103 protein-coding genes and 1 tRNA gene (2 of these 104 running past the window's edge) are annotated in these 111651 nt (G+C 70.1%); 50 read left to right on the top strand and 54 right to left on the bottom strand.

All coding sequences use genetic code 11. The features are described 5' to 3' along the window. Window positions 1-643, top strand: partial view of a hypothetical protein gene (locus U742_RS0107720; protein WP_029351702.1) — the 3' portion only. 299 nt of this gene lie to the left of the window's left edge; the window shows 643 of its 942 coding nt (coding positions 300-942); its start codon lies off the left edge, out of view; its stop codon occupies window positions 641-643. A gap of 70 nt (window positions 644-713) precedes the next feature. Here the strand turns inward: U742_RS0107720 and grpE are convergent, their stop codons facing one another. Beyond that, window positions 714-1349, bottom strand: coding sequence for a nucleotide exchange factor GrpE (grpE, locus tag U742_RS0107715; protein WP_029351700.1), 636 nt, complete (start codon window positions 1347-1349; stop codon window positions 714-716). An 87-nt stretch (window positions 1350-1436) separates the two neighbouring features. Beyond that, window positions 1437-2537, bottom strand: coding sequence for a heat-inducible transcriptional repressor HrcA (gene hrcA / locus U742_RS0107710; RefSeq protein ID WP_029351698.1), 1101 nt, complete (start codon window positions 2535-2537; stop codon window positions 1437-1439). A gap of 179 nt (window positions 2538-2716) precedes the next feature. Here hrcA and rph point away from each other — a divergent pair, with 179 nt between their 5' ends. From rph to hemW, 3 genes are read left to right on the top strand one after another with little or no spacing between them, the layout of a single operon-like run. After that, a complete protein-coding gene (gene rph / locus U742_RS0107705) occupies window positions 2717-3430 on the top strand; it encodes a ribonuclease PH (protein WP_029351695.1) in 714 nt (237 codons plus the stop codon). Between the two features lies 1 nt (window position 3431). Continuing rightward, window positions 3432-4133 (top strand): RdgB/HAM1 family non-canonical purine NTP pyrophosphatase, encoded by a 702-nt coding sequence (rdgB, locus tag U742_RS0107700; RefSeq protein WP_081852885.1) that lies wholly within the window; start codon window positions 3432-3434, stop codon window positions 4131-4133. Next, window positions 4117-5322 carry a radical SAM family heme chaperone HemW gene (gene hemW, locus U742_RS0107695; RefSeq protein ID WP_029351691.1) on the top strand — a complete coding sequence of 402 codons (1206 nt, stop codon included), beginning with the start codon at window positions 4117-4119 and terminating at the stop codon, window positions 5320-5322. Before rdgB ends, hemW begins: the two co-directional genes overlap by 17 nt. A gap of 29 nt (window positions 5323-5351) precedes the next feature. On the opposite strand, the gene U742_RS0107690 is transcribed toward hemW, so the two are convergent. Then, on the bottom strand, window positions 5352-6611 hold the full coding sequence (locus U742_RS0107690) for a penicillin-binding protein activator (protein ID WP_081852884.1): 1260 nt from the start codon (window positions 6609-6611) through the stop codon (window positions 5352-5354). A 164-nt stretch (window positions 6612-6775) separates the two neighbouring features. Between U742_RS0107690 and rsmI the strand changes: the two genes are divergently transcribed. The 3 genes from rsmI (at window position 6776) to gshB (ending at window position 9098) form a co-directional block, all read left to right on the top strand. Beyond that, complete coding sequence (gene rsmI / locus U742_RS0107685; protein WP_029351686.1) at window positions 6776-7693, top strand: 16S rRNA (cytidine(1402)-2'-O)-methyltransferase; 918 nt, start codon at window positions 6776-6778, stop codon at window positions 7691-7693. After that, complete coding sequence (locus U742_RS0107680; RefSeq protein ID WP_248310302.1) at window positions 7683-8048, top strand: YraN family protein; 366 nt, start codon at window positions 7683-7685, stop codon at window positions 8046-8048. Before rsmI ends, U742_RS0107680 begins: the two co-directional genes overlap by 11 nt. A gap of 108 nt (window positions 8049-8156) precedes the next feature. After that, complete coding sequence (gshB, locus tag U742_RS0107675) at window positions 8157-9098, top strand: glutathione synthase (protein WP_029351682.1); 942 nt, start codon at window positions 8157-8159, stop codon at window positions 9096-9098. A 172-nt stretch (window positions 9099-9270) separates the two neighbouring features. Here the strand turns inward: gshB and U742_RS0107670 are convergent, their stop codons facing one another. The 5 genes from U742_RS0107670 to U742_RS0107650 form a co-directional block, all read right to left on the bottom strand. Further along, window positions 9271-9558 carry a BQ00720 family protein gene (locus tag U742_RS0107670; RefSeq protein WP_029351680.1) on the bottom strand — a complete coding sequence of 96 codons (288 nt, stop codon included), beginning with the start codon at window positions 9556-9558 and terminating at the stop codon, window positions 9271-9273. 46 nt (window positions 9559-9604) lie between these two features. Next, window positions 9605-10027, bottom strand: coding sequence for an Hsp20 family protein (locus U742_RS0107665; protein WP_029351678.1), 423 nt, complete (start codon window positions 10025-10027; stop codon window positions 9605-9607). A gap of 188 nt (window positions 10028-10215) precedes the next feature. Then, complete coding sequence (locus U742_RS0107660; protein WP_081852883.1) at window positions 10216-11235, bottom strand: l-ornithine N(alpha)-acyltransferase; 1020 nt, start codon at window positions 11233-11235, stop codon at window positions 10216-10218. Window positions 11236-11364: 129 nt separating this feature from the next. After that, window positions 11365-13032, bottom strand: coding sequence for a hybrid sensor histidine kinase/response regulator (locus U742_RS0107655; RefSeq protein WP_197028210.1), 1668 nt, complete (start codon window positions 13030-13032; stop codon window positions 11365-11367). A gap of 461 nt (window positions 13033-13493) precedes the next feature. Further along, window positions 13494-15026 carry a YifB family Mg chelatase-like AAA ATPase gene (locus U742_RS0107650; RefSeq protein WP_029351671.1) on the bottom strand — a complete coding sequence of 511 codons (1533 nt, stop codon included), beginning with the start codon at window positions 15024-15026 and terminating at the stop codon, window positions 13494-13496. A 254-nt stretch (window positions 15027-15280) separates the two neighbouring features. Here U742_RS0107650 and U742_RS0107645 point away from each other — a divergent pair, with 254 nt between their 5' ends. The 6 genes from U742_RS0107645 to U742_RS0107620 all read left to right on the top strand — a co-directional run bounded on the left by U742_RS0107645 (window position 15281) and on the right by U742_RS0107620 (window position 23610). After that, entirely contained in the window at window positions 15281-15754 is a 474-nt protein-coding gene (locus U742_RS0107645; RefSeq protein WP_029351669.1) for a formate dehydrogenase subunit gamma, read from the top strand. Beyond that, a complete protein-coding gene (locus tag U742_RS0107640) occupies window positions 15751-17310 on the top strand; it encodes a formate dehydrogenase beta subunit (protein ID WP_029351666.1) in 1560 nt (519 codons plus the stop codon). Before U742_RS0107645 ends, U742_RS0107640 begins: the two co-directional genes overlap by 4 nt. Window positions 17311-17324: 14 nt before the next feature. Further along, the gene (gene fdhF / locus U742_RS0107635) at window positions 17325-20180 is read left to right on the top strand and encodes a formate dehydrogenase subunit alpha (RefSeq protein WP_029351665.1); all 2856 of its coding nucleotides are present in this window, start codon (window positions 17325-17327) and stop codon (window positions 20178-20180) included. A 19-nt stretch (window positions 20181-20199) separates the two neighbouring features. Further along, on the top strand, window positions 20200-21033 hold the full coding sequence (fdhD, locus tag U742_RS0107630; protein WP_029351663.1) for a formate dehydrogenase accessory sulfurtransferase FdhD: 834 nt from the start codon (window positions 20200-20202) through the stop codon (window positions 21031-21033). Beyond that, window positions 21023-21295 carry a formate dehydrogenase subunit delta gene (locus tag U742_RS0107625; protein ID WP_248310301.1) on the top strand — a complete coding sequence of 91 codons (273 nt, stop codon included), beginning with the start codon at window positions 21023-21025 and terminating at the stop codon, window positions 21293-21295. The genes fdhD and U742_RS0107625 overlap by 11 nt, the downstream gene beginning before the upstream one ends. 482 nt (window positions 21296-21777) lie before the next feature. Beyond that, window positions 21778-23610, top strand: a complete 1833-nt coding sequence (locus U742_RS0107620; RefSeq protein WP_029351659.1) for a monovalent cation:proton antiporter-2 (CPA2) family protein — start codon at window positions 21778-21780, stop codon at window positions 23608-23610. Window positions 23611-23663: 53 nt separating this feature from the next. Here the strand turns inward: U742_RS0107620 and U742_RS22475 are convergent, their stop codons facing one another. The 3 genes from U742_RS22475 to U742_RS0107605 all read right to left on the bottom strand — a co-directional run bounded on the left by U742_RS22475 (window position 23664) and on the right by U742_RS0107605 (window position 26062). Then, window positions 23664-25133: a DUF3300 domain-containing protein gene (locus U742_RS22475; RefSeq protein WP_081852881.1), complete on the bottom strand. Its 1470-nt coding sequence runs from the start codon at window positions 25131-25133 to the stop codon at window positions 23664-23666. A 239-nt stretch (window positions 25134-25372) separates the two neighbouring features. Next, window positions 25373-25448, bottom strand: a tRNA-Ala gene (locus tag U742_RS0107610). A 206-nt stretch (window positions 25449-25654) separates the two neighbouring features. Beyond that, window positions 25655-26062: a TIGR02300 family protein gene (locus U742_RS0107605; RefSeq protein WP_029351655.1), complete on the bottom strand. Its 408-nt coding sequence runs from the start codon at window positions 26060-26062 to the stop codon at window positions 25655-25657. A 171-nt stretch (window positions 26063-26233) separates the two neighbouring features. Here U742_RS0107605 and aroA point away from each other — a divergent pair, with 171 nt between their 5' ends. The 5 genes from aroA to rpsA all read left to right on the top strand — a co-directional run bounded on the left by aroA (window position 26234) and on the right by rpsA (window position 31220). After that, entirely contained in the window at window positions 26234-27628 is a 1395-nt protein-coding gene (gene aroA, locus U742_RS0107600; protein WP_038360867.1) for a 3-phosphoshikimate 1-carboxyvinyltransferase, read from the top strand. Then, window positions 27625-28290, top strand: coding sequence for a (d)CMP kinase (gene cmk / locus U742_RS0107595; RefSeq protein WP_029351650.1), 666 nt, complete (start codon window positions 27625-27627; stop codon window positions 28288-28290). The genes aroA and cmk overlap by 4 nt, the downstream gene beginning before the upstream one ends. A 47-nt stretch (window positions 28291-28337) precedes the next feature. Then, window positions 28338-28799 (top strand): carboxymuconolactone decarboxylase family protein, encoded by a 462-nt coding sequence (locus U742_RS0107590; RefSeq protein WP_081852880.1) that lies wholly within the window; start codon window positions 28338-28340, stop codon window positions 28797-28799. A 126-nt stretch (window positions 28800-28925) separates the two neighbouring features. Then, window positions 28926-29144: a hypothetical protein gene (locus U742_RS23160; protein ID WP_156034164.1), complete on the top strand. Its 219-nt coding sequence runs from the start codon at window positions 28926-28928 to the stop codon at window positions 29142-29144. 366 nt (window positions 29145-29510) lie between these two features. Then, window positions 29511-31220: a 30S ribosomal protein S1 gene (gene rpsA / locus U742_RS0107580; protein WP_029351647.1), complete on the top strand. Its 1710-nt coding sequence runs from the start codon at window positions 29511-29513 to the stop codon at window positions 31218-31220. Between the two features lie 87 nt (window positions 31221-31307). On the opposite strand, the gene U742_RS23155 is transcribed toward rpsA, so the two are convergent. Then, window positions 31308-31454, bottom strand: a complete 147-nt coding sequence (locus U742_RS23155) for a hypothetical protein (protein WP_156034163.1) — start codon at window positions 31452-31454, stop codon at window positions 31308-31310. 242 nt (window positions 31455-31696) lie between these two features. Here U742_RS23155 and U742_RS22470 point away from each other — a divergent pair, with 242 nt between their 5' ends. Then, window positions 31697-32605 (top strand): nucleoside deaminase, encoded by a 909-nt coding sequence (locus U742_RS22470; protein ID WP_051660939.1) that lies wholly within the window; start codon window positions 31697-31699, stop codon window positions 32603-32605. 42 nt (window positions 32606-32647) lie between these two features. Here the strand turns inward: U742_RS22470 and hemH are convergent, their stop codons facing one another. Next, entirely contained in the window at window positions 32648-33727 is a 1080-nt protein-coding gene (gene hemH / locus U742_RS0107565; RefSeq protein ID WP_029351642.1) for a ferrochelatase, read from the bottom strand. 206 nt (window positions 33728-33933) lie between these two features. After that, a complete protein-coding gene (locus U742_RS0107560) occupies window positions 33934-34824 on the bottom strand; it encodes a LytTR family DNA-binding domain-containing protein (RefSeq protein WP_051660938.1) in 891 nt (296 codons plus the stop codon). A 145-nt stretch (window positions 34825-34969) separates the two neighbouring features. Between U742_RS0107560 and U742_RS0107555 the strand changes: the two genes are divergently transcribed. Both U742_RS0107555 and U742_RS0107550 read left to right on the top strand, forming a co-directional pair. Next, window positions 34970-35806, top strand: coding sequence for a MipA/OmpV family protein (locus tag U742_RS0107555; protein ID WP_029351639.1), 837 nt, complete (start codon window positions 34970-34972; stop codon window positions 35804-35806). An 8-nt stretch (window positions 35807-35814) separates the two neighbouring features. Further along, complete coding sequence (locus tag U742_RS0107550; protein ID WP_029351637.1) at window positions 35815-36444, top strand: methyltransferase family protein; 630 nt, start codon at window positions 35815-35817, stop codon at window positions 36442-36444. 35 nt (window positions 36445-36479) lie between these two features. Here U742_RS0107550 and U742_RS0107545 read toward each other — a convergent pair whose 3' ends face one another. The 4 genes from U742_RS0107545 to U742_RS23525 all read right to left on the bottom strand — a co-directional run bounded on the left by U742_RS0107545 (window position 36480) and on the right by U742_RS23525 (window position 40766). After that, entirely contained in the window at window positions 36480-37184 is a 705-nt protein-coding gene (locus tag U742_RS0107545; protein WP_029351635.1) for a glutathione S-transferase N-terminal domain-containing protein, read from the bottom strand. Window positions 37185-37374: 190 nt separating this feature from the next. Next, window positions 37375-38802 carry a homospermidine synthase gene (locus U742_RS0107540; protein WP_029351634.1) on the bottom strand — a complete coding sequence of 476 codons (1428 nt, stop codon included), beginning with the start codon at window positions 38800-38802 and terminating at the stop codon, window positions 37375-37377. Window positions 38803-39029: 227 nt separating this feature from the next. Then, window positions 39030-40250, bottom strand: a complete 1221-nt coding sequence (gene phaZ / locus U742_RS0107535; RefSeq protein WP_029351632.1) for a polyhydroxyalkanoate depolymerase — start codon at window positions 40248-40250, stop codon at window positions 39030-39032. A 183-nt stretch (window positions 40251-40433) separates the two neighbouring features. Continuing rightward, window positions 40434-40766 carry a hypothetical protein gene (locus U742_RS23525; RefSeq protein ID WP_248310300.1) on the bottom strand — a complete coding sequence of 111 codons (333 nt, stop codon included), beginning with the start codon at window positions 40764-40766 and terminating at the stop codon, window positions 40434-40436. Here U742_RS23525 and U742_RS21950 point away from each other — a divergent pair. Then, complete coding sequence (locus tag U742_RS21950) at window positions 40750-41388, top strand: glutathione S-transferase C-terminal domain-containing protein (RefSeq protein ID WP_029351631.1); 639 nt, start codon at window positions 40750-40752, stop codon at window positions 41386-41388. The genes U742_RS23525 and U742_RS21950 overlap by 17 nt on opposite strands. A gap of 97 nt (window positions 41389-41485) precedes the next feature. Here the strand turns inward: U742_RS21950 and U742_RS0107520 are convergent, their stop codons facing one another. From U742_RS0107520 to U742_RS0107510, 3 genes are all read right to left on the bottom strand, one after another. Further along, window positions 41486-42073 (bottom strand): GNAT family N-acetyltransferase, encoded by a 588-nt coding sequence (locus U742_RS0107520; protein WP_051660937.1) that lies wholly within the window; start codon window positions 42071-42073, stop codon window positions 41486-41488. A gap of 161 nt (window positions 42074-42234) precedes the next feature. Continuing rightward, on the bottom strand, window positions 42235-43365 hold the full coding sequence (locus U742_RS0107515; protein ID WP_029351628.1) for a type III PLP-dependent enzyme: 1131 nt from the start codon (window positions 43363-43365) through the stop codon (window positions 42235-42237). A 597-nt stretch (window positions 43366-43962) separates the two neighbouring features. Then, window positions 43963-44202 carry a hypothetical protein gene (locus U742_RS0107510; RefSeq protein WP_029351625.1) on the bottom strand — a complete coding sequence of 80 codons (240 nt, stop codon included), beginning with the start codon at window positions 44200-44202 and terminating at the stop codon, window positions 43963-43965. Between the two features lie 117 nt (window positions 44203-44319). Between U742_RS0107510 and U742_RS0107505 the strand changes: the two genes are divergently transcribed. The 8 genes from U742_RS0107505 (at window position 44320) to U742_RS0107470 (ending at window position 51311) form a co-directional block, all read left to right on the top strand. Next, window positions 44320-45927: a gamma-glutamyltransferase family protein gene (locus U742_RS0107505; RefSeq protein ID WP_029351623.1), complete on the top strand. Its 1608-nt coding sequence runs from the start codon at window positions 44320-44322 to the stop codon at window positions 45925-45927. A gap of 24 nt (window positions 45928-45951) precedes the next feature. Beyond that, window positions 45952-47130: an alpha-D-ribose 1-methylphosphonate 5-triphosphate diphosphatase gene (locus U742_RS0107500; protein ID WP_248310298.1), complete on the top strand. Its 1179-nt coding sequence runs from the start codon at window positions 45952-45954 to the stop codon at window positions 47128-47130. 4 nt (window positions 47131-47134) lie between these two features. Beyond that, window positions 47135-47833 (top strand): DUF1045 domain-containing protein, encoded by a 699-nt coding sequence (locus tag U742_RS0107495; protein WP_029351619.1) that lies wholly within the window; start codon window positions 47135-47137, stop codon window positions 47831-47833. Beyond that, window positions 47830-48444 carry a DapH/DapD/GlmU-related protein gene (locus tag U742_RS0107490; protein WP_029351617.1) on the top strand — a complete coding sequence of 205 codons (615 nt, stop codon included), beginning with the start codon at window positions 47830-47832 and terminating at the stop codon, window positions 48442-48444. Before U742_RS0107495 ends, U742_RS0107490 begins: the two co-directional genes overlap by 4 nt. 99 nt (window positions 48445-48543) lie before the next feature. Then, window positions 48544-49527, top strand: coding sequence for a signal peptide peptidase SppA (sppA, locus tag U742_RS0107485; RefSeq protein ID WP_029351615.1), 984 nt, complete (start codon window positions 48544-48546; stop codon window positions 49525-49527). A gap of 74 nt (window positions 49528-49601) precedes the next feature. Next, window positions 49602-49895, top strand: coding sequence for an integration host factor subunit beta (gene ihfB / locus U742_RS0107480; RefSeq protein WP_029351613.1), 294 nt, complete (start codon window positions 49602-49604; stop codon window positions 49893-49895). Between the two features lie 77 nt (window positions 49896-49972). Further along, on the top strand, window positions 49973-50344 hold the full coding sequence (locus tag U742_RS0107475) for a lipopolysaccharide assembly protein LapA domain-containing protein (RefSeq protein WP_029351611.1): 372 nt from the start codon (window positions 49973-49975) through the stop codon (window positions 50342-50344). A gap of 7 nt (window positions 50345-50351) precedes the next feature. Beyond that, window positions 50352-51311 carry a bifunctional Delta(1)-pyrroline-2-carboxylate/Delta(1)-piperideine-2-carboxylate reductase gene (locus U742_RS0107470; protein ID WP_029351609.1) on the top strand — a complete coding sequence of 320 codons (960 nt, stop codon included), beginning with the start codon at window positions 50352-50354 and terminating at the stop codon, window positions 51309-51311. A 9-nt stretch (window positions 51312-51320) separates the two neighbouring features. On the opposite strand, the gene cysW is transcribed toward U742_RS0107470, so the two are convergent. From cysW to cysP, 3 genes are all read right to left on the bottom strand, one after another. Further along, a complete protein-coding gene (gene cysW, locus U742_RS0107465; RefSeq protein ID WP_029351607.1) occupies window positions 51321-52199 on the bottom strand; it encodes a sulfate ABC transporter permease subunit CysW in 879 nt (292 codons plus the stop codon). Between the two features lie 9 nt (window positions 52200-52208). After that, window positions 52209-53030 (bottom strand): sulfate ABC transporter permease subunit CysT, encoded by an 822-nt coding sequence (gene cysT / locus U742_RS0107460; protein WP_029351605.1) that lies wholly within the window; start codon window positions 53028-53030, stop codon window positions 52209-52211. A 222-nt stretch (window positions 53031-53252) separates the two neighbouring features. Beyond that, window positions 53253-54287, bottom strand: a complete 1035-nt coding sequence (gene cysP / locus U742_RS0107455) for a thiosulfate ABC transporter substrate-binding protein CysP (RefSeq protein ID WP_038360860.1) — start codon at window positions 54285-54287, stop codon at window positions 53253-53255. Window positions 54288-54536: 249 nt separating this feature from the next. On the opposite strand from cysP, the gene U742_RS0107450 reads away from it, so the two are divergent. From U742_RS0107450 to U742_RS0107430, 5 genes are all read left to right on the top strand, one after another. After that, on the top strand, window positions 54537-55274 hold the full coding sequence (locus U742_RS0107450; protein ID WP_029351601.1) for a phosphoribosylanthranilate isomerase: 738 nt from the start codon (window positions 54537-54539) through the stop codon (window positions 55272-55274). Then, window positions 55271-56491 (top strand): tryptophan synthase subunit beta, encoded by a 1221-nt coding sequence (gene trpB, locus U742_RS0107445; protein ID WP_029351599.1) that lies wholly within the window; start codon window positions 55271-55273, stop codon window positions 56489-56491. The genes U742_RS0107450 and trpB overlap by 4 nt, the downstream gene beginning before the upstream one ends. Continuing rightward, a complete protein-coding gene (gene trpA / locus U742_RS0107440) occupies window positions 56488-57339 on the top strand; it encodes a tryptophan synthase subunit alpha (RefSeq protein WP_029351597.1) in 852 nt (283 codons plus the stop codon). Before trpB ends, trpA begins: the two co-directional genes overlap by 4 nt. A gap of 106 nt (window positions 57340-57445) precedes the next feature. Beyond that, entirely contained in the window at window positions 57446-58378 is a 933-nt protein-coding gene (gene accD, locus U742_RS0107435) for an acetyl-CoA carboxylase, carboxyltransferase subunit beta (RefSeq protein WP_029351595.1), read from the top strand. A 19-nt stretch (window positions 58379-58397) separates the two neighbouring features. Then, a complete protein-coding gene (locus U742_RS0107430; protein ID WP_029351593.1) occupies window positions 58398-59768 on the top strand; it encodes a bifunctional folylpolyglutamate synthase/dihydrofolate synthase in 1371 nt (456 codons plus the stop codon). A gap of 11 nt (window positions 59769-59779) precedes the next feature. Here U742_RS0107430 and U742_RS0107425 read toward each other — a convergent pair whose 3' ends face one another. Together U742_RS0107425 and infC are read right to left on the bottom strand one after the other, a co-directional pair. Beyond that, window positions 59780-60190, bottom strand: coding sequence for a VOC family protein (locus tag U742_RS0107425; protein ID WP_029351591.1), 411 nt, complete (start codon window positions 60188-60190; stop codon window positions 59780-59782). Between the two features lie 137 nt (window positions 60191-60327). Beyond that, entirely contained in the window at window positions 60328-60852 is a 525-nt protein-coding gene (gene infC, locus U742_RS0107420; RefSeq protein WP_029351589.1) for a translation initiation factor IF-3, read from the bottom strand. Window positions 60853-61136: 284 nt separating this feature from the next. Here infC and U742_RS0107415 point away from each other — a divergent pair, with 284 nt between their 5' ends. Next, on the top strand, window positions 61137-61925 hold the full coding sequence (locus U742_RS0107415) for an alpha/beta hydrolase (protein WP_029351587.1): 789 nt from the start codon (window positions 61137-61139) through the stop codon (window positions 61923-61925). Between the two features lie 3 nt (window positions 61926-61928). On the opposite strand, the gene rsmD is transcribed toward U742_RS0107415, so the two are convergent. Beyond that, window positions 61929-62483, bottom strand: a complete 555-nt coding sequence (gene rsmD / locus U742_RS0107410; protein WP_029351585.1) for a 16S rRNA (guanine(966)-N(2))-methyltransferase RsmD — start codon at window positions 62481-62483, stop codon at window positions 61929-61931. 17 nt (window positions 62484-62500) lie between these two features. Then, window positions 62501-64927, bottom strand: a complete 2427-nt coding sequence (locus U742_RS23700) for a pseudouridine synthase (RefSeq protein WP_029351583.1) — start codon at window positions 64925-64927, stop codon at window positions 62501-62503. Between the two features lie 89 nt (window positions 64928-65016). On the opposite strand from U742_RS23700, the gene U742_RS0107400 reads away from it, so the two are divergent. Then, complete coding sequence (locus U742_RS0107400; RefSeq protein WP_029351581.1) at window positions 65017-65445, top strand: nucleoside deaminase; 429 nt, start codon at window positions 65017-65019, stop codon at window positions 65443-65445. 5 nt (window positions 65446-65450) lie between these two features. Here the strand turns inward: U742_RS0107400 and U742_RS0107395 are convergent, their stop codons facing one another. Continuing rightward, window positions 65451-66353 (bottom strand): patatin-like phospholipase family protein, encoded by a 903-nt coding sequence (locus tag U742_RS0107395; RefSeq protein ID WP_081852879.1) that lies wholly within the window; start codon window positions 66351-66353, stop codon window positions 65451-65453. Window positions 66354-66472: 119 nt separating this feature from the next. On the opposite strand from U742_RS0107395, the gene U742_RS0107390 reads away from it, so the two are divergent. Then, the gene (locus tag U742_RS0107390) at window positions 66473-66958 is read left to right on the top strand and encodes a cupin domain-containing protein (protein WP_029351577.1); all 486 of its coding nucleotides are present in this window, start codon (window positions 66473-66475) and stop codon (window positions 66956-66958) included. Window positions 66959-66964: 6 nt separating this feature from the next. Here U742_RS0107390 and purD read toward each other — a convergent pair whose 3' ends face one another. The 7 genes from purD to U742_RS0107355 form a co-directional block, all read right to left on the bottom strand. Continuing rightward, entirely contained in the window at window positions 66965-68230 is a 1266-nt protein-coding gene (gene purD, locus U742_RS0107385; protein WP_029351575.1) for a phosphoribosylamine--glycine ligase, read from the bottom strand. Between the two features lie 66 nt (window positions 68231-68296). After that, the gene (locus U742_RS0107380) at window positions 68297-70297 is read right to left on the bottom strand and encodes a MacB family efflux pump subunit (RefSeq protein WP_029351573.1); all 2001 of its coding nucleotides are present in this window, start codon (window positions 70295-70297) and stop codon (window positions 68297-68299) included. An 8-nt stretch (window positions 70298-70305) separates the two neighbouring features. After that, a complete protein-coding gene (locus U742_RS0107375) occupies window positions 70306-71514 on the bottom strand; it encodes an efflux RND transporter periplasmic adaptor subunit (RefSeq protein WP_029351570.1) in 1209 nt (402 codons plus the stop codon). 232 nt (window positions 71515-71746) lie between these two features. Further along, window positions 71747-71938, bottom strand: a complete 192-nt coding sequence (locus U742_RS0107370; protein WP_029351568.1) for a hypothetical protein — start codon at window positions 71936-71938, stop codon at window positions 71747-71749. 26 nt (window positions 71939-71964) lie between these two features. Beyond that, window positions 71965-72873 carry a S49 family peptidase gene (locus U742_RS0107365; RefSeq protein WP_029351566.1) on the bottom strand — a complete coding sequence of 303 codons (909 nt, stop codon included), beginning with the start codon at window positions 72871-72873 and terminating at the stop codon, window positions 71965-71967. Window positions 72874-72939: 66 nt separating this feature from the next. Continuing rightward, on the bottom strand, window positions 72940-73722 hold the full coding sequence (locus U742_RS0107360) for a tRNA1(Val) (adenine(37)-N6)-methyltransferase (RefSeq protein WP_038360854.1): 783 nt from the start codon (window positions 73720-73722) through the stop codon (window positions 72940-72942). Continuing rightward, window positions 73706-73927: a putative signal transducing protein gene (locus U742_RS0107355; protein WP_029351562.1), complete on the bottom strand. Its 222-nt coding sequence runs from the start codon at window positions 73925-73927 to the stop codon at window positions 73706-73708. The genes U742_RS0107360 and U742_RS0107355 overlap by 17 nt, the downstream gene beginning before the upstream one ends. 163 nt (window positions 73928-74090) lie before the next feature. Here U742_RS0107355 and U742_RS0107350 point away from each other — a divergent pair, with 163 nt between their 5' ends. Then, window positions 74091-75101, top strand: coding sequence for a polyprenyl synthetase family protein (locus U742_RS0107350; RefSeq protein ID WP_029351560.1), 1011 nt, complete (start codon window positions 74091-74093; stop codon window positions 75099-75101). A gap of 4 nt (window positions 75102-75105) precedes the next feature. Here U742_RS0107350 and U742_RS0107345 read toward each other — a convergent pair whose 3' ends face one another. Both U742_RS0107345 and U742_RS0107340 read right to left on the bottom strand, forming a co-directional pair. Next, window positions 75106-75429: a YnfA family protein gene (locus U742_RS0107345; RefSeq protein WP_029351557.1), complete on the bottom strand. Its 324-nt coding sequence runs from the start codon at window positions 75427-75429 to the stop codon at window positions 75106-75108. A 25-nt stretch (window positions 75430-75454) separates the two neighbouring features. Further along, entirely contained in the window at window positions 75455-76363 is a 909-nt protein-coding gene (locus tag U742_RS0107340; protein WP_197028209.1) for a 4-(cytidine 5'-diphospho)-2-C-methyl-D-erythritol kinase, read from the bottom strand. Window positions 76364-76688: 325 nt separating this feature from the next. Between U742_RS0107340 and rimP the strand changes: the two genes are divergently transcribed. The 8 genes from rimP (at window position 76689) to pnp (ending at window position 87281) form a co-directional block, all read left to right on the top strand. Next, a complete protein-coding gene (gene rimP, locus U742_RS0107335; protein ID WP_029351554.1) occupies window positions 76689-77486 on the top strand; it encodes a ribosome maturation factor RimP in 798 nt (265 codons plus the stop codon). Between the two features lie 2 nt (window positions 77487-77488). Continuing rightward, window positions 77489-79111, top strand: a complete 1623-nt coding sequence (gene nusA / locus U742_RS0107330; protein WP_029351552.1) for a transcription termination factor NusA — start codon at window positions 77489-77491, stop codon at window positions 79109-79111. Between the two features lie 79 nt (window positions 79112-79190). Next, on the top strand, window positions 79191-79871 hold the full coding sequence (locus U742_RS0107325) for an RNA-binding protein (protein WP_051660936.1): 681 nt from the start codon (window positions 79191-79193) through the stop codon (window positions 79869-79871). A 64-nt stretch (window positions 79872-79935) separates the two neighbouring features. Continuing rightward, window positions 79936-82701 (top strand): translation initiation factor IF-2, encoded by a 2766-nt coding sequence (infB, locus tag U742_RS0107320; RefSeq protein WP_029351548.1) that lies wholly within the window; start codon window positions 79936-79938, stop codon window positions 82699-82701. 143 nt (window positions 82702-82844) lie between these two features. Continuing rightward, on the top strand, window positions 82845-83258 hold the full coding sequence (gene rbfA / locus U742_RS0107315; protein ID WP_029351547.1) for a 30S ribosome-binding factor RbfA: 414 nt from the start codon (window positions 82845-82847) through the stop codon (window positions 83256-83258). Next, window positions 83255-84280 (top strand): tRNA pseudouridine(55) synthase TruB, encoded by a 1026-nt coding sequence (truB, locus tag U742_RS0107310; protein WP_029351544.1) that lies wholly within the window; start codon window positions 83255-83257, stop codon window positions 84278-84280. Before rbfA ends, truB begins: the two co-directional genes overlap by 4 nt. Before the next feature lie 209 nt (window positions 84281-84489). After that, window positions 84490-84759, top strand: a complete 270-nt coding sequence (gene rpsO, locus U742_RS0107305; protein WP_029351542.1) for a 30S ribosomal protein S15 — start codon at window positions 84490-84492, stop codon at window positions 84757-84759. Between the two features lie 362 nt (window positions 84760-85121). Further along, entirely contained in the window at window positions 85122-87281 is a 2160-nt protein-coding gene (pnp, locus tag U742_RS0107300) for a polyribonucleotide nucleotidyltransferase (protein WP_029351540.1), read from the top strand. 220 nt (window positions 87282-87501) lie between these two features. Here the strand turns inward: pnp and U742_RS0107295 are convergent, their stop codons facing one another. Genes U742_RS0107295 through U742_RS0107275 form a run of 5 tightly spaced genes read right to left on the bottom strand, consistent with a single transcriptional unit; the run spans window position 87502 to window position 93972 of the window. Beyond that, window positions 87502-88488 (bottom strand): asparaginase, encoded by a 987-nt coding sequence (locus U742_RS0107295; RefSeq protein ID WP_029351538.1) that lies wholly within the window; start codon window positions 88486-88488, stop codon window positions 87502-87504. A 21-nt stretch (window positions 88489-88509) separates the two neighbouring features. Then, on the bottom strand, window positions 88510-89829 hold the full coding sequence (glcF, locus tag U742_RS0107290; protein WP_029351536.1) for a glycolate oxidase subunit GlcF: 1320 nt from the start codon (window positions 89827-89829) through the stop codon (window positions 88510-88512). 5 nt (window positions 89830-89834) lie between these two features. After that, entirely contained in the window at window positions 89835-91046 is a 1212-nt protein-coding gene (locus tag U742_RS0107285) for an FAD-binding protein (protein WP_029351534.1), read from the bottom strand. Between the two features lie 3 nt (window positions 91047-91049). Continuing rightward, entirely contained in the window at window positions 91050-92465 is a 1416-nt protein-coding gene (locus tag U742_RS0107280; protein ID WP_029351532.1) for an 8-oxoguanine deaminase, read from the bottom strand. Window positions 92466-92475: 10 nt separating this feature from the next. Then, entirely contained in the window at window positions 92476-93972 is a 1497-nt protein-coding gene (locus U742_RS0107275; RefSeq protein ID WP_029351530.1) for an FAD-linked oxidase C-terminal domain-containing protein, read from the bottom strand. A gap of 222 nt (window positions 93973-94194) precedes the next feature. Between U742_RS0107275 and U742_RS0107270 the strand changes: the two genes are divergently transcribed. Continuing rightward, complete coding sequence (locus tag U742_RS0107270) at window positions 94195-94620, top strand: hypothetical protein (protein WP_038360977.1); 426 nt, start codon at window positions 94195-94197, stop codon at window positions 94618-94620. Window positions 94621-94677: 57 nt separating this feature from the next. Here U742_RS0107270 and U742_RS23360 read toward each other — a convergent pair whose 3' ends face one another. Then, the gene (locus tag U742_RS23360; protein WP_197028208.1) at window positions 94678-95433 is read right to left on the bottom strand and encodes a lipase family protein; all 756 of its coding nucleotides are present in this window, start codon (window positions 95431-95433) and stop codon (window positions 94678-94680) included. A gap of 315 nt (window positions 95434-95748) precedes the next feature. On the opposite strand from U742_RS23360, the gene U742_RS0107260 reads away from it, so the two are divergent. Further along, window positions 95749-97143 (top strand): DUF3422 family protein, encoded by a 1395-nt coding sequence (locus U742_RS0107260; protein WP_081852876.1) that lies wholly within the window; start codon window positions 95749-95751, stop codon window positions 97141-97143. A gap of 57 nt (window positions 97144-97200) precedes the next feature. Here U742_RS0107260 and U742_RS23145 read toward each other — a convergent pair whose 3' ends face one another. From U742_RS23145 to U742_RS0107215, 9 genes are all read right to left on the bottom strand, one after another. Further along, the gene (locus U742_RS23145; protein WP_156034161.1) at window positions 97201-98121 is read right to left on the bottom strand and encodes a hypothetical protein; all 921 of its coding nucleotides are present in this window, start codon (window positions 98119-98121) and stop codon (window positions 97201-97203) included. A 163-nt stretch (window positions 98122-98284) separates the two neighbouring features. Beyond that, entirely contained in the window at window positions 98285-99715 is a 1431-nt protein-coding gene (locus U742_RS0107250) for a M16 family metallopeptidase (RefSeq protein ID WP_248310297.1), read from the bottom strand. After that, window positions 99712-101076, bottom strand: a complete 1365-nt coding sequence (locus U742_RS0107245; protein WP_029351516.1) for a M16 family metallopeptidase — start codon at window positions 101074-101076, stop codon at window positions 99712-99714. Before U742_RS0107245 ends, U742_RS0107250 begins: the two co-directional genes overlap by 4 nt. Window positions 101077-101293: 217 nt before the next feature. Beyond that, window positions 101294-101995 carry a hypothetical protein gene (locus tag U742_RS0107240; protein WP_156034160.1) on the bottom strand — a complete coding sequence of 234 codons (702 nt, stop codon included), beginning with the start codon at window positions 101993-101995 and terminating at the stop codon, window positions 101294-101296. An 85-nt stretch (window positions 101996-102080) separates the two neighbouring features. Further along, window positions 102081-102590, bottom strand: a complete 510-nt coding sequence (lspA, locus tag U742_RS0107235) for a signal peptidase II (RefSeq protein WP_029351512.1) — start codon at window positions 102588-102590, stop codon at window positions 102081-102083. Between the two features lie 34 nt (window positions 102591-102624). Beyond that, window positions 102625-105705 carry an isoleucine--tRNA ligase gene (gene ileS, locus U742_RS0107230; RefSeq protein WP_029351509.1) on the bottom strand — a complete coding sequence of 1027 codons (3081 nt, stop codon included), beginning with the start codon at window positions 105703-105705 and terminating at the stop codon, window positions 102625-102627. Window positions 105706-105800: 95 nt separating this feature from the next. After that, window positions 105801-106763, bottom strand: a complete 963-nt coding sequence (locus U742_RS0107225; protein ID WP_029351507.1) for a bifunctional riboflavin kinase/FAD synthetase — start codon at window positions 106761-106763, stop codon at window positions 105801-105803. Between the two features lie 75 nt (window positions 106764-106838). Then, on the bottom strand, window positions 106839-107303 hold the full coding sequence (locus tag U742_RS0107220; RefSeq protein ID WP_248310296.1) for a MaoC family dehydratase: 465 nt from the start codon (window positions 107301-107303) through the stop codon (window positions 106839-106841). Between the two features lie 114 nt (window positions 107304-107417). Beyond that, window positions 107418-108299 carry a TIGR01459 family HAD-type hydrolase gene (locus tag U742_RS0107215; RefSeq protein WP_029351503.1) on the bottom strand — a complete coding sequence of 294 codons (882 nt, stop codon included), beginning with the start codon at window positions 108297-108299 and terminating at the stop codon, window positions 107418-107420. 220 nt (window positions 108300-108519) lie between these two features. Here U742_RS0107215 and U742_RS0107210 point away from each other — a divergent pair, with 220 nt between their 5' ends. Then, a complete protein-coding gene (locus tag U742_RS0107210; RefSeq protein ID WP_029351501.1) occupies window positions 108520-108936 on the top strand; it encodes an Ohr family peroxiredoxin in 417 nt (138 codons plus the stop codon). Window positions 108937-108970: 34 nt separating this feature from the next. Here the strand turns inward: U742_RS0107210 and polA are convergent, their stop codons facing one another. Then, on the bottom strand, window positions 108971-111651 hold the 3' portion of the coding sequence (gene polA / locus U742_RS0107205) for a DNA polymerase I (RefSeq protein ID WP_029351500.1). The gene runs 298 nt beyond the window's last position; only the last 2681 of its 2979 coding nucleotides appear in the window; its start codon lies off the right edge, out of view; its stop codon occupies window positions 108971-108973.

Here is a 111651-nt window from a genome sequence, read left to right as displayed (position 1 = left end):
GGGCCTCCTCCTCGCCGGGTTCCAGACCGTCGGCGCGGGTGCGATCAAGAAGTGGATCTTCGTCGCCGGCGGCAAGCAGTCGACCGGGCTCGTCACCGCCCAGATGCCGGAGGAGGCGTCCGCCCGCTATTCCGACGCCGCGATCGAGAAATCGCTGGAAAGCGTGGTGTTCCGCGCGCCGCCCTCGAATGAGGAGCTGCTCGCCAAGCTGCCCTTCCGCGTCACCGAGGCGGAAGGCTACCGCGTGCTGAAGGTGCTCGGCTCCACGGCATTGATGATGACCAAGGGTCCGTCCGACGTGATCGAGGGCACCGACCAGCCCTATTTCATCGTCATCCTCGCGCCGGGCGAGGTGCGCGACGACGAGCGCGAGAGCATCGCCAAGCGCGCCATCTCCTCGGTGCCGGGCGTGCGCGAGATGAAGATCGAGCGCGGCGGCCCGCTGCGCGTCGGCGGCCAGCCCGGCTTCGAGCTGATCGCCAACGGCACCGACCTCAAGACCGGCAAGCCGATGAAGGTGGCGCAATGGCTGCGCTTCGGGCGGACCAGCTTCGTGCGCATCGTCGGCGTGGTCCCGGCCGACGCGTTCGATTCGCATTTCGCCGAGCTCAGGGCGATGCGCGACGGCGTGGAGATGCGCTGACCTCCGGAGCCGGAAACGAAAACGGCCGGGACATGCCCGGCCGTATCCTTCCGGCGGTTGTTTCCGGCGCTCAGTTCGGATTGGCGGCTGCCTCGGTCGGCGCCACCTTCGGGCCGCCCTTGGAGATGCCGACGAGGGCCGGGCGCAGCACCCGCCCGCCGATCGTGTAGCCGGGCTGCACCACCTGCACCACCGTGCCGGCCGGCACCTTGGCGTCCGGCACCTCGAACATCGCCTGATGCAGGTTCGGATCGAACTTGGCGCCTTCCGCCTCGATGCGCGCGACGCCGTGCTTGCCCAGCGTCTGGGTCAGCGCGCGGGCGGTGAGGTCGATGCCCTCCAGCAGCGTCTTGAGCGTGCCCTCGGCTTTGGCGCGGGCCTCGGCGTCGATGGTGCCGAGCGCGCGCTCGAAATCGTCGGCGACGTTCAGCACGTCGCGGGCGAAATTGGTGATGCCGTACACCTTGGCATCGGCCACTTCGCGCTCGGCGCGGCGCCGCACATTGTCGGCCTCGGCGAAGGCGCGCAGGAACTTGTCCTTCAGGCTCGCCACCTCGGCTTCGAGCCGCTCCTTCTCGGCGGCGAGCTGGACGGCGATGGTGTCCTCGGCATCGACGGCGCCGGCCTGCGCAGCCGGCTCGCTCGCCTGCGGCGCATGAGCGGCAGCGTCGTTTTCGTCCGCCCGCTTGCGGTTGTCTTCGCTCATCACGTCCTCATTCAGGGATCACACTGTGACCGGCGCCATGGGGCACCCGTCCTTTGCCCCGGCATATCGGTCCGTAAGGTCGAAAAATCAAGCCGCATCGGCGCCCGGCCCACCCAGCACGCGGCTGACAACGCGGGCGGTGAAGTCGACCATCGGCACGATGCGCGCATAGTTCAGCCGCGTCGGGCCGATGACGCCGAGCACGCCGACCACCCGTCCCTGGCCGTCGCGATAGGGCGCGACGATGGTCGAGGAGCCCGACATGGAGAACAGGTTGTTCTCCGAGCCGATGAAGATGCGCAGCGCCTGCGCCTCCTCGGCCCGGCCCAGCAAATCGACCACTTCCTGTTTGGATTCAAGGTCGTCGAACAGGCGCCGGATGCGATCGAGATCCTCGATCGCGCGCAGATCGTGCAAGAGCTTGGCCTGCCCGCGCACGATCAGCCGCCGCTCCGCCATGTCGCCGCCGGACCAGCTTACCAGCCCCGTCTCGACCACGCGCGCGGTGATCTCGTCGAGCTCGGCGCGCCGCGCCGCCAGCGTCTTCTCCACCTCGCCGCGCAGCTCCGCCAGCGAACGCCCGACCACGCGCGCATTGAGGAAATTCGTCGCCTCGACCAGCGCCGAGGAGGGCAATCCGGGCGGCAGCGGCACCAGCCGGTTCTCAACCTCGCCGTCATCGGCCACCAGGATGAGCAGCGCCCGGCTCGGGTCGAGCGGCACGAACTCTATGTGCTTCAGGCGCTTGTCGGTCTTGGTGGTGGTCACGACGCCGGCGCCGCGCGACAGGCCGGAGAGCAGCGCCGAGGCCTCCGCCAGCACGCCGTCCACGGTCTTTCCGCGGGCTGCGGCGCGCACCTGCGCCTCGATGGCGTTGCGCTCGTCCTCGGCGATGTCGCCGATCTCCAGGAGCGCGTCGACGAAGAAGCGCAAGCCCCGCTCGGTCGGCAGCCGTCCGGCGCTGGTATGGGGCGCGAAGATCAGCCCCGCAGCCTCCAGGTCGGCCATCACGTTGCGCACCGAGGCCGGCGACAGGGTCATGGGAATCAGGCGCGAAATATTGCGCGAGCCGGCAGGCTCGCCGGTCGCCAGATAAGTCTCGACGATCTGCCGGAAGATTTCGCGCGAGCGCTCGTCGAGGCGGGCGAGTTCCGGGGCGCGGGCGGCGAGCAGGGGGTCGAGGGCCATGGACGGTCGGTATCCGGTCAGTCGGTCGGATTGATGGTCGGTACGATCGGTCTCGTCACACTATATTCGGACATCGCGCGGCGGGTTCAAGCGTGCCGCGCGTTTCGCCCGCGACCCGGCCCTTGCGGCATCCCTCATCACGCTCGTACAAGGACGCCCCGATCAACGGAGTGCCAGCCATGCGTCCTTCCCGCCGCGCCGCCGACGAGATGCGCGCCGTCAGCTTCGAGCGCGGCGTGCTGCGCCACGCGGAAGGCTCCTGCCTCGTGAAGTTCGGCGAGACCCACGTGCTCGTCGCCGCGACGCTGGAGGAGCGCCTGCCGCCTTGGCTGAAGGGGCAGGGCCGCGGTTGGGTCACCGCCGAATACGGCATGCTGCCGCGCGCCACCCATGAGCGCACCCGCCGCGAGGTCACCGCCGGCAAGCCCTCCGGCCGCACCCAGGAGATCCAGCGCCTGATCGGGCGTTCGCTGCGCACCATCGTCGATCTGGAAAAGCTCGGCGAACGCCAGATCACCATCGACTGCGACGTCATCCAGGCCGATGGCGGCACCCGCACCGCCTCGGTCACCGGCGCCTGGGTGGCGCTGCACGACTGCCTCGCCTGGATGAAGGCGCGCGGCATGATCCCGACCATTCCGCTGCGTGACAACGTCGCCGCCGTCTCCTGCGGCATCGTCGAGGGCGAGCCGCGCCTCGATCTCGACTATGCCGAGGATTCGCAGGCGGAGACCGACATCAATTTCGTGATGACCGGCGCCGGCGGCTTCGTCGAGCTGCAGGGCACCGCCGAGAAGAACCCGTTCAGTGAGGAGGAGTTCGGCGCCATGCTCGGGCTCGCCCGCAAGGGCATCTCCCGCCTCGTCGACCTGCAGAAGATGGCGGTGGCCTGAGATGGAGAGCCATCGCCGCCTCACCGGCAAGGTGGTCATCGCCACCCACAATCCCGGCAAGCTGGAGGAGATGGCCTGGCTGCTCTCGCCCTATGGCGTCGAGGCGGTCTCGGCCGGCGATCTCGGCCTTTCCGAGCCGGAGGAGACCGGGCTGACCTTCGCCGAGAACGCCCGCATCAAGGCCTCCGCCGCCGCCAAGGCGAGCGCCCTGCCGGCCTTCGCCGATGATTCCGGCCTCTGCGTCGAGGCGTTGGGCGGCGAGCCGGGGTTGCTCACCGCCCGCTGGGCGGGACCGGAGAAGGATTTCGGCGCCGCCATGGCCAAGGTCGAGGAGAAGCTGCGCGAGGCGGGCGCGACCGACCCCGACCAGCGCCGCGCCTATTTCATCTCCGCGCTCTGCCTCGCCTGGCCGGACGGCCATGTCGAGGATTTCGAGGGCGTGGTCGAGGGCACGCTGGTATGGCCGCCGCGCGGGCCGGACGGCTTCGGCTACGACCCGATGTTCCAGCCCGACGGCTATGACCGCACCTTCGGCGAGATGAGCGCGGCCGAGAAGCACGGCCTGCCGCCCGAGGGCACCGGCCTCTCGCACCGGGCGCGCGCCTTCATGGAGCTGGCGGAAGCCTGCCTTGACGGCGTGCCCGAAGGCGGATTCCCTCGCGCCGTGGACTATGTGCCGGGCGGCGATGATTCGGATAGCTGACAGCCTCACCCTCGAGCGCCCGCCGCGCGCCGCACCGCCGCCGGTCGATCCGGGCTTCGGCGTCTATGTGCATTGGCCGTTCTGCCTCGCCAAATGCCCTTATTGCGACTTCAACTCGCATGTCCGCCATTCGCCGCCGGACCAGGACCGGTTCCTGAGGGCGTTCCGCGCCGAGATCGCCGACGCCCGCGCCCGCACCGGCCAGCGGCGCACGGCGAGCGTGTTCTTCGGCGGCGGCACCCCCTCGCTGATGGACCCGGCCACCGTCGGCGGCATCCTCGCGGCGATCGACGAGGCCTGGCCGCTCGACGCCACCGCCGAGGTGACGCTGGAGGCCAACCCGACCAGCGTTGAGGCCGGCCGCTTCCGCGGCTATCGCGCCGCCGGGGTCAACCGCGTCTCGCTCGGCGTGCAGGCGCTGGACGACGCCTCGCTTAAGGCGCTCGGGCGCATGCACACGGCGGACGAGGCGCTGGCCGCGGTGGCGGTGGCCCGCGCCGCCTTCGAGCGGGTGTCCTTCGACCTCATCTATGCCCGCCCGGCGCAGACGCCGGAGGCCTGGCGCGCCGAGCTTCTGCGCGCCATCTCCGAGGGCTGCGAGCATCTCTCGCTCTACCAGCTCACCATCGAGGACGGCACGCCCTTCGCCGCGCTGCACCGCGCCGGCAAGCTGGTGGTGCCCGAGGAGGAAGTCGCCCGCGCGCTCTGGGACGTCACCCAGGAGATGACGCGCGAGGCGGGTCTGCCGGCCTACGAGATCTCCAACCATGCCCGCCCGGGCGCCGAGAGCCGCCACAATCTGCTCTATTGGCGCTATGGCGAATATGCCGGCATCGGCCCCGGCGCCCATGGACGGCTCGACACGCCGGAGGGGCGCCGCGCGACCTCCACCGAGCGCCGCCCGGAGGCGTGGCTGAACCTCGTCGAGGAACACGGCCACGGCCTCGTCGAGGACGAGTCGCTGACCCGCATGGAGCAGTCCGACGAGTTCCTGCTGATGGGGCTGCGGCTCGCCGAGGGCATTGACGGCCAGCGCTTCAAGCGCCTGTCGGGCCGCGATTTCGAGTCGATGCGCGTGCATGCGCTGCTCGCCGAAGGGATGATCGAGCAGCTACCCGACGGCCGCCTGCGCGTCACCCCGCAGGGCTTTCCGGTGCTCGACGCCATCGTCGCCGACCTGGCGGCGTGAGGACGGCGATCTAGGCTAATGCCGCCGGCCTAAAGCCCCGTCCCCCCAAAACTGCGCGGGGCGGGATCGACGATGCGGGCGCTGCCGTTCCCGATCTCCATCACCGCGAGGCCGCGCTGGTTGGTGCCGTCGCTGCGGAAGCGGAACACGCCGTCGACGCCGGAGAAGCCCGAGGGCGTCTCGATCGCCTCGTCGGTGATGCCCATCGCCCCGCGCGTCTTGACGATCGCCGCCATCAGCGAGACGCCGTCATGGGCAAGCGTCGCCGTGCGCACCGGGTCGCGTCCGTAGCGCGCGCGGTAGCGCTCGGAGAAGGCGCGGTAGCCGGCGGGGTCGGGCGCCGCGAAGATGCCGCCCGCCATGCTCGGCAGGGCGAACATGCGCGGATCGTCCCACAGCCCGGTGCCGATGAGCTGCTTGCCGGCGACCGGGGCGCCCGCCGCGGCCAGCGCCTGCACGAGCTGCGGCACTACCTCGGCCGAATCCGGCAGGAACACCGCGTCCGCCTGCTGGGCGGAGGCGGCGATGCGCTTGGCCGCGTCTGCATAGCCGCTGCCGTTGGTCGGGTAGCGCTCGATGCCGACGACGCGCCCGCCGGCGGCCGGCACCGCCTCGCGGAACGCGCCTTCCACCACCGAGCCATAGGCATTGTCCGGCAGCAGCGCGACGAAGGCGCGCCGGCCCTTGGCGGCGGCGTAGCGCACCGCGCGCTCGACGTCGGTCTGCGGCAGGAAGCTCAGGAGATAGACGCCGCGCGCCGCGACATTGGTGTCGGTCGAGAAGCCGACGAGCGGCACGTTGCGCGAGCGCGCCACCTGCCCGGCGGCGGCGACCGTGTGCGAGAACAGCGGGCCGATGATCGCCTTGGCGCCCTCGTCGATGGCCTGGGTGGCGGCGGCCTGCGCGCCCTGGCTGGTGCCGGCGTCGTCCTTGACGAGGATCTGCACGTCGCCGCCGGGAAACTCGTTCACCGCCATCTCGGCGGCGTTGCGCAGCGCCTGCGCGGCCAGCGCCGCATTGCCGCTCGCCCCGAGCGGCAGGATCAGCCCGATGCGCACGCTGCCGGTGCCGATGGCGTTGGCCGGCTGGGGGTTCTCGACCGTGGCGGGCGTGTTCGGGATGGCGGCGGTGGGTGGCGCCTCGGAGACCCCGCCGCAGGCGGCGAGGAGGCCCGATGCCGCGGCGAGCACCAAGGCGCGCATCGCCCGACCGACGCGGCGGGAGGCTGCGGCTGGCAGGGTAGCAGGCAAGCCGGCCGGCGGACGGGCCAGCATGTCGTCGTCGCTCATCACCAATCGCATGTCCCGTGTCGGCGTCGCATCCCGTTTTAGGCCGGCTCGCCGCGCCCTGTCACGCGCGGCCGGGATTCGCCGGGCCAAATCGGGGCGTTTTCCACCCGTTCCGGGCCCCCGGGCCGCATGACGTGGGCTCCCGTACCTTCTAGGATCGCGCCATGAAGCCCGCTCCCAGCCCCATGTCCGATTCCGCGCCCGCCACCTTCCGCATCGGTGCCGTCAGCCTTCCCGCCGCGCGCCTCGAAGGCGGCCTCTATGTGGTGGCGACGCCGATCGGCAATCTCGGCGACGTCACCTTGCGCGCGCTGGAGACGCTCGCCGGCGCCGCGCTGGTCGCCTGCGAGGACACCCGGGTGACGCGCCGCCTGCTGGAGCGCTACGGCATCCGCACGCCGCTCGTCGCCTATCACGATCACAATGCCGAGACGATGCGCCCGCGCCTTGTGGAAAAGCTCGGGCAGGGCGCGGCGGTGGCGCTGGTGTCGGACGCCGGCACGCCGCTGGTCTCCGACCCCGGCTACAAGCTGGTCGAGGCGGCGATCGCGGCCGGCCACCGCGTGGTGCCGTTGCCGGGCGCCTCGGCGAGCCTCGCCGCGCTGGTGGCCGCCGGGCTGCCGACCGACCGCTTCTTCTTCGAGGGCTTCCTGCCGCCGAAGCCGGGCGCGCGGCGCAACCGCATCGCCGAACTGAAGGCGATGCCGGCGACACTCGTTCTCTACGAGACCGGCCCGCGCCTGCCGGAAAGCCTCGCCGATCTCGCCGATGGCCTCGGCCCGCGCCCGGCGGCGGTGTGCCGCGAGCTGACCAAGACCTTCGAGGAGGTGCGCCGCGCCCCGCTCGACGCCCTCGCCGCGCATTATGCCGCGGCCGGCGCGCCGAAGGGCGAGATCGTGCTGATCGTCGGCCCGCCGGACGAGGAGGTGGCGAGCGACGCCGATGTCGACGGCGCGCTGCGCCGGGCGCTGGCGACGCTTTCGGTGAAGGACGCGGCGGCGGCGGTGGCGACGGCCACCGGCCGGCCCAAGCGCGAGGTCTATGCCCGCGCGCTGGCGCTGGAGCGGGCGGATGGCGACTGAGCGTCGCCGGGCCGCCTTCGCGCGCGGCATCGACGCCGAGGCGGCCGCCTCGGCGCTGCTCGCGGCGCAGGGCTTTTCCATCCTCGCCACGCGGATACGTACGCCGCGCGGCGAGATCGACCTCGTCGCCCGCAACGAAACACTTCTGCTGTTCGTCGAGGTGAAGGCGCGGGCCAATATCGACGCCGCCGCCCTCTCCATCCTGCCGCGCCAGCGCCGACGCATCGCGCAGGCCGCTGAGATCTTCCTCGCTGGGCGCCCGGAGCTCGCCGCCCTCGACATGCGCTTCGACGCCGTGCTCATCGCCCCGCGCAGCGCGCCCGTGCACCTGCCCGGCGCCTTCGAGGCGGAATAGGTCGCGGGCGGCCGTCACCGTGGCAAAGCGGCGGCCGAGCGACTAAACAGAAGGGGACACGCCGGCGCGCCGGTACCCCTCGCGAACCCTTCCCCCCGAGTTCCCACCATGAGCCTCAACGTCGCCATCCAGACGGACCCGATCGATCGCATCAACATCGCCGGGGATTCTGGCTTCGCCCTGATGCTGGAAGCGCAGGCGCGCGGCCATAGGCTGGCCTATTACACGCCCGACCGGCTCGCCATGCGCGATGGGCAGGTGTTCGTCACCGTCGAGCCGGTGGAGGTGCGCGACGTCAAGGGCGACCATTTCACGCTCGGTGCCCGCGAGCGGGTGCGGCTCGACAGTTTCGACGTGATCCTGATGCGGCAGGACCCGCCCTTCGACCTCAACTACATCACCGCCACCCACATGCTCGAGCGGGTGCATCCGAAGACGCTGGTGGTGAACGACCCGGCGCAGGTCCGCAACGCGCCGGAGAAGATCTTCGTCACCGAATTTCCCGAGCTGATGCCGCCGACGCTGGTCACGCGCGACCTCGACGAGATCAAGGCGTTCCGCGCCGAGCATGGCGACATCGTCTTCAAGCCGCTCTACGGGCATGGCGGCTCCTCGGTGTTCCGCCTCACCCGCGACGACCTGAATTTCGGCTCGCTCTATGATTTCTTCGCGACCGCCTTCCGCGAGCCGTGGGTGGTGCAGCGTTTCCTTCCCGCCGTGAGCGCCGGCGACAAGCGCATCATCCTCGTCGACGGGGAGTTCGCGGGGGCGGTGAACCGCGTGCCGAGCGAGGGCGATCTGCGCTCCAACATGGTGCGCGGCGGCGCGGCGAAGGAAACCGACCTCACGCCCCGCGAGCGGGAAATCTGCGAGAGGCTGGGGCCTTCCCTGCGCGAGAAGGGGCTGCTGCTGACCGGCATCGACGTGATCGGCGGCAACCTCACCGAGATCAACGTCACCGCGCCGACCGGCATCCGCGCCATTCGCCGCCTCGGCGGCCCGGACATCGCCGCGCTGGTCTGGGACGCCATCGAGGCGAAGCGCCGCTAGAGCATTTCATCGTTTCACGGAAACGCCGAAATGCTCTAATTCTTTGGTTTGGCGCGTTTTCTTCACGCGAACCGGAATCCACTTCGCGCGAAAACGCTTTAGATCTCCCGACGAAAAAAGGCGCCGGGAGGCGAGGCCTCGGGCGCCCTGTTCCGTTTCATCTGGTCCGCGCTCAGTGCACGCTGAGCGTCACCAGCTCGTGCTCGCTGGCATTGGCGATCGCCGCCTCGCGGCTATCGGTCAGCATGAGCGGCGTGCCGTCCGCGGCGTGCAGCGTGAAGAGCTCGATGCCCGGCGCGATGTGCGGCGCCTGCGGGAACATCTCCGCCACTTCCTCCGAACGGATGGAGCGCACATAGGCGATCCTACCGTCGCCGAGGCTGGCGAAGGCCTCCGGCGTCAGCGCCTCGGGCACCGGGGTGTCGGCTGTGACGCCGTGATGGTCGAAATCCTGTGTCATGGTCCGCGACTCCTTTACGCTGCGGTCGAGACCGGCTCGAGTTCCCTCATTCATCGGTCGCTATGTCGATACGCCTGATCACCCGTTCCGGTTCCGGCCGGGCGAGATCGACCGACAGAAGACCGTTGCGGAGCTCCGCTCCCAGCACCTGCATGCCGTCGGCCAGCACGAAGGTGCGCTGGAACTGGCGTGCGGCGATGCCGCGGTGGAGGAAGATGCGGCCCGGCTCCTCGGCCTGCCGGCCGCGGATAACGAGCTCCTTCTCCTCCAGCGTCACATCGAGCTGTTCGCGCTGGAAGCCGGCTACCGCCAGGATGATCCTCAGCCGCTCGGGCTGACCCGGCGTGGCGACCCGCTCGACATTGTAGGGCGGATAGCCGTCCGAGCCCTTCACGACCCGGTCGAGCGCCCGCTCGACCTCGTCGAAGCCGAGCAGGAAGGGGCTCGACAGCGAGGGAATACGCGACATGGTCTCAAAGTCCTCGCATTGAAGCGACTTTGGTATGTGGGACCCCGATCGGGCATCCCGTTCGCATGGGATATGGGAGAGGTGCCGCGCGGGCGCAAGGCGCGCCTAAACCGGCGTTCCGCCGCCATGACGGCTCGTCACAAGGCGCGGATGCCCTCGCCGGCCCGAGGCTGGACCCTGCCGGCCGTTCAGGCCGCGTGGCGCTCGGCGTTGGCGCCGAAATGCTCGCGATAGCGCGGATTGATCCGCTCGACCGGCAGCACGATGAAGACGTCGGTGGTGCCGAACTGGCGGTCGACCACGGCGTGCTCGCCGATCTGCGCGCCGAGCCGCAGATAGCCCTTGATCAGCGGCGGCAGCTCGCCGAGTGCCGCCTTGGCGTCGATCGCCTCCTTCGGCAGCGTGTCCATCGCCGTCGCCCGATGCGGCAGGGCGGCGACGCGCCATTCCTGATCGCCGGGCGCGAAATGGTGCAGGAAGGCGAGCGGGCGGGCCAGTGCCGCCGGATCGGTGCCTTCGAGGCTGGCGCAGCCGAACAGCACGTCGACGCCGTGGTGCAGCACATAGGCCCAGATGCCGTGCCACAGCAGCTCGACCGTGCGCTTGTTGCGGTAGGGCCGGAGCACGCAGGAGCGGCCGAGCTCCAGGAAGTGCCGGCCGGAGTGGCGGGCGAGCAACGGCGCGATGTCGAACTCGCCGGCGGTGTAGAAGCCGCCATGGCGCTTGGCGATCTCCTGCCGCAGCAGCCGATAGGTGCCGACCACCTTCGGCTCGTGCCGGCCGAGCACGAGCCGCCCGGCGTCGTGGTCGAGCACCAGGAGATGGTCGCAGAAGGCGTCGAAGGCGTCGAAGTCGCGGCGGGCGAGGCGCGCGGCGGCGGCCGGCAGCGCCGACATCTCCTCGTAGAACACCTCGTAGCGCAGCCGCTGCGCGCGCCGCACGTCAGCGGCGGTGCGGGCGAGCCGCACCTCCAGCGCGCCGATGCGCCCGAGCGTCACCGGCCCGGAGGGACGGCGGCTCTCGCGATGGCGCACGCCGGAATAGGAGCGCAGCGCCGGGATCAGCCGCCCGGGCTGCCATTTGTCAGCGAGCCGGCCGTCGAACAGCGGCCGGAACGCCGCCGGTGTCAGCAACTGCCGCAGCGGCGAGGCGGCTGGCAGGCCCGGCCCTGCGGCTTCGAGCGTATCGCCGGTAAACGGATGCGTCATGGCCCCGATGACCCCAGCCTCGACCTCATGCCCCGATCGGCGGGTCGATCTTACATCGATCTGCAACGAATCACATTTCTCGGACGCACATGTGACAATCGGTCAACCGCCGCCTCCCGCCTGTCAAGCTCAAGCGGCGCCGCGCTTTTTCGCCGCCGCCGCGAGCAGCTCGGCGAGCCTGGCGCGGTCGACCGGCTTGTCCAGCATGACGGAGAGGCCGGCTGATTCGGCGCGCGACCGGCTCGCGGCGTCGAGCCCGGCGGTCATGCCGACCAGCAATGCACCCGTGCGGAGCGCGCGCATCATCGATGCCGCGCTGATGCCGTCGCGCACCGGCAGCCCGATGTCGACCAGCGCCATGTCGAAGGGACGGCCGGCCTTCGCCGCCTCGCGGAAGGCGACGAGGGCTGCCTCGCCGTCCACCGCCCGTACCGGCATATGGCCGAGCCGGCCGATGAGCGCGGCGAGCAGCAGCGCATTCACGTCGTCGTCCTCGCCGATCAGCACCCGCAGCCGGCGGCGCGCCGACGTGGCGATGCCCGATTCGGCCTCCACTGCCATCTCCGCGCTCGCGAGGTCGGCGGCCGGCGCATCGCCGGCAATGCGGCTCGCCAGCGAGGCGGGGCGCACCGGCTTGACCAGATAGGTGTCGCAGCCGAGCGCCATCAGGCGCGGCAGCAGCGCCCGCTGGCCGGGGGTGATCAGTGCGATGCGCCGCGCCGCCGGCTGGCCGCTTCTCAGCGCGGCGGCGAGCGTGTCCGCCGGGAAGGCGGCGTCGATCAGCATCGCCATGCGGCCCGACGGGGCCGACCGTGTATCCAGCCTGGCGTCGAGCCCGGCCGGCGAGCAGGCGGTCTCGACCCGCGCGCCCCACAGGACGAGCTGGCGGCCGAGCGCCTCGCGCAGCACCGGCGAGGGCGAGGCGATCAGCACCGAGGCCTCCGCCAGCGCTGGTGCCGCGCTGCGTGTCGGCGAGGCCGCCGGCAGCTTCATGTCGAACCAGAAGCGCGAGCCGGCCGGGCTGCCGGCAAGCTCGATCGCGATGCCGAGCCGTGCCGCCAGCCTGGCGACGATGGCGAGGCCGAGGCCGCTGCCCGGCTCGGCGCTGCCGTCGGCCGCCGCGCCGCGCACGCTCTCGCGGAAGATCGCCGCCCGCTCGCGCGGGGCGATGCCCGGCCCGGTGTCGCGCACCTCGAAGCGGATCACACCGTCGCCGGCGGGAGCCAGCTCGAGCGTGGCGCCGCCGGCGCGGGTGAATTTGATGGCGTTGGCCAGCAGGTTGGTGAGGATCTGCCGCAGCGCCGCCGCCTCGCCGACCACCTGCGCCGGCAGGCCGGGCGCCACGACGCTGGCGAGCTCAAGCCCGCGCGCCTGTGCGCGCAGGCCAAGCAGCTCGACCGTCTCGACCGCCAGTGCCGCGGGATCGAACACGGTGGCCTCGGGGGCAGGGCCGTGCGGCGCCAGCAGGCCGTCGACGATGTCGAGCAGCGTCTCGCCGGAGCTCTTGAGCAGATGCGCGTAGTTGCGCTGCTCGGCGGTGAGGTTGGTGTCGAGCAGCAGCTCGGCGAGGCCGATCATGCCGGCGAGCGGCGTCTTCAACTCGTGACCGGCATGGGCGAGCGCCCGGGACAGCGCGCGGCCGGGCGCCTGCGCCGCGGTGCCTTCCGCAGCGGCGTCGCCTTCCAACAACGCCGCGGCTGGGCCCTTCGCCGCCGAAGCCTTTGCCGCCGAACGCTTCGCCCCCGCACCTTCCGCCGGTGCCCCGGCCTTGTCCGCGGGCTTTCCCTCGCGCGCCATCGCCGCCTCTGTCCCGTGCGCGGCCGGTTGCCCGATGCGGGTCGGGCTGCCCGCATGCCGCGTCGGCAACCAGAAATAGCCCATCCACGCCCGTCCGGCGGCGGGAAGTGCGGGCGCGGTTAAGGAAGCTTTTCGCCGATCCGGGAAAGCGCCCCACCCGCCGCGACTGCCGCCGCGCATGGGCGCGCTTCGGCCCCGGCCCGAAGGGGTTGGCGGTCATGGCCGGACGTTTCGTCCGCCCGCCCCTTCCCGCCTCGACGATGCCTGAGGCGGGGCCGGCGCCTCTCCAGCGGATGGGCAAACCGGCATCAGGTCTCCCGCGAACCCCTGCCTCCTCGCCGCGATCCCGCATTCGAGAAGCATGTTCCGGCCGCAGGATCGAAGGACATTTGCACGTGGAACATGACTTGATCCGTTGAGCCGGAACGCTTTCCCGTCAGCGCGAGCTGACCGGAAAAGGCTCACGCGGCGCTGGCGAGGCGGTCCTCGCTCGAACGATAGGCCAGGGCCTCGGCGAGATGGGCGCGCCCGACGCTCTCGGCGCCGGCGAGGTCGGCGAGCGTGCGCGCCACCCGCAGCACGCGGTGGAAACCGCGCGCCGAGAGCCGCATCACCCGCGCCGCGTCGGCCAGCAGGGCGGCGCCGGCTTCGTCCGGCGTGGCGATGTCCTCAAGCAGCGGGCCGCCCGCCTGCGCGTTGATCGAGAGGTCCGGGCGGCCGAACGCCGCGAAGCGCTCGCGCTGGATTTCGCGCGCCTGCGCGACGCGGGCGGCGACCTCGCGGCTGCTCTCGGCCGGCGCCGGGCGGACGAGGTCGGCGGCCGACACCGCCGGCACCTCGAGATGCAGGTCGATGCGGTCGAGGAACGGGCCGGAGAGCCGCGCCTGATAGTCTGCCGCGCAACGCGGCCCGCGCCGGCAGCTATGGCCGGGCTGGCCGGCCTGTCCGCAGCGGCAGGGGTTCATCGCCGCCACCAACTGGAAGCGGGCGGGATAGGTGATGCGGTGGTTGGCCCGCGCGATCACCGCCTCGCCGGTCTCCAGCGGCTGGCGCAGCGAATCGAGCACCGCCGGCTGGAATTCCGGCAGCTCGTCGAGGAACAGCACGCCGTTATGGGCGAGCGAGACCTCGCCGGGGCGCGCCCGCATGCCGCCGCCGACCATCGCCGCCATGCTGGCGGAATGGTGCGGGGCGCGGAACGGGCGCCGGCTCGTCAGCGCCCCGCCCTGCAGCGCGCCGGCCACCGAGGCGACCATCGACACCTCGAGCAGCTCGGCCGGGGAGAGCGGCGGCAGGATCGAGGGCAGGCGCTGCGCCAGCATCGACTTGCCGGCGCCGGGCGGACCGACGAACAACAGATTGTGACCGCCGGCCGCGGCGATCTCCAGCGCCCGCCGCGCGCTCTCCTGCCCCTTCACATCGGCGAGGTCCGGCAGCGCGGCGCCGTCCGGCGCGAGGCGCGGATCGGGACGGGCGAGTGCCTGCCTGCCGGCGAAGTGGTTGGCGAGCTGCATCAGCGAGGAGGGCGCCAGCACCGGCATGTCCGGGCTCGCCCAGGCCGCCTCCGCGCCGCAGGCGGCGGGACAGATGAGGCCGTGGCCGCGGGCATTGGCGCCGATCGCCGCCGGCAGCACCCCGGCCACCGCGGCGATGCGCCCGTCCAGCGCCAGCTCGCCGATCACCGTGAAGCCGTCCAGCGCGTCGGCGGGCAGGGCGCCGATCGCCGCCATCAGGCCGAGCGCGATCGGCAGATCGTAATGGCTGCCTTCCTTCGGCAGGTCGGCCGGCGCGAGATTGACGGTGATGCGCTTGGCCGGCAGCGCGAGGCCGGAGGCGATCAGTGCCGCGCGCACCCGCTCCTTCGCCTCGGTCACCGCCTTGTCGGCGAGGCCGACCAGGTTGAAGGCCGGAAGCCCCGGCGCCACCTGCACCTGCACGTCGACGGGGCGTGCCTCCACGCCCTCGAACGCCACCGTCGCCACGCGCTGGACCATGCCGCGCCCCCGCTTCCCGGAATACCGCCGACTTTAGGGAAGGCGCGCGGTGCGTCAAGAACATTATGAGAACATCGATTGGCACGAAGGGGCGGCACTCACGTCCGTCCGGCGGCCGGCGGGCGCGTGACCTGCGGCATTTCGCCGGAGGCTCGATAGAAATCCTCTATCGGCGAACGAAACACCTGAATTGATTCCGCTTTTTCGAACACGCATTGTTCCATTGGAAAACTTTAAAAGAAGGTCGGGAGAAAATGCCGCATTACGAGCCCTGGAGCGAGGGGCGTGCCCGCGAGGTGATCGGCGAGTTCGCCCACCTTGAAGGCCCGCTAATGCCGATGCTCCACGCGGTACAGGAAACCTTCGGCTATGTGCCGGAGGCGATCGTGCCGATGCTGGCGGAGACGCTGAACATCTCGCGCGCCGAGGTGCATGGCGTCGTGACCTTCTACCACGACTTCCGCCACGAGCCCGCCGGCAACCACGTGCTGAAGCTGTGCCGCGCCGAGGCCTGCCAGGCCGCCGGCGGCGACGCGCTCGCGGCCCATGCCGAGCGCCGGCTCGGATGCCGGCTCGGCGAGACCACCGCCGACGGCCGGGTGACGGTCGAGCCGATCTACTGCCTCGGCCTGTGCGCCACCGCGCCTTCCGCCATGCTGGACGGGCGCATCGTCGCCCGGCTCAACGAGCGCCGTCTCGACGCGCTGATCGCGGAGGCGCAATCGTGAGCATTCGCATCTACGTTCCCAAGGACGCCTGCGCCATCGCCTGCGGCGCCGACGAGGTCGCCGCCGCCATCGAGGCCGCCGCGCGGAGCCGCCGCGTGCCGGTCGAGATCGTACGCACCGGCTCGCGCGGCATGCTGTGGCTGGAGCCCCTCGTCGAGGTGGCGACCCCGGAAGGGCGCATTGGCTACGGTCCGGTGAGCGAGGACGACGTCGAGGGCCTGATCGAGGCCGGCCTGTTCGAGGGCGGCGCCCACGCGCTGCGCATCGGCAAGCCGGAGGAGCATCCCTTCCTCGCGAAACAGACGCGCCTCACCTTCGCCCGCTGCGGCGTCATCGATCCTGCCTCCTACAATGATTACCGCGCCCATGGCGGTTACAAGGGCCTGGAGCGCGCGCTCGCCCTCGGCCCGGTGGCGATCATCGAGGAAGTGAAGAAGTCGGGCCTGCGCGGTCGCGGCGGCGCCGGCTTCCCGACCGCGATCAAGTGGAAGACCGTCGCCGACGCGCAGGCGGACCGCAAATACATCGTCTGCAACGCCGATGAGGGCGACAGCGGCACCTTTGCCGACCGCATGATCATGGAAGGCGATCCCTTCCAGCTCATCGAGGGCATGACCATCGCCGGCATCGCGGTGGGCGCCACCAAGGGCTTCGTCTACACCCGCTCGGAATATCCGCACGCGATTCTGGCGATGCAGAAGGCGATCGACGTGGCGCGGGCGCATGGCATGCTTGGCGTCAACATCGCCGGCACGCAGCACAGCTTCGACATGGAAGTGCGCATGGGCGCCGGCGCCTATGTGTGCGGCGAGGAGACGGCGCTGCTCGACAGCCTGGAAGGCAAGCGCGGCGTGGTGCGGGCCAAGCCCCCGCTGCCGGCGCACAAGGGCCTGTTCCAGAAGCCGACCGTCATCAACAATGTGCTGTCGCTGGTGGCGATCCCGCATATCCTCGCCGACGGCGGCGAGTTCTACGCCAATTTCGGCATGGGCCGCTCGCGCGGCACCATGCCGGTGCAGATCGCCGGCAATGTGCGTTATGGCGGGCTGTTCGAGACCGCCTTCGGCATCTCGCTCGGCGAGCTCGTCAACGATATCGGCGGCGGCACCGCTTCCGGCCGCCCGGTGAAGGCGGCGCAGGTGGGCGGCCCGCTCGGCGCCTATGTGCCGACCTGGCAGTTTGACCTGCCCTTCGATTACGAGGCCTTCGCGGCGAAGGACGCGCTGATCGGCCATGGCGGCATCGTGGTGTTCGACGACACCGCCGACATGGCCAGGATGGCGCGCTTCGCCATGGAGTTCTGCTCGGTCGAGAGCTGCGGCAAGTGCACGCCCTGCCGCATCGGCTCCACCCGCGGCGTCGAGCTGATGGACCGCATTATGAAGGGCGAGAAGCGCGAGGCGAACCTCGCGGTGCTCACCGACCTCTGCCACACCATGAAGCTGGGATCCCTGTGCGCTCTCGGGGGTTTCACCCCATATCCGGTGATGAGCGCGCTGAACCACTTCCCCGAAGATTTCGGCGCCCCGCCGCGCCACCTCGAAGCCGCCGAGTGAGGAAGGACGAAACCATGTCTCTCGTTCATGAGATCGACTACGGCACGCCCGCTCCCAAGACCGACAAGATGGTGACCCTCACCATCGACGGCGTGGAAATTTCGGTGGCCGAGGGCACCTCGATCATGCGCGCGGCGATGGAGATGGGGACGCAGATCCCCAAGCTCTGCGCCACCGACATGCTGGACGCCTTCGGCTCCTGCCGCCTCTGTCTCGTCGAGATCGAGGGTCGCGCCGGCACGCCGGCCTCCTGCACCACGCCGGTCGGCCCGGGCATGAAGGTCCACACCCAGACCGAGCGCCTGAAGCAGCTCCGCAAGGGGGTGATGGAGCTCTACATCTCCGACCACCCGCTGGACTGCCTCACCTGCGCGGCGAACGGCGACTGCGAGCTGCAGGACATGGCCGGCGCGGTCGGCCTGCGCGAGGTGCGCTACGGCATGGAGGGCGCCAACCATTTCGCCCCGACCTCCGAGCTCGTGCTGCCGAAGGACGAATCGAACCCCTATTTCACCTATGATCCGGCCAAGTGCATCGTCTGCAATCGCTGCGTGCGCGCCTGCGAGGAAGTGCAGGGCACCTTCGCGCTGACGATCTCCGGCCGCGGCTTCGACAGCCGCGTCTCGCCGGGCCAGTCGGAAGCCTTCCTCACCTCGGAATGCGTGTCCTGCGGCGCCTGCGTGCAGGCCTGCCCGACTGCCACCCTTTCCGAGAAGAAGCTGATCGAGATCGGCCAGCCGGAGCACTCGGTGGTCACCACCTGCGCCTATTGCGGCGTCGGCTGCACCTTCAAGGCGGAGATGCGCGGCCAGGAAGTGGTGCGCATGGTGCCGTGGAAGGACGGCAAGGCCAATCGCGGCCATAGCTGCGTGAAGGGCCGCTTCGCCTGGGGCTACGCCACCCATCAGGACCGCATCCTGAAGCCGATGATCCGCGAGAAGATCAGCGATCCGTGGCGCGAGGTCTCCTGGGACGAGGCGATCGCCTACACCGCCGACGGGCTGAAGCGCATCCAGGACACCTATGGCCGCCGCGCCATCGGCGGCATCACCTCCTCGCGCTGCACCAATGAGGAGGCCTATCTCGTCCAGAAGATCATCCGCGCCGGCTTCGGCACCAACAATGTCGACACCTGCGCCCGCGTCTGCCACTCGCCGACCGGCTACGGCCTGAACCAGGCCTTCGGCACCTCGGCGGGCACGCAGGACTTCGATTCGGTCGAGGACAGCGACGTCATCCTCGTCATCGGCGCCAACCCGACCGACGGCCATCCGGTGTTCGGCTCGCGCATGAAGAAGCGCCTGCGCCAGGGCGCCAAGCTGATCGTCGTCGATCCGCGCCGCATCGATCTCGTGCGCTCGCCGCACATCCATGCCGACTACCATCTGCCGCTGCAGCCGGGCACCAACGTCGCCATCGTCACCGCTCTCGCCCATGTCGTGGTGACCGAGGGGCTGGTGAACGAGGAATTCGTGCGCGCCCGCTGCGACTGGGAGGAGTTCCAGGACTGGGCGGAGTTCGTCGCCGACGAGCGCCACTCGCCGGAAGCGGTCGCCAAGTTCACCGGCGTCGCGCCGGAGCTGATCCGCGGCGCCGCCCGGCTCTATGCCACCGGCGGCAATGCGGCGATCTATTACGGCCTCGGCGTCACCGAGCACTCGCAGGGCTCGACCACGGTGATGGCGATCGCCAACCTCGCCATGGCGACCGGCAATATCGGCCGCCGCGGCGTCGGCGTGAACCCGCTGCGCGGCCAGAACAACGTGCAGGGCTCCTGCGACATGGGCTCGTTCCCGCACGAGCTGCCGGGCTACCGCCACATCTCCGACGACGCCACCCGCGCCACCTTCGAGGCGATGTGGGGCCGGCCGATCGATCCCGAGCCGGGCCTGCGCATCCCGAACATGCTGGACGCGGCGGTCGACGGCACCTTCAAGGCGATCTACATCCAGGGCGAGGACATCCTCCAGTCCGACCCGGACACCAAGCACGTCTCCGCCGGCCTCGCCGCGATGGACCTCGTCATCGTGCAGGACCTGTTCCTGAACGAGACCGCCAACTACGCCCACGTCTTCCTGCCGGGCTGCACCTTCCTTGAGAAGGACGGCACCTTCACCAATGCCGAGCGCCGCATCCAGCTCGTGCGCAAGGTGATGGCGCCGAAGAACGGCTATGGCGACTGGGAGGTGACGCAGCTCCTCGCCAACGCGCTGGGCCTCGGCTGGAGCTACACCCATCCCTCGCAGATCATGGACGAGATCGCCGCGCTCACCCCGAGCTTCGCCGGCGTGTCGTTCAAGCGGCTCGACGAGCTCGGCTCGGTGCAGTGGCCCTGCAACGAGGCGAATCCCGAGGGCGTGCCGATCATGCACATCAACGGCTTCGCGCGCGGCAAGGGCAAGTTCGTCATCACCGAATACGTGCCCACCGACGAGCGCACCGGCGCCCGCTTCCCGCTGCTGCTCACCACCGGCCGCATCCTGTCGCACTACAATGTCGGCGCGCAGACCCGCCGCACGGCGAATGTCGCCTGGCATCCGGAGGACCTCCTCGAGATCCATCCGCACGATGCCGAGCAGCGCGGCGTGCGCGACGGCGACTGGGTCCGGATCGACAGCCGCGCCGGCTCGACCACCCTGCGCGCGGAGATCACCGACCGCGTGGCGCCGGGCGTCGTCTACACTACCTTCCATCACCCGACGACGCAGGCGAACGTCGTGACCACGGACTTCTCGGACTGGGCGACCAACTGCCCCGAGTTCAAGGTCACCGCCGTGCAGATCTCGCGCTCCAACGGGCCGAGCGAATGGCAGGAAGAGTACGACGCCTTCACCCGCCGCAGCCGCCGCATCGTGGAAGCGGCGGAGTGAGAGCGGGAGCCGTCGCGCCATGATCCCGCCGGTCGTCCGCGTCTCGCGTCTCGCCTGCACCGAGGGTTCGGTGCAGCGGGGCGAGCGGGCGATCCCGGAGGAGACGCCCGTCGCGCTGGTGCATAACGGCTCGACCTATGCGGTGATGATGGCGACGCCGGCCGACCTCGCCGATTTCGGCGTCGGCTTCAGCCTCACCGAGGGGGTGATCGGCGATCCGTCCGAGATCGAGAGCCTCGAGCTCGTCGAGCATGCGGACGGCGTCGAGATCCGCATGTGGCTGAGCGGCGAGCGCGCCAGCGCGGCGAGCGACCGCCGCCGCCGCCTCGCCGGGCCGACCGGCTGCGGCCTCTGCGGCGTCGAGAGCCTGGAGGTGGCGGTGCGTCCGGCGCGCACCGTGCCGGCCGGCCGGACCTTCACCAGCGCCGAGATTTCCCGCGCCGTCGCGGCGCTGCGCCCGGCGCAACTGCTGAATCACGAGACGCGGGCGGTGCACGGCGCCGCCTTCTGGGAGCCGCAGGCGGGGCTGGTGGCGGTGCGCGAGGATGTCGGCCGGCACAATGCGCTCGACAAGCTGGTCGGTCATCTCGCCGGCCACGCCGCCGGCACCCGGCACGATCCGGCCGGCGGCCTCGTGCTGCTGACCAGCCGCGTCTCCATCGAGATGGTGCAGAAGACTGCGATCCTCGGCGCGCCGGTCCTCGTCGCCGTCTCCGCCCCGACCGCGCTCGCCGTGCGCACGGCCGAGGCGGCCGGCATCACCCTGATCGCCGTCGCGCGTGACGACGGCTTCGAGATCTTCACCCACCCCCATCGGGTGGCCAATGCAGGCTCAGTGACCAATGTCGCATGAAAACCAGACCATGGACCGCCTCGTCTACATGGCGAACCAGATCGGCGCCTTCTTCACCTCGCAGAAGCATGGCAAGGCGGTGCCCGGCATTGCCAAGCACATCAAGGATTTCTGGGATCCGCGCATGCGCTCGCGCATGGAGGACTACATCGCCGCCAATGGCGGCGAGGGTCTCCAGCCGTTGGTGCTCGACGCGCTGAAGTCGCTGCCGCCGGTCGACCGCGCCAACATCCCGGCCGCCCGGCCGAGCGCGCATCACTGACCGCCGGCGCGTCTTTCCCAAGATCGAATACCGAGCCCCGGCCTCCGCGCCGGGGTTCGGCATTTTCGGCGAGGCAGATATTTCGTTCCGTTACCGGAACAATATAGATTCGTGCAGGCGTCGCAGGTGGATGAAATGCGACGTTATCCTGAGGCGCCCCGCACGGCGGGGCCTCGAAGGATGGTCGTCTTCGCTTTAATCCAACGCTCGACCACTGCTGCGTCTACGGCCGCAGCATTCCCGTTTGAACCGGCATTATCTGCCGGTTTCTCGGAAACCGGCTGGCGTCGCACCGGCGAATCGCTATCTATCGTCCATCGACCGGCGCCATCTGGCGCGGGCGACCTCCCTTACCATCGTTCCGCCATCACCGCGCGGAATGTGTCGTCTGCCGGGACCAGGCATGGTCACGCCGGTTCCGGCTCCTATAGTTCTCGTCGTCGATGCGCGGCCCCGCGCTTCGCAAGCGGAGCGGCTGCCGGATGCATGGTGAAGCACAGGACCTGCTGGTCGGCGCGCTGATCTTCCTGGTGACGGCGGTGATCGCCGTGCCGATGGCCAAGCGCCTCGGCCTCTCGCCCATCGTCGGCTATCTCATCGCCGGCGTTGCCATCGGTCCTTCGGGCTTCGGCGCCTTCAACAATCCCGAGCGCATCCTCACCGTCGCCGAAATCGGCGTCGTCCTGCTGCTCTTCGTCATCGGCCTCGAATTGCGGTTGAGCCGCCTGCTGGCCCTGCGCCGCACGATCTTCGGCCTCGGCACCGCCCAGCTCCTCGCCTCCGGCCTCGCGATTGCCGCCCTCACCCATTATCTCGGCGCCGGCTTCGGCTGGCGGGCCGCCCTCGTCGCCGGCCTCGCCTTGGCGCTGTCCGCGACCTCCATCGCCCTGCAACTGCTGGAGGACCGCAACGGCCTCTCGCAGCCTTACGGCCAGCGCGCCTTCGCGGTGCTGCTCTATCAGGACATGGCGGTGGTGCCGCTGATCGCGCTGATGCCGCTGCTGGCGCCCGGCACCCATGAGGAGCAGACGCTCGCCAACGCCATCGGCCATGTCGCGCTGGTGCTGCTGGCCGTCGCCATCGTGGTGGCGGCCGGGCGCTATCTGCTGAACCCCATTTTCGGGGTGCTGGCGCGCAGCGGCGCGCGCGAGGTGATGACCGCGGCGGCGCTCCTCGTGGTGCTCGGCGCCGGCGCGTTGATGGCCTCGGTCGGCATGTCGATGGCGCTCGGCGCCTTCCTCGCCGGCGTGGTGATGTCGGAATCGACCTTCCGCCACGAGCTGGAGGCCAATGTCGACGCCTTCCGCGGTCTGCTTCTGGCCCTGTTCTTCATGGGCGTCGGCATGTCCATGAATCTGGAGGTGGTGATCGCCAACGCGCCGTTCCTGGTGGTCGGCACCGTGCTGGTCACCGCGGTGAAGGCGGTGTCGGTCTGGGCGGTGTTCCGCCTGTCCGATGGCACGCGCGCGGATGCGGTGCGCTCCGCCTCGGTGCTCACCTCGGCCGGCGAGTTCTCCTTCGTGCTGTTCCCGATCGCGGCGGGGCTCGGCCTGCTCTCGACCCGCCAGACCGACATGCTGGCGGCCTGCGCGGCGCTCACCATGCTGCTCGGCCCGCCGGTGGCGTTGCTCGGCGAGCGCCTCGCCCGGCGGCTGGAGGCCAAGCCCAAGCTCAAGGCCTTCGACGATTTCTCGGACGCGCGCGGCTCGGTGCTGCTGGTCGGCTTCGGCCGCTTCGGCCAGATCGTCTCGCAATGCCTGCTGGCGCAGGGGTTGGAGGTGACCATCATCGACAACGACGTCGAGATGATCCAGAGCGCCGGGCGCTTCGGCTTCCGCATCTATTACGGCGACGGCACCCGCCCCGAGGTGCTGCGCGCCGCCGGCGTCGAGCGGGTGCGGGTGGTGGCGGTCTGTGTCGACCGGCGCGAGACCACCGACCGCATCGTCGAGCTCATCCGCAGCAACTGGCCGGATGTGCGCCTGCATGTGCGCTCCTACGATCGCACCCACACGCTCTCCCTGCGCGCCAAGGGCGTCGACTATGAGATCCGCGAGACGCTGGAATCGGCCCTCTCCTTTGGCGGCGGGGCGCTGGAGGCGACCGGCGTCGATGTCGAGCGGGCCAAGGCGGTGGTCGACGAGGTGCGCGTGCGCGACCGCGAGCGGCTGCTGCGCCAGGAGGCGACGGGCACCGATTACGGCCCCGCCCGCCGCGCCGAACCCGAACCCCTGGTCCAGCCCGGCCGCAGCGCCGAGGCGCTCAACCCGGAAGCCGAAGACGTGCTCAAGGACGAGACGCGCTTCTCGTCCTGACCGCGAGCTGCCACACCGATCCGGTGTGGCAGGCTGTCATGGCTGCTCGCGTCTCAGCGTTCCGGCTGCCATTTGGGCTGCGGACGACCCTTCTGCTGCTGGGGCGCGCTGGGACGCGGCTTCGCCTGCGGCGGCGGCCGTCCGGAACCCTGCCGCATCTGCGGCTGCGGGCGCTGGGGTCGCGGCTGGCGGAATTCCCGCGGCGGCCCACTCGGGCTTGGGCGCGCCTGCATCTGCCTTGGCGGCCGCGCTTCGCGCTGCGGCGGCCGGTAGCTCGGGGCCGGGCGTCCGGAAGCGGCGGGACGCGACGAGGGCGCCGGACGGTCCGGGCGCATCGCCGGGCCACGGTCGCGCGCCGGCTGGCGGGCGGAAGGCGGAGATCCGGCCGGACCTGACGGCCGTTCGACCGCGCGGCTCGGGGGCGGCACTCGGCTTGGCACCGCGCCGGGCGCCGGCGGCATGCCGGGGCGCGGGCGCATTCCCGCACCCGAGGGCCCCCCGCCCGACGGGCCTGCCGGCGCCCACCCCGGCGGACGGGCCGCCGGCCCGGGCCGGCGATTGTCGTAGATGCCGGCATTGGGACGCGGGCCCCATTCGGAAGGCGGCACGCCGGGGCGGCTGCGATAGGGGTTCCATTGCGGCGGTGGCCGCCAGCCGGGCCGCGGCACCGCGACGGAGCGCCAGCGCCGGTCGTCCCAGCCCCAGCGGTCGTTCCAGTACGAGCCCACCGCGATGCCGGCCGCGAAGGCGACGGCGCCGACCGCGGCGGTCGTGAACACCGTCGAGGAATCGTAGACCGGCACGTAGATGAGCTCGGGGTTGGCCGGCAGGATGGTGATGATCGGCGTGCTGCCTTCCTGCCGCACATTCACCACCTGCTGGGGCGTGGAGCTGAGATTGCCGCGGCTGTGCGCCTGCGCGCGCAGGATCTGCACCGCGGCGGTGACGTCGTCGGGCTGCATCGCGAAGGCCATGCCGAGCGATTCGGTCCATTCGAGATTGTCGGCCAGCATGCGGACGATGTCGGGAAAGCGCGCCAGCGCCTGCACCGACATCTCCCAGTTCGAGGCGTCGACGCCGCTGAAGTCGCCGCGCTTCACCGCCTCCTCATTGGCGTCGAGCCAGCGGTCGGCATGGACGATGTCGAGCGGCACCGTGCTGGCCGGCAGGATGAGCGCCAGCAGCGTGTCGGGATAGAGCGCGATCGGCGCCAGAAGATGTGTGAGGTCGGAGAGCGTGTAGGGCTTTTCCTGCGCGTCCGGCTGCGCCTGTGCCTGACCCTGGGGCTGCGGTTGGCCCTGGGGCTGGCCTTGCGCCTGCGGCGGGGCCGGCGGCTGTCCGCCTTCGGGCGGCGGCGGTGTTGTCGAGGTGCCCGCACCGATCCCCGGTGCTGCGGCCGGGGGCGCCGGCTGCGCCATGGCGGGGGCAATGGTGGCGTTCCAGCCGATCGCAAGCGCCATGGCGATCCGCGACCATGCAGCAGGCCCGAAGGCCGCCCGGTCGCCGCGTCCGTAACTCATCATGCACACACCTCGCGCCGCCCGCGACAGGGCGGCCTGCTTGCCGGCGGGCGCCGGGCTGGCATCAACGCGGCACCTTCCGTTTGGTTCGATCCGCGCAGGCTGCGCAGCCCATTGAGGCGGGATGATGATGCAGCGCTGCCGCTGTCATTGAAGGCTGAGGCGGCGAGGAGGAGCTGCTGCCGGCAGCAGCCGTGTCGCCGTCAGCCGGACGCTCGCGTCGATCTGTCGATTGGAAGAACTGGTGGAGCCAGGCGGAATCGAACCGCCGACCTCTTGAATGCCATTCAAGCGCTCTCCCAACTGAGCTATGGCCCCACCGGGGGTTGCCGGACGCGCGAGGCAGCGTGTGCCATCGCATATGGGACGTCTCGTCCGGCGGATCGCCGAGGGCTCTGCCCACGGCGGAACGGTCGTAAAGCACATGGTGCGGCGGACTGCAAGCCTCGCCGTGCGAGGCGCGATGTCTTTTTCGCACGCCGCGCCCGCGCCCGCCATTCGCGGGCGCGTTCAGGGCCGGAAGATCACGGCTCCTCGTCGTCCTCGAGCCCGTCGCCGATCAGGTCGGTGACGTCGTCGTCGCCGTCCTCGTCCTCCTCGAGGAAGGTATCGTCGTCGTCCGTCTCGACGTCGTCCTCGATCTCGATGTCGTCGTCGGTCGCGGCGGCGGTCTTCGAGCTGCCGGCGGCTTCCTCGTCGGCATCCTCCAGCGAGACCAGCTCGACGTCGCCGGCTTCCTCCAGCTCGGTGTCCGGGGCGGCTTCCGGCACCACGCGGGCGGCTTCGGCGCGGCTGCCGCCGCGGGTGACGGGAGCGGTGATCGGGACGATCTGGCCGGTATAGGGCGAGATCACCGGGTCCTTGTTCAGGTCGTAGAACTTCCGCCCGGTGACGGGACAGATGCGCTTGGTGCCGAGTTCGGGCTTCGCCACGTGTGAGGCCTCGGAAATACGGTGGTGAATGAAGGGTGCTCCCATTGAACCGAGCATGTGGCGGAGTCAAGACCGGATTCAAGACCCGCCGCGCCATCGGCCGCCCGGCGGTGACGCCCGCGACGCCGTCATGATAGGACAGCGCCGACGCTGCTTCGAAAGGCCCCGCCGATGACGACCACCGCATCCGCCCCGACGAACCCTTCCGCCGCGCACGGCCATGGCGGCACGCCGCGGCCCGCCCGCGCCCGCGCCGGCAAGGCTCTGAAGGGCTTCGTGCGCGTGCCGGGCGACAAGTCGGTGTCGCACCGCGCGCTCATCTTCGGCGCGCTGGCGATCGGCGAGACCCGCATCTCCGGCCTGCTCGAAGGCGAGGACGTGCTGAACACCGCCAAGGCCTGCGCCGCGCTGGGCGCGCAGGTGGAACGGCTCGGCGAGGGCGAATGGCGCGTCGAGGGCGTCGGCGTCGGCGGGCTCGCGACGCCGGCCGAGCCGCTCGACTTCGGCAATTCCGGCACCGGCGCCCGCCTGATGATGGGCATGGTCGCCGGCAATCCGATAATTGCGACCTTCGACGGCGACGCCAGCCTGCGCCGCCGCCCGATGCGGCGCATCCTCGATCCGCTGGAGCGCATGGGTGTGCAGGTCGTCGAGTCCGCCGAGGGCGGGCGGCTGCCGGTCACGCTCAAAGGCCCGCGCGACCTTGTGCCGATCACCTACGAGACGCCCGTCGCCTCGGCGCAGATCAAGTCCGCCGTGCTGCTCGCCGGGCTCGGCGCGCCGGGCGAGACCACGGTGATCGAGAAGGAGGCGAGCCGCGACCACACCGAGCGCATGCTCGCCCATTTCGGCGCCGAGGTGACGGTGGAACCCTATGGCAGCCACGGCCGACGGGTCACGCTGCGCGGCCGGCCGGAGCTGAAGCCGGCGCCGATCCGCGTGCCGGCCGACCCCTCCTCCGCCGCCTTCCCGCTGGTGGCGGCGCTGATCGTGCCGGGCTCCGACGTCGTCGTCGAAGGCATGATGATGAACCCGCTGCGCGTCGGCCTGCTCACCACGCTGCGCGAGATGGGCGCCGAGATCGACGTGCTGGAGGAGCGCATCGAGGGCGGCGAGACGGTGGCCGACCTGCGCGTGCGCCACTCGGCGCTGCGCGGCGTCGACGTGCCGGCGGAGCGCGCGCCCTCGATGATCGACGAATATCCGGTGCTTGCGGTCGCCGCCGGCTTCGCGCGCGGCACCACCCGGATGCGCGGCCTCTCCGAGCTGCGGGTGAAGGAATCCGACCGCCTCGCGGCGGTGGCGGACGGGCTCGGCGCCAATGGCGTCGCCTATGCGATCGAGGGCGACGACCTCGTCGTCGAGGGACGCGGGGAGGTCACCGGCGGCGGCATCGTCGCCACCCATATGGACCACCGCATCGCCATGAGCTTCCTGGTGATGGGCCTCGCCTCCGCCAGCCCGGTGACGATCGACGACATCAGCTTCGTCGCCACCAGCTTCCCGGCCTTCGTGCCGCTGATGCGCGGCCTCGGCGCCGAGATCGAGGAAAGCCCCGCCGCATGATCATCGCCATCGACGGGCCGGCGGCGTCGGGCAAGGGCACGGTGGCGAGGCGCCTCGCCGCGCATTACCGCCTGCCGCACCTCGATACCGGTCTGCTCTACCGGGCGGTCGGCGCGGCGCGGCTGGCGTCCGGCGGCGCCTTGGACGACGTCGCGGCGGCGGCGCGGGCGGCGCGCGCGCTCGATCTCGAAAGCCTCGACGAGGAGGCGCTGAAAGCCGGTCCGGTCGGCGAGGCGGCCTCGCGTGTGGCGGCGATTCCGCAAGTGCGCCGGGCGCTTCTGGAGCTTCAGCACGGCTTCGCCCGCCAGCCGGGCGGCGCGGTGCTGGACGGGCGCGACATCGGCACCGTCATCGCCCCCGAGGCGGAGGTGAAGATCTTCGTCACCGCCAGCCCGGAGGCGCGGGCCGAGCGGCGCCACCGCGAGCTCATCGGGCGCGGCGAGGCGATCGGCTACGAGACGGTGCTGGAGGACATACGCCGCCGCGACGCGCGCGATGCCGGCCGCAGTATCGCGCCTCTCGTCCGCGCGGCGGACGCTCTCGTCATCGACAACACCGAGCTCGACAAGGAGGCGACCTTCGCGGCCGCGCTCGCCTTCGTCGAGGCCCGCCGGCGCGAATTGGGGATCGTCGCCGCCGCCGCGCCGGACGGTGGCGCCTGACCGCGGCACGACAGGCGCCCGGCGGCGCGGAAAGCGAGGGCAAGCGCATGAAGGATCAGGGCAATCGGCCCGGTGCCGGGGGTGGCGGCGACGATCCGGCCGGTGCCGGGCCCGAGGCGCTGTCGACGGCCACCGACGACCGGCTGGCGCGCGGCAAAGCGCGGCTCTCGCAGATCACCGGCCGCTCGGGCGAGGAGGTGATGGCGGCGCTCGCCGACGTGGCGCCGGACTTTGCGCGCTACATCTTCGAGTTCGGCTATGGCGACATCTATTCGCGCCCCGGTCTCGATCTGCGCACCCGCATGCTCGCCACCGTCGCCGGCCTCGTCTGCCTCGGCCACGCCGAGCGCGAGCTGGAGGTGCATATCGGCTCGGCGCTGAATGTCGGCGCCACCCGCGAGGAGGTGGTCGAGGCCATCATGCAGATGGCCCTCTACGCCGGCTTCCCGGCCGCGCTCGACGCCCTGTTCGTGGCGAAGCGGGTGTTTGCGGAGAGGGACACGCCGTGAGTGCCCTGAGAGGGGCGCGCGGGTGCGTCGCCCCTGCATCGGGTGGCATCGCGTGCGGCTTCCATCGGCATTGTCCCGCACTCCCGCCGGCAGTAGCGTTGGTGCTCGTTCCCCCGAGGACAGCCCATGCCGCCCGCCGACGTGACCGCCGCTCCTGATGAAACGGCATCACCGCCCGTCACCCACCCCGAGGAGATGCGGGGCGCGTTCGAGCTGAATGTCGGGCGCTTCGTGTCGCTGCGCGGCTCTTATCGGCTGACGCCGGCGGACATCATCTGCTGGGGCGTCGCCACCAGCGCGATCCTGCTCGCCACCGCCGCCATCGTGCGGGCGAAGCGCCGTTAGCGGCCGTTCTGAACCGCAAAGCCTTGCCAATGCACGCCCCCTGCGCTATTGCACGGCCCGTCCGAGCCACCATCTTTGGGCTGGACGGCTTTTTCGGGAAGCCGGAGGTGCGGCAGACGCGCCTTCGCTGCTAGGAGGCTCGCTTCCCACGGCCGTCGTCCGGTGTCCGGCACGCGCGATGCGCGGCCCTTGAGAATCCGGCCCGCATCGAGACGACCCGACATTCCACGCCTCGTTCCTCACGGCCACGCGCCGGGCCCGGGTTCGCTCCCGGGCAGCGCCGGGATCGCCAGACCCGGCGCCCGTGGGAGACGCAAGGCGCCCATGAACCGCAACCGGCGCAAGACCCTGGCGACAGGAGCTTAAATGTCCGCTACGCAAACCGCATTCAACCCGTCCCGCGAAGACTTCGCCGCCATGCTCGAGGAGAGCTTCGGCCAGGCCGAGCTCGCCGAAGGCTCGGTGGTCAAGGGCACCATCGTCGCCATCGAGAAGGACCTCGCCATCATCGACATCGGTCTGAAGACCGAGGGTCGCGTGGCGCTGCGTGAATTTTCCGGCCCCGGCCGCGACTCGACGCTGAAGGTCGGCGACGAGGTCGAGGTCTATCTGGAGCGCGTCGAGAACGCGCTGGGCGAGGCCGTCCTCTCGCGCGACAAGGCGCGCCGCGAGGAGAGCTGGGTCCGCCTCGAAAAGGCGTTCGACGCGCAGGAGAAGGTGACGGGCGTCATCTTCAACCAGGTGAAGGGCGGCTTCACCGTCGATCTCGACGGCGCCGTGGCCTTCCTGCCGCGCTCGCAGGTCGACATCCGTCCGATCCGCGACGTCGGCCCGCTGATGCACAACCCGCAGCCCTTCCAGATCCTCAAGATGGACCGGCGCCGCGGCAACATCGTCGTCTCCCGCCGCACCGTGCTGGAAGAGACCCGCGCCGAGCAGCGCCACGAGCTGGTGCAGAACCTCGAAGAGGGTCAGGTCATCGACGGCGTCGTGAAGAACATCACCGACTACGGTGCGTTCGTCGACCTCGGCGGCATTGACGGCCTGCTGCACGTCACCGACATCGCCTGGCGCCGCGTCAACCATCCGACCGAGGTGCTGAACATCGGCCAGACGGTGAAGGTCAAGATCATCAAGATCAACCACGAGACCCACCGCATCTCGCTCGGCATGAAGCAGCTGCTCGGCGATCCGTGGGAGGGCATCGAGGCCAAGTACCCGGTCGGCGCCCGCTTCAAGGGCCGCGTGACCAACATCACCGACTACGGCGCGTTCGTCGAGCTGGAGCCGGGCATCGAGGGCCTCATCCACGTCTCCGAGATGAGCTGGACCAAGAAGAACGTCCACCCCGGCAAGATCGTCTCCACCTCGCAGGAGGTTGAGGTCGCGATCCTCGAGGTGGATCCGGTCAAGCGCCGCATCTCGCTCGGCCTCAAGCAGACCCTGCAGAACCCGTGGGAGGCCTTCGCCGAGAAGTATCCGGCCGGCGCCACGGTGGAAGGCGAGGTCAAGAACAAGACCGAGTTCGGTCTCTTCCTCGGCCTCGACGGCGACGTCGACGGCATGGTGCACCTGTCCGACCTCGACTGGAACCGTCCGGGCGAGCAGGTCATCGACGAGTTCAAGAAGGGCGACATCATCAAGGCGGTGGTGCTCGACGTCGACGTCGAGAAGGAGCGCATCTCGCTCGGCGTGAAGCAACTGGCGGGCGACCCCTTCGCCGATGCCGGCGAGCTGAGGAAGGGCGCGATCGTCACCTGCGAGGTCACCGACGTGAAGGACGGCGGCGTCGAGGTGAAGATCGTCGGCTCCGACATGTCGACCTTCGTGAAGCGCTCCGAGCTCGCCCGCGACCGCGGCGACCAGCGCCCCGAGCGCTTCGCGGTCGGCGACAAGTTCGATGCCCGCGTCACCCTGTTCGACCGCAAGGCGCGCAAGGTGCAGGTCTCGATCAAGGCGCTGGAGATCGCCGAGGAGAAGGAGGCGGTGGCCCAGTTCGGTTCGTCCGATTCGGGCGCCTCGCTCGGCGACATCCTCGGCGCCGCGCTGAAGAAGGCCAACGAGAAGGCCGACTGAGGGTCTCGACCCTCGCCGCCTGATCGGTGAGAATTGGAACGGCCGGCGTGGCGACACGCCGGCCGTTTTGTTTTCATCGTACGCCGGTCAGGCGGTCGTCGGCGTCTCCGGCGCCGGTGGGCCGTCTGGCGGCAGCTCCTGCGGCGTAACGGGATCGATGTCGGGATCGCCGCGGCCGGGCGGGGGAATGTCCGGGCCGGGATCGGGCGGCGCCTGCGGCTCCTCGAGCGGCACCGGCGGGCTGTCGGGGGATTCGGCGGGCCGCGGGATTCGGGGCCGCGCGGGTCGGGTGTGCGGGGCGGTTGGGCTGGCTGTGTCATGGCGGATGCTCCTCATCGGGAGAACGGCCGTCGACGACCGGGAGTTCCCTTCCCGCTCCCGGCGATCATATGGCTTTTCCGCAATGACTTAAGCCCGGTTTAAGGGGGAGCGCGCTAGCCTTGGATTCAGGCCGCCCCCTGCAAGGAAGAAGCGAGATGAGCTGCGACAATCCCGATCATCGGCATCGACTCTCGCGCAAGGGATTTCTGAGGGGCTTTGCCGCGGCCGTCGCGGGCCTCGCGACCGGCGGCACCGCGCGGCAGGCGCTCGCCACCACTCCGCCCGGACCGGAGAAGGAGTTCTGCTACGCCTACGATCCCGCCGTCACCCACATGGAAGCCCTGCCATGGGGCAAGCCCTATGAGGGCGAGCCGGCGGCGCTGAAGCCGCACGCGCTGTTCGGCTACACGCAGGAGTGGAACGGCTTCGAGCCCGCCTGCACGCTGGAGCCGGCTGAGGCCTGCAGGAGTGTGCCGGCGCACGCCCACAACATCAAGGCGGCCGGCGTCTACGAGGGCATCGAGGTGGGCGGCAATCCGTGGATGCGCATGGCTTCCGACGAGGCACGCATCTCGGTCGAGAATGGCGGCGGTCCGTTCGGCGCGGTGATCCTGCAGATCGACGACGAGACCAACGAGGTCATCCGCTACTGGCGCAACCACAACCACGTGCCGAGCTGGAAGGATCCGACCGCCCATGCCGAGGTCACGGCGATCCGCTGCGCCTGCCGCCAGCTCGGCGTGTTCGACCTCGGCACCATCCGGAAGGAGGAGGCGGCTCTGCCGCAGACGGGGGCGACCTCGCATTGCGTGATCTACTCCTCCGCCGAACCCTGCCCCATGTGCTACGCGGCGATCTACTGGGCGCGCATTCCACGCCTGGTCTTCGCCGCCACGCGCTACGACGCGGCGGTGCAGGGCGTCGATTTCTCGGACGAGGCGCTCTATCTGGAGCTGTCCAAGGCCTATCGCGACCGCACGGGCATCCGCTCGTCCCAGGCCAGCGTGCCGAACTCGCTCGACGCGTTCAACCTGTGGAAGCGCAGCAAGAAGAAGCAGTATTGAGCGGCGGCTGGCTCCGCGTCGGGCACAAGGCGGGGCGCCGATCTAAAGCTCGGCCCAGCCCCTCAGCTCGCGGCGAATGACCGCCTCGAGCACCTTCATGCCGTCCGCCGTGTCGTTGAGGCAGGGGATGAAGTGGAACTTCTCGCCGCCATTGTGGTGGAAGATCTCGGCGTTCTCGCCGGCGATCTCCTCCAGCGTCTCCAGGCAGTCGGCGACGAAGCCGGGGGTGATGACGGCGAGCCGCTTCACGCCGGATTTCGCCAGCGCCTCCACGGTCTTGTCGGTGTAGGGCTGCAGCCATTCGGCCTTGCCGAAGCGCGACTGGAAGGTGACCCGCAGCCGCTCTTCCGGCCAGCCGAGCTTTTCGCGCACCAGACGCGTCGTCTGGTAGCAGTAGCAGTGATAGGGGTCGCCCTTGTCGAAATACTCCTTCGGGATGCCGTGGAAGGAGGCGAGCACCAGCTCCGGCTCCCAGTCGAGCGAGGCGAGGCCGCGCTCGATGGAATTGGCCAGCGCCTCGATATAGGCCGGCTCGTCCGGCCAGTGCGGGGCGACCCGCAGCACCGGCTGCCAGCGCATCCTCTTCAGCGCGTCGAAGGCGGCGTCGCACACCGTCGCCGAGGTCGCGGCGGCATATTGCGGATAGAGCGGCACCAGCAGAATGCGCTCGCAGCCCTGCGCCTGCAGCGCCTCGATGCGCGAGGCGATGGACGGGTTGCCGTAGCGCATCGCCCAGTCGAAGACCAGGCGCCCGTCGAGCGGGCCGAGACTTGCCGCGAGTTTGTCCGACTGCGCGCGGGTGATGGTGCGCAGCGGACCCTCGTTCAGCTCCCTGTTCCAGATCGTGTCGTAGTCCTTGCCCTTGGCCTGCGGGCGCTTCGACAGGATGATCACGTTGAGCAGGAACCACCACAGGACGCGGTTCACCTCGATGACGCGGCGGTCGGAGAGGAATTCCTTCAGGTAGCGCCGCATCGACCAGTAGTCGGTGGCGTCCGGCGTGCCGAGATTGACGATCAGCACGCCGATCTTGCCGAAGGCAACCTGCGGATGGCCGGCAGGCAGCGTGTCGAGAGTGTCGGGAGGGTTGGCGCCCTGCGGCACCGGAACGGCCTTATTCATCGCCTCATCTCGCCTGATCGCTTCCCCGCCACCGGCCCGAGCTTATAGGGCGAACACCCCGGCTTTCCAACCGGCGGGCCTGCGACGCTTTCCCGAGGCGTGCCATCCCTGATTCGTCGTCATGACCGGGTCAAGGCCGGGCATGACGGCCATTTCGGGAGTAAGTCGCCGAGACTATCTATCGGCCGCCCTCGTCGGCGGCACCGTCAGGAGAACGCCGCCTCGACGGCTCGCAAATAGCGCTGCGAGACCGGGGCGCGCGATCCGTTGCTAAGACGGAGCACACCGACCCGGCCGACGCGCTCGAACCCTTCCACCGCCTCGTCGCTCACCCACCAGGAGCGATGCACCTGCCGACCCGGCACCGGGTGCGTCTCGGCGATGGCGTCGCTCAGCCGCAGCAGCACCAGCGCGGAGCCGCGATCGGTGTGGACGCGGACATAATGGTCTTCCATCTCAAGGCAGACGATGCGCCCGCGCAGGGCGAGCGGCAGCCGCGCCATCAGCGGGGCAGGCGCCATCGGCGCGGCGATGGCCGTCAGCGGAACGGTGGCGGGCGGCTGGTGCCGCACCTCGGCCGGTGCCGGCTGCGGCAGCGCAAGTTCCTGCAGCGCGAGTTCCTGCTGCTCGTCCTGGGCAAGCTCGGTGCCCCATGGCAGCAGCGCCTTGGCCAGCAGTGCGACTGCCGAGCCCAGGACGATGATCTGCCAGTACAGCTCCAGAACCTTGAGAGGCGTGGCCTGCCAGCCCGTGAGGGCATGGGTCGCCGCCCCGGTGATGATCATCATCGGCAGGGCGGCAAGCCCGATCACCAGCGCGCGCTGCGCCGCCGGGGTGCGGGTGCGGAAGATGCCGTTTTCGGCCAGCAGCGATTCCACCACGGCCATCGCGACGAACCAGAACGACAATATGCCGGCCCAATAGCCGAGGCGGGCGAGGAAGGTCTGCTCATCGACGCCGAACGGGCACATCCAGGCCAAGGCGGGACTGAAGGCGAGCGCCAGGCAGATCTCGGCGGCGCGACGCTGCAGCCAGCTCACCTGCAGCCCGACACCGTCCACACGCGCATCGTCCTGCAGATTGGCGAATTCACGCATCGCGTCGGCCCCCGAATACCCCCCGACGAACGTTCAGCGAAGAGTTTGGCGCAATTGCGAAGTCAAACTGGCCGTTCGGAGACGGGCACGGGATATCTCGATCGAACCCTGAGGACCGCCCTCGGGACCCCCCGTGAGCAAGTGTATGAGACATGGCAGAGTGGCCTTCTTCGGCCTGCGTTCCATCGTGCCGTTCGTCCTGATCGGGCCGGCCCTCGCCGCCGACCCATCGTCCGAAACGCCGAACGCGGCGGAGCCCGTCGCCGCCTCCGTCGACCGCCTCGCCTTCGTCGGCCAGAAGCTTTCCGAATGGAAGGTGGTGCTCGGCGGCGGCGCGATGATGGTGCCGAAATATGAGGGCTCCGACGAGTTCGACATCCAGCCGGTTCCGTTCGTCACCGCCACCTTCGGCGAGCACGTGAAGGTCGATCCGCGCGGCGTCTCGGTGAACGTCTACAGCTTCGGCAATCTCAATCTCAGCGCCCAGCTCGGCTACGACACCGGGCGCAAGCAGAAGGATTCCGACCATCTGCGCGGCCTCGGCGATATCGACGCGGGAGGCGTGGTCGGCGGCACGCTGGCCTATGAGCTCGGCCCGGCGGAGTTCTATGCCTCGCTCAGCCGCATCGTCGGCGGCAGCGACGGGCTGGAGGCGAAGATCGGCTTCGACCTCGCCCACCAGATCGACCAGTTCCGCTTCAGCGTGGGGGCATCGGCGACCTGGGCCGACGAGAACTACATGGAAAGCTATTTCGGGGTCACCGCGGCGCAGTCCGCAGCCTCGGGGCTCAAGCAATACGACATCGGCGCCGGCTTCAAGCGCGTCGATCTGGACTTGGCCGTCACCTATATGGCGAGCGAGCACTGGCTGGTGCGCGGGCAGGTCGGCATCGGCTACCTTCTGGGCGACGCCGCCGACAGCCCGGTCGTGCAGGAGGCGTTTCAGCCCTCCGGCATGCTGACGCTCGGCTACCGGTTCTGAGGCGGGCGATGCCCTCGAATATCGAGCGCCCGGCAGGCTATGTCAGCCAGACACGCCGCATCGTCACCATCTGGACCGTTGCACTCGCCGCAGTCGCGCTGATCCTCGTCTCGCATGACCCGTCGGGCCGGGATTCGCTCGCCCGCACCACCATCAGGTCCGCCGGCCTCTGCCTCATCCTCGCCGCCGTCATCGGGCGGCTGTGGTCGACGCTCTATATAGGCGGGCGCAAGAACGCCGTCCTGGTCACCACCGGCCCCTATTCGATCTCCCGCAATCCGCTCTATTTCTTCTCGATCCTCGGCGCCGCCGGCATCGGCCTGGCGTTCGGCAGCCTCGTCGTCGCGGCGGTGCTTGGCGGCGCGATCGCCGCCATCCTCGCCGCCACGGCGCACAGGGAGGCCGCCCTGCTCGGCCAGCGCTTCGGGACGAGCTACGAGGCCTATGCCGCGCGCGTCCCGCTGCTGTTGCCGCGGCTGTCGCTCTATCACGATGCCGAGATGCCAAGCTTCCAGCCGTCGGCGCTGCGCCGCGCGCTGCGCGACGGCCTGCTGTTCCTGCTCGCCGTGCCGGCGGCCGAGCTGGTGGCCTATGCCAAGCGGGCGGAGCTTCTGCCGAAGCTGATCGCGCTGTTCTGAACGCGCCGTCCGGCCGAAGATCTGCTCGATCGCCATCAGCCGCGCGGCGGGATCTCCAGCCCGCGCTGCACGGCGGGGCGGGCGAGGCCGCGCTCCAGCCATTTCGGCACGTTCTTCAGCTCGTCATAGGCGACCAGCTCGCCGGCGCCGTAGAAGCCGATCAGGTTGCGCACCCAGCCGAGCATGGAGATGTCGGCGATGGTGTAATCGTCGCCCATGATCCAGTCGCGGCCTTCGAGGCGGGTCTCCAGCACGCGGATGAGGCGGGCGCTTTCCTTGGCGTAGCGCTCGCGCGGGCGCTTGTCCTCATAGGCCGCGCCGGCGAATTTGTGGAAGAAGCCGAGCTGGCCGAATATCGGGCCGATGCCGCCCATCTGGAACATCACCCACTGGATCGCCTCGTAGCGACCGGCCGCATCGGCCGGCAGCAGCTTGCCGGTCTTCTCGGCGAGATAGAGGAGGATCGCGCCGGATTCGAACAGGCCGAGCGGCTTCCCGTCCGGCCCATTGGGATCGAGGATCGCCGGGATCTTGCCGTTGGGATTGAGGGAGAGGAATTCGGCGGTCCAGCTCTCGTCCTTGCCGATATTGACGGCGTGTACCTCGTAGGGGAGGCCGGTTTCCTCCAGCATGATCGAGACCTTCACGCCGTTCGGCGTCGGGAAGGAATAGAGCTGGAGGCGGTCGGGGTGCTTGGCAGGCCAGCGGCGGGTGATCGGGAAGGACGAGAGATCGGCCACGAGGAGGCTCCGTTCGGGGGGCGGGACGTCGGGCTTACTTATGTACGGAGCGGCCGGGCGCCAGTGCCGGCCCGCAGGGCTGCGCCTCCTCATCCATGCTGCGCCGTCATCCTTCGAGGCCCGGCCACTGGCCGGGCACCTCGGGATGACGTCTCTGGATGATCGGGTTGTGGGGCGCGCGAGGTGTGCCTCACCGCACCAGCACGTTCCTGAACTGCCAGGGGTCGCTGGTGTCGATGTCCTCGGGGAACAGGCCGGGGCGGCCGTCGAGCGGCGTCCAGTCGGTGTAATAGCCCTTCACCGTGCCGAGATAGGGCTTCTGGATCTCGAGGCAGCGCTTGTAGTCCATCTCGTCGGTCTCGACGATGCCGGCCTCGGGGTTCTCCAGCGCCCACACCATGCCGGCGAGCACGGCGGAAGAGACCTGGAGCCCGGTCGCCGTCTGGTACGGCGCGAGGTTGCGCGTCTCCTCGATGGTGAGCTGCGAGCCGTACCAGTAGGCGTTCTTCGCATGGCCGAACAGCAGCACGCCGAGCTCGTCGCGCCCGTCGACGATCTCGTCCTCGGTAAGGATGGTCCACTCCTCCTGGAACCTGCCCTCATTGCCGAACATCTCGTGCCATGACAGCACGGCGTCGTTGCAGGGGTGGTAGGCGTAGTGGCAGGTCGGGCGGAAGGTCACCTGAGCGCCGTTCCTTAAGGTGAAATAGTCGGCGATCGAGATCGATTCGTTGTGGGTGACGAGGAAGCCGTGCTGGGCGCCCAGACTCGGGCACCAGGTGCGCACCTTGGTGGCGGCGCCGGGCTGCATCAGGTAGATCGCCGCGCCCGAGCCGAAATTGTGGCTGTAGCCGTTCTGCGGCATCCACTTCTCATGGGTGCCCCAGCCGAGCTCGGCCGGCTGCAGCCCCTCCGAGACGAAGCCCTCGACCGACCAGGTGTTGATGAAATGGTTGAACGGCCGGGGGGCGTGGGCGCGCTGGGTGTCGCGCTCGGCGATGTGGATGCCCTTGACGCCGACCCGGCTCATCAGCTCCGCCCAGCCCTCGCGGCTGGTCGGCTCCTGGAAGTCGAGGCCGGTATCGGTGGCGATGTCGACCAGCGCCTGCTTCACGAACCAGGACACCATGCCCGGATTGGCGCCACAGCAGGAGACCGCGGTCGGCCCGCCCGGAGAAGCGCGCTTGGCGGCGAGCATGGATTCGCGCAGAGCGTAGTTGGAGCGGCTCGCCGGGGTGGCGTCCTTGTCGAAATAGAAGCCGAGCCAGGGCTCCACCACCGTGTCGATGTAGAGCGCCCCGCATTCGCGGGCGAGCTTCATGATGTCGACCGAGCCGGTGTCGACCGACAGGTTGATGAGGAAACCGCGCCCGCCGGTGGTCAGCAGCGGTGTCAGGACCTCGCGGTAATTGTCGCGGGTGATGCCGAGCTGCAGGAAGCGGATGCCGCGCTCGTCGAGCAGCGCGCGGTTGTCGTCCTTGGGATCGATGACGGTCAGGCGTTCCTTGTCGAAGTCGAAATGCCGCTCGAGCAGGGGCAGGGTCGCGCGCCCGATCGAGCCGAAGCCGATCATCACGATGGGACCCTCGATTTTTCCATACACCGGCCAGATCGACATTCTTCGGGAACCTCCTTTGGCGCCTCAGGATTTCAGGATGGCGCACCATGGGCAGGCAAGCGTGCCGCGTCAATGGTGACGGGCGCGTGACGGCCGGTTCCTGAGCCGATTGCGGTTATATCCCGGGCATCGCCGCAGCCGACGAGCCAGGATCGTCACCCGGCATCGGCATGCGATCCCGGATCCGCGCAATGCGCCGTCCGGGGTGACGGGGGAACGATGGCGTCTCAATCCTCGCTGGCGAGGATGTGGCTGCGCACCAGCGGATAGACCTGGCTCTGCCAGCGCCGGCCGCTGAACACGCCGTAATGGCCGACGCCGGCCTGCATGTGGTGGCGCTTGCGGTGCGGGCGCAGGCCCGAGCAGATGTCCTGCGCCGCCACCGTCTGGCCGACCGCGCAGATGTCGTCGCGCTCGCCTTCCACGGTGAGCAGGGCGGTGCGGCGGATGGCGCGGAAGTCGACCTTGCCGCCCTGATAGGTCAGCACGCCGCGCGGCAGATCGTGCTCCTGGAACACCTTGGCGATGGTCTCCAGATAGAATTCGGCGGCGAGGTCGAGCACGGCGAAATATTCGTCGTAGAAGGTCTTGGTCGGCAGCGCCTTGTCGTGCGCGCCGGTCGAGAGGCTCTCATAGAGCTCGATATGCGCCTTCACATGGCGGTCCATGTTCATCGCCATGAAGGCGCCGACCTGCACGAAGCCGGGATAGACTTTGCGCCCGGCGCCGGCGAATCCCGGCGGCACGGTGGCGATCAGGTTCTGCTCGAACCAGTCCATCGACTTGGAGGTGGCGAGCTCGTTCACCTTGGTCGGGTTGATGCGGGTGTCGACCGGCCCGGCCATCAGCGTCATGGACCGCGGCTGGGCGGGATTGCCGGACTGCGCCATCACCGCGCTCGCCACCAGCACCTGCACGCAGGGCTGGCACACTGCGAGCACATGCGCGCCCTCGCCCATCTCCTCCAGGAAGCGGATGATGTGGCCGACATATTCGTCGAAGCCGAAGCGGCCCGCCGACAACGGCACGTCGCGGGCATTGTGCCAGTCGGTGATGTAGACGTCGTTGTCCGGCAGCAGCGTCTTCACCGTGCCGTTGAGCAGCGTGGCGAAATGGCCGGAGAGCGGCGCCACCACCAGCAGGCGGGGCTGCGGCTGGTCGATGTCCTTCTTGAAGTGCACCAGAGAGCCGAAGGGCGTCGAGAACGCGACTTCTTCACGCACCTCGACGAGGCGGTTGCCGACCTCGATCGCCTCGATTCCGAAGGAGGGGCGGGCATGCGAGAGCCCGGCGCGCTCGATCATCTCCAGCGTCGCCGAGATTCCGCGCAGGAAGGCGGTGTCGCCGAAGCCGTTCAGCGTGGTGCCGAGCGTGCGGCGGGAAAGCCGCGCCATCAGGCGCAGCGGCTCCATCAGATCGGCCTGGGCCTGATAGGCGGCGTAGATCATGCGCTGGGGCCCGCCCCGCGGCAGGAAGGAATGGCGGACGCGGCCGGAGGCATGCTGTGCGGTCCCATGGTTGGCAACGCTAGAGCATTTGCCGGTACAGGGCGATAGGACAAATGTTGAACTGTCGACACCGCCGCACGTCTCTCCGGTATTTTTCGCCTCCGCGCGGGTGTCGCGCGGTCGTCATCGGGAATGGCACGAATAGTGATTGCCCCCACGGCACGGCTCAATCGCGTCAGCATCCACAGGAACGTTCGACATGCCCGCCCCGACCTCCGCCTCGCGGTCCGCATCCAGATCGGGGACCAAAGCCGCGCCGGCCTCGCGGTCCGCCAAATCCGCCAAACCGGCTGTAGCCAAATCTCCCGCAGCCGAGGCACCTGTAGCCAAAGGACCCGCGCCCAAGCCGGCGCCCTCCAAATCCGCTTCCGCCAAGGCCTCCGGCTCCAGACCGGCCGGAACCAAGTCATCCGCCACGCCGGCCGCGCCGAAGACCACGCTGACGCTGAGTAGCAAGAACTATTCCTCGTGGTCGCTGCGCGGCTGGCTGATGTGCCGGATGGCGGGGCTCGACTTCGCCGAGGACCGGCTCTCGGCCGACGATCCGAGCATCCGCGCCGAGCTGCTGCTGCAGTCCTCGTCCTTCCTCGTGCCTTCCCTGACCCATGAGGGACGGCGCATCTGGGACACGCTGGCGATCGGCGAATATCTCCATGAGATCGCCCCGGAGGCCGGCCTTCTGCCCAAGGATCAGGCAGCGCGTGCCCATTGCCGCTCCATCTGCGGCGAGATGCATTCCGGCTTCGCCAATCTGCGCTCGGCGCTGCCGATGAACATCAAGGCCCACCATCCGGGCTTCAAGGTGTGGACCGGCGCGCAGGCGGACATCGAGCGCATCCTCGCCATCTGGCGCGAATGCCTGAAGACCTATGGCGGGCCGTATCTGTTCGGCGCCATGTCGATGGCGGATGCCATGTACGCGCCGGTCTGCTCGCGCTTCACCACCTATGACGTGAAGCTCGATCCGGCGACCAAGGTCTATTGCGCGCTGATCCTCTCCCATCCCGCCATCCGCGAATGGAGCGCGGCGGCCAAGGAAGAACCGGACGAGCTGGAGGAGCTCGACGTCGAGTTCTGAGGCGTCCGCAGCGCATTCCGAAGAAGGATAAGCGCGCCGCGCAGCCGGCCCTCCCTTTCGGGATGGGCCCCGCCGCGCGGCGCGAAAAGCGCCGCCCTCAGGCGCTGCGCTTGAATTCTCCCGCGGTGTCGCGGGCGACGAGCTCGGAGAGGCTCGGGCTGGCGACGGCCTCGCCGGTCGCGCTGACGAGGCCCTTCGCGCCGGCGAGCGCGCCCGGCTTCAGCTCGAGGGCGAGGAAGCGCGCGCGGTCGAACGGACCCGGCAGCCAAAGCTCCCCGGTCGGCGCGCTGGAGAAGCCGAAGCGCGCGTAATAGGGCGCGTCGCCGACCAGCATAATGGCGCCGTGGCCGAGACGCGCGGCCTCGTTGATCGCGCTCGCCATCAGCGCGCCGCCGAGGCCCCGGTCGCGGAACCACGGATGCACGGCGAGCGGGCCGAGCAGCAGCGCCGGCCGGGCCGGACCGGCGGTGACGTGCCACAGCCGAAGCGTGCCGACCAGACGCCCGTCCGGTCCGTGCGCCGCGAAGGCGAGCCCTTCCGCCGGCAGGCGCCCTTCGCGCAGCCGCTCGGAGGTCTTGGCGAGGCGCGCCGCGCGCCCGAAGGACAGGTCCAGCAGCGCCTCGCGCTGGGCGATGTCGGCCGGCGCCTCGAGCGAGATGGCCGGGGTGGCGGAAGGGAAATCCATGACGGCCTCCAAAACCCGCGCGGCGGGAAAAAGAGGTGAAAGGGAATTGTGAAGCCTCGTCATCCGGGCCGATGCCGGAGTCCCGAGCCGGGCTCATGACGATTGACGGCGATCCCGGACGCCGTGGAACGCGTCCGGGATGACGACACGGGCAGCGCCCGTCAGATCACGTAGGATCGCAGCGGGCTGAAGCCGTTGAACGCCACCGTGGAATAGGTGGTCGTGTAGGCGCCGGTGGCCTCGATCAGCACCTTGTCGCCGATGGCGAGCGAGACCGGCAGCATCACCGGGTTCTTCTCGTACATCACGTCGGCCGAATCGCAGGTCGGGCCGGCCAGCACGCAGGGCACGAGCGCGTCGCCGTCCCGCGCGGTGCGGATCGGGTAGCGGATCGCCTCTTCCATCGTCTCGGCGAGGCCGCCGAACTTGCCGATGTCGAGATAGACCCAGCGCACCGCGTCGTCCTCGGACTTGTGCGAGATCAGCACCACCTCGGCCTCGATCATGCCGGCGGCGCCGACGAGGCCCCGGCCCGGCTCGATGATGGTCTCGGGAATGGTGTTCCCGAAGTGGCGCGACAGCGCGCGGAAGATCGCCGCGCCATAGGCCTCGGCCGCCGGCACGTCCTCGAGGTAGCGCGCCGGGAAGCCGCCGCCGAGATTGACGAAGCTCAAGCTGAAGCCGCGCTCCGCGCAGTCGCGGAAGATCGCCGAGGTCACGGACAGCGCCGCGTCCCAGGCGTCGACGTTCTTCTGCTGCGAGCCGACATGGAACGACACGCCATAGGCGACGAGCCCGAGCCGGTGCGCGTGCTCCAGCACGTCGGCGGCCATGGACGGGTCGCAGCCGAACTTGCGCGACAGCGGCCATTCGGCGCCGGCGCCGTCGCACAGGATGCGGCAGAACACCTTGGCGCCGGGGGCGGCGCGGGCCACCTTCTCGACCTCCTCCTTGGCGTCGACCGCGAACAGGCGCACGCCGAGGTGATAGGAGCGCTCGATGTCGCGCTCCTTCTTGATGGTGTTGCCATAGGAGATGCGGTCGGCGGTGGCGCCGGCGGCGAGCGCCATCTGGATCTCGGGCACCGAGGCGCAGTCGAAGCAGGAGCCGAGCTGCGCGAGCAGGCTCAGCACTTCCGGGGCCGGGTTCGCCTTCACCGCGTAGAACACGCGGGTGTCCGGCAGCGCCCGCGCGAAGGCGGCGTAGTTGGAGCGCACCACATCCAGATCGACGACGACGCAGGGGCCGTCCTCGCGTCGGTTGCGCAGGAACTCACGAATACGGTCGGTCATGGTACTCTCCCACAGACCCGAAGCTTCGACCCGTGGATGCGAACCGACGGACGCGGCGACACTATGCCGTGTTCGTGACGGATTCGCATCCGTTTCGCCGGCGTTTTATGGCCGGAAGAAAATGGAGCCGTGGCAGCGATGCGATCGCGGGCGCGTGTGGAGCGCGTCCGGCGTTCGGTCGATGCCTTCGCTTGGATCGGGGAAACCCGCTCCGCACGCCCGGCAAGAAGTAGTGCCTCTTCAGTTTCCCGACCTTTGGAGGGCCGACAGAGACCAAAAAAGCCCGCTACGTCGTTGCTTCAAGCCGCGTTCCCCGCTGAGGGCGGAGTGCGCCGGTTTCGCCTCCGGCTACCGATCTTGCTGGCGACTTTCCGGCCTCTTGTCCGGACTATCGCCGATCGGCACGCGACCACAGGCACGTGCGAAATTGGGCGAGACGCGATGTAGGGATATTCGCGGTCACATGCAAGCGGTTTAATGGATTTTTGCGCGAGGCGCAGGGCAGTGTTGCGCGAAATCAAGGCGCCGGACGGAGCAACCATCCGCGCGCGTTCCGCAAGCCGGGCAAGGATCTCGAAATCAGCAGTCGAGACAGGCTCACCCCTCGACGAAGGGCTCGACCTCTTTGGCGCGCAGCACGAAGCGGTAGATGCCGTAGATGGCGAGCAGGCCGAACAGGCCCTCGAAGATGAGCTCCCACACCCAGTTCGCCTCGAACAGGGCGGCGATCGCCCAGCCGGCAGCAAGCCCCGCGCCGATCAGCTCGGCACCGAGCAGGATGGCGGCGCTGATAACCGTGCTGACATGGTCCCAGCGGATGCGACGGCCAGAGCTCATTTCCCGTTCCGGACTTATTTCGAGGCGCGCAAACTGCTATGCCGCGCCGCGCGGGTCAAGCCGCGCCGATTCCGCCGCCGCCTTCGCGCCGGCTGTCCCTCGACGAGCGGAGGCACCATGAGCGCGGCCGACCATCCCGAGAGCGTCCATGCCGGCATCGGCGTCGTCGCCGCGCCGCATCACCTCGCGGTCGAAGCCGGGCGCAACGTACTGGTCGAGGGCGGCAATGCGCTGGAGGCCGCGCTCGCCGCCGCTGCCGCCATCGCGGCGGTCTATCCGCACATGAACCATATCGGCGGCGACGGCTTCTGGCTGATCCGCTCGCCCTCGGGGCGCGTGCGCTATATCGAGGCCTGCGGCTATGCGGGGGCGAAGGCGACGCCGGCCTTCTACCGCGACCGGGGTTTCGACGCCGTGCCGGCGCGGGGACCGCTCGCCGCGCTCACCGTGCCGGGGCAGATTGGCGGCTGGCAGCTCGCGCTCGACGCCGCCAAGGCGCTCGGCGGGCGCATGTCGCTGGCGCGGCTTCTGGAGCCCGCCATACACCATGCGCGCGCCGGTATCCCGGTCTCGCGCTCGCAGGCGGCGCTGACCGACGAGAAGCTGCCCGAATTGCAGGACGTGCCCGGCTTCGCCGACACCTTCCTCGTGGACGGCAAGCCGCCGGCGGAATGCGCCGTCCAGCGCTTTCCGCGCCTCGCCGACACGCTCGACCACCTCGCCCGCGCCGGGCTCGACGACTATTATCGCGGCGATGTGGGCCGCGAGATCGCCGCTGATCTGGAGCGCGCCGGCAGCCCGGTCACCCGCGCCGATCTGCAGGCCTATCATGCGCTCACCCGCCCGCCGCTGCATGTGAAGCTCGACACCATGGAGCTGTGGGGCTCGCAGCCGCCGACGCAGGGCCTCGCCACGCTGATGATCCTCGGCATCTTCGAGCGCCTTGGCGTCAAGCGGGCCGAGGGTTTCGAGCACCTGCACGGGCTGATCGAGGCCACCAAGCGCGCCTTTCTCGTCCGCGACCGAGTGGTGACGGATTTCGGCCACCTCAAGCACGATCCGGATGAGTTCCTCAGTCCCGTCGCGCTCGCCCGTGAGGCCGCCGCCATCGATTCCCGCCGCGCCCTGCCCTGGCCGCAGGTCGCGCCGCGCGGCGACACCATCTGGCTCGGCGCCGCCGACCGCAGCGGCGTCGTGGTCTCCTACATCCAGTCGATCTATTGGGAGTTCGGCTCCGGGCTGGTGCTGCCGGGCACCGGCGTGCTGATGCAGAATCGCGGCTCCAGCTTCTCGCTCGATGCCAAGGCGGTGAACCCGCTTCAGCCCGGCCGGCGACCCTTCCACACCCTCAACCCGGCGATGGCGGCGCTGCCCGACGGACGGGTCGTCGCCTTCGGCACCATGGGCGGCGAGGGTCAGCCGCAGACCAATGCCGCCGTGCTCACCCGCTACGCCACCTTCGGCCAGAAGCTGGGCGAGGCGCTCGCCCGCCCGCGCTGGGTGCTGGGGCGCACCTGGGGCTCGGACCTCGTCAATCTGCGCCTCGAGCCGCGTTTCGACCCGGCGCTCGCCGACGATCTCGCCCGCGCCGGTCACGATGTGGCGATCCTGCCCGAGCCGTTCTCCGACGTCGTCGGCCATGCGGGGGCGGTGGTGCTGCATCCGCGCGGCGCCATCGAGGGTGCGCACGATCCGCGCGCCAATGGCGGGGCGGCCGGCATCTGAGGGGTGGCTTCATCGAATGGTCACATGAACATGCGAGACGCCGCGCCCATGGAAGCCGCGCCCACGGAAACCATCCTCACCAATGCCCGCCTCGTGCTCGCCGACCGCGTCGTCGCCGGCACGCTGGTGCACGGGGGCGGCGTCATCCGCGCGGTGGACGAGGGTCGCTCGCAGCTCCGCCACGCGGTCGATTGCGAGGGCGCCTATCTCGCGCCCGGCCTCATTGACCTGCACACCGACGCGCTGGAAGGCCATTTCGTGCCGCGCCCGAAGGTGATCTGGCCGGATGCCCGCGCCGCGGCGCTCGCCCATGACGCGCAGATGGCCGCCTCCGGCATCACCACGGTGTTCGACGCCATCTGCGCCGGCGGCTTCGACCAGGCCAAGGCGGACCGGCGCGCGCTCTACACCGTCATGCTCGACGCCGTGGACGAGGGCCGCGCGCGAAGCATGTTCCGCGTCGACCACCGCATCCATCTGCGCTGCGAGCTGACCGACCCGAACCTGCCGGTGCTGGTGGACGCCGCCCTCGGCCGTCCGGCGCTCGCCCTCGCCTCGCTGATGGACCACACGCCGGGCGCCCGGCAGTGGCGCAATGTCGATCATCTCAAGGTCTATCTCTCCGGCATCGGCAAGACCGAGGCGGAGATCGACCGCGAGGTGAACGAGCGCGCCGAGCGCGGGCGCGCCGCCGTGCCCGTAAATTTCGCCCGCATGGTCGCGCTGTTCGGCAGTTCCGGCATCGTGCTGGCGAGCCACGACGACACCACGCCCGGCCATGTCGCCGAGGCGCTGGCGGCGGGCTGCACCATCTCCGAGTTCCCGACCACGCTGGAGGCCGCCCGCGCCGCGCGCGAGGCGGGGCTCGCCACCATCGGCGGCGCGCCGAACGTTGTGCGCGGCGGCTCGCATTCGGGCGGCGTCGCGATGCGCGATCTCGCCGGCGCCGGTCTGCTCGATGCGCTGGCCTCCGACTATGTGCCGGCAAGCCTGCTGCAGGCGGCGCTGAAGCTCGCCCGCGAGCCGGGCCTCGCGCTTCCCGCCGCGCTCGGCCTCGTCACCGCGCGCCCGGCCGCGCTGGCGGGTCTCGATGATCGTGGGCGGCTGGAGCCGGGGCTGCGCGCCGATCTCGTCCGTTTCGCGCTCGCCGGCGACACGCCGGTGGTGCGCGAGGTGAGCGTCGCCGGCGGCCGGGTGTTCTAGGCCCGTGCCCGCCCCCCGCTACGCCATCTACTATGCGCCGCCCGCCGGCAGCCCGCTCTGGCGCTTCGGTTCCTCCGTGCTCGGCTATGACGCCGAGACCGGCGAGGAGCTCGCCTTCCCGGTGTTCCGGCGCTTCGACGCCGAGAGCTGGCGCGAGATGACCGCCGAGCCGCGGCGCTACGGCTTCCACGGCACGCTGAAGGCGCCCTTCCGCCTTGCCGACGACAAGGACGAGGCCGGGCTGCGCGCCGCCTGCGCGCGCTTCGCCGCCGACCGTGCGCGCTTCGCCTGCGCCGGCATGCAGGTCGCGGCGATCGGCCGATTCCTTGCGCTGAAGACGGTGCAGCCCTGCGCCGCGCTCGACCGCCTCGCCGCCGGCGCGGTCTCCGCCTTCGACGAGTTCCGCGCGCCGCTCACCGAGGCCGAGATGGAACGGCGGCTGCGCGCGCCGCTCAGCGAGCGCCAGAAGGAATATCTGGTGCGCTGGGGCTATCCTTACGTGCTCGACGATTTCCGTTTCCACATGACGCTGACCGGCCCCCTCGACGACGCGGCGCGCGCCGATGCGCAGGCCGAGCTCGCCGAGCATTTCGCCGCCAGCGAAGCCGACGGTCCGCTCATCGTCGGCGAGATCGCGCTCTACCGCCAGGACGACGGGGTGTTCCGCCTCGTCGAGCGCCACGCGCTCGGAGGCGCCTCATGAAGAAGCTAGGCCTCGAGCCGACGATCGATCCGACCGCCGAACTCGTCCGGTGCGCGCTCGGTCGCTACACCGAGGTCGGCGCGCGCACATTGATGCTGGAGGTCGCCATGGGCGACTATTCCTACATCGCCCATGACGGCGAAGTAGCCTATTCGACCATCGGGAAATTCGCCTCCATCGCGGCGATGACGCGCATCAATCCCGGCAATCACCCGATGGAGCGGGCAAGCCAGTCGCATTTCACCTACCGCGCCTCGGCCTATTTCGACGATGCGCAGGACGAGGACGCCTTCTTCGACTGGCGCCGCGCCCATCACGTCACCATCGGGCATGATGTCTGGATCGGCCACGGCGCCGTCATCCTGCCCGGACGCGGCGTCGGCGACGGTGCCGTGGTGGCGGCCGGCGCGGTGGTGACGAAGGACGTGCCGGCCTATGCCATCGTCGCCGGCGTGCCGGCGAAGGTGGTGCGTCCCCGCTTCCCCGCCGCCGTCGCCGAGCGGCTCGCCGCGCTCGGCTGGTGGGACTGGCCGCACGAGCGGCTGCGCGTCGCGCTCGACGACTTCCGCGCGCTCTCCGTCGAGGCCTTCCTGGAGAAGCACGGCGGCTGACGCGCCCCTGCCTGCGACGGAAGGCATCCGCCGGCGCACTTGCGCAGCCTGCCGGCGGGGGTTACGTGCTTGGCGGACTTTTGAAAAACGGAGGGCCGCATGGCGCCCGGCAACAGCTCGATCGAGGTCGACCAGATCGTCGATCGGCGGCGTCTGCGCCGCAAGCTCGCCTTCTGGCGGGGTCTTGCCGCGCTCGTCATCGTCGGCGGCCTCGTCGCGCTCGCCGCCTGGTGGAGCGATGGCTTGCTGCCGCGTTCCGCCCCGCATGTCGCGCGCCTCACCATCGGCGGCCTGATCCGCAACGAGCGCGAGCGTCTCGAACTCATCGACGACATCGGTAAGTCCGGCGCCAAGGCGGTGATCGTCGCCATCGACAGCCCGGGCGGCACGGTGGCGGGATCGGAAGCGCTCTACGGCGCGCTGCGCCGGCTTTCCGAGAAGAAGCCGGTGGTGGCGGTGGTCGAGGGCATGGCGGCCTCCGGCGCCTATATCGCCGCGCTCGGCACCGACCACATCGTCGCCCCGCGCAACGCGCTGGTCGGCTCGATCGGCGTGCTGTTCCAGTACCCGAACGTCACCGAGCTTCTGAAGACTGTCGGCGTCGAGGTCGAGGAGATCAAGTCGAGCCCGCTGAAGGCGGCGCCCAACGGCTTCACGCCGACCAGCCCGGAGGCGCGGGCGGCGGTCGCGTCGCTGGTGAGCGACAGCTATGACTGGTTCAAGGGCCTCGTCGGCGAGCGGCGGATGATCGCCGGCGACAAGCTGGCGAGCGCCGCCGACGGGCGCGTCTTCACCGCGCATCAGGCGCTGCCGCTCAACCTCGTCGACGAGATCGGCGACGAGCGCACCGCCCGCGCCTGGCTGGCGCGCGAGAAGGGCGTGCCGGAGAGCCTCACCATACGCGACTGGAAGACCAAGCGCGTCGGCGACGAATTCGGCTGGCTACGCGGCGCGACCTCGGCGGTATTGGGCGGCCTCGGCCTCGGCAGCGTGTCACGCCTGGTGCTCGATATGGCCGACGGTACGGCGCAAGCGCGCCTTGACGGTCTTCTGGCCCTCTGGCACCCTCGGGCCGGTGATTGAAGCACGCCAAAAAGTCTTAAAAAACATGAGTTTTTTGCCTTACGACGAGCCGATCATAAGGGGGCGGGGCGTCGATGATAAAATCTGAACTTGTGCAGCGTATTGCCGAAGCCAATCCGCACCTCTACCAGCGCGACGTCGAGAACATCGTCAACGCCATCCTCGACGAGATCGTCGCGGCTCTGGCGCGGGGCGATCGGGTCGAGCTGCGCGGCTTCGGCGCGTTCTCGGTGAAGTCCCGCCCGGCACGCACCGGACGCAATCCGCGCACCGGCGCGCATGTCGCGGTGGACGGCAAGGCCGTTCCCTATTTCAAGACCGGCAAGGAGATGCGCGAGCGTCTCAACGACGGCGTCGACCTCGAATAGTCGCCGCATCGTCCCGCCGGCTCGTCCGCGGCGCCCGAGGGCGGTGCGGACGGCGTTCCTGTCTGGAGGTGCCTGACGTGCTCCGTCGGATCGTGCTTTTGCTCATCGTCCTGCCGGTCTCGATCGGCGTGGTGGCGCTCGCCGTCGCCAACCGGCACGCGGTCTCGCTGGTGCTCGATCCCTTCGCCGGGAACCTCGCCGTCCAGCTCCCGCTCTTCGTGCTCCTGTTCGCCGCGCTGATCCTCGGCGTCGTGCTCGGCGGCGCCGCCGTGTGGTTCCGCCAGGGCCGCTATCGCCGCGCCGCCCGTGCCGCCGGACGGGATGCGCGCCGTGCTTCCGCCGAGGCCGAGCAGCTTCGCGCCGAGCACCAGCGGATCATGACCGCCGCTTCCGGCCGTCCCGCGCTCGCGGCGCCGCCCAGCCTGCCGGACCGGCGCTCCGCCGCGTGAGAACCCCATGGAAAACCTGCGTTTCGTCTCCGCGGCCGAGGTCGCCGGCGTCCTCACCTTTCCCGCGCTGATCGATGCGCTCGACGCCGCCTTCCGCCGGCCTATCGTCACGCCGGTGCGCCATCACCACACCGTCGCCCGGCCGGACGCGGATGCGACCTTCCTGCTGATGCCGGCCTGGACCGACGAGCGGACCGACGACGACGTGCTCGCCACCAAGCTGGTCACCGTCTGTCCCGGCAACGCCGCGCGCGGCATCGAGAGCATCAACGGGCTGATCGTCCTGAACTCCGCCGCCACCGGCGTGCCGCTCGCCGTGCTCGACGCGCGCCCGGTCACGGTCTGGCGCACGGCGGCCGCCTCCGCGCTCGCCGCCCGCTATCTGGCGCGGCCGGACGCCAGCCGGCTGGCGGTGATCGGGGCCGGCGCCATGGCGCCCTATCTCGCCCGCGCCCATGCCAGCGCCCGCCCGATCCGCATCATCCGCATCTGGAACCGCAGCCGCCCGCGCGCCGAGGCGCTCGCTGCCGACCTCGCCGCCGAGGGCTTCGACGCGAAGGCGGTCGACCGGCGCGAGGAGGCGATCGAGGGTGCCGACATCGTCACCTCCGCGACCATGTCGCCGCAGCCGCTGGTGGAGGGACGGCTGCTGTCGCCCGGCCAGCATGTCGACCTCGTCGGTGGCTTCACCCCGACCATGCGCGAGGCCGACGACGAGGCGATCCGCCGCTCGCGGGTCTATGTCGATACCCGCGCCGGCGCGCTCAAAGAGGCCGGCGACCTGGTCATCCCGATCTCGACCGGCGTGCTGCGGGCGGAGGACGTGCAGGGCGACCTGTTCGAGCTCGCGCGGAGCACCGCGGCCGGGCGGGGATCGGCTGACGAGATCACGCTGTTCAAGTCGGTCGGCACGGCGATCGAGGACCTCGCCTGCGCCGAGCTGGTCTGGAAGCGGCTGAACGGCTGAGCGCCCACCTCAGTGCCCGGCGCCGGTCGTCCGAGCGCGGGCGGCGTCGATCCGCTCAATGATCACCTTGGCGATCAGCGTCACCAGCGCGACCAGGGTCAGCAGCGTCGCCACCGCGAAGGCGCCGATGGCGTTGTTGTCCTGATAGAGCAGCTCGATCTGCAGCGGCATGGTGTTGGTCTGGCCGCGTATGTTGCCGGAGACGATGGACACCGCGCCGAACTCGCCCATGACGCGCGCATTGCACAGCGCCGCGCCATAGAGCAGGGCGAAGCGGACATTGGGCAGCGTGACAAGGCGCAGGATGCGCCAGCCGCCGGCCCCGAGCGTCACCGCCGCCTCTTCCTCCTCGGTGCCCTGCGCCAGCATCAGCGGCACCAGCTCGCGCGCCACGAAGGGCGCGGTGACGAACAGGCTCGCCAGCATGATGCCGGGCACCGCGAACATGATCTTGATGTCGTGCGCCTCGAGGAACGGCCCGAGCAGCCCCTGCGCGCCATAGACGAAGAGATAGGCGACACCGGCGATGATCGGCGAGATCGAGAAGGGCAGCTCGACCAGCGCAAGGAGCAGGTTGCGGCCGGGGAAGGAGAATTTCGCGATGGTCCAGGCGGCAGCGATGCCGAAGCCGATATTGATCGGCACCACCACCAGCGCGGTGATCAGCGTCAGATAGACGGCATAGCGGGTGTCGGGCGCGGCGAGGGCGGCGAGATAGGCGCCCGCGCCGTGCCGGAAGGCTTCCGTGAAGATGGCGACCAGCGGCGCCACCAGCACCAGCGCCGCCAGCGCCAGCACGCCGCCGATGATCACGGCGCGCGCGCGCGGCCCGTCGCCGACGCGCTGGCGCGGGCGGGCGGAAGGTTCGGGGAGGGGTTGCCGTGCCATTTGCGTCCCTCAGTCCGCCGTGCCCATGCGCCGCTGCTGCCAGAGCTGGAGCATGTTGATGGTGAGCAGCAGCGCGAAGGCGATGCCGAGCAGCGTCGCCGCGATGGCCGCCGCCGCCGGGTAGTCATATTCCTCGATGCGGATGAAGGTCAGTAGCGAGACCACCTCGGTCTTCAGCGGCAGATTGCCGGCGATGAAGATGATGGCGCCGAACTCGCCGAGCGAGCGGGCGAAGCCGAGCGCGCAGCCCGTCGCGAAGGCCGGCAGGATGGCCGGGAAGATCACGCGGGCGAAGATGCGGGCGTCGGAGGCCCCGAGCGTCGCCGCCGCCTCCTCGACGTCAGCGGCGAGATCCTCCAGCACCGGCTGCACCGTGCGCACCACGAAGGGCAGGCTGGTGAAGGCCATGGCGACGGCGATGCCGAGCGGGGTATAGGCGACCGATATGCCGAGCTGGGCGAGCGGCGCGCCGAACCAGCCGTTCTTGGCGAGCAGCGCGGAGAGCGCGATGCCGGCAACCGCGGTCGGCAGCGCGAAGGGCACGTCGACCAGGGCGTCGAGCAGCCTTTTGCCGGGGAAGTCGTAGCGCACCAGCACCCAGGCCAGCGCAAGGCCGTACACAGCGTTGAAGGCGGTCGCGCCGAAAGCGGTGAGGAAGGTGACGCGGAAGGCGCTCGCGGTCCGCGCGCCGGTCATGATGGCGATATAGCGCTCCCAGCCGATGTCGAGCGCGGTCCACACCAGCGCGCCGAGCGGCAGCAGCACGATCAGGCTGAGATAGAGCAGCGTGATGCCGAAGGAGAGCGGGAAGCCCGGTATGACGCGGCTCACGAAGCGGGCTCCTCACAGACGAGACGGCCGGGGCATGCCCCGGCCATTGCCGCACTTGTACACGAATGTCCAGCCCGGAGGCGATGGGAGGCGGCCCCCACTCTCGCCGTCATCCCGGACGGCCGTCAGGCCGATCCGGGATCGCGTGCCGACAATTGGCGGACGATCCCGGCTCTCGCTGCGCTCGGCCGGGATGACGAACTTTGATCAGTGAACAAACCCTCACGGCGCGACGAACAGCGTGTCGAGCTTGCCGCCGGAGGCGAAGTGCTCCTTCTGGACATTGGCCCAGCCGCCAAACACGTCCTCGACCTTGACGAGGCGCACCGGCGCGAACTTCGCCTTGAACTTCTCGGCGACGCCGGGATCGACCACACGGTTGTTGAACTCGGCGGCCACCGTCTGGCCCTCGGGCGAATAGAGGAAGGTGAGGTAGTCGGTCGCGATCTGCCGCGAGCCGCGCTTGTCCACCACCTTGTCGACCACCGCCACCGGGAACTCGGCGAGCAGGCTCACCTCGGGGACGACCACCTCGAAGCCCTTGTCCTTGTAGGCGTCCTTCACGCCGATTGTCTCGGCCTCGAAGGTGATCAGCACGTCGCCGAGCTCGCGCTCGACGAAGGAGGTGGTGGCGCCGCGCCCGCCGGTGTCGAACACCACGACGTTGGACAAAAGCTTCTTGGTGAAGGCGTCGGCCTGCGCCTTGTCGCCCTTGAACTTCTCCAGCGCGAAGGCATAGGCGGCGAGATAGGTGTAGCGCGCATTGCCCGAGGTCTTCGGGTTGGGGAACACCAGCTTCACGTCGTCACGGACGAGGTCGTCCCAGTTCTTCACGCCCTTGGGGTTGCCCTTGCGCACCAGAAAGGCGGGGAAGGAGTACCAGGGCGAGGAGGCGTTCGGCAGGCGGGTCTGCCAGTCCTTGGCGACGAAGCCCTTGTCGACCAGGAAGGTCACGTCGGTGATCTGATTGAAGGTAACGACGTCGGCCTCGAGGCCCTCGACGATGGAGCGCGCCTGCTTGGAGGTGCCGGCGTGGCTCTGGTTCACCTTGATGTCCTTGCCGATCTTGGCCTTCTCGGCCGGCTCGAACTTGGTGTTGATCGCCTCGAACACCTCGCGGGCGATGTCGTAGGAGGCGTTGAGGATGGAGTTCGGCTCCTGCGCGCGCGCCGCGCCGGCCGGCAGGGCGGCAGCGATGAACGGGGCGACGGCGGCGGCGAGGGAAGCGGAAAGGATGCGGCGGCGCGAGAGGCGCATGGGGATTCTCCGGGGCATTTCATGACCCTCAGGGGTCATTTATCGATAAATCGATGTTGAATTAGTAATTCCACAGTCGCGTTTGTCTAACATGACGCCTGTCGTGACGGAAGCGGATAATTCGCGGCCGCGGAACATCGCCGCCATACCGGGGCTACCGGGAGGGGACGCGGCCCGGTTTCCCCGAAATGGCCGGCTCTCGCATCCGTCCCCGTTTCCGTGCTAGGTCGCGGGTCGAGGAGACGCAGCTTGTCCATCGCGATCAAGATTTGCGGGCTGAAGACGCAGGAGGCGCTGGAGGCAGCGCTCGGCGCCGGCGCCGACATGGTCGGCGTCGTGTTCTTCGAAAAGAGCCCGCGCAACATCGACCACGCGACCGCCGCCGCGCTGGCGGAGCGGGCGCGAGGTCGCGCGCTGGTCGCCGCCCTCACGGTCGACGCCGATGATGCCGCGCTCGCCGCCATCGTTGAGACCGTGCGCCCGGACCTTCTGCAACTCCACGGCCATGAGAGCGCCGAACGCGTCGCCGCCATCCGCGCGCGCTTCGGGGTGCCGGTGATGAAGGCGGTGGGCATCGCCTCCCCCGCCGACGTCGCCGCCGCGCGCGGCTTCGAGCCGGTCGCCGACCGCCTGCTCTTGGACGCCAAGGCGCCGCCTCAGGCGCTGCATCCCGGCGGCAACGGCCTCGTCTTCGACTGGAATCTGATCGCCGACGCCTCGCCCAAGCTTGACCGGGTGAAGCCCTTCATGCTGTCAGGAGGCCTGACCCCCGAGAACGTGGCCGAGGCGCTGGCGATCACCCATGCGCCCGGCGTCGACGTCTCGTCGGGGGTGGAGAGCGCTCCCGGTGTGAAGGATCCGGCACGCATCGTCGCTTTCATACAAGCCGCACGCGCCGCTGCCGGCGATGGTGCCCCCCGCAGGAACGCCTCCCCGCCGGCCGAGACGCGCGCGGCGAACGAGACCAGAAGAGCCGAGGCCAGTTGAACGCCGTGAACGCACCCAATTCCTTCCGCACCGGCCCCGACGAGAGCGGCCATTTCGGTATTTTCGGCGGTCGTTTCGTTGCCGAAACGCTCATGCCGCTGATCCTCGACCTGGAGGCCGCCTACAAGGCGGCCAAGGCCGATCCGGCCTATAGGGAAGAGATGGACGCCGGGCTGAAGCATTATGTCGGCCGCCCCAGCCCGCTCTATTTCGCCGAGCGCCTGACCGAGCACTTCGGCGGCGCCAAGATCTATCTGAAGCGCGAGGAGCTGAACCACACCGGCTCGCACAAGGTGAACAACGTGCTCGGCCAGATCCTGCTCGCCCGCCGCATGGGCAAGCAGCGCATCATCGCCGAGACCGGCGCCGGCCAGCACGGCGTCGCCACCGCCACGCTGTGCGCGCGCTACGGGCTGAAATGCGTCGTCTATATGGGCGCCGTCGACGTCGCCCGTCAGGCGCCCAACGTGTTCCGCATGAAGATGCTCGGCGCCGAGGTGGTCCCGGTGCAGGCTGGCGCCAAGACGCTGAAGGACGCCATGAACGAGGCGCTGCGCGACTGGGTGACCAACGTGCACGACACCTTCTACTGCATCGGCACGGTGGCCGGCCCGCACCCCTATCCGGCGATGGTGCGCGACTTCCAGTCGATCATCGGCACCGAGACCCGCGCCCAGATGCAGGAGGCCGAGGGCCGTCTTCCCGACAGCCTGATCGCCTGCATCGGCGGCGGCTCCAACGCCATGGGCCTGTTCCACCCCTTCCTCGACGATCCGAGCGTGGCGATCTACGGCGTCGAGGCGGCCGGCCACGGCATCCCGACCGGCCAGCATGCCGCCTCCATCACCGGCGGGCGGCCCGGCGTGCTGCACGGCAACCGCACCTATCTGCTGATGGACGACGACGGGCAGATCATCGAGGCGCATTCCATCTCCGCCGGCCTCGACTATCCCGGCATCGGCCCGGAGCATTCCTGGCTGCACGATGTCGGCCGGGTGCAATATCTCTCGGCCACCGACGAGGAGGCGCTGGAGGCCTTCCAGCTTCTCTCCAAGCTCGAGGGCATCATCCCGGCGCTGGAGCCGGCCCACGCGCTGGCCCGCGTCGCCGAGCTCGCCCCGAAGCTGCCGAAGGACCATCTGATGGTCGTCTCGCTCTCCGGGCGCGGCGACAAGGACATTCCGCAGGTGGCGGAGATTCTGGGGAGCCGCCTGTGAGCACCCGTCCGGTCACGCGCCTCGACGCGCGTTTCGCAGCCTGCGCCCGCGAGGGCCGCGCCGCGCTCGTCACCTTCGTCACCGCCGGCGACCCCGGCTATGACGCCTCGCTCGCGATCCTCAAAGCGCTGCCCGGTGCCGGCGCCGACGTGATCGAGCTCGGCGTGCCCTTCACCGATCCGATGGCCGACGGTCCCGCCATCCAGGCCGCCGGCCTGCGCGCGCTGAAGGCCGGCCAGACGCTGGCCAAGACGCTCGCCATGGTCCGCGCCTTCCGCGAGGGCGACACGACCACGCCGATCGTGCTGATGGGCTATTACAACCCGGTCTACATCTACGGCGTCGACCGCTTCCTCGCCGATGCGAAGGCAGCGGGCGTCGACGGCCTGATCGTCGTCGACCTGCCGCCGGAAGAGGACCGCGAGCTCTGCCTGCCGGCGCTCGACGCCGGCCTCGCCTTCATCCGCCTCGCCACCCCAACCACCGACGACAAACGCCTGCCGGCGGTGCTCGCGAACACCGCGGGCTTCGTCTACTACGTCTCGATCACCGGCATCACCGGCTCGGCGACGCCCGATCCTTCCGTGGTCGGCGCGGCGGTGGCGCGCATCAAGCAGCACACCGACCTGCCGGTCGCCGTCGGCTTCGGCGTGAAGACGCCGGAGCACGCCGCCGCCATCGCGGGCGGCGCCGACGGCGTGGTGGTCGGCTCGGCCCTGGTCGACGCGATCCGCGCCAGCCTCGACGCCGAGGACCGCGCGACGCCCGCCACCGTTCCCGCCGTCACTGCGCTGGTCTCGGCGCTGGCGCAGGCGGTGCGCGGCGTGCGCCGTGCCGCCGCCGAGTGAGCCCGTTTGCGCGGGCACCTTTTCCATCGGGCCGCGGCGGACTACATGAGACGCCGCCGGTCCGCGATGTCCGGCCGGAGCCGACGCCTCATCCCGGAGTGAGCCCTTGAACTGGATCTCGAATGTCGTCCGCCCGAAGCTGAACAGCTTCCTCAACCGGCGCGAAGTTCCGGAGAACCTCTGGGTGAAATGCCCGGAGACCGGGCAGATGGTGTTCCACAAGGATCTGGAGGCGAACCTCTTCGTCATTCCGGGTTCCGGCTTCCACATGCGCATGGACCCGATGAGCCGCCTGCGCTCCATCTTCGACGGCGGCAAGTGGTTCGACGTGGCGCTGCCGCAGGTCGCCGCCGACCCGCTGAAGTTCCGCGACGAGAAGCGCTATACCGACCGGCTGAAGGATGCCCGCGCCAAGACCGGCGCGCAGGACGCGGTGAAGGTCGGCTATGGCAAGCTGGAAGGCCTGCCGGTCACCATCGCGGTGCAGGATTTCGGCTTCATGGGCGGCTCGCTCGGCATGGCAGCCGGCGATGCCGTCGTCACCGGGCTGGAGACCGCCGTCTCGCGCGGCACGCCGTTCATCATGTTCGCGTGCGGCGGCGGGATGCGCATGCAGGAAGGCATCCTCTCGCTGATGCAGATGCCGCGCACGACCTGCGCGGTGCAGGAGCTGCGCGAGGCGAAACTCCCTTATATCGTCGTGCTCACCAACCCGACGACCGGCGGTATCACGGCTTCCTACGCCATGCTGGGCGACGTGCAGATCGCCGAGCCGGGCGCGCTGATCTGTTTCGCCGGCCCGCGCGTCATCGAGCAGACCATCCGCGAGAAGCTGCCTGAGGGCTTCCAGCGCGCCGAATATCTGCTGGATCACGGCATGGTCGACATGGTGGTGCATCGTCACGACATGCGCGCGACCCTCGCCCGGCTCTGCCGCCTGCTCACCCGCGCGCCGCAGCCCGTGCGCGAGACCATCGAGCCGGCGGGCGAGGTGCCCGCGCTTCCCGCCGCCGCGCCGCCCGCGCCGGCGTCCGCCTGAGCCGCAGGGTCCTCCTGCCATGCCAGCGCCCGTCGCCGCCCCCGGGTCGCCCGGCCCGCGTGGCATCCGGCCGGGGCCGACCGACGCCATTCTGGAGCGGCTGCTCGCGCTGCATCCGAAGCTCATTGACCTGTCGCTCGATCGCATGCACCGGCTGCTCGACCGGCTCGGCAATCCCGAGCGGCGTCTGCCGCCGGTGATCCATGTCGCCGGCACCAACGGCAAGGGCTCGACCGTCGCGGTCATGCGCGCCGTGCTGGAGGCGGCGGGCAAGCGCGTGCACGTCTACACCTCGCCCCACCTCGTGCGCTTCAACGAGCGTATCCGCCTCGCCGGCCATCTCGTCGACGACGAGCGCCTCGCGGGCGCCCTCGACCGCGCCGAGCGGGCCAATGACGGCGCCCCCATCACCTTCTTCGAGATCACCACGGCGAGCGCCTTCCTGCTGTTCGCCGAGGTGCCGGCCGACGTGCTGCTGCTGGAGGTGGGCCTCGGCGGGCGGCTCGATGCCACCAACGTGGTCGAGCGCCCGCTCGCCAGCGTCATCACCCCGGTCTCCATCGACCATGTCGAGTTCCTCGGCGGCACGGTGGAGAAGATCGCGGCCGAGAAGGCCGGCATCCTCAAGCGCGGCGTCATCGGCGTCGTCGCCCGCCAGCCCGCCGAAGCGCTGCGCGCCATCGAGCGCCAGGCGGCGCGTGCCGGGGCGCCGCTCTACATCATGGGCGAGCAGTTCCAGGCCTATGAGGAAGGCGGTCGGCTGATCGTGTCCGACGAGGCGGGCCTGCTCGACCTGCCGCGTCCGCGCCTCGTCGGCCCGCATCAGATCGAGAATGCCGGCCTCGCGGTGGCGACGCTGCGCGCCGCCGGGCTCGTCCTGCCGGCCTCCGCCTTCGAGCAGGGCGTACGGGCGGCGGAATGGCCGGCCCGCCTGCAGCGGCTGGGACCCGGGCCGCTCACCGCCCGCGCGCCGGAGGGCACCGAGGTCTGGCTCGACGGCGGCCACAACGCCGCCGGGGGGCAGGCGCTGGCCAGCGCGCTCGCCGACATCGAGGACCGCGCGCCGCGCCCGCTGGTGTTGATCGTCGGCATGCTCGGCAGCAAGGATGCCGGCACCTTCCTCGCACCCTTCGCCGGCCTCGCCCGCGAGCTGATCGCGGTGCCGGTGCCCGGCGAGGCCGGCAACCTCACCCAGCGCGGCCAGCCGCCGGAAGCGATCGCCGCCTCGGCCGCCGCGCAGGGCATCGCCGGTTCGGTAGCCGGCAGCGTCGCCGAGGCGCTCGATGGCCTGCGCGACTATCCGGTGGGTCCGCCGCCGCGCGTGCTGATCGCCGGCTCGCTCTATCTCGCCGGCGCGGTACTGGCCGAGAACGGCAACCTGCCGGACTGACGGATCGCGCCTCAGCCGACCGCGCCGGGTGCGCCGCCCCAGCTCTCGGGAGAGACGTCGGCGATCGACTGCGAGAACGTCCAGCGCCGGCCGGCAAGGTCCAGCGCCGTGTATTGCCGCTCGCCGTACGGATAATCGGCCGGCAGGCTCGCGATCCGCGCGCCGCCGCGCTTCGCGCGCTCGAAATGCGCGTCCATGTCCTCGACGCGCACCATGACGGCGTCACCGGGCGCCGCGCCATCCGCCGAGCGCGTCAGCACGACGGCACCGTCGCCGACATTGAGCTGGACGCGGTGATCGCCTATCGCCAGCCGCAGCGTGAAGCCGAACGCGTCGCACAGCCAGGTCGCGGCGGTTGCGACATCGGCATAGGCGAGCTCCGGGATCACGGTGCAGGCGGGCATCGACCGATTGGGTCGCATGTCGTGTTCTCCGGTGAGCCCTTTCCCGTCGGATGGACACATCCGAACGACAAGAAAGTGCTCCAGCGGCCGGAGCTTACAGTCCACGTCATCGTGACCGGAGCCCCGGCCACGACGTTCACGCGATCATGCCATGCTCAGCGCGGAGCGAGCACCATGATCATCTGCCGGCCCTCGAGCTGCGGCTCGGATTCCACCTTGGCCAGGGTCGCGAGCTCGTCGCGCACCTTGTGCAGCAGCTTCAGCCCGATCTCCTGATGCGCCATCTCGCGGCCGCGGAAGCGCAGGGTGACCTTGACCTTGTCGCCTTCCTCGAAGAAGCGGTGGATCGAGCGCATCTTCACCTCGTAATCGTGGGTGTCGATGCCGGGGCGCAGCTTGATCTCCTTGATCTCGACCACGTGCTGCTTCTTGCGGGCCTCGTTGGCCTTCTTCTGGTTCTGGTACTTGAACCGGCCGTAATCGAGGATCTTGCAGACCGGCGGCGTCGAATTCGGCGCAATCTCGACGAGGTCGAGGCCAGCTTCCTGCGCTATGGCGATCGCCTCGCGGGTCGGTACGACACCACGGTTCTGACCGTCCTGGTCGATGAGCTGGACTTCACGGATGCGGATGTCTTCGTTGACGCGCGGGCCTTCCTTTTCCGGCGCGACGGGTCTCATGGGGCGGCGAATGGCGGTCCTCTCCTCTGCCGTTTCGACGGGGTAGCTTCACGGGGCGCCTCGCCGCGACGGGCGGCAAACGCAATGAGGCGCCGGGTAAAACGGTTGCAGAACATCGTGACAAACACCGCGGAAGTCAACGGCGGCGATGGGCGAATGCACGTTTCGGCGGCAACCTGAGCGAAGATTCCGAGCATATCCGGCGTCGAAAACTGGCCGAGGACGTGTCCGGCTTGCTAAGCACCCCGCGCGATCGTGTTCTCCGTGCCGCGAAAGGAACCCGCATGACCGACGACCAGCCGCTGTTTCTCGAAGTCGGCGAGGACGCGCGCCGCATCGCCGTGCGCGTGACTCAGGGCGCGAGCGAGCCCGGCCGGCCCGGCGTACTCTGGTGCGGCGGCTTCCTCTCCGACATGCGCGGCACCAAGGCCGAGGCCTTGGCCGAATGGGGCGCGCGTACCGGGCGGCGGGTGGTGCGCTTCGATTATTCCGGCCATGGCGAATCCGCGGGCGCCTTCGAGGAGGGCACCATCTCGCGCTGGACGCAGGATGCGCTCGCGGTGTTCGACCGCTTCTGCCAGGGGCCGCAGGTCATCGTCGGCTCCTCCATGGGCGGATGGATCGCGCTGCTCATCGCCCGCGCGCTGGCGGCGCGCGGCCCCCGCCCCGCCGCGGCGCCCTCGCTCGCCGCGCTGGTGCTGATCGCCCCGGCGCCCGACTTCACCGAGGAGCTGATGTGGAAGGCGATGCCGGACGACGTGCGCGCCGCCATCCTGCATGACGGCGTCTGGATGCGTCCCTCGGACTACGGGCCGGCGCAGCCGATCACCCGGCGGCTGATCGAGGACGGGCGCAGCAATCTCGTGCTCGGCGCGCCGTTCCCGGTCGGCTGCCCGGTGCGGATTCTGCAGGGCGTCGCCGACCCCGACGTGCCGTGGCAGCACGCCGTGCGCCTTGTCTCCTGCCTCGCCGAGGACGACGTGGTGCTCACCCTGATCAAGGACGGAGACCACCGCCTCTCCCGCCCCGAGGACCTGGAACGGATCATCGCCGCCGTCGAGGATGTCGCATGACACCTACCCGGCGCGCAGGAACACCAGCTCCGTCGTGTCGTAGCGGCGGCGCTCGATCTCCGTGAAGCCTTCCGGCGCCGTGAAGGCGGCTTCCGCCGCTTCCTCGACCAGCACCAGCGCGCCGGGCGCCAGCCAGCCGCCGTCGCGCGCGCTGGCGAGAGCCTGCTCGGCAAGGCCCCTGCCATAGGGCGGATCGCAGAAGACGAGGTCGAAGGCGTCGCTGGGTAGCGCGGTGCCGAGCTTGGTCGCGTCGCGCCGGAAGATGCGGGTGATGCCCCCCAGGCCCAGCGCCTCGACATTGGCGCGGATCAGCCCGCGCGGCTCGGCCGCCTCCTCGACGAAGACGGCGAACCTCGCGCCCCGCGAGAGCGCTTCCAGCCCGAGCGCCCCGGTGCCGGCGAACAGGTCGAGCACCCGCGCGCCGTCGGCGGCATCCTCATAGGCATGGGCGAGCACGTTGAAGATCGTCTCGCGCAGCCGGTCGGACGTCGGGCGCGTGGCGTTGGAGGAGGGGCCGCGCAGGGTGCGCCCCTTGAAGCGGCCGCCGACGATGCGCATGGCCCGGCGCCCTCACCTCAGCGGCGCGGGCCGCCGCCCGAAGGCCGGCCACCGGGCTTGCCGCCCGGCTTTCCGCCGGAAGGTCTGCCGCCCGAAGGCTTTCCGCCCGGCTTACCACCGAATGGCCGCCCGCCGGGCTTTCCACCCGAAGGTCGGCCGGCGGGCTTCTCGCCCGGCTTGCCGAACGACCGGCCGCGGCCCTGCTCGGATTTCACGCGCCCGCTATAGGGCCGATCGCCTTCGGGACGCTCGCGGCGCTGCGGACGCTCGGGCCGGTCTCCTTCCGGGCGCGGCCGGAACGGACGATCGCCTTCCGGGCGTTCGCGACGCTGCGGACGCTCGCCGTCGAGGCGCGAGCGGAAGGGCCGCTCGCCTTCGCCGCGTTCGGGCCGGGGCGCCCGGTCGGGGCGGTTTCCCTCCGGCCGCGGCCGGAACGGGCGGTCGCCCTCGGGGCGCTCGCGGCGCTGCGGACGATCCGAGCGCTCATCGCGCGGTCCGCGCTCGCGGAAGGGCCGGTCGCCCTCGGGCCGTGGACGGAATGGCCTGTCGCCCTCGGGTCGCTCGCGGCGCTGCGGACGATCCGAGCGCTCATCGCGCGGTCCGCGCTCGCGGAAGGGTCGGTCGCCCTCCGGCCGGGGACGGAATGGCCTGTCGCCCTCGGGACGCTCGCGGCGCTGCGGCCGGTCGGAACCCTCACCCTCAGGCCGGGGACGGAAAGAGCGCCCGCCTTCCGGCCGCTCACGACGGGGTGGCCGATCACCTTCCGGGCGCGGCCGGAACGGCCGGTCGCCCTCGGGCCTGTCTCCGCGCGGGGCACGTTGCGGCCGATCACCGTCTGGGCGGGAACGGAAGGGACGCTCACCCTCGCGGCGCTGCGGCCGGTCTCCCTCCGGGCGCGGCCGGAACGGCCGATCGCCCTCAGGCCGGTCTCCGCGTGGGGCGCGTTGCGGACGGTCGCCTTCCGGACGGGAACGGAAAGGGCGCTCGCCGCCGCCGCTCTCCGGCGCGTCGCGACGCGGACCGCGCTCGCGGAACGGCCGGTCTCCCTCCGGGCGCGGCCGGAACGGCCGCTCACCCTCGGGCCGGTCTCCACGCGGGGCGCGTTGCGGCCGATCACCGTCTGGGCGGGAACGGAAGGGACGCTCGCCCTCGCTGCGCTCGCGGCGCTGCGGCCGGTCTCCCTCGGGACGGGCGCGGAAGGTGCGCTCGCCGCCTTCGCTGTCGCGACGCGGGCCGCGCGGACGAAAAGGCTTCTCGCCCGCCGCACCCTCGCGGCGTTGCGGCCGGTCGCTCTGAGGGCGCTCGCGACGGGCGGGGCGATCCGGACGGAAACTGTCGCGGTCATCCTCGGTCCGGCGCACGCGCGATGGCGTGCGCTCGGAATCCGGCTCCGGATTGGTGCTCTTCACCCGTTGCACCAGCACCTTGCGGCCCTTGCGGTCGGCGACGACCCCCGCCGTCACCGTCCTGTCCTCGGACGGTTCGGTGTCGATCGGGCGGCGCCGGTGACGGTCTTCGGCACCCTCCGCCTTGGCGTAGCGCGGCCCCTTGGCGGAGCGCGAGGAAGCCGCAGCCGGCTCGCGCGGCGCTTCCTCGTCGACCGCGTGATCAAAGACCGGCGCGGTGAAGTCGGCGCCGGCGGCGGCCGCCAGCTCGGGGCCGATCTGGTCGGCGAGCACGCGGGTGCGCACCTCCTCGGCCGCGCCCTGCGCGATCTCGCCGAGCTGGAACGGCCCGTAGGACAGGCGGATCAGCCGGTTGACCTCCAGCCCGAGCGCGCCGAGCACGTTGCGCACCTCGCGGTTCTTGCCTTCCCGCAAGGCGAGCGTCAGCCACACATTGGCGCCCTGTACGCGGTCGAGCAGCGCCTCGATGGGTCCGTAATGCACGCCCTCGACAGTGATGCCGGCGATCAGCGCGTCGAGCTTGTCCTGCGTGATCTCACCCTTGGCGCGCACCCGGTAGCGGCGCAGCCAGCCGGTTTCCGGCAGCTCCAGCACGCGGGCGAGGCCGCCATCATTGGTGAGCAGGATCAGCCCTTCGGTGTTGAGGTCGAGCCGGCCGACCGAGACCACGCGCGGCAGGCCGCCAGGCAGGATCTCGAACAGCGTCGGCCGCCCCTCGGGGTCGAAATTGGTCGTCACCACGCCGCGCGGCTTGTGGTAGAGGAACAGCCGCGTGCGCTCCTTGTCCGGCAGCTTCCTGCCGTCGACGGTGACGACGTCGTCCGGTCCCACATTGCGCGCCGGGCTCGAAAGCACCTCGCCATTCACCGCGACGCGCCCGGCTGCGATCCATTCCTCGATCTCGCGGCGCGAGCCGAGCCCGACGCGGGCGATGACCTTCGCCACCCGCTCCGCCTCGCGCGGGCCGGCGGACGCGACGGCGCGCGGCGGACGGGGGACCTTGTTCTGGTCCTTGCGGGGCGGGGTGTTTTTGGGCATGGCTGCGATCCGATCTCAGGGCGGCGGTGCTATCACGTCCTGCGAGGGGACGCGAGCCTTTGACGACGACACCGCGACGCACCGATTTCATGGCGCTGGCGCTCGATGAGGCGGCGGCCGCGGCCGCGCGCGGCGAGGTGCCGGTCGGCGCCGTGCTGGTATGCGCCGGCGAGGTGATCGCGGCCGACGGCAACCGCACGCGCGAACAGGCCGATCCCACCTCCCACGCCGAGATGCTGGTGCTGCGCGCCGCCGCCGGCAGGCTCGGCACCGACCGGCTCTCGGACTGCGATCTCTACGTCACGCTGGAGCCCTGCACCATGTGCGCCGGCGCCATCGCTTGGGCGCGCATCCGCCGGCTCTATTACGGCGCCGCCGACCCCAAGGGCGGGGCGGTGGAGAGCGGCGTGCGCTTCTTCGCCCAGCCCACCTGCCATCACCGGCCCGAGGTCTATGAGGGCCTGCGCGAAAGCGAGGCGGCGGCACTGCTGAAGGACTTCTTCGCCGCGCGGCGCTGAGGCGCTCAGCCCATCACCATCTCGAGATGCCGCTTCACCTCGTCCTTCACCGGCTCGCAGGCCTTCAGGATGGCGGTGGCGCGGAAGAAGTCGAGCACGCGGAAGGCGTCGACATTCGGCCGGATCAGGATTTCCGGCGCGGCGGATTTCAGCTTCTCGCCGACGATGCTCGCCGCCATGATCTGCAGCGTGCCGAACATGGCCTCGAAGGCTTTCGGCACGGCCTTCGTCTCGCCGACCGGGCCGCCGGTGACGTCGACCGCCAGCACGATGTCGGCCCTGGCCCGCAGGAGGTCGAACGGCAGCGGGTTCACCGCGCCGCCGTCGACCAGAACATGGCCGTCATGGGCGACCGGCCGGCTGAGGCCGGGAATGGCGATCGAGGCGGCGACCGCCGGGCGCAGTGGCCCCTGCTGGAACACCCGCTCGCCGCGTTCCCAATAGTCGGTCGCCACGATTTGCAGCGGGATCGGCAGCTCCTCGAAGGTTTCCGGCACGACGTCGGGCAGGATTCCGCCGATCAGCTTCTCGGCGTCGATCAGGATCGGGTTGCCGAGGCTGCCGAACAGGTCGGTGATGCGGCCGACGCGGGCGCCGAGCAGGTGGCGCATCATCTCGCCGCGGTCGCGCAGCAGCGAAATGGTGAGCAGGCGGATGTCCTTCGCCGGCATCCCGGCGGCATAGGCGCTACCGAACAGCGCGCCGATCGAGGCGCCGGCCACCGCGACCGGACGCACGCCGAGTTCGTCCAGCGCCTCCAGCACGAGGATATGGGCGAGACCGCGCGCTCCGCCCGAACCAAGCGCCACGGCGATGCGCGGCCCTGCGGGCGGCGCTGCCAGGGTCGGTCCGTCATGCACGGCTTCAAGCCCGCGCCGGGCGCGGCGGTGGTGCGTCACGTCATCCATGGCGCCACGATGCCACGGCACGGCGGCAAATGTTTGAAGATTCGAATCGTATCGCTCTTTGCCTGCGTCCGGGCCTGTGGAACGCTGCCGTTCCCGTCCCTGGCAGCAGAGCAGAACCGATGGACCAAGCCGGCGCGCCGAAGCCGATCGCCATTTCCGCGTCGTCGGCGCCGGTGCGCACCAGGCCCTCCAACTATCCCGAGCCGTTCTTCTCGCGCATGGCGAAGCGCGAGAAGCGCCCGCTCGGCGATCTGTTCGGCCTCAGCAATTTCGGCGTGAACCTCACCCGCCTCGCGCCCGGCGGCGAATCCGCGCTGCTTCATCGCCACAGCCGGCAGGACGAGTTCGTCTACATCCTCGAAGGCGAGCCGACCCTCGTCACCGATGCGGAGGAGGTACTCCTGTCGCCCGGTATGTGTGCCGGATTCCCGGCGCAGGGCATCGCGCATCAGCTCGTCAACAGGACCGACCGGGACGTCGTCTATCTGGAGATCGGCGACCGCACCCCCGGCGACGAGGGCACCTATCCGCGCGACGACCTGAAGGCCGTGCTCGGGCCGGACGGCAAGTGGGTCTTCGCCCACAAGGACGGGCGGCCCTATTAGATGGGGTCAGCGCGCCAGCGCGCGCCAGGCGATGTCGCGCCGGCAGAAGCCTTCCGGCCAGTCGATCCGGTCGACCGCGGCATAGGCGCGGCTGCGGGCCTCCTCGACGTTTGGCGCCTGCGCGGTGACGTTCAGCACCCGCCCGCCATTGGCCAGCAGCTTCTCGCCGTCGAGCTTGGTGCCGGCGTGGAAGACATGCACGCCCTCGACCGTCTCGGCCTCCGCGATGCCGCGGATCTGCGAGCCCTTGCCGTAATCGCCGGGATAGCCCCTGGTCGCCATCACCACGGTGATCGCGGCCTCGGGCCGCATCCTCACGGCATGGCCGTCGAGCCGGCCGGCGGCGGTGGCGTGGAGCAGTTCCAGAAGGTCGCCGTCGAGCCGGGTCATCAGCACCTGGCATTCCGGGTCGCCGAAGCGGACATTGTATTCGATCAGTTTCGGCCCCTCGGCGGTGATCATCAGCCCGGCGAACAGCACGCCGCGATAGGGGCTCGCGGCATCGGCGAGCGCCCGCGCGGTCGGCTTGATGATCTCGGAGAGCGCGCGGCGCTCCAGCTCGGGGGTGAAGACCGGGGCGGGGGAATAGGCGCCCATGCCGCCGGTGTTCGGCCCCTCGTCGCCGTCGAAGGCGCGTTTGTGATCCTGCGCCGAGCCGAAGGGCAGCACGGTCTCGCCGTCGACGAGGCAGAAGAAGCTGACCTCCTCGCCCTCAAGGAATTCCTCGATCAGGATTTCGGTGCCGATCTCGCCCATGGCGAACACCTCGTCGACGGCGGCAAGCGCCTCGTCGAGCGTCATCGCCACCACCACCCCCTTGCCGGCCATCAGACCGTCGGCCTTCAGCACGATCGGCGCACCCTGACGCCGCACGAAGGCGCGGGCGGCCTCGGCATCCGCGAAGCGCCCGAAGGCGGCGGTCGGGATGTCGTGCTGCCGGCACAGCTCCTTGGTGAACAGCTTGGAGCCTTCGAGCTGCGCCGCCACCCGGCCCGGCCCGAACACTGGTATGCCCTCGGCGACCAGCCGGTCGGCGATGCCGTCGACCAGCGGTGCCTCCGGGCCGACGACCACGAGGTCGATCCGCTCGGCGCCGCACAGCGTGACGATGGCGTCGTGGTCGGTCAGCGGGATCGAGGGAACGCAGCGCGCATATTCGGCGATGCCGGGATTACCCGGGAGCGCGATTAGCGCGTCGAGCGCCGGGCTCTGCGCGAGCTTCCAGGCGAGCGCGTGCTCGCGACCACCGGAACCGAGCAGAAGAACTCTCATGCGGTTATCACTCCCCGTCGCCGTCTCGCTAGCGATTCGGGCGGCCGGGGGCAAGGGGTGGCGGGCCTATTCGTAGGCGAGCGCCACCACCGGATCGAGCCCGGCCGCCTTGCGTGCCGGCAGATAGCCGAAGACCAGGCCGGTGAGGAAGGCGCAGCCGAAGGCCAGCAGCGGCGGCAGCGCTGAGAGCACGATGCTGACCCCGAGCGCCTGCAGGATGAGCGCCGCACCGATGCCGAGCAGCACCCCGACGGCGCCGCCGACGCCGCACACCACCAGCGCCTCGGTGTTGAACTGCAGCATGATGTTGCTCATGCGCGCGCCGGTCGCCATGCGGATGCCGATCTCACGGGTGCGCTCGGTGACGCTGACCAGCATGATGTTCATCACCCCGATGCCGGCGACCAGCAGCGAGATGGCGGCGACGCAGCCGAGGACGAGGGTGAGCGTGTTCTGCGTCTCCAGCGCGGTCTCGAGGAACTGCGAGGTCGAGCGGATCTGGAAGTCCTCCGCCTGATGCCGCTCGGTGATCACGCGGCGGATCGCGGCCTCGGTCGCGTCGATGTTCTCCGTGCCCTCGACCTTGACCGTGACGGAGCTGACGAAGCGCTTTCCGAACACGCGCATGAAGCCGGTGGAGAGCGGAATGAGCACGGTGTCGTCCTGGTCCTGGCCGAAGGCGTTGGCCCCCTTCGATGCCAGCACGCCGATCACCTCATAGGGCACGTTCTTGACCAGCACGTAGCGGCCGAGCGGATGCGCGCCCTCGCCGAACAGGTTCTTCGCCACCGTCTGGCCGAGCACGATGACCGGCGCATAGGCGCGCACATCGTCGGGCGTGAACATCACGCCCGAGGCGAGCGGCCAGTCGCGCGATTCGAGATAGTCGGCGGTGGTGCCGGTGACGACGGTGAAATAGTCCTGCGAGCCGTAGCGCAGTGTGTAGCGGCCGGTGCGCTCGGGCGCCACCGCCGCCATGTGCGGCAGCGCCCGCAGCGCCTCGGCGTCCTCCGGCAGCAGGGTGGCATTGTCGCCGCTGGTGCGGATGCCGACCGCGCCGGGGCGGATGATCAGCAGGTTGGTGCCGATCTGCGAGATGCGCTCCAGCACCCGCGCCTTGCCGCCGTCGCCGACCGCCAGCATGGTGATGACCGAGGCGACGCCGATGACGATGCCGAGCAGCGTCAGCGCGGTGCGGAAGAGATTGGCGTACATTGAGGCGAAGGCCATGCGCACCGCCTCGCCCAGATCGGGCAGGAAGCGCATCAGCCCGCCGCGCCCGGCGACGCCCTGCGCCGGCAGGGCGGGGCGCGCCGGCTCGGGGGCGCGGCGCTCGTCCTCGATGATCCGTCCGTCCTGGAAGCGCACGATGCGGTGCGCGTGGGCGGCGACGTCCGGATCGTGGGTGATCAGGATCACCGTGTGACCCTCGGCGTTGAGCTCGGCCAGCAGCGCCAGCACGTCCTCGCCGCTGCGCGTGTCGAGCGCGCCGGTCGGCTCGTCGGCGAGGATGACCGGCGCCGCGTTCATCAGCGCGCGGGCGATCGAGACGCGCTGCTGCTGCCCGCCGGAGAGCTGGCTCGGGCGGTGTTCGGTGCGGTCCGCGAGGCCGAGCCGGGCGAGCAGGCGGTGCGCCCGCTCCACGCGCTCGGCTTTGGGCGCGCCGGCATAAATCGCCGGAATCTCGACATTCTCGGCGGCGGTGAGGCTCGGCAGCAGGTTGTAACGCTGGAACACGAAGCCGAAGGTCGAGCAGCGCAGGCTCGCCAGCTCATCCGGGTCGAGCCCGGCGACGTCGACCCCGGCGACCCGGTAGCTGCCGGCGGACGGCCGGTCGAGGCAGCCGACGATGTTCATCAGCGTCGACTTGCCCGAGCCCGACTGGCCCATGATGGCGACGAATTCGCCGGGCTGGATCGAGAGCGACACTCGGTCGAGCGCGCGCACCACGCTCTCGCCGTTCGGGTAGATGCGGCTGACCTCGGTGAGCTCGACGATCGACGGGGCGGCCTTGCCCGGCGCCGGGGCGGAAAGCTGTTCGGTGCGCTCGGTGCGGATGTCGCTCATCGCGCCCCCTAGCCGAGCCGGGGCGGCATCGCCGGCGGCCGGTTGGTGTTCGGGCGCTCGCCGCCAGCCGGCGCGCCGGCGCCGACCACCACCTTGTCGCCGACGGATAGTCCCTCGACCACCTGCGCGGTCGAGCGGTTGGAGAGGCCGATCTTCACCTTGCGCGTCTCGATGCCCTGCGGCGTGACCACGCGGACCGTGTGGCTGCCGTCCTTCCCCCCGCGCAGCGCCTGCATCGGCACCAGCGGCACGCCCCTGGCCTCGCCGAGGCGGAAGAACACCTGCGCGGTCATGTTGGTCATCAGCGTCAGGTCGGGATTCGGCACGTCGATCAGCACGTTGTAGAGCACGACGTCGTTGGTGATGGTCGGCGTCGGCTCGATCTGGCGCACCTCGCCGCTCCAGCGGCGGTCCGGCAGGCCGAGCGTCGAGAAATAGGCCGGCGCGCCGACCTTGATCTTCGGGATGTCGCCCTCCGCCACCTGGGCAGTGACGGTCATGGTCTGGAGATCGGCGATGCGCAGCACGATCGGCGCGCTCTGGTTGGCGTTCAGCGTCGAGCCCTCGCGGGCGGTGATGCTGACCACCGTGCCGTCCATCGGCGCGTAGATCTTGGTGTAGCCGAGATTGGCGAGATCGCCCTCGAGCGTCGCCTGTGTCTGCTTGATCTGCGCTTTCAGCGCATCGATCTTGGCGACGCTGATGCGCTCGGTGGCGTCCGCCGCGTCCGCCGCGTCCTTGCTGCCGGTCTGGTTCTTCAGCAATTGCTGGGCGCGCTCGTTGCGCAGCTTGTCGAGGGTGAGCTGGGCTTCCGCCTGCGCGAGCTGGGCCTTCAGATTGTCGAGGCTGGCGCGGTCGCCATTGACCCGGGTCTGGTAGACGGTCGGGTCGATCTCGGCGAGCAACTCGCCCTTCTTCACGATGGCGCCGACGTCCGGGATGATGGTCCGGAGCTGCCCGGACACCTGCGTGCCGACGTCGACATAGGTCTTGGGCTGCATGTTGGCGATGGCGGTGACGCTGGTCTCGATGTCGCCGAGCGTCACCTCGGCCGTCTCCAGCGCCGGCGCCGCCTCACGCTGCAGGACGGTGGAATAAGTGTAGTAGCCGCCGGCCGCGCCGGCGAGCGCGAGCGCCGTGAGGACGAGCGGCCAGCGCCGCCTGCTGCGGCGCGTCGCGACCGTCCGTTCGAACCCGCCCTCGGCCCGTTGCAGCATCCCGTTTCCCGTCTGTCGGCACCTGGAGCATTTTCCGCGAAAGTTCGCGATCGGAAAATGCTCCAGCCCTGTTTAATCGAGAGCCCTTTCTTGTCGATCAGGTGGTTCCACCCGATCGGAAACGGCTCTTGCCTGTCGTTACGGCATAAACTGGAATATCAGCGCGGAAAAATGAATTCGCGGTAAGAATCCGCTGGTTAGAACGGATCCAGACGGTCGCGTCAGCCTTGTGCTATTGCCGCGGCCGGTACTCGCCGGTCGCCGGGTCGCGCTGCAGCGTGCCGTGCGGCGGCGCGCTCTCGGCGGCGGTCTCGCGGCGCACCTCGTCGAGCTCGGCGTTCACCCGGCGCGACTCCTTGGCGAGCAGCTTGATCAGGGCGGCGGCGCCGACGGCACCCAGGGCGACGATGATGACGGGCGGCATGCCGCGCTTTCCTTCCCTCGTCCGGTTCAGAGCCCGAAACGGCTCCACAGGGCGCGCTCCTCGGCGATGCCGACAAAGGCCTCGGCCGCGCCCGCGCCGATGCCTTCCGGTCCTTCGAAGCCGACCGGGCTCCGTCCGCCGATAACGCCCGGCGTGCGACGCCCGAACAGGCCGCCGCCGCTGGAGATCAGCGGCGTGATGAGCTTCTCGCCGTAGCGGGCGCGCAGATGCGTGCGCATGTCGCCGATCGCATCGACCAGCCCGTATTCGAGTGCCTGTCCGGCCGCCCAGAACTCACCCGAAAACACGGCTTTCTCGGGGCCGGCGAGCACGCTTCCGCGCCGCTCCTTCACCAGTGCGACGAAACGCTCATGCACCTCCTTCTGGAGGGCCTTCAGCTTCTTCACGTCCTCCGGCTTCTCCGGCTGGAACGGATCAAGGATCACCTTGCGCTCGCCGGCGGTGTAGACGCGCCGGTCGATGCCCAGCTTCTCGAGCGCCTTGTCGAAGCCGAAGCCGGCGCTCACCACGCCGATCGAGCCGACGATCGAGAACGGATCGGCGACGATCTCGTCGGCCGCGCAGGCGAGCATGTAGCCGCCCGAGGCCGCCACGTCCTCGACGAAGGCGATGACGGTGCGTTCCTTCTCCTCGGCGAGCGCGCGGATGCGGCGATAGACGAGGTGCGACTGCACGGGCGAGCCGCCGGGCGAATTGATGACCAGCGCCACCGCCTTGGCGCCCTTCACCGCGAAGGCCCGGTCGAGCGTCTTCGCGAGTCCGGCGAAGGTGATGCCCGGCCGGAACGGCGTCGCCATGCCGATGGCGCCGTGGAGGCGCACCACCGGCACGATGGCGGTGCCGGCCCGCATCCGGGCCGGAAGCAGCTTTTCGGCGCCGCGCTTGAGACTGTCGAGGAAGGAGGTTTCGGCCATACGCCACACATAGAACATGCGCGGGCAAATGAGAACGCGGCCGCGACGCGTATTGACGCTGCGGAATTAGCTGATCCCTGCGCCGTCGCGCAGGATGTTTTCGGCCGCCGCGCTGGGGCGGCCGGCCGCGTCGGCGAGGACGAGCGCGGGCAGCAGGGCGGGCGGCGTGCGCCGGCCCTTGATGGCGCTGATCAGAATGCGGATCGCCGGCGCATCGGGGCGCGGATGCACCGGGCGGATGGCGACCGCGCCGAAGCGGCCCTCCAGCGCGGCGAGCAGCGCGCCGATCGCTTCGGGCCGATGGATGAGGGCGAGCCGCCCGCCCGCCGCCAGCAGCCGGTCGGCGGCGCGCAGCCATGTCGCGATGTCGGCGTCCGCCCCGCTATGGGCGAGCGCCCGCCCGCCGCGTGGCGAGGCGCGGAAGCGCGCGGGATCGTTGAAGGGCGGGTTCATCAGCACCAGGTCGGCCGATTGCGCCGCCGGCCGCTCCGGGCCGCCGCGCCGCCCCAGCATGGCGACGTCGGCGGCGACCACCTCGACCCGCGTCCCGATGTCGCCGTCCTGCCGGTCGGCGTTCGTCCGCGCCAGCTCCGCCAGCGCAGGGTCGATCTCGACCAGCGTCACCCGCGCTTCCGGCAGCCGGGCCGCCACGGCAAGCCCCGCCGCACCGACACCGGCGCCGAGATCGACCGCCGCCCGTGCATCCTCCGGCACGCTGGCGGCGAGCAGCAGGGCGTCATGTCCAGCGCGGTGGCCGCGCGCCGGCTGCAGCAGCCTCAGCCGGCCGCCCAGCAGGGCGTCGTCGGTGAGCTCGGCGGCCATGGAAGGCGCGTCAATCGACGAGGACATGGCCGAAGCCGGCTTCCGCGAGCAGGGCGCGGGCGCGCCTGTGGTCGGCGTCGTCGACCAGCAGGCGGCGGGGCAGCAGGCCGATCGAGCCTTCGAGCGCGCTCATGTGGCTGTCGGCCACCTGGTGCTCGATGCCGGCGGCGCTCAAAAGCGCGTCAACCGCCGAGATGAGCACCAGATCGTTGGAGCGCAGAAGCTCTTGCATTCGCGCATCATGGCACGTCCGCGCCGGAGCGGCGAGAGCGTGCGCCGGTACCGGAAGACATATGCATGCCTACAGTGACGTACGGGAAGCTGTGGCCCGGTCCCTCTTGAAGTCGTCGCCATGTCGTTCTTATGGTGCGCACGCCATTCACAGGAACCTGCCCGTGGCCGTTGTTCTGCCCTTCGATCCCGTCGCCGAACCCTCGATCGAGGGGATCGTCGATCTCGTGCGCCCCGGCATGGAGCAGGTGAACGCGCTGATCCTGTCGCGCACCGGTTCGGACGTGACGATGATCCCGGAGGTGGCACAGCACCTCATCTCTTCCGGCGGCAAGCGTCTGCGGCCCATGCTCACCCTCGCCACCGCCGAGCTGTCCGGCTATTCCGGCGACGGCGCGGTGAAGCTCGCCGCCTCGGTCGAGTTCATGCACACCGCGACGCTGCTGCATGACGACGTGGTCGATGACAGCGAGATGCGCCGCGGCAAGCTCGCCGCCCGCATGCTGTGGGGCAACGAGGCGAGCGTGCTGGTCGGCGACTTCCTGCTCGGCCAGGCCTTCCGCATGATGGTCGAGGTCGGCAACATGCGGGCGCTCGACATCCTCTCCACCGCCGCCGTGGTGATCGCCGAGGGCGAGGTCGCCCAGCTCGCCGCTGCCAAGAACACCGCCACCACCGAGGACGAATATCTCGCCGTCATCCGCGGCAAGACCGCCGAGCTGTTCGCCGCCGCCTGCGAGGTCGGCCCGGTCATCGCCGGGCGCGACAAGGCCGAGCAGGCCGCCTGCCGCAGCTACGGCATGAATCTCGGCATCGCCTTCCAGCTCGTCGACGACGCGCTGGACTATGGCGGCTCGCGCGCCAAGCTCGGCAAGAATGTCGGCGACGATTTCCGCGAGGGAAAGATCACCCTGCCGATTGTGCTCGCCTTCCGGCGCGGAAATGACGAGGAGCGCGCCTTCTGGCGCCGCTGCCTCGAGGAGGGCGAGATCGCCGACGGCGACCTCGAGCGCGCCATGGACATCCTCGCCCGCCACCGCGCGCTGGCCGACACGGTCGACCGCGCTCGCCATTACGGCGCCATCGCGCAGGACGCGCTCGGCCTGTTCCCGAACGGCGCCGCCAAGCAGGCGCTGCTCGACGTCGTCGAGTTCTGCGTCGAGCGGGCGCGGTAGGTCCTTACCCCCGCGGGCCGAACACCACGATCGCGGCGCCGGTGAGGCACACCGCGCCGCCGACGAGGTCCCAGCGGTCGGGCCGAAAGCCTTCCACCGCCCACAGCCAGGCCAGCGAGGCAGCGACATAGACCCCGCCATAGGCGGCGAAGGCGCGTCCGGCCGCCGAGGCGTCGACCTGGGTCAGCAGTGCCGCGAAGGCGACGAGGCTGACGAGGCCGGGCGCCAGCCACAGCGCACTGGCGCCGCTGCGCACCACCGCCCAGAAGGCGAAGCAGCCGGCAATCTCGAAGAAGGCCGCCAGCACGAACACCACCGACGTCGTCATCCGGCCTGCATCTCCCGAGCTTGCCTCATCCGAGAACGGTGGACCGCACCCACCAGCCGGAATGCCGCGCCCGCAACAGTTTGGCGGCACGCCCCGCGGCGCGGCAATCGTCATAGAGCGCGAACATGGTCGCGCCCGACCCCGACATGCGCACCAGCCGCACCCCCGGTGTCGCGGCCAGCGCCGCTTCGACCTCCGCGAGGACCGGGGCAAGCCGCCGGGCCGGTGCTTCGAGGTCGTTGGTCAGGCCGGCGAGCTGGGCGACGAGGCCGGATCGGTCGGCGGCGAACCCGGCGGCGTCGGGATGCGCCGGTCCCGGCAGCGCCTCGCCCGGCTTCAGGGCGAGTAGCCCGAACACCTCGGCGGTCGGCACGCCGATGCGCGGATTGACCAGCACCGCGCCGAAGCGCGGCAGGGCGAGCGGCTCGACGCGCTCCCCGCGCCCGCCCATCAGGCTGGCGCGTGCCCCGAGGCATACCGGCACATCCGAGCCGACGGCGGCGGCCGCCTCGACGAGGCGCGGATCGTCGAGGGCAAGGCCGTTCAGGCGGGCGAGCAGCCGTAGCGCCGCCGCCGCGTCCGAGGAGCCGCCGCCGAGCCCGGCGGCGACCGGCAGGCGCTTCTCCAGCCGGAAATGCCCGGCCGCCAGCCCCGGCACGTGCGCGATCAGCGCCCGCGCGGCCTTCAGCACCAGATTGTCCGCCTCCGGCCCGGCGGCGGCGGCGCCCTCGCCGGCGACCTCCAGCGACAGCGACCGGCCGGGCTGAAGCGTCAGCCGGTCGGCGGTGCCGGCGAAGGCGACGAGGCTCATCAGATCGTGATAGCCGTCCGCCCGCCGTCCGAGCACGCGCAGCGTGAGATTGACCTTGGCCGGCGCCCGCTCGACGAGCACGCCGGCTTCCTGATCGGTGATGGCACGGGGCTTCGAATCCATACCGCGCTTATGCGCGGGCGCGGACCGGGCGACAAGATCATGACCACCCGGGCTGTCGTCATGCCCGGCCTTGAGCCGGCATCCACGCTTTGTTGGAGTAACGTCGCGGACGTGGAGGTCGGGTCATGTCGCGCCGCCGCCGCGGCGGGGTCTTATGGCGGGTCCGCCCCGGCCCTCGACCCAAGCTTGCGCGGGATATGCCTTTGGCTGTATAAGCGCGCCATTCACCACATCTCATAGCGATCGGAAACGGTCGGATTGAGGGTGGGCCCCGGCCGGGGCCCGCTCTTTTCGCATTACGGGTCGCCGCGACCCACAAGGGCACATGAACGAGAACATCCCCGCCGCCGATGCGCGGCCCCCGGCTCCGAACGAGCCGCGGCTCATTACCGAGAGCGGTCCCGCCGCGCGCGTCGCGGCGATCGTCGAGCCTGTGCTCGAAGGGCTCGGCTTCCGGCTGGTGCGGGTGAAGATCTCCGGCGCCAACGGCGTCACCGTGCAGATCATGGCGGAACGGCCTGACGGCGGCTTCGGCATCGACGAATGCGAGGCGGCGAGCCGCGCCCTCTCGCCGGTGCTCGACGTCGAGGACCCGATCTCGGGCGCCTACAACCTCGAAATGTCCTCGCCCGGCATCGACCGCCCGCTGGTGCGCGCGGGCGACTTCCAGCGCTGGGCCGGCCACGACCTGAAGGTCGAGATGGCGGTCGCCCATGACGGTCGCAAGCGCTTCCGTGGCATCCTGATCGGCGCCGAGGGCGGCGAGGCGATCCTTCGCCTGAAGGACGCGCCGGCGGATGCGCCCGACACCGTCCGCCTGCCGATCGCCGATATCGGCGAGGCGCGCCTGGTGATGACCGACGCGCTGATCCGCGAGGCGCTGCGCCGTGACAAGGCGCTGCGCGAGGGCGCCGGCATCGCCGAGGACGAGATCGACGATATCGGGGCGGAGGACTTCGCCGGGGACGAGGGCGCCGAAGGCGCCGCCGCCCGCGTGGTCCCCCCGAAGAAGATGCCGGTCCGCGGCAAGGAGAAGGCGAAGCCTTATCTCAAGCCGAAGGGCGCCGCCAAGACCGGCAAGAAATCCAACGCCAAACGCAAATCCACCGCGAAGGAGACGTGACGATGGCTGTCGTCAGCGCAAACCGGCTCGAACTCCTGCAGATCGCCGATGCGGTCGCGCGCGAGAAGTCGATCGACCGGCAAATCGTCATCGCCGCCATGGAGGACGCCATCGCCAAGGCGGCGCGCTCGCGCTACGGCGCTGAGACCGACATCCATGCGGAGATCAACCCGCGCACCGGCGAGCTGCGCCTCGCGCGCCATCTCCTGGTGGTCGACCAGGTCGAGAACTCGGCGATCGAGATCGATCTCGCCGGCGCCCGCCGGCTGAACCCGGCGGCGCAGATCGGCGATTCCATCGCCGACACGCTGCCGCCCTTCGATTTCGGCCGCATCGCCGCGCAGTCGGCCAAGCAGGTCATCGTGCAGAAGGTGCGCGAGGCCGAGCGCGACCGTCAGTACGACGAGTACAAGGACCGCATCGGCGAGATCGTGAACGGTGCGGTGAAGCGCGTCGAATACGGCAATGTCGTCGTCGACCTCGGCCGCGGCGAGGGCTCGCTGCGCCGCGACGAACTGCTGCCGCGCGAGGTCTTCAAGACCGGCGACCGCATCCGCGCCTATGTCTACGACGTGCGCCGCGAGCCGCGCGGCCCGCAGATCTTCCTCTCGCGCACCCATCCGCAGTTCATGTCGAAGCTGTTCGCGCAGGAAGTGCCGGAAATCTACGACGGCATCGTCGAGATCAAGGCGGTCGCCCGCGACCCGGGCTCGCGCGCCAAGATCGCTGTGACCTCGCGCGATTCCTCGGTCGATCCGGTCGGCGCCTGCGTCGGCATGCGCGGCTCGCGCGTGCAGGCCGTGGTGAACGAGCTGCAGGGCGAGAAGATCGACATCATCCCGTGGTCGCCGGATGTGGCGACCTTCATCGTCAACGCCCTCGCCCCCGCCGAGGTGGTGAAGGTGGTGCTCGACGAGGACCGCGAGCGTATTGAAGTCGTGGTCCCCGATGCCCAACTAAGCCTCGCGATCGGCCGCCGCGGCCAGAACGTGCGCCTCGCCTCCCAGCTCACCGGCTGGGACATCGACATCATGACCGAGGCCGAGGAGAGCGAGCGGCGCCAGAAGGAATTCGCCGAGCGCACCAAGATGTTCGCCGAGGCGCTCGACCTCGACGAGATGATGGGCCAGCTCCTCGCCTCCGAAGGCTTCGCCACGGTCGAAGAGCTAGCCTATGTCCCGATCAACGAGCTCGCCGGCATTGAGGGCTTCGACGAGGACACGGCGCAGGAGCTGCAGAACCGTGCGCTGGGCCACCTCGCGGCCGTCGAGGCCGAATATGACGAGAAGCGCCGCGCGCTCGGCGTTGCCGACGAGCTGCGCGAGGTTCCGGGTGTGACCTCGCCGATGCTGGTGGCGTTCGGCGAGAACGACATCAAGACCGTCGAGGACCTCGCCGGCTGCGCCACTGACGACCTGACCGGCTGGACCGAGCGCAAGGACGGCGAGACGGTCCGCATCGCCGGCGCGCTGGAGGGCTTCGGCCTGTCCCGCGAGGAGGCCGAGGCGCTGATCATGCAGGCCCGTCTCAAGGCCGGCTGGATCACCGAGGAGGACCTCGCCTCCGGTGCGGCCGAGGACGAGGACGGCGCCGAGGAAGACGCCCCCGGCGGGGCGGCGGCGTGAGGATTCGGCCGGTGCGGCGGACCGCCTGACAGGGCGCGCCGCCGCTGCCGGACGAGAGATGGCAGGAGAGCGGCTGCGCATGCAGGCGGCGAAGGACGAGGCGATCGCGCAGGTGGCGGAGGCCGAGGTGGCCGACGCGACGGAGACCGATTCCGGTCCCGCCGCCGGCCGCCGCGAGCTGACGCGCTTCTGCATTGCTTCCCGCACGGTTCGTCCGGTCGACCAGATGCTGCGCTTCGTGGTGGCGCCGGATGGCATGGTGGTGCCGGACCTCGGTTCGCGGCTTCCGGGCCGCGGCGCCTGGGTGGAGGCGACCCGCACCGCGCTTGCCGAGGCAATCCGGCGCAAGGCTTTCGGCCGGGCGTTCCGCGGCAAGGGGCGGGTGGAGCCGGCGCTGCCGGAGCTGGTCGACTCCCTGCTGGAGAAGGACGCGTTCGCCGCGCTCGGCTTCGCCAACAAGGCGGGGCGGCTGGTGACGGGCACGACCAAGGTGGCCGAGGCGCTGCGCTCGGGCGAGGTCTCGGTGCTGGTGCACGCAGCCGACGCCGCCTCCGACGGGGTGGCGAAGATCGATGCGCTGGCCCGTCGCGTGAGCGAGGAGAGCGGCCGCGATATCGCAACCGTGTCATGTGTCACGGGCGTGCAATTGGACTTGGCGCTGGGGAGGGCAAATGTGGTACATGCTGCCCTGCTCGCGCATCCGACGAGCGCGGGGTTTCTCGCGCGCATACGAAAGCTCGAGCGCTGGCGGGCCGGATAAGCAGCCGGCGCGCTAAGGAATCGGCGTCGCGCATGAGGCGCGCACGCCCAGGAACGGACACCGAATGAACGATACGAAGAATCCCGGCGAGAAGACGATGGGCGTTGGTCAAGGGGCTGCCTCCGGCAAGACCCTGACGCTCAAGAGGCCTGTCGAGCAGGGCGTCGTCCGCCAGAGCTTCAGCCATGGGCGGTCCAAGGCCGTCGTGGTCGAGAAGGTGAAGCGTCGCGTGATCGGCCCGGGCGACAAGCCCGACGTGCCGCATGCCGCGCCGCATCCTGCTCCCTCGGTCTCCGCGCCGCCCCGTCCCTCGCCCCCGCCCAGCCAGGCCGCCGCGCCGGCGCCCGCCCGCAACGGCGCGCCGCAGCCGAGCCGCACCCAGCAGGCGCCCTCGGCGAATCTTTCGACCTCGCGTCCGGCGCATGCCGGCACCCGCCCCGGCGGCGTGGTGCTGCGCTCGCTGACCGAGGAGGAGGCTCGCGCCCGCACCGCCGCGCTCCAGGACGCCCGCGTCCGCGAGGCGGAGGAGCGCGCGCGCGCCGAGGAGGAAGCCCGCCGCCGCGCCGAGCGCGAGGCGCGCGAGAAGATCGAGCGCGAGGCCGCCGAGGCGCGCAAGCGCGAGGAAGAGGCCCGCCGCGCCTTCGAGGACGAGGCCCGCCGCAAGTCCGAACAGGAGGCGCGCAAGCGCTTCGGCGACGATGCCCCCGCGTCTGCCCCGGCTGCCGCGGCCCCGGCCGCGCCCGCCGGCGCGCCGCGTGCCGCCCAGCCCGCGCCGTCGGCCCCCTCGTCGGTCGGCGCCCCGCGTGTCGCCACCCCGCGTGGTCCCGGCGGCATGGAAGCCGAGGATGACGAGCGTCGTCCCGTCCGTCGCGGACCGGGCGGCGCCGCGCGTCCTGCCGCGCCCGCGCCGAAGCCGACGCGCCCGGCCGGCGGCGAGAAGAATCGCGGCCGCCTCACGCTGGTGACCGCCCAGTCGAGCGAGGAGGAGCGCCAGCGTTCCGTTGCCTCGTTCCGCCGCCGCACCCAGCGCATGAGCGGCCACCGCCATGTCGAGGTGAAGGAAAAGATCGCCCGCGAGGTGATCGTTCCCGAGACCATCTCCATCCAGGAGCTGGCCAACCGCATGGCCGAGCGCGCGGTCGACGTCATCCGCCTGCTGATGAAGCAGGGCCAGATGGTGAAGATCACCGACGTGATCGACGCCGACACCGCCCAGCTTATCGCCGAGGAACTCGGCCACAGCGTGCGCCGCGTCGCCGAATCCGATGTCGAGGAAGGCCTGTTCGATGCCCCCGACGCGCCGGAGAATCTGGAGTCGCGCCCGCCGGTCGTCACCATCATGGGCCATGTCGACCACGGCAAGACCTCGCTGCTCGACGCCCTGCGCTCGGCCAACGTGGTCTCCGGCGAGGCCGGCGGCATCACCCAGCATATCGGCGCCTATCAGGTGACCTCGCCGCTCGGCGGCAAGATCACCTTCATCGACACGCCCGGCCACGCCGCGTTCACCGCCATGCGCGCCCGCGGCGCCAAGGTGACCGACATCGTGGTGCTGGTGGTGGCCGCCGATGACGGCGTCATGCCGCAGACCATCGAGGCCATTAATCACGCGCGCGCCGCCAAGGTGCCGCTGATCGTCGCCATCAACAAGATCGACAAGCCCGATGCCAAGCCGGAGCGCGTGCGCTCCGAGCTGCTGCAATACGAGGTGCAGGTCGAAAGCCTCGGCGGCGAGACGCTCGAGGTCGAGGTGTCGGCCAAGGCCCACACCAATCTCGACAAGCTGCTCGAACTGATCAGCCTTCAGGCCGAAGTTCTCGACCTCAAGGCCAATCCCGATCGCGACGCCGAGGGCACCGTCATCGAGGCCAAGCTCGATCGCGGCCGTGGCCCGGTGGCGACGGTTCTCGTGCAGCGCGGCACCCTGCGCGTCGGCGACATCGTCGTGGCCGGCGCCGAATGGGGCCGCGTGCGCGCGCTGATCTCCGACAAGGGCAGCCAGCTCGGTTCGGCCGAGCCGTCCATGCCGGTCGAGGTGCTCGGCTTCAACGGCACGCCGGAGGCGGGCGACCGCCTCGCGGTGGTCGAGAGCGAGGCCCGCGCCCGCGAGATCACCGACTACCGCAAGAACCAGAAGCGCGAGAAGGCGGCGGCGCGTTCCGCCACCGTGCGCGGCTCGCTCGAGCAGATGATGAGCCAGGCGAAGACGGCGGGCCGCAAGGAATTCCCGCTGATCGTCAAGGGTGACGTGTCGGGCTCGGTCGAGGCGATCATCGCCTCGCTGGAGAAGCTCGGCACCGACGAGGTGCAGGCCCGCATCATCCACTCCGGCGCCGGCGGCGTGAACGAGAGCGACGTGACGCTGGCCGAGACGGCCGGCGCGGCGATCATCGCGTTCAACGTGCGCGCCAACAAGGAAGCCCGCGAGGCGGCCGAGCGCGCCGGCATCGAGATCCGCTACTACAACATCATCTACGACCTCGTGGATGACGTGAAGGCGGCGATGGGCGGCCTGCTCGCCCCGGTGAAGCGCGAGACCATGCTCGGCAACGCGCTGATCCTGGAGATCTTCAACGTCTCGAAGGTCGGCAAGGTCGCCGGCTGCCGCGTCACCGACGGCACCGTCGAGCGCGGCCAGCATGTCCGCCTGATCCGCGACAACGTCGTGATCCACGAGGGCAAGCTCGCTACGCTGAACCGCTTCAAGGATGCGGTGAACGTGGTGCAGGCCGGCCAGGAGTGCGGCATGTCCTTCGAAAACTACCAGGACATGCGCGCCGGCGACGTGATCGAGTGCTACCGCGTCGAGGTGGTGCAGCGCACGCTGTGATGCCTGCCCGGCGCCCGGCCTTCCGGGCTCCGGACAAGCTCTGAAGCATCCACGGGAATCCGCGGTCCGATCCCGCCGGTTCCGGTCGAAGTCGGCCCCTTGTCTCCGGTTCACCGGGGAAGGGCCATGAAGGTTTGTGCATTATGAAGAACAGGACGAGCTCGGTCGCGGGCCCGAGCCAGCGTCAGCTCCGCGTGGGCGAGCTGGTGCGCCATGCCCTCGCGGACATCCTCGCGCGCGGCGACCTGCCGGATCCGGCGCTTTCCAAGGTGCTGATCACCGTGCCCGAGGTGCGGATGAGCCCGGACCTGAAGATCGCCACCTGCTTCGTCATGCCGCTCGGCGGCAAGGACCCGAAGGCGGCGATCGCCGCGCTGGCCGAGAACGCCAAGCCGCTGCGCGGCGAGCTCGCGCGCCGGGTGGAGCTGAAATTCGTTCCCGAGCTGCGCTTCCGCATCGACACCTCCTTCGAGGAAGGCGCGCGGATCGACGCGCTGCTGCGCTCGCCGCAGGTGCAGCGCGATCTCGAGGACAAGAACCAAGAGGACGAGACATGAACGCCCCGTTTGACGCCGATACCCTCGCTCACGAGGCCCCCGCGACCGAGACCGGGGAGCCCGCCCGCCCGCCGAAGGCGGAACGCGCCCCCGCGCCGGCCCGCCAGCGCCGCCCCAAGCGCGACATCGACGGCTGGGTGCTGCTCGACAAGCCGGTCGGCATGACCTCGACGCAGGCGGTCGGCGCGGTGAAATGGCTGTTCTCGGCCAAGAAGGCCGGCCATGCCGGCACGCTCGACCCGCTCGCCTCGGGCTGCCTGCCGATCGCGCTTGGCGAGGCCACCAAGACGGTCCCGTTCGTTATGGACGGGCGCAAGGTCTACCGCTTCACCGTGCGCTGGGGCGTCGAGACCGACACCGACGATTCCGAGGGGCGCGCGGTCACGACCTCGGATGCGCGCCCGGCGCGCGAGGCGATCCTCGCCATGCTGCCGGCCTTCCGCGGCGAGATCGAGCAGACCCCGCCGGCCTTCTCGGCGCTGAAGATCAATGGCGAGCGGGCTTATGACCTCGCCCGCGAGGGCGTCGCCGTCGAGCTCGCCCCGCGCCTCGTCGAGATTCACCGGCTGGAGCTCGTCGACATGCCGGACGCCGACCATGCGGTGTTCGAGACCGAGTGCGGCAAGGGCACCTATGTGCGCTCGCTCGCCCGCGACTTCGGCCGCACGCTGGGCACGCGCGGCCATATCAGCGCGCTGCGCCGCACCTGTGTCGGTACCTTCGAAGAGGCCTCGCTGGTGCCGCTCGCCGAGCTGCGCGCCGTCTCGGAGGCCAATGGCGATGCCGCGCCCGCCTTCGCGCTGCGTCCGGTCGGCATCGGCCTCGACACGCTGCCCTCGCTGCGCGTCTCGCCGGCGGATGCCGCGCGCCTCGCCCATGGCCAGAGCATCATCCTGCGCGGGCGCGACGCGCCGATCCTCGAAGGCCCGGTGGCGATCACTGCCGGCGGCAGGCTGGTCGCGCTCGGCGAGGCCGAGGCCGGCGAGATCTTCCCGAAGCGGATCTTCCATTCGGGCGGGTGAGGCGCCGAGCCCTCGTGCCCGCGCCCACATCGCGCTAGCCACGCTGGCGTTTTCGTGTATGGTGCGCGCGCGTTGCGGACATGCCTGTCCGCGCGACCCGTTGTCATTTCGACCGTGCTGGACGACATCCCGGCTCGGCCGAGACGCGGGACGGAGCGGCCTTCCGGGCCCCCGTCATTCTGAGACCCTGCACACGGAAAGGATATCCGATGTCGATCACGGCCGAGCGCAAGCAGGCGCTCATCACTGAATATGCCACCAAGCCGGGTGATACCGGTTCGGCCGAAGTCCAGGTTGCGATCCTCACCGAGCGCATCTCCAACCTCACCGAGCACTTCAAGAGCCACGCCAAGGACAACCACTCGCGTCGCGGCCTGCTCAAGCTCGTCTCCCAGCGTCGCGGTCTGCTGGACTATCTGAAGAAGACCGAAGAGGCGCGCTACAAGGCGCTGATCGGGCGTCTCGGCATCCGCCGCTGACGCCTTCGGGCATGTTCTGCGAAAGCCGAGCGCTTTCATCGGGACATGCCCTTTTCGTTGGAGTGCCTTCCTGATCGCCGGATGGAACATCCCGGCGGGAGGTGCTCCGGGCGGAACGGGCGAGGCCCGTCGACCCGCCCGTTTTCGTTGCGCGCCCGGATGGTCCGGACGCGGCGTTGACCGACAGGCGGCGGGCATGGGGCTCGCCGCTCGCAAATGAAGCGGCGAGCCATGGCAGGATCGCCGGAGGCTTGCATCCCGTGTCCCCCGCTCCGGCTCCGCCGGGCGAGGGCCGCGCGCAGCGGACGAGCCTCCCGCCGTCTTGCCCATGGCTCTCCGGCTTCGGAAAGCCAGAGAATCATATGTTCGACATTCATCGCGAGGAACTCGACTGGGGCGGGCGCACGCTCACCCTCGAGACCGGCAAGATGGCGCGCCAGGCCGATGGCGCCGTGCTCGCCTCCTATGGCGACACCACCGTGCTCGCCACCGTGGTCTCCGCCAAGGCGCCCAAGCCCGGCCAGGACTTCTTCCCGCTCACCGTCAACTACCAGGAAAAGGCCTATGCGGCTGGCCGCATCCCCGGCGGCTACTTCAAGCGCGAGGGCCGTCCGAGCGAGAAGGAGACGCTGGTCTCCCGCCTGATCGACCGCCCGATCCGCCCCCTCTTCGCCGAGGGCTACAAGTGCGACACGCAGGTCATCATCACCGTCCTCTCGCATGACCTCGAGAACGACCCGGACATCGTCTCGATGGTGGCCGCCTCGGCCGCCCTCACCCTGTCCGGCGTGCCCTTCATGGGCCCGATCGGCGGCGCCCGCGTCGGCTTCATCGACAACGAATATGTGCTGAACCCGACCGTCGACGAGGTGAAGGAAAGCGCCCTCGACCTCGTGGTCGCCGGCACCGCCGACGCCGTGCTGATGGTCGAATCGGAAGCCAAGGAGCTGTCCGAGGAAGTCATGCTCGGCGCCGTGATGTTCGGCCACCGCCACTTCCAGCCGGTGATCGACGCCATCATTCGCCTCGCCGAGAAGGCCGCCAAGGAGCCGCGCGACTTCGCCGCTCCGGACAATTCGGCGCTCGAGACCGAGCTGCGCGGCCTGATCGAGGCGGAGCTGCGCGACGCCTACAAGATCGCCAAGAAGCAGGACCGCTACGCCGCGGTCGATGCCGCCAAGGCCAAGGCCAAGGCGCATTACGCCGCGCTCGCTGCCGAGGGCAAGGAAGTCCCGGACGCGCAGAAGCTCAGCGACGTGCTGAAGGAGCTCGAGGCGAAGATCGTCCGCTGGACCATCCTCGACGAGGGCGTGCGCATCGACGGCCGCGACACCAAGACCGTGCGCCCGATCCTCTCCGAGGTCGGCGTGCTGCCGCGCGCCCACGGCTCGGCGCTGTTCACCCGCGGCGAGACGCAGGCGCTGGTCGTCGCCACGCTGGGCACCGGCGAGGACGAGCAGTTCATCGACAGCCTGGAAGGCACCTACAAGGAGCGCTTCCTGCTGCACTACAACTTCCCGCCCTTCTCAGTCGGCGAGACCGGCCGCATGGGCTCCCCGGGCCGCCGCGAGATCGGCCACGGCAAGCTCGCCTGGCGCGCCGTGCACCCGGTGCTGCCGCCGGCGCACGAGTTCCCCTACACGCTGCGCGCCGTCTCGGAGATCCTGGAGTCGAACGGCTCCTCCTCCATGGCGACCGTCTGCGGCACCTCGCTGGCGCTGATGGATGCCGGCGTGCCGATGCGCCGCCCGGTGGCCGGCATCGCCATGGGCCTCATCCTCGAGGGCGAGAAATACGCCGTGCTGTCGGACATCCTCGGTGACGAGGATCACCTCGGCGACATGGACTTCAAGGTGGCGGGCACCGACAAGGGCGTCACCGCGCTGCAGATGGACATCAAGATCGCCGGCATCACCGAGGAGATCATGAAGGTCGCCCTCACCCAGGCGAAGGACGGCCGCATGCACATCCTCGGCGAGATGGGCAAGGCGCTCTCCGGCGCCCGCGCCGAGCTCGGCGAGCATGCCCCGCGCATCGAGGTGATCCAGATCCCGGTCGACAAGATCCGCGAAGTGATCGGCTCGGGCGGCAAGGTGATCCGCGAGATCGTCGAGAAGACCGGCGCCAAGATCAACATCGAGGACGACGGCACCGTGAAGGTCGCCTCCGCCTCGGGCGAGTCGATCAAGGCGGCGCTGAACTGGATCAAGTCGATCGCTTCCGAGCCGGAGATCGGCCACATCTACGAGGGCACGGTCGTCAAGGTCGTGGACTTCGGCGCCTTCGTGAATTTCTTCGGCGCCAAGGACGGCCTCGTGCACGTCTCGCAGCTCGCCAAGGAGCGCGTGGCGAAGCCCTCCGACGTCGTCAAGGAAGGCGACAAGGTGAAGGTGAAGCTGCTCGGCTTCGACGAGCGCGGCAAGACCCGCCTCTCGATGAAGGTCGTCGACCAGAAGACCGGCGAGGACCTCGAGGCCGCCGCCAAGGCCGCGGAAGCCACCGAGGCCGGCGCCGCCGAGTGAACGCGGTTCGCCAGTGAAGATCGGAACGGGGCGCTTTGGCGCCCCGTTTGCTTTTGGGCTGCCGTGCTTGTTTTTGCGGCTCGCGCCTGCGTGCTTCGAGGCCGGCTTTGCCGGCACCTCAGCATGACGGGGCGATGATTTGCTTATATGAACGCCGTCATGCTGAGGTGCGAGCGAGCCTCGAAGGATGCCCCCGGCGCACTCCGAAGCGGACAGCCGACTACCGATACACCCCGAACGCCGCTGCGACCTCGTCGCGATCCAGCCCGGCGGCGAGCGCGAACATCAGCAGCAGCCGCGCCTTCGGGCCTTGCAGCGAGCCGGCCGGGATCAGCCCACGTGCCAGCAGGTCGATCTCCGAGCCGGCATAGCCATAGGTCTTGGTGAAGACCGGCCCGCCCAGCGTGCGGCTCGCCAGCACCACTGGAATCTTCGAAGCCACATAGCCGACCATGTCGGCGATCTCGGCCGGCACGTGGCCGGCGCCCATGCCCTCGATGACGAGGCCGGCATAGCCGAGGTCGGGCGTCGCTGCGACCAGCCCGCCATCGTCGCCCAGCGTCATCTTCGCCAGCGCAACGCGCGGCAGGTCGGTTCCTCCAGGCAGCTCGAAATGCGGTCCGCGCGGCAGGCGGGCGTGAAACCGCGCGCGCCCCTCCGCCACCAGCCCGAGCGGGCCGGGCGCCGCCGAGACGAAGGCCGAGGGCAGCGCGGTGTGCGCCTTGCGCACAGCGCGGGCGGCGTGGATCTCGTCGTTCAGCACGGCGAGCGCGCCGAGCCCGCGCGCGGCGGCGCTGGCGGCGACGATCGCGGCGGAAAGAAGATTTGCCGGCCCGTCCGCCCCCGGCGCTTCCGGCCCGCGCATGGCCCCGGTGACGACCACCGGGCGCTCGTCCTCGATCAGCAGGTCGAGCGCGAAGGCGGTCTCCTCGATGGTGTCGGTGCCCTGGATCACCACCGCGCCGTCGAAGCCGGCTTTGAACCCGGCGCGGATCTCGGCGGCGACGCCGGCGATCTGTGTGGGCGTCAGCGACGGGCTCGGCAGCTTCAGCGGCGAGCGCGCCTCGATCTCCGCGACGTCGGCAAGGCCCGGTATGGCGGCGACGAGGTCGGCCGCGCCCAGCGCCGGCACGATGCCGCCAGCAGGGTCGCGCTTCATGGTGATGGTGCCGCCGAGCGACAGCACGAGCAGGCGGGGCAGGCTCATCGGCGGTTCCGACAGCGAGAATCAGGCGGCGACGTTCACGTCCGCGATGATATCCGGCTTCGGCCCGCCGGTCGCCCAGTCGATCAGCTCCACCGTGTGCAGCACGGGGATCGCCGTGCCGCCGCCGATCTGCGTCATGCAGCCGATATTGCCGGTGGCGATGATCTCCGGCCGCGTGCGCTCGATATTGGCGACCTTGCGCGCGCGGAGCTGGCCGGCGATCTCCGGCTGCAGGATGTTGTAGGTGCCGGCCGAGCCGCAGCACAGATGCCCCTCGGCCGGTTCCAGCACCTCGAAGCCGACCTTCGCCAGCAGCGCCTTGGGGGCGGTGCGGACCTTCTGGCCGTGCTGCAGCGAGCAGGCGGCGTGATAGGCGACGCGCCGCCCGGCGGCGATCACCGGCACCGGCAGCTCACGCTCGGCGAGGAACTCGCTGATGTCCTTCGCCAGGCTGGAGACCCTCGCCGCGCGCTCGGCATAGGCCGGCTCGCTCCGCAGCATGTGGCCGTAATCCTTGATGGTGGTGCCGCAGCCGGAGGTGGTGATGATGATGGCGTCGAGCCCCTCGCCCTCGATCTCGCGGCTCCAGGCATCGACATTGGCGCGGGCATTGGCGAACGCGAGGTCTTCCTTGCCCATGTGGTGGGTCAGCGAGCCGCAGCAGCCGCCGCCCTTGGGGCGCACGATCTCGACGCCCATGCGGGTGAGCAGACGGATCGCCGCCTCGTCGATCTCCGGGCGCAGCACCGGCTGGGCGCAGCCGTCGAGCAGCGCGACGCGGGCGCGGCGCGGCCCCTTGGCCGGGAAGCGCCGCTCGCCCTCGCTCGCCGCGCGGGTCGCCGGGCGGGCCGGGGCGAGCTGCAGCATTGCCGCTAGCGGCTTGAGGCCCGGCACGCTGGCGAACAGCCCGGCAAAGGGCCGCGCCAGCATGGCGCCACCGATGGCGAGGCGGAACAGCCGACGGCTCGGCAGCACCCGCGCCAGCAGCACGCGGATCATCCGGTCGGCGAAGGGGCGCTTATAGGTCTCCTCGATATGCGCGCGGGCGACGTCGACGAGGTGCATGTAGTGCACGCCGGAGGGGCAGGTGGTCATGCATGACAGGCAGGAGAGGCAGCGGTCGACGTGCTTGGCCACCTCCGTCGTCGCCGGCCGGTCGTTCTCCAGCATGTCCTTGATGAGGTAGATTCGCCCACGTGGTGAATCGAGTTCGTCGCCGAGCAGCACGAAGGTCGGGCAGGTGGCGGTGCAGAAGCCGCAATGCACGCAGGCGCGCAGCACGCCTTCGGCGGTGGCGATGTCGGGATTGGCGAGCTGGGCAAGCGAGAAATTGGTCTGCATGGCTCTCACACTCCCGCATACATGCGGCCGGGGCTCAGCACCCGCTGCGGATCGAAGCTCTCCTTCATCCGGCGCACCAGCGCGCCGGTGATGGGGTCGAGCGGCTGGAACACGTCGAGCGCGGCGCGCTCGGCCGGCGCGGCGCGGGTGAGCGTCGCATGGCCGCCGGCCACGTCGACCGCGGCTCGGACGACATCGGCGCGCGGTTGCTCGTCCGGCATCTCGATCCATACGAGCCCGCCGGCCCAGTCGTAGAAGGCCCGCCCGCCGGCCATCCGCGCAGCGGCACCGATCGCCGCCCCCTGCAGCGGCGCGGTCGAGACGCGCCAGACGGCGCGCGTGCGCTGTTCCGCGAAAGGCAGCACGTCCCGCACCGCCCGCCACAGCTCCAGCGACGGCTCCGCCTTCAGCGCGCCGAGCTCGCCGAACGAGCCGAGCAGTTCCTCCAGCCTGGCGCGGCGATGCAGAATCGAGGGCGGCACGCCTTCGAGCCGGAGCGCGGTCACCGACCAGCCCGCATTGACGAGCGCGGGAATGGCGGCGGCGACGTCGGCCGGCAGATGCGCGGCCGCCGAGACGTCGTAATAGGAGCCGACCGCCGCGCTCATCGCCTTCGCCGCGGTGGCGTCGTCGAGGCCGAGGATCAGCAGCGTCTCGACCGTCTCGGGACGCGGCAGGATCTTGATGGTGACCTCGGTGAAGGCGGCGAGCGTGCCGTGGGAGCCGGAAAGCCCGCGCGGCAGGTCGTAGCCGGTGACATTCTTCACCACCCGCCCGCCGGCCTTGAACGCCTCGCCCCGCCCAGAGACGGCACGGATGCCGAGCGCATGGTCGCGCGCCGCGCCGGCGCTCGGCCGGCGGGGTCCGGCGAGGTTGCAGGCGAGCAGGCCGCCCAGCGTGCCTCGCCCCGGCTCCTCGCCCAGCAGCGGTCCGTAATCCATCGGCTCGAACGCCATCATCTGCCCGGAGCGGGCGACCAGCTCCTCGATCTCGCGGACCGGCGTGCCGGCGCGGGCGGAGAGCACCAGCTCCTCCGGCTCGTACAGCGTGACGCCGGAGAGCGCCGCGAGCTCCAGCGTCGCGTCGGTCTGGATGTGCCGGCCGAGCGCGCGCTTCGAGCCCGAGCCGGTGACGTCGAGCGTGCGCCCGTTGGAGAGCGCCCATTTCACCGCTTCCGCCACCTCGGCCTCATCGCGCGGGCATAGACGATCGGTCATGACTTACTCCGGGAGCGCGGCAAGGCGCGCCGCATGCATATTGTGCTCGGCGATCACCGCCGGAAGCTCGATTGTGGCGATCTCGCCCTGTTCGACGATCGCCCGACCGCCGACCACGGTATAGGCGGCGCGGCGCGGGGCGCAGAACAGGGCGGCTGCGACCGGATCGGCGAGCGCGCCGGCATAGGCAACGTCGTCGAGGCGCAGCGTGAAGAAATCGGCGCATTTGCCGGCTTCGAGCGATCCGATGTCGTCGCGTCCCAGCACTGCCGCGCCGCCGAGCGTGGCGATCTCCAGCGCCTCGCGGGCGGTCATCCATTCATGATCGCGCGAGGGATCGGAGGTCGAGAGCGTGGTGTCCGGCCCTTCCGGCGGGCGCAGGCTCATCTTGAGGCGCGCGAGCAGCATGGCCTGGCGTGCCTCGCCCAGCATGTCGTTGCCGTCGTTCGAGGCCGAGCCGTCGACGCCGATGCCGACCTTCACCCCGGCGGCGCGATAGGCCTTCACCGGCGCGATGCCGGAGGCGAGCCGCATGTTGGAGGAGGGGCAGTGGCACACGCCGACCCCGGCACCCGCGAAGCAGCCGATCTCCTGGTCGTTCACATGCACCGCATGGGCGAACCAGACGTCGTCGCCGAGCCAGCCGAGCTCCTCCATATAGGCGACCGGGCGCTTGCCGAAGCGCGCCATGGTGTAGCGCTCCTCGTCGACGGTCTCGGCGAGATGGGTATGCAGGCGGACCCTGTGCCGGCGGGCGAGCGCCGCCGATTCCCGCATCAGCTCCGGCGACACCGAGAAAGGCGAGCAGGGGGCGAGGGCTATTTGCAGCATCGAGCCGGGGGCGGCGTCGTGATAGGTGCCGATCACCCGCTCGCTATCCTTGAGGATTGCGCCCTCGTCCTCGACGCAGTCGTCCGGCGGCAGCCCGCCGCGCGACTGGCCGAGCGACATCGAGCCGCGCGAGACCACGAAGCGCAGGCCGATCTCGCGCGCGGCGGCGATCTGGTCGTCGACCCGGCAGCCATTGCGGAACACATAGGCGTGGTCGAAGCAGGTGGTGCAGCCGGAGAGCGCCAGCTCGGCGAGCCCGACCAGCGTCGCGGTGCGCGAGGCCTCCGGCGTGCGCGCCGCCCACAGCCGGTAATGCGCCTTCAGCCAGCGGAACAGGTTGATGTCCTGCGCTCTGGGCAAGGCCCGGGTCAACGTCTGGTCGAGATGGTGATGGCAGTTGACGAGGCCCGGCAGCACGATGTGGCCGGATAGGTCCAGCACCCGGTCGGCGGTGGCCGGCAGGTCATGGCTCGGCCCGACCGCCTCGATCATGCCGTCGCGCGCGAACAGCCCGCCGCCGGGAATTTCCCGGCGCTGGCCGTCCATGGTGACGAGCATGGTGGCGTTGCGGGCGAGCAGCGTGGTCATGTCTGCCGTCTCAGAACCGCGGAATGTCCGGAAAGGGCAGCTTGCCGCCGGAGACGTGCATGCGGCCGAGCTCGGCGCAGCGGTGGAGCTGCGGGAACATCTTGCCGGGGTTCAGCAGCGAATCCGGGTCGAAGGCGCATTTCAGCCGCTGCTGCTGGGCGAGGTCGGTCTCGTCGAACATGGAGGGCATCAGGTCGCGCTTCTCGACGCCGACCCCGTGTTCGCCTGTCAGCACGCCGCCGACCTCGACGCAGAGCAACAATATGTCTGCGCCGAATGCCTCGGCCTTCTCCAGCTCGCCCGGCTTGTTGGCGTCGTAGCAGATCAACGGATGCAGATTGCCGTCGCCGGCATGGAAGACGTTGCCGCAGCGCAGGCCGTATTTCGCGGACATCTCCTCCATGCGGCGCAGCACCTCGGGCAGTGCCTTGCGCGGAATGGTGCCGTCCATGCAGTAATAGTCCGGCGAGATGCGCCCGATCGCCGGGAAGGCCGCCTTGCGTCCGGCCCAGAAGGCGAGGCGTTCCTCCTCGCTGGTCGAGGCACGCAGCGTCAGGCAGCCGAGCTCCTTGGCGATGCCCGCGACGCGCTCGATGAGGTGGTTCACCTCCGCCTCCGGCCCGTCCAGCTCGACGATCAGCAGCGCCTCGACATCCAGCGGATAGCCGGCGCCGAGGAAGGCCTCGGCCGCATGGATCATCATGCGGTCCATCATCTCCATGCCGCCGGGGATTATGCCGGCGCCGATCACCCGCGCCACGCATTCGCCCGCCGCCTCGGAGGAGGGGAAGCCGACCAGCACCGCCCGCGCCGTCTCCGGCTTCTTCAGGATGCGCACCGTGACCTCGGTGACGACGCCGAGCAGCCCTTCCGAGCCGACGATGAGCCCGAGCAGGTCGAGCCCGCCGGAATCGAGATGCTTGCCACCGATGCGGATCACCTCGCCGGTGATCAGCACCATCTCGACACCCATCACATTGTTGGTGGTCAGCCCGTATTTCAGGCAGTGCACGCCGCCGGAATTCTCCGCGACATTGCCGCCGATCGAGCAGGCGATCTGCGAGGAGGGGTCGGGCGCGTAGTAGAAGCCGTTATGGATCACCGCATTGGTGATGCCGAGATTGGTGACGCCCGGCTGCGCGGTCACCGTGCGATTGTCGAAATCGATGTCGAGGATGCGGTTGAACTTGCCCATTCCGAGCAGCACGGCGTCCTCGAGCGGCAGCGCGCCGCCCGACAGCGAGGTGCCGGCGCCACGCGGCACCACGCGGATGCCGTTGGCGTGGCAATAGGCGAGGATTTTCGAGACCTGCCCGGTGGTCGAGGGCAGCACGACGACGAGGGGAAGCTGCTTGTAGGCGGTGAGACCGTCCGACTCGTAGGGCCGCATCTCGATCTCGGTGTCGATCACGCCCTCGCCCGGCACGATCGCCCGCAGCGCGGCGACGATCTCGGCGCGGCGCGCCAGCACACCGGCATCCGCCTCCGGCATGACGAGCCCGGACATGGCCTTCCTCCCGCTTGTTATCGTCGTTTTGACTAACTCTAGAAGAAAGGCGCGGAAAGGTCTTCTGGTAAAAAGTTTATACCAGAAGGTATCTCGAAACCGATAACGATCAACGGGACCGCGCTTTTCGGCGACGTGACTTGCGCCGGATCAATGCTGGCGGCAATGCTTTTCCTCAGCTTCGCGCCGTTCAATGTCGAAGATGATAGGGAGTATCGCCCCATGCCCGCCACGACATCCGCTGTCACGCCTGCCGCCGCCTCCGCTGCGATACTGAAGCGCATCCGCCTCAACCTGGCGCGTTCCAAGGCCTATCCCGACGGCAGCGCGCAGCACGGTTACGAATTCGTGGCGCCGCTCGACGCAAGCGGCCATATCGATCTGGAGACCTGGAAGCTGAACCGCGCCCGCTGCGTGGTGCATCGCTTCTGGGCGAACGAGCCGATCGAGAACGGCTATCTGGTGCGCCGCGCCGGCGGGACGACCGGCGCCACCTGGGTGTTCGATTACGAGCTCGAGGGCAGCGACGACGACGAGGCCGGCTACCGCTTCGGCGACCACGCCTTCCAGCCCGGCGAATATGTCTCGATCCGCGACGAGGACGGCGAGATGCACACCTTCCGCGTGGCGACCGTCGAGGCGGTGTGAGAGGCAAGCCGGCCCGGCCTTGAACCGCCGGACGGCCGATGCCTCATGTCAGGCGCCTCACATCGGGGCGGCGGGCCTGGCCTCGGCGGTCGGCGCGCTGGCGCTCGCGGGGGTGGCGGCGGACGGCACGGGGGAGCTGCTGCCGGCGCTTGCCGTCGGCGCGGTCGACTGGCCGCCGGCGCCGGCCGGCATCACCACCTCGGTCGGGGCCGCGACCGGCTTCGGCTTGGCGCGGCGGGCGACCGGCGGCTTCGAGCGCACGATCATCGCCAGCACTTGCGCATGCAGGTTGGCCGCCTTGTCGATGTTGAAATGGCCGAGATTCGGCACGCCGGTGAGATCGACATTGTTGACGTTGCGCCCGGCGACCGGCTTTCCGGAACCGCCGGCCTGGTAATAGTTCACGACCCTGCCAATCTTGGTCGAGGCCGTGGCGGGCGCCACCGGATCGAAGGTGACCACCAGCGGCACCGGCACGCCGCGCGCCACCAGATTGTTCGCCATGTCGATCGCGGTGCCCGCGCCGAGCGAATGGCCGATGACGATCACCGGCGTGCGGGTGCGCCCGTTCGCGGCGGACTGCTCGGCGGCGAGATTGGCCATCGTCGGCCACTCGGTGTAGGGCCCGACCGTGGCGGGAACGCCGGCAGCGTTCAGCTTCGCCGCAAGGTCGTCCATCCCGTAGGAGAAGACGTTGGCGAGACCGCGCATCAGATAGACGCGCACTGCGGGCGACTTGGCGCCCCTCGTTCCGGAGCTCTTGGAAGACTGGGCGGCGGCGGTGCCGGCGAGCACCAGTGAAGAGAAAGCCAAACCTGCCGCTAGGAGAACGACGAACCCGCTACGCACAGTCCGCATCATCTCGAAACCTCGTGCACCTAACCGTCTTGTTTCCCGTGCGCGCCGCGCCGAGGCAATGGTTTTCTGGAATCGTTCACTAATACCGAATCGTTGATGTTTATGCGCAACAATCCAGTGATCCGGCGGTTCCATCGCGGTATCCGGACGCGGGCTCCCGCCGCTGCGCGGTGATGAATCGACGGGAGGCCAAGCACCGCACCCCGCGAGGCTTGAAAGCGGCGGCGCGGCGTGCAACCGACATCGGAGCTGAGGCGCCGGGAGGCGGCAATGGACGACGAGACGGACGGCACGGCCCGCACCGAGGCGGCGGAAAGGACGGAGTTTGGCGGCCCGTCCCGCTCGCCGGCCACCATCATTGGCGGCGCCGGTAGCTTCGCGCCGCATCCGCTGCGATCGGCCGTGCTGGGAGAGCTCCACGCCCGCCCCTTCGTGCCGGTCACCACCCCCGCGCGCATCCTGCACGTCGCCTTCCTGGTCAATCGCGAGCAGGCGCTGGCCGACCGCGCGGCGTTCCGGGCGTTGTGCGCGGCGCGCGGCCAGCCGGGGCCCGGCTCCGGCGCCAAGCACCATCGCGTCGCCTTTGGCGGCGCCACGCTGCGCTGGGAGCGGCACGCCGAATTCACCACCTATACGTGGGAGCTGCCGGCCGAGGACCTGCTCGACGGCGGGCTGCCCTTCCACCCCTCGTCGGCCAGCCTCGCCGCCACCCTCGCCGAGGTGCCGCAGCCGGGGCCGCTGCTGGTCGCGGTCGATCTGCACCTCGTCACCGACACCGCCGACGCGCTGCCGCTCGACCGGCTGTTCGATCGCGCCAGCCTCGCCCGGTCCGATGTCGAGGACGGCCTCGCCGAGATCGCCACCGACTTCCAGCCGGACCCCGCCGGCTTCGTGCGCCTCCTGGTGCGCGACCGCGGCATGAGCGCGGACGCCGCCGGCGCGCTGGTGCAGCGCGTGCTGGAGGTCGAGACCTACCGCACCCTGGCGCTGCTCGGCCTGCCGGAGGCGCAGCGCCTCGCCCCCACCGTCGCCCATATGGAGGGCGAGCTCGGCGCGCTCACCGAGGCGATGAAGAAGACCAAGGGCCTCGACGACAACAGCCGGCTGCTCGACCAGCTCACTGCACTCGCCGCCGAGCTGGAGGCGGACGCGGCGGCCGCGCTGTTCCGCTTCGGCGCCAGCAAGGCCTATGAGGAGATCGTCTGGCTGAGGCTGAAGACCATCGGCGAGCGGCCGGTGCCCGGCTTCCCGACCTGGCAGCAGTTCCTCGCCCGCCGGCTGCTGCCGGCGATGCGCACCTGCTATTCGATCGAGCAGCGCCAGGCGAACCTCTCGACCAAGCTCACCAGTGCCGCGAACCTGCTCCGCACCCGCGTCGACGTCGAGGTCGAGCACCAGAACCGCGACCTGCTGCGGAGCATGAACCGGCGCACCCGGCTGCAGCTACGGCTGCAACAGACGGTGGAAGGGCTCTCGGTGGCGGCCATCACCTATTACGTGGTGAGCATCATCCACTATGTGCTGGAGGGCCTGCATCCGCGCTTCGAGGCGGCGGGCCTGCATGTTGATGTCGGGCTCGCCACCGCCCTTTCGGTGCCGGTGGTGGCCCTTACCATCTGGTCGCTGGTGCGGCGCATCCGCCGCGGCCACAGCGACGAGGAGTGATCCCGGCCTGGAGCATGTTCTCATCGATCAGATGATCCCACCTGATCGGGAAGGGCCCTATTGCGAGAACGTGCCGGTCGCCGGTGCCGGGGAACCGATCCAGCCCTCGGCCGGCGCCGGAATGGCGGCGGCCGGCGGCTCGCTCTGCGGCTCCTGCTGCGCCGGCGCGGGTTGCGCCGCCTGCGCGGGCTGAGGCTTCGGCTGGGACGAGGCGGGCTTGGGCGCCTGGGCCGCGGCGGGTGCCGGCCGCGCCGCCACCGGCTTCGGGCTGGCCGGCTTCGGCTTGGCGGGCTTGGCCGCCGCCGAGGCGGTTCCGGCCTGCGGATCGAAGCCGATATAGATCACATAGCGCTCGAAGGCCTTCGGCGTCGGCAGCGGCACGGTGGCGTCGTCCACCACCAGGCTGAAGTCGACCTGCATCTCGTTCGCGCCGATCGACACCGGCACGGTGTAGAGCTTGGTCCAGATCGTCTGCGGCGTCGGACCTTCCTGCACGATGGCGACGCGCATCGGCACGGTGAGCGAGCCCGGCCCGCCCTTGGCGCCGACCAGCACGCGGCCCTGGATGCCGATGCGGATGGTGGTGTCCGGCCGTGCGAAGCGGCATTCGCGGGCCGTCTGGCCTATCGTCGCCTGATAGCGCAGGCCGCCATCGGCCTTGTCGGTCACCTGCCAGGACGAGGCGCCGCTGCGCACATGGATGGGGGGGCAGCCATAGTCGGTAGGGTCGAAGGTGCCGGGCGCGCCCGGGACGCCGGAATTCGCGTCGCCGCCGGTGGAATTGGTGGCGACCGTGGTGGTCTGCATCTGCGAGCCGAACCAGCCCTGCCCGTCGGAATTGCCCATCCCGAGCGGGCCGACATCGCCGCCGCCCCCGCCAGCGCCGCACCCCGCGAGGGCAAGCGTCACGAGTCCCGCCGCGAGCGCGCGCAGCGGCGCTCGCCCGGTTCCACCGACGGTCCATGTCGCTGCAGCCATACGCTCAACTCCCCAAGCACTCACGCACGATACCCATGGGCACGACAAAACGGGCACGATCAACTGGCGGCGATCCCCCCGCCGCGCGGCCGTCTTTATAACAGCGCGCCGCCGCATGCGGGAGGCCGCGACGGGCTCTCCCGGACGGCGGAACGCGAGGCCGTCAGCCGCCGTTCGGCGCCAGCCCGGTTGGCCGCCCGACGACGCTGAACAGCAGCGCCGGATCGGCCGAGAGGCGCTTCGCCACGCGGCGAATGTCCTCGACACCCACCGCCCCCACCAGCTCGTTGCGCCGGTCGATATAGTCGATGCCGAGATTGTCGATCTGGATCTGCAGGAGCTGCGCGGCGACTTTGGCAGAGGAATCGAAGCGCAGCGCGAAGCTGCCGATCAGGTAGCTCTTGGCGTCGGCCAGTTCGTCCTCGCTCGGCCCGTCCTTCAGGAGCTTCAGATACTCCTCGCGGATCAGTCCAATCGATTCGGCGGCGCGGTCGTTCTTGGTCGCCGTGCCGCCGAGGATCAGCCCGGCATGGTCGAGCGGGGCGAGATGGCTGTAGACCGAATAGGCGAGGCCGCGCTTCTCGCGCACTTCCTTGAACAGCCGCGAGGAAAAGGCTGAGCCGCCCAGCATGTGGTTCAGCACGAAGGCCGGGATGAAGTCCGGATCGTTCCGCTTCAGCCCGATGCCGCCGAAGATGATCGAGGCCTGCGGCACGTTGAGGTCCTTCACCTCGACGCTGCCCAGCCCCTGCGGCTCGACATCCGGCACCGGCGCGAGCTGCGCCTTGGCGGGCAGCGCGCCGAACAGCTTGTCGAGCGCCGGGCCGAGCGCTTCCGGCGTGATGTCGCCGACCACCGCGATCTTGAGATTGTCGCGCGCCATCACCCGCCCGGCATAGGCGACGAGGTCGTCGCGGGTGATCATGGGCACGCTCTCCAGCGTGCCGTCGACCGGCCGGCCATAGGGGTGGTTCGGGAAGGCGCGCGCCGACCAGCCCAGACTCGCCAGCGAGGAGGGATCGGTCGAGCGGCGCCGCAGCATGGCAAGCTGCGCCTGACGGATGCGCTCCACCGCCTCGGGGTCGAAGCGCGGGGAGGTCACGGCGAGCCGGGTCAGTTCCAGCGCGCTGTCGAGATTCTCCGACAGCGTGCGCAGCGAGCCGTTCAACGTGTCGCGGCCGGCATCGAAGCGCAGCTCGATGGCCTTCTCCGCGAGCTTGTCCTGGAAGCTGCGGGAATCGAGGTCGCCGGCGCCCTCGTCGAGCAGCGAGGAAGTGAGGCTGGCGACGCCGGGCCGCTCTGCCGGGTCCTGCGCGGCGCCGCCGACGAAGGCGAACTCCATGGCGACCAGCGGCAGCGTCGTGTCGTGCACGAGCCAAGCTTCGATGCGGCCCGGGCTGATCACCCGCTGGATGCGGGTGGTCTCGGACTGGGCGGGCGGGGTCGAGATCAGGGCGATCGTCATGGCAAGCGGGACCGCGAAAGAAGCCTTGGGAACGGTGAGGCGGGGAAGCGCCCGGCGACAGGCCTGCGCGAGCGAGGCGAGGCGTCGTCCGGTGCGGTCCCGCGCGGCGTCGAGAAGGGGCCGCGTCACGAGCGCTTCTCCGGCGCCACCGAGGCTTCCGCCGGCGGGGCCTTCCTGAGAAGCTGGCTGGTGACCGAGCGCGCCGGAACCAGATAGCGCCGCGCGACGTCCTTCACCTGGTCGGCGGTCACGCGCTTCACCTCGTCCGGCCAGTTCTTCACGTCCTCGACGGAGGTGCCGGTGGTCAGCGCCGCGCCGTAGATGCGCGCCAGCGTCGCCTGATTGTCCTGCGCGTAGATCGATTCGGCGACGAGGCGCGTCTTGGCGCGCTCCAGCTCGGCCGCGTCCGGACCCTTGGCGACGAGCTCGGCGATCGCCTCGTCGAGCGCCGCTTCCAGCGTCTCCAGGGCGACGTCCGGCCGCGGCGAGGCGGAGATGCCGAAGCGGGTCTCGTCGAGTGCCGTGCTCTGGTACCAGGCGCTGGCGCTGGCGGCGATGCCCTTGTCGGCCACCAGCGAGCGGTAGAGGCGGCCGGTCGAGCCGCCGCCGAGCACCTGCGCCAGCACGTCGAGCGCGACGCTGTCCTGTTTGGCGAGGCGATAGGGAGGCACCAGATAGGTTCGCGACAGGTTCGGCTGGGCGACGCGCGTATCGGCGAGCGACAGCCAGCGCTGGGCGCGCGGCTCGGGCTCTTGCGGGCGCACGCGATCGGCCGTCTCGGCGCGGCGCGCGACCTTGCCGTAGCTCGCTTCAGCGAGCGTGCGCACCTCGTCCGCAGTCACGTCGCCGGCCACCACGAGGACGGCGTTGTTCGGCGTGTAGAAGCGCTTGTAGAAGGCGAGCGCGTCCTCGCGGTTGAGCTGCTTGATCTCGTCTTCCCAGCCGATGATCGGATGGCCGTAGGGATGGTTGGTGTACATCGCCGCCTGCGCGGCCTCGGAGAGCTGCGAGGCCGGGTCGTTGTCGGTGCGCATGCGGCGCTCCTCCAGCACCACGTCGCGCTCGGGCAGCACCACCTCGTCGGTGAGCACGAGCCCGGTCATGCGGTCGGCCTCGAAGGCCATCACCTGGCCGAGATGCTGCTTGGCGACGCGCTGGAAATAGGCGGTGTAATCCTGCGAGGTGAAGGCGTTCTCCTGGCCGCCGAGCTTGGCAACCACCTGCGAGAACTCGCCCGCCGGGTGCTTGTCGGTGCCCTTGAACATCAGGTGCTCGAGGAAATGCGCGATGCCCGACTTACCCGGCTGCTCGTCCGCCGATCCGACGCGGTACCACACCATGTGGGTGACGACCGGCGCCCGGTGGTCCGGCACGACGACGACCTGCAGGCCATTGTCGAGCGTGAACTCGGACACCTCGGCGGCGTCCGCGGTGCGCGGGGCGGACAGCGTGGCGACACCGGCGGCGGCGATCAGCATCAGGGCGGGCATGAATTTTCCAGTCACGGGGCGTTCCAGTCAGGGAGGACGGCGCGGCTGCCAGCGGCAGCCGTCAGGCACGGCGGTCGCCTAAACGCGATCCGGCGCGCGGCGCGACGGACGGTGGCGAGGCTGCGCGGGAATGTAGCGACGCCGTCATCCCCGCGCGACGCGCCGGCCCGCATCTCACCGGGAAGTGACGAGGCTGCCGCGCCGGCCGCGGCGGGCATCACTGCTTGTTCGTCTGGGTGCGGTCGAACAGATTCGGCAGCGACCACGGCTTCTTCTTGTCCTCGACCACGCCGTAGGGCGCGTTCGGCGCGGGGGTCTGGTAGCCTGGCGGCGGCTGCACCAGCGCCTCGCGCTCCGGCTCGCCGGTGAACACCAGCGGCTTCTCGCCCGTGCTGGACAGGCTGAACGAGCCCCATCCGGTGAAGCCGAGCTCGTTCTGGTTCACACGATTGTCGCCGGTAGTGGAATCGAAGCCGCTGCCGGTCGCCTTGCCGGCGCGCTGGCCTTTGGCGAGCTCGCTCGGCGACAGCGGGCGCGGATCGATACCGGAATAGCGGCTGTGCTGCTTGACGACCTTAGCGTCCTCGGCCTGCTGCTTCTTCTTGACCTCGGCGTCGTAGTCCTTCGGCCAGGCCGGATTGGCGGCGACCGAGTTGGCGTCGCGCGGCGGCGGCAGGGCGAGTTCGCCACCGCCGTTCGGCGGTACCACCAGCGGCGCCCGTTCGCGATAGTCGATCTGCGGGGGCTCGGGAGCGACCAGCCCGATGCCGCTGAGGATCGAGCTGGTGAGCGAGCTGTCCTCCTGCGCGTGCGCCGGAGCCGCAATGAGACCGGCGGCCGGAACGAGCGCGGCGGCCGCGATCGCGAGGCGGAGGAAAGGACTGGCTGCGGCGCGGCGATTCGCGTCTCTCGTCGTCATGCGATCTTCGTCTCCTGCCGTAACCGGACACCGCGGCGGCCGAAGGCCGTTCGCGACCCGGCCCTGAGCGGGTCAGCACACCCGATCAGCTTTCATTCGAGGGCGGCGATTTTACGGCGTGCCCGAAAAATGAATCATAAATGAGCAGTATTATGCCGGCAACGATGGCCGCATCGGCGATGTTGAAGACGTACCAGCGCCAGCCGAAGGCGTGCAGCGACAGGAAGTCGAACACCGCGCCATAGGCGGCGCGGTCGACGGTGTTGCCGAGCGCTCCACCGATCAGCAGCCCGAGCGCCACCGCCTCCAGCCGGCGATCGACGCGGGCGAGCCAGAAGACGAAGGCGGCGGAGGCGGCGAGCTGCACCAAAGCGAGGACCCACCAGCCCTCGGTGCCGAGCGGCACCAGCCCGTAGCTGATGCCTGTGTTCCAGACCACCACGAGGTCGAGGAAGGGGGCGACCGGCACGATCCCGCTCTCGCCGAAATCGACGCCGCGCATGACGCCGATCTTGGTCGCCTGGTCGAGCACGAAGACGGCGAGCGCGATGAGGCCGCCGAGGCGGGTCAGCGGGCCGGCGAGCTGCAGCTTCATGGACGCATCCGCACCCGGGCGCCGGCTTCCCGCCTCATTCCGCTGCCCGGCGGGCGAGCGCCAGCTCGCGCAGCGCCTGTGCGTCGCGCGGCGTGACGTCCGGATATTCCGGGTCGGTGCCGACGAGCGGCGAGATCTTCCAGGAGCGGGCGCATTTGTGCCCTTCCGCGCGGACCGGTACCACCGCGACGCCCGGCACGTCGTCGAGCCGGAAGGCGTCCTTCGGTCCCTCGTCCGGCATCAGATGCGCGTCCGAGGTGATGCAGACCTCGGCGAGGTCGAGCGCACTCACCGCCGCGAACAGGTTGGCGTCGGAGACATGGATGACCGGCGCCGCCTCGAGGCTGGAGCCGATGCGCTTGGCCGCGCGCTCCACCTCCAGCGCGCCGAGCACCACGCGGCGCACCTGCCGGACCTTCCGCCATTCGTCCGCGAGCGCCTCGTCGCGCCACTTCCTCGGGGTCTCCGGGAAGGTCTCCAGATGCACCGAGCCCTCTTCCGAGGGCGAGCGGGCGAGCCAGGCCTCCTCGGCGGTGAAGGGCAGGATCGGCGCCAGCCAGATGACGAGGCGGCGGAACACCTCGTCGAGCACGGTCAGGCAGGCCCGCCGCGTCACCGAGGAGATCGGGTCGCAATAGAGCGCATCCTTGCGCACGTCGAAATAGAACGCCGAGAGCTCGGCGGTCATGAACTGGGTGAGCGCCGCGTTCACCCGCTTGAAGTCGAAGCTCGCATAGGCCTCGCGCACCAGCGCGTCGAGCTCGGTGAGCCGGTGCAGCACCATGCGCTCCAGCGCCGGCATCTCCGAATAGGCGACGCGCTCGCTGTCGCGGTAATGCGCCAGCGAGCCGAGCAGCCAGCGCAGCGTGTTGCGCAGCTTGCGATAGGTCTCGACCGTGGTCTTCAGGATTTCCGGGCCGATGCGCAGATCGTCGGCATAGTCGGAGGCGCAGACCCACAGGCGCAATATGTCGGCGCCGGAGTTCTTGATTACCTCCTGCGGCGCCACCACGTTGCCGAGCGACTTCGACATTTTGCGCCCGTCCTCGTCGAGCACGAAGCCGTGGGTCAGCACCACGTCATAGGGCGGGCGCCCGCGCGTGCCGCAGCTCTCCAGCAGCGAGGAATGGAACCAGCCGCGGTGCTGGTCCGAGCCTTCGAGATACATCACCCGGTCCGGGCCGCCCTCATAGGCGCGCCGCACCTTGAGGTCCTCGCGAACCTCCAGCGTGAAGGCATGGGTGGAGCCGGAATCGAACCAGACGTCGAGGATGTCGTCGACCTTGTGCCATTCATTGGCGCTGTAATCGGTGCCGAGAAAGCGCTGGGCGGCGCCTTCCTTGTACCAGGCATCCGCTCCCTCGGCCTCGAAGGCCTCGGCGATGCGCCGGTTGACGCGCTCGTCGCGCAGGATCTCGACCGTTCCGTCGCCCTTGTCCTTCACGAAGACGGCGATCGGTACGCCCCAGGCGCGCTGGCGCGAGACCACCCAGTCCGGCCGGTTCTCGATCATCCCGTTGATGCGGTTCCGCCCGGTCTCCGGCACCCAGTCCACCGCCGCGATGCCGCCGAGCGCCCGCGCGCGGAGCGTGTCGCCGGGGCTCATTGAGCCGTCGGTCGCCGCGATGTCCTTGTCCATCGCGATGAACCATTGCGGCGTGTTGCGGAAGATGATCGGCGCCTTGGAGCGCCACGAATGCGGATATTGGTGCTTCAGCCGCCCGCGCGCGATGATCCTGTCGGCCGCGACCAGCGCCTTGATGACGACGTCGTTGGCGTCGCCTTCCTTACCCGCCTCGTCCATCACCCGATGGCCGCCGAACAGCGGCACGTGGTCGTAATAGCGCCCGTCCGGCCCCACCGTGTGCGGCACCTCGCCGAGTCTTTCGGCGATGTAGAGGTTGAAGTCGTCGGCGCCGTGGCCGGGGGCGATGTGGACGAAGCCAGTGCCGGTGTCGTCGGTCACGAAATCGCCGGCCGCCACCGGCACGGGGAAGTCGAAATAGCCCTCGGCGCCGGCAACGCCGGCGAGCGGATGCGCGCAGACGAGATGGGTTGGGTCGACCTCCTTGCGGCGCTCGAAGCCGGTCACCCGCGCGGCCTTGAACACCTCGCCGGCCAGCTTGTCGGCGAGGATGAAGTGCTCGCCGACCTTGGCCCAGTTGTCGGCCGGCGCCTCGGTCACCTCGTAGACGGAATAGGTGACGTTCGGCGAGAAGGCGATCGCCCGGTTGCCGGGGATGGTCCACGGCGTCGTCGTCCAGATGACGATCGAGGCGCCCTCATAGGAGGGGAACAGGTGGATGTCGTCGGCCTTGTCCGGCGCCTGCAGTCCGGCCGGGTTGCCGCCATGCGTGGAGTTGCACTCGCGATAGCCGGTGACCGGGAACTTTACGAAGATCGTGGTCGAGGTGTGGTCGTGATACTCGACTTCCGCCTCGGCCAGCGCGGTCTTCTCGACCACCGACCACATCACCGGCTTGGAGCCGCGATAGAGCAGGCCGTTCGCCGCGAACTTCATGATCTCGCGGGCGATCTGCGCCTCGGCCGGAAACGCCATGGTGGCGTAGGGACGATCCCAGTCGCCGCCGACGCCGAGCCGCTTGAATTCCTCGCGCTGCACGTCGAGCCAGTGCTCGGCATAGGCGCGGCATTCCTGGCGGAAGGCGACCATGGCGGCGGCATCCGCAAAATCGGGCTTCGACTTGCCCTTCTTGCGGTAGTTCTCCTCCTCGATCCTCCACTCGATCGGCAGGCCGTGGCAGTCCCAGCCCGGCACATAGTTGGAATCGCGCCCGAGCGCGCCCTGCGAGCGCACCACCACGTCCTTCAGGATCTTGTTGAGCGCGTGGCCGATATGGATGTTGCCGTTGGCATAGGGCGGGCCGTCGTGCAGCACGAAGCGCGGACGGCCGGCGCCGGCGGCGCGCTGGCGGCCATACAGGTCGATCCGCTGCCAGCGGGCGAGGAACTCCGGCTCGCGCTGGGGCAGGCCCGCGCGCATCGGGAAATCGGTCTGCGGCAGGAACAGGGTCGAGGAATAGTCGTGCGCCGTCGCCTCGGAAGCGGCGTCCTTGTCCCCGGCCGTGCGGCCATCGCTGTTGCGGCTCGTCATCGCGGGCTCCTTCACTGGAGCCCGGTTTAAGCGCGGCGGTTGAGCGGTGCAAGAGCCGCAGCGCGCAGCGGCGGGCGCAAGGCCGGTACGATCGCTCAGCCGTGTTTCCCGGCCAGCACCCTGCGGGCCTGCTCGCTGTCGCGGTCCATCTGCGCGATCAGCGCCTCGAGGCTGTCGAACTTCAGCTCCGGCCGGAGATGGGCGTGGAAGGCGATGCGCACGGTCTTGCCGTAGAGATCGCCGGAAAAGTCGAACACGAAAGTCTCCAGCCGCGGCGCGCCGTCGTCGAAGGTCGGCCGCCGGCCGAAGCTGGCCACCCCCGGATGCACCACCCCGTCGATCCGCGCGGTGACGGCGTAGATGCCGTGGGCGAGCTCGACCGAGGGGTCGAGCCGCATATTGGCGGTGGGATAGCCGAGGTCGCGCCCGCGCTTGTCGCCGTGGATCACCTCGGCCTCGACCTCCCACGGCGCCCCGAGCATGTCGGCGGCCTGCTCCACCCGCCCCTGCGCCAGCGCGGAGCGGATGGCGGAGGAGGAGATCTGCGCGCCCTCGTCGAGCAGTGGCGGCACGATCTCGACGCGGAAGCCGTAATTCACCCCCGCCTCGCGCAGGAACAGCGGCGAGCCGCCGCGCGCTTTTCCGAAATGGAAGTCGAAGCCGGCAACCACCATGGCGACGCCGAGCCGCTCCACCAGAATGTCGCGCACGAAGCTCTCGGCGTCCTTGGCGGCGAGCGTGGTGTCGAAGGCGAGCACCACGGCGCCGTCGAGCCCGGTCTCAGCCAGCCGGGCGAGCTTCATCGGTTCCGGGGTGAGGCGGAACATCGGCTCGTTCGGCCGGAAGAAAGCGCGCGGATGCGGCTCGAAGGTCAGCGCCAGCGCCGGCGCGCCAAGCGAGCGGGCCTGGTCGAGCGCGGTGCCGATCACCGCCCGATGGCCGCGATGCACGCCGTCGAAATTGCCGATCGCCACCACCGGACGCTGGAGCTCGGGCGGCAGCTCGGCCTCGCCGCGCAGGACGACGAAGGGATGGGCAATGGCGGAACGCTGGGTCACGGCGGATGTCGGCAACAGGTTTTCCAGGGCGGCGGGAAACTGGCCCCGCCGCGCCGCCGCGTCAACTGAGGGCTCTCACGCCGCCGGCTTCGGTGCCGGGCGCGGCGGCACCGAGACCTCCGCCTCGCCGTTGAGCACCACTTTGCCGTCGACCAGCGCCTCGCATTTCAGCTTCACCCGCCGGCCCTGCGGATTGAGCTCGACCACCTCGACGATCACCGACACAACGTCGCCGATCTTCACCGGCGCGTGGAAGTTCAGCGTCTGCGAGCGGTAGACCGCGCCGGGACCGGGCAACCGGGTGCCGAGCACCGCCGAAATCAGGCTCGCTGTATAGAGGCCATGCGCGATGCGCTCGCCGAAGCGGGTGGTCGCCGCATATTCCTGATGCAGGTGGATTGGGTTGTCGTCGCCGGAGAGCCGGGCGAAGTCGATCACGTCCTCGTCCATCACCGTGCGCATCAGCGTCTCGCGCTGGCCGACGGACAGGTCCTCGAAATAGAGCAGGCGCATCGCCCGTGGGTTGAAACGCGCATTCATGCTTTGGGCCTCGGCTTTTCCCGGGCGGACAATCTGACCGGCGCGAGCTTACGCTGCAATGCACCTAAGGTGCGAGAAAGCGTATGCGATACTGACCGAAAAAATGTCGGCCGCTCACCAGACGAGTCGCGTGGTCACCGCCGCCGGCTGTCCCGGGCCGTCTTCCAGGAGGCGCGCCAGCGCGCGCAGATCGACCTCGGCGCCGGCTTCCAGCCCGAGTTCGCCGGCGTGGATGCCCGCGGCCACGAACAGGCAGTCGATGCCCGCGTTCAGCGCCCCGGCGAGGTCGGTGCGCAGCGCGTCCCCGATCGCCACCACCCGCTCACGCGCGACCGGCGCGCCGCGCAGGCGCTGGGCGAGGGCGAGCGCGGCCTCATAGATCGGCAGATGCGGCTTGCCGCACCACACCACCTCGCCGCCGAGCGCCTCATAGGCTTCCGCCAGCGCTCCGGCGCACCAGATGAGATCGCCGCCGCGCTCCACCACGATGTCGGGATTGGCGCAGATGAAGGGCAGCTCGCGCGCCTTCGCAGCCGCGAGCGTGCTCCGGTAGTCCTCCGGCGTCTCCACCGTGTCGTCGAACAGCCCGGTGCAGACGACGAGGTCGGCGTCCTCCGGCCCGACCAGTTCTACCTCGATGCCGTCATAGATCGGCAGGTCGCGGTCCGGCCCGAGATGGAACAGCCTTCCGCCGCCGCGCTCGCGCAACAGGCCGGCGGTGACGTCGCCGGAGGTGACGATGGCGTCCCAGGAGACGGGAATTCGCATCCCGGCGAGCATGGTCGCGACGCCGGCATTCGGGCGCGGCGCGTTGGAGATCAGGATCACCGTCGCGCCGTTCTCGCGGGCGCGGGTCAGCGCCTCGGCGGCCTCCATGCGTCCCTCGACGCCGTTATGGAGCACGCCCCACACGTCGCACAGGATCAGGTCGTAGCGCGGGGCGAGCGCGGCGAAGGCGGGCGCGAAGGGCGGCAATGCGGGCGATGAGCTGGCCATGACGCGCAAGTGCCACGGCCTGCCGCGATGCACAAGGCCCGCCCGCGCAGCCCTGGAGCGCGCCGGGCGAGGGCCGCCGCGGGGCGTCCGCGGCGACATCCTTGTTCGAGGCAGCACGAAAGGATGGCCCGTCGGCGGTTGCCGATCCCTGCCGCCGCCCCATGTCTAGGCGTGCTGTCCGCAACGGGCCGCGAGGGTAACCTCATTCAGGGAGATAGCCATGTCGCTCACGACGCTGTTCACCGGAACCGCCACCGCCATCGGCGGCCGCCACGGCCATTCGCAGACAAGCGACGGCTCGGTCTCGGTCGATCTCGGCATGCCGAAGAACGGCGTCCTGGAGCCGGGCAAGACCACGCCGGAGCATCTCTTCGCCACCGGCTACGCCGCCTGCTTCGGCTCGGCGGTGGAGGCGGTCGGCCAGCAGAAGAAACTCGACGTGACGGGCGCGGCGGTGACGGTGGCCGCGTCGCTGCAGCGGGGCGACGGCGGCTTCAGCCTCGCGGTGAAGCTCTCCCTCAAGGCGCCGGCGCTCACCAAGGAGCAGACGCAGGAAGTGCTCGAGGCCGCGCACCAGATGTGCCCCTATTCCAAGGCGACGCGCGGGAACATTCCGGTCGAGCTTGCCGTGGAATGAGGCAGGCGGGGGCGGGTCGTCTATCGCCCGCCCCTCAATGCGCGTCGTCCCAATTGTCGGCGGCGCGGGCGTCGACCTTGAGCGGCACCTTGAGGGCGACCGCCGGCATCGGCGCGTGCTCCATCACCCGGGCGACCACGGGAATGGTCGCCGCGACCTCCTCCTCCGGCACCTCGAAGATCAGCTCGTCATGCACCTGCAGCAGCATGCGGGCGGAGAGCTTCTCCTTGGCGAGCGCGCCTTCCACCCGCGCCATGGCGCGGCGGATGATGTCGGCCGCCGTGCCCTGCAGCCGCGCATTGATGGCGGCGCGCTCGTTGAAGGCGCGGATCGAGGGGTTGGCGGCGGTGATGTCCGGATAGTGGCAGCGCCGGCCGAACAGCGTCTCCACATAGCCGTGCTCGCGGGCGAATTTGCGCGTCTCGTCCATGTAGTCGCGTATGCCCGGGAAGCGCTCGAAATAGCGCTTGATATAGGCCCCAGCCTCCTCGCGCGGGATCGAGAGCTGGTTGGCGAGCCCGAACGCCGAGATGCCGTAGATGATGCCGAAATTGATCGCCTTGGCGCGCCGGCGCACCTCGCCGGGCATGCCCTCGACCGGCACGCCGAACATCTCGGAGGCCGTCATCGCGTGGATGTCGAGCCCGTCCTGGAAGGCCTGCCGCAGCGCCGGCACCTCGGCGATCTCGGCGAGCAGCCGCAGCTCGATCTGCGAATAGTCGGCCGAGATCAGCTTGAATCCGGGCGCGGCGACGAAGGCCTTGCGGATCTTGCGGCCCTCCTCGGTGCGCACCGGGATGTTCTGCAGGTTCGGCTCGGAGGATGACAGCCGCCCCGTCGTGGTGGCGGCGAGCGCGAAGGAGGTGTGCACCCGCCCTGTCTGCGGGTTCACATAGCCCGGCAGCGCGTCGGTATAGGTCGATTTCAGCTTCTGGAGCTGGCGCCAGTCGAGGATGCGGCGCGGCAGCGCGTGACCCTGCTCGGCGAGGTCGTCGAGCACGTCCGCCCCCGTGGACCACGCCCCCGTCGGCGTCTTGCGCCCGCCGGGAAGCTGCATCTTGCCGAACAATATGTCGCCGAGCTGCTTGGGCGAGCCGGGATTGAAACTCTCCCCCGCCATCTCGCCGATCTCGGCCTCCAGCCGCGCCATGCCCTGCGCGAACTCGCCGGAGAGCCGCGAGAGGATCTGCCGGTCGATCGAGATGCCGGCGCGCTCCATGCGCCCCAGCACGGTGACCAGCGGACGCTCCAGCGTCTCGTAGACGCCCGCCTTGCCCTCGGCGACGAGGCGGGCCTTGAGCACCCGCCACAGCCGCAGCGTGACGTCGGCGTCCTCGGCGGCATAGGCGGTGGCCCTGTCGATGGCGACCTTGTCGAAGGTCACCGCGTTCTTGCCCTTGCCGGCGACCTCCTCGTACTTGATCGGAGTGTGGCCGAGCCAGCGCTCGGAGAGCGGGTCCATGCCATGCGGCGAGGCGCCCGCATCGAGCACGTAGGACAGCAGCATCGTGTCGTCATAGGGACCGACCTCGATGCCGTAGCGGCCCAGCACCACCCAGTCATATTTGAGGTTCTGGCCGATCTTCAGCACGCCGGCATCTTCCAGCAGCGGCTTCAGCGCGCCGAGCGCGTCGCGGATCGGGATTTGGCCCGGCAGCAGGCCCTCGCTGAACAGGCCGTCGTCCCCGCCCCTGTGGGCGAGCGGGATGTAGCAGGCCTCGTTCGGGGCGGTGGCGAGCGAGACGCCGACCAGATCGGCCTGCATCGGATCGAGGCCGGTGGTCTCGGTGTCGACGGCGACGAGGCCGAGATCGGTGGCGCGGGCGATCCATTGCTGCAGCCGCGCCAGCGTCGTCACCGTCTCGTATTTCGAGCGGTCGACCGGGATCGCCTTGCCCTCGGCTACCCGCGCCGCGGAGAGCGCGGCGGGGGTGAGCGCGTTGTTCTCCTTGCCGCCGAGCGGGCGGCCTTCGACATCCGCCGCGCCGGCGTCCGTCTCGGCCGCGCTCGCCGTCTCCGCCTCGGCATAGGCAATGATGGCTTCGCTGCCGGTGCCGCCCGCCTTCAGGCGCGCATCGGGGTCGACCTCGCCCGCCTCGATCTCATAGGCCTCGGCGACGCGGCGGGTCAGCGTGTTGAACTCCATCGCCTTCAGGAAGGCGATCAGCCGCTTGCCCTCCGGCTGCACCACGGCGATGTCATCGAGCGGCACCTCCAGCGCGACGTCGCGCTTCAGCGTGACGAGCTCGCGCGACAGCCGTGCCTGGTCGGCGAAGTTGACAAGGCTCTCGCGGCGCTTGGGCTGCTTGATCTCCTCGGCACGGGCGAGCAGCGTGTCGAGGTCGCCATATTCGGCGAGGAGCTGCGCGGCGGTCTTGATGCCGATGCCCGGCACGCCGGGAACGTTGTCGACCGAATCGCCGGCCAGCGACTGCACGTCGATGACCTTCTCTGGCCCGACGCCGAACTTCTCGAACACCTCCTCGACGCCGATGGCGCGATCCTTCATCGGGTCGTACATGCGCACGCGGGTGCCTTCCACGAGCTGCATCAGGTCCTTATCGGAGGAGATGATGGTGACCAGCGCCCCTTTCGCCTTGGCCAGCTCCGCATAGGTCGCCATCAGGTCGTCGGCCTCGTATCCGGCCTGTTCCACGCAGGCGAGGTCGAAGGCGCGCGTCGCCTCGCGGATCAGCGGGAACTGCGGCACGAGGT

It is taken from the genome of Allobosea sp. 117 (assembly GCF_000702305.1).
Classification (GTDB): domain Bacteria; phylum Pseudomonadota; class Alphaproteobacteria; order Rhizobiales; family Xanthobacteraceae; genus Ancylobacter.
Note: the sequence above shows the minus strand (reverse complement) of the source record. Positions and strands in the feature narration are given on the sequence as shown.

Excerpts from the sequence above, each read along its gene's own strand:
- grpE (WP_029351700.1), bottom strand. The coding sequence starts at position 1,349 with ATGAGCGAAGACAACCGCAAGCGGGCGGACGAAAACGACGCTGCCGCT.
- hrcA (WP_029351698.1), bottom strand. The coding sequence starts at position 2,537 with ATGGCCCTCGACCCCCTGCTCGCCGCCCGCGCCCCGGAACTCGCCCGC.
- rph (WP_029351695.1), top strand. The coding sequence starts at position 2,717 with ATGCGTCCTTCCCGCCGCGCCGCCGACGAGATGCGCGCCGTCAGCTTC.
- rdgB (WP_081852885.1), top strand. The coding sequence starts at position 3,432 with ATGGAGAGCCATCGCCGCCTCACCGGCAAGGTGGTCATCGCCACCCAC.
- hemW (WP_029351691.1), top strand. The coding sequence starts at position 4,117 with ATGATTCGGATAGCTGACAGCCTCACCCTCGAGCGCCCGCCGCGCGCC.
- U742_RS0107690 (WP_081852884.1), bottom strand. The coding sequence starts at position 6,611 with ATGAGCGACGACGACATGCTGGCCCGTCCGCCGGCCGGCTTGCCTGCT.
- rsmI (WP_029351686.1), top strand. The coding sequence starts at position 6,776 with ATGAAGCCCGCTCCCAGCCCCATGTCCGATTCCGCGCCCGCCACCTTC.
- U742_RS0107680 (WP_248310302.1), top strand. The coding sequence starts at position 7,683 with ATGGCGACTGAGCGTCGCCGGGCCGCCTTCGCGCGCGGCATCGACGCC.
- gshB (WP_029351682.1), top strand. The coding sequence starts at position 8,157 with ATGAGCCTCAACGTCGCCATCCAGACGGACCCGATCGATCGCATCAAC.
- U742_RS0107670 (WP_029351680.1), bottom strand. The coding sequence starts at position 9,558 with ATGACACAGGATTTCGACCATCACGGCGTCACAGCCGACACCCCGGTG.
- U742_RS0107665 (WP_029351678.1), bottom strand. The coding sequence starts at position 10,027 with ATGTCGCGTATTCCCTCGCTGTCGAGCCCCTTCCTGCTCGGCTTCGAC.
- U742_RS0107660 (WP_081852883.1), bottom strand. The coding sequence starts at position 11,235 with ATGACGCATCCGTTTACCGGCGATACGCTCGAAGCCGCAGGGCCGGGC.
- U742_RS0107655 (WP_197028210.1), bottom strand. The coding sequence starts at position 13,032 with ATGGCGCGCGAGGGAAAGCCCGCGGACAAGGCCGGGGCACCGGCGGAA.
- U742_RS0107650 (WP_029351671.1), bottom strand. The coding sequence starts at position 15,026 with ATGGTCCAGCGCGTGGCGACGGTGGCGTTCGAGGGCGTGGAGGCACGC.
- U742_RS0107645 (WP_029351669.1), top strand. The coding sequence starts at position 15,281 with ATGCCGCATTACGAGCCCTGGAGCGAGGGGCGTGCCCGCGAGGTGATC.
- fdhF (WP_029351665.1), top strand. The coding sequence starts at position 17,325 with ATGTCTCTCGTTCATGAGATCGACTACGGCACGCCCGCTCCCAAGACC.
- fdhD (WP_029351663.1), top strand. The coding sequence starts at position 20,200 with ATGATCCCGCCGGTCGTCCGCGTCTCGCGTCTCGCCTGCACCGAGGGT.
- U742_RS0107625 (WP_248310301.1), top strand. The coding sequence starts at position 21,023 with ATGTCGCATGAAAACCAGACCATGGACCGCCTCGTCTACATGGCGAAC.
- U742_RS0107620 (WP_029351659.1), top strand. The coding sequence starts at position 21,778 with ATGCATGGTGAAGCACAGGACCTGCTGGTCGGCGCGCTGATCTTCCTG.
- U742_RS22475 (WP_081852881.1), bottom strand. The coding sequence starts at position 25,133 with ATGATGAGTTACGGACGCGGCGACCGGGCGGCCTTCGGGCCTGCTGCA.
- aroA (WP_038360867.1), top strand. The coding sequence starts at position 26,234 with ATGACGACCACCGCATCCGCCCCGACGAACCCTTCCGCCGCGCACGGC.
- cmk (WP_029351650.1), top strand. The coding sequence starts at position 27,625 with ATGATCATCGCCATCGACGGGCCGGCGGCGTCGGGCAAGGGCACGGTG.
- U742_RS0107590 (WP_081852880.1), top strand. The coding sequence starts at position 28,338 with ATGAAGGATCAGGGCAATCGGCCCGGTGCCGGGGGTGGCGGCGACGAT.
- U742_RS23160 (WP_156034164.1), top strand. The coding sequence starts at position 28,926 with ATGCCGCCCGCCGACGTGACCGCCGCTCCTGATGAAACGGCATCACCG.
- rpsA (WP_029351647.1), top strand. The coding sequence starts at position 29,511 with ATGTCCGCTACGCAAACCGCATTCAACCCGTCCCGCGAAGACTTCGCC.
- U742_RS22470 (WP_051660939.1), top strand. The coding sequence starts at position 31,697 with ATGAGCTGCGACAATCCCGATCATCGGCATCGACTCTCGCGCAAGGGA.
- hemH (WP_029351642.1), bottom strand. The coding sequence starts at position 33,727 with ATGAATAAGGCCGTTCCGGTGCCGCAGGGCGCCAACCCTCCCGACACT.
- U742_RS0107560 (WP_051660938.1), bottom strand. The coding sequence starts at position 34,824 with ATGCGTGAATTCGCCAATCTGCAGGACGATGCGCGTGTGGACGGTGTC.
- U742_RS0107555 (WP_029351639.1), top strand. The coding sequence starts at position 34,970 with ATGAGACATGGCAGAGTGGCCTTCTTCGGCCTGCGTTCCATCGTGCCG.
- U742_RS0107550 (WP_029351637.1), top strand. The coding sequence starts at position 35,815 with ATGCCCTCGAATATCGAGCGCCCGGCAGGCTATGTCAGCCAGACACGC.
- U742_RS0107540 (WP_029351634.1), bottom strand. The coding sequence starts at position 38,802 with ATGTCGATCTGGCCGGTGTATGGAAAAATCGAGGGTCCCATCGTGATG.
- phaZ (WP_029351632.1), bottom strand. The coding sequence starts at position 40,250 with ATGATCTACGCCGCCTATCAGGCCCAGGCCGATCTGATGGAGCCGCTG.
- U742_RS0107520 (WP_051660937.1), bottom strand. The coding sequence starts at position 42,073 with ATGGATTTCCCTTCCGCCACCCCGGCCATCTCGCTCGAGGCGCCGGCC.
- U742_RS0107515 (WP_029351628.1), bottom strand. The coding sequence starts at position 43,365 with ATGACCGACCGTATTCGTGAGTTCCTGCGCAACCGACGCGAGGACGGC.
- U742_RS0107510 (WP_029351625.1), bottom strand. The coding sequence starts at position 44,202 with ATGAGCTCTGGCCGTCGCATCCGCTGGGACCATGTCAGCACGGTTATC.
- U742_RS0107505 (WP_029351623.1), top strand. The coding sequence starts at position 44,320 with ATGAGCGCGGCCGACCATCCCGAGAGCGTCCATGCCGGCATCGGCGTC.
- U742_RS0107500 (WP_248310298.1), top strand. The coding sequence starts at position 45,952 with ATGAACATGCGAGACGCCGCGCCCATGGAAGCCGCGCCCACGGAAACC.
- U742_RS0107490 (WP_029351617.1), top strand. The coding sequence starts at position 47,830 with ATGAAGAAGCTAGGCCTCGAGCCGACGATCGATCCGACCGCCGAACTC.
- sppA (WP_029351615.1), top strand. The coding sequence starts at position 48,544 with ATGGCGCCCGGCAACAGCTCGATCGAGGTCGACCAGATCGTCGATCGG.
- ihfB (WP_029351613.1), top strand. The coding sequence starts at position 49,602 with ATGATAAAATCTGAACTTGTGCAGCGTATTGCCGAAGCCAATCCGCAC.
- U742_RS0107470 (WP_029351609.1), top strand. The coding sequence starts at position 50,352 with ATGGAAAACCTGCGTTTCGTCTCCGCGGCCGAGGTCGCCGGCGTCCTC.
- cysW (WP_029351607.1), bottom strand. The coding sequence starts at position 52,199 with ATGGCACGGCAACCCCTCCCCGAACCTTCCGCCCGCCCGCGCCAGCGC.
- cysP (WP_038360860.1), bottom strand. The coding sequence starts at position 54,287 with ATGCGCCTCTCGCGCCGCCGCATCCTTTCCGCTTCCCTCGCCGCCGCC.
- U742_RS0107430 (WP_029351593.1), top strand. The coding sequence starts at position 58,398 with ATGCCAGCGCCCGTCGCCGCCCCCGGGTCGCCCGGCCCGCGTGGCATC.
- U742_RS0107425 (WP_029351591.1), bottom strand. The coding sequence starts at position 60,190 with ATGCGACCCAATCGGTCGATGCCCGCCTGCACCGTGATCCCGGAGCTC.
- infC (WP_029351589.1), bottom strand. The coding sequence starts at position 60,852 with ATGAGACCCGTCGCGCCGGAAAAGGAAGGCCCGCGCGTCAACGAAGAC.
- U742_RS0107415 (WP_029351587.1), top strand. The coding sequence starts at position 61,137 with ATGACCGACGACCAGCCGCTGTTTCTCGAAGTCGGCGAGGACGCGCGC.
- rsmD (WP_029351585.1), bottom strand. The coding sequence starts at position 62,483 with ATGCGCATCGTCGGCGGCCGCTTCAAGGGGCGCACCCTGCGCGGCCCC.
- U742_RS23700 (WP_029351583.1), bottom strand. The coding sequence starts at position 64,927 with ATGCCCAAAAACACCCCGCCCCGCAAGGACCAGAACAAGGTCCCCCGT.
- U742_RS0107400 (WP_029351581.1), top strand. The coding sequence starts at position 65,017 with ATGGCGCTGGCGCTCGATGAGGCGGCGGCCGCGGCCGCGCGCGGCGAG.
- U742_RS0107395 (WP_081852879.1), bottom strand. The coding sequence starts at position 66,353 with ATGGATGACGTGACGCACCACCGCCGCGCCCGGCGCGGGCTTGAAGCC.
- U742_RS0107390 (WP_029351577.1), top strand. The coding sequence starts at position 66,473 with ATGGACCAAGCCGGCGCGCCGAAGCCGATCGCCATTTCCGCGTCGTCG.
- purD (WP_029351575.1), bottom strand. The coding sequence starts at position 68,230 with ATGAGAGTTCTTCTGCTCGGTTCCGGTGGTCGCGAGCACGCGCTCGCC.
- U742_RS0107380 (WP_029351573.1), bottom strand. The coding sequence starts at position 70,297 with ATGAGCGACATCCGCACCGAGCGCACCGAACAGCTTTCCGCCCCGGCG.
- U742_RS0107375 (WP_029351570.1), bottom strand. The coding sequence starts at position 71,514 with ATGCTGCAACGGGCCGAGGGCGGGTTCGAACGGACGGTCGCGACGCGC.
- U742_RS0107370 (WP_029351568.1), bottom strand. The coding sequence starts at position 71,938 with ATGCCGCCCGTCATCATCGTCGCCCTGGGTGCCGTCGGCGCCGCCGCC.
- U742_RS0107365 (WP_029351566.1), bottom strand. The coding sequence starts at position 72,873 with ATGGCCGAAACCTCCTTCCTCGACAGTCTCAAGCGCGGCGCCGAAAAG.
- U742_RS0107360 (WP_038360854.1), bottom strand. The coding sequence starts at position 73,722 with ATGTCCTCGTCGATTGACGCGCCTTCCATGGCCGCCGAGCTCACCGAC.
- U742_RS0107355 (WP_029351562.1), bottom strand. The coding sequence starts at position 73,927 with ATGCAAGAGCTTCTGCGCTCCAACGATCTGGTGCTCATCTCGGCGGTT.
- U742_RS0107345 (WP_029351557.1), bottom strand. The coding sequence starts at position 75,429 with ATGACGACGTCGGTGGTGTTCGTGCTGGCGGCCTTCTTCGAGATTGCC.
- U742_RS0107340 (WP_197028209.1), bottom strand. The coding sequence starts at position 76,363 with ATGGATTCGAAGCCCCGTGCCATCACCGATCAGGAAGCCGGCGTGCTC.
- rimP (WP_029351554.1), top strand. The coding sequence starts at position 76,689 with ATGAACGAGAACATCCCCGCCGCCGATGCGCGGCCCCCGGCTCCGAAC.
- nusA (WP_029351552.1), top strand. The coding sequence starts at position 77,489 with ATGGCTGTCGTCAGCGCAAACCGGCTCGAACTCCTGCAGATCGCCGAT.
- U742_RS0107325 (WP_051660936.1), top strand. The coding sequence starts at position 79,191 with ATGCAGGCGGCGAAGGACGAGGCGATCGCGCAGGTGGCGGAGGCCGAG.
- infB (WP_029351548.1), top strand. The coding sequence starts at position 79,936 with ATGAACGATACGAAGAATCCCGGCGAGAAGACGATGGGCGTTGGTCAA.
- rbfA (WP_029351547.1), top strand. The coding sequence starts at position 82,845 with ATGAAGAACAGGACGAGCTCGGTCGCGGGCCCGAGCCAGCGTCAGCTC.
- truB (WP_029351544.1), top strand. The coding sequence starts at position 83,255 with ATGAACGCCCCGTTTGACGCCGATACCCTCGCTCACGAGGCCCCCGCG.
- rpsO (WP_029351542.1), top strand. The coding sequence starts at position 84,490 with ATGTCGATCACGGCCGAGCGCAAGCAGGCGCTCATCACTGAATATGCC.
- pnp (WP_029351540.1), top strand. The coding sequence starts at position 85,122 with ATGTTCGACATTCATCGCGAGGAACTCGACTGGGGCGGGCGCACGCTC.
- U742_RS0107295 (WP_029351538.1), bottom strand. The coding sequence starts at position 88,488 with ATGAGCCTGCCCCGCCTGCTCGTGCTGTCGCTCGGCGGCACCATCACC.
- glcF (WP_029351536.1), bottom strand. The coding sequence starts at position 89,829 with ATGCAGACCAATTTCTCGCTTGCCCAGCTCGCCAATCCCGACATCGCC.
- U742_RS0107285 (WP_029351534.1), bottom strand. The coding sequence starts at position 91,046 with ATGACCGATCGTCTATGCCCGCGCGATGAGGCCGAGGTGGCGGAAGCG.
- U742_RS0107280 (WP_029351532.1), bottom strand. The coding sequence starts at position 92,465 with ATGACCACGCTGCTCGCCCGCAACGCCACCATGCTCGTCACCATGGAC.
- U742_RS0107275 (WP_029351530.1), bottom strand. The coding sequence starts at position 93,972 with ATGTCCGGGCTCGTCATGCCGGAGGCGGATGCCGGTGTGCTGGCGCGC.
- U742_RS0107270 (WP_038360977.1), top strand. The coding sequence starts at position 94,195 with ATGCCCGCCACGACATCCGCTGTCACGCCTGCCGCCGCCTCCGCTGCG.
- U742_RS0107260 (WP_081852876.1), top strand. The coding sequence starts at position 95,749 with ATGGACGACGAGACGGACGGCACGGCCCGCACCGAGGCGGCGGAAAGG.
- U742_RS23145 (WP_156034161.1), bottom strand. The coding sequence starts at position 98,121 with ATGGCTGCAGCGACATGGACCGTCGGTGGAACCGGGCGAGCGCCGCTG.
- U742_RS0107245 (WP_029351516.1), bottom strand. The coding sequence starts at position 101,076 with ATGCCCGCCCTGATGCTGATCGCCGCCGCCGGTGTCGCCACGCTGTCC.
- U742_RS0107240 (WP_156034160.1), bottom strand. The coding sequence starts at position 101,995 with ATGACGACGAGAGACGCGAATCGCCGCGCCGCAGCCAGTCCTTTCCTC.
- lspA (WP_029351512.1), bottom strand. The coding sequence starts at position 102,590 with ATGAAGCTGCAGCTCGCCGGCCCGCTGACCCGCCTCGGCGGCCTCATC.
- ileS (WP_029351509.1), bottom strand. The coding sequence starts at position 105,705 with ATGACGAGCCGCAACAGCGATGGCCGCACGGCCGGGGACAAGGACGCC.
- U742_RS0107220 (WP_248310296.1), bottom strand. The coding sequence starts at position 107,303 with ATGAATGCGCGTTTCAACCCACGGGCGATGCGCCTGCTCTATTTCGAG.
- U742_RS0107215 (WP_029351503.1), bottom strand. The coding sequence starts at position 108,299 with ATGGCCAGCTCATCGCCCGCATTGCCGCCCTTCGCGCCCGCCTTCGCC.
- U742_RS0107210 (WP_029351501.1), top strand. The coding sequence starts at position 108,520 with ATGTCGCTCACGACGCTGTTCACCGGAACCGCCACCGCCATCGGCGGC.